Source organism: Candidatus Falkowbacteria bacterium (genome assembly GCA_013336275.1).
GTDB lineage: Bacteria > Patescibacteriota > Patescibacteriia > Patescibacteriales > GWE2-39-37 > JAAXUA01.
The window spans coordinates 171,392-283,802 of record JAAXUA010000001.1 but is presented as its reverse complement, the minus strand read 5'-3'; the positions used below and the strand labels follow the sequence as shown (position 1 = coordinate 283,802).

Here is a 112,411-nt window from a genome sequence, read left to right as displayed (position 1 = left end):
CCAAGGCTTTAGCCAGCTCGGTTTTGCCGACGCCGGTAGGACCGACAAAGAGGAAGGAGCCGATCGGCTTCTTCTCCTCGGCGATGCCGGCACGCGAGCGCCTGAGGGCATTGGAGAGGCGCGTGATGGCTTCATCCTGGCCGATGACCTGCTTGCCTAGCTCGTGCTCGGCCTTGGTCAGCTTATGCATTTCGCTCTCAAGCATCTTGGCGACCGGGATGCCGGTCCAGCGGGAGACGGCCTTGGCGATGTCCTCCTCATCGATCTCTTCTTTGAGGATGCGTTGGCCGTTCTGCTGTATTTTCATCAGGATCGTCTCCTGCTTCTTGATCTCTTTTTCCAGGTTAGGGATGCGGCTGTAGCGGATCTCGGCGACTTGGGTCAGGTCGTCGCCGCGGCGTTCGATGATTTCGGCTTGGGATTTCAACTCGTCAATATTCTTTTTGGATTCGCGGATCTTGCTGATGGCCTCTTTCTCATTCTGCCAGTGCAGTTCGAGCTGGTTGGCGGTCTCGCGATGCTGGGCCAGTTCCTTGTTGATCTGGCGCAGTTTGTAGGATGATTTCTTTTCTTTAGAGAGCCCGGCCTTGGCGATCTCCAAGCGCTTGATTTCGCGCTTCAAGTCATCCAACTCCTGCGGGCTTGAGTCGATCTCCAGGCGCAGGGAAGAGGCGGCCTCGTCCATGAGGTCGACGGCCTTGTCCGGTAGGAAACGGTCGGAGATGTAGCGCGAGGAAAGCTTGACTGCGGCAATCAAGGCATCGTCGGTGATGCGGACACCGTGGTGGATCTCATATTTCTCCTTGATGCCGCGTAGGATGGCGATAGCGTCATCTTGGGTCGGCTCGGTCACGAAAATCGGCTGGAAGCGGCGCTCCAGAGCGGCGTCCTTTTCGATATATTTCTGATATTCTTTGGTGGTAGTGGCGCCGATAGCATGGAGCTCGCCGCGGGCCAGGGCCGGCTTGAGCATGTTAGAGGCATCCATGGCGCCTTCGGAAGCACCGGCACCCACGAGGGTGTGGAGTTCGTCAATGAAGAGGATAATTTTGCCCGACTGGCTTTGGACTTCTTTCAGGACGGCCTTCAAGCGGTCTTCGAACTCGCCGCGGAATTTGGCGCCGGCAATCAGGCCGGCCAAGTCGAGCGAGACCAGCTCTTTGCCTTTGAGCGTCTCAGGGACGTCGCCGGCGACGATGCGTTGGGCCAAACCTTCGACGATGGCGGTCTTGCCCGTGCCAGCCTCACCGATCAGGACTGGGTTGTTCTTGGTGCGGCGGGAGAGGATCTGCATGATGCGTCGAATCTCCTCGTCGCGGCCGATGACCGGGTCGAGCTTTTCCGCTCGGGCCAAGGCGGTCAGATTGACGGTGTATTTTTCCAGAGTCTTGTATTTGGTTTCCGGGTCCGGGTCGGTAATCTTCTGGTTGCCCCGCAGCTCAGACATGATCTTCAAGACCGTATCATAATCGACGCCCATATCCTTGAGCAGTTTCTGGGCTTTCGATTTGACGTTGACCATAGAGGCCAAGATGTGTTCGGTCGAGATGAATTCGTCACCGAAATTTTCCGCCTCCTGTTTGGCGCTTTCGAGGATCATGGCCACCTCAGGCGTGCCCTGGACCGTGCCGACGTTGGCCTGGGTATCGATCTTGGGCAAACGGTCGAGCTCGTCGTTGAGACGACGTTCCAATTCGCGCGGACTGATTTTCAATTTTTCTAAAACCGGACGGACCAGACTCTCGCTCTGTTCCAAGAGGGCAGCGAGGAGGTGAATGGCCTCGATCTGCTGCTGGCCGTTCTCCTGCGCTATCATCTGCGCGTTGATGATAGCCTCCTGAGATTTATGGGTAAATTTGTCGAACATATTATTCATATTATTGCTTTTATTTGTAGTTAGCACTCCATTACTCTGACTGCTAAATTAACTATATGAGATACTCTTATTATTGTCAAGAATGATTAAGATAAAAGTAAGGCGCCTAGTCGGACTAGGCGCCTTAAATTCAATGAGTGAGCGATTACTTCAGGGATATCCCGTTGATGCGGCCGAAATTGGCGATGGGCCGGTTGTCGCTGTCGGTTACCGTTGCTGAACAGCTGAAGGTGCGGCTGCGAAGCTCGGGGGCGCAACAGATCGTTTTCAGGGTTTCGCCGGGAAGGGCGGGCCGCAGGAAGGCGATTTCGGTGGTGCGGAAGGGGGCCGGGGCGCCCTTGGTTTCGCCGGTAAGGCAGTAATGGAAGAGGGCGGCGGTCAGATAAGCCATCTCAAGCATGTAGTGTCCTTGGCAGAACTTGTACCCGGAGAAGAAGATGCCTTTGTCCATCAGGTTGTAGGTCGAGGTAATGATCGCGTCGTGGCTGGTTTTCCTGAAAGAGGTGACGCCGTCGACCAGCAGGGCATGACCACGGTGGGGGAGCAGCGAGTGCGCGATGATGTTCTGGTAGTCCAGTTCCAGGCCGTTGAGCTGAAAGATTTCCTGATTGATGCCTGGTTTTTCTTCGGATAGGGTGACCGTAGCGGGGTCGAAAGGCTTAGTGAAAAAGCACAGATTGTCGACCGAGGCTATGAGCGTGCCATTCTGGTTTTTGATTACGGCAGAGCAAGCGAAGGTCTCATCATCCATCTCCGGTTCGATACAGGTGATGTACATCGTATCTCCCGGAAGCGCTGGGGCACGGTTGGTAAGCTCTTTTGCTCTGATGTGCCAGGGGGTGAAGCTCGTTTTGCCGGTAAGGCAGAAATGGAACAGCTGGGCAGTCAGATAGGCCATCTGGAGCAGGTAGTGGCCAGGACAGACCGGTTTACCGGGGAAATGGCCATCGAAGAAGTGGCTGTTTTCGTCCAGTTTGCGGTAAGCGGTGATGCTGACTCCTTTTTCGGTTACGGGTTGGAATTCGAGTACTCCATCCAGCAGCATGGCATTGCCATTCTGATTGAGTACGCCGAACATCAGGATACTGTCTTTGTCCAGGCTGATTCCGTGGGCTTTTACATACTTTGGCATTCTCGGGCCTCCTTGGGTGGGTTTATCCGCTGAAGCGGTTGTGATAAAGGGCGTTTATAATTGGAAATTTAAACATATTTTGCCGGATTAGTCAATATTAAGTCTTGTTTTTTGGCTCAAGTTAGGATATAATCATGATATTATGAACCAGGTAAATATTTTAGGAATCAAGCTGTCCATCATTGATCGAGCCGGGGCGCTCAAGCGCGTCGAAGCTTTTTTGGCTGGCGATAGGCCCCGTTTCCTGGTCACGCCCAATCCCGAGATCGTTTTGGCCGCCAATCATGATGAAGAGCTGTTCCATATATTGAACAAAGCCGACCTGTCTCTGATGGACGGAATGGGACTGAAGGCTGCTGGCTGGCTCAAGGGCGTCAATGCGCCCAGGGTCACTGGTGCCGACCTGGTGCCTGACCTCCTTGCCATGGCTGAGGAGCGGCAGTTGTCAGTGCTAGTCGTCAATTGGCGCGAAGGCTTGTCTAGCGCCACCGACATTGAAACCGCACTCAAGGCGCGCTACCCGCGTTTGAAGGTTTCGGTGCAGGCCGTCGACCGTTTCGGCCGCGACTTCTCGCCATCTTTAGTCGGAGCGCCATCGATCATGCTAGTCACCCTTGGCGCACCTTATCAAGAGAAATTCGTATTTCATAATTTAGAGAAGGTGCCTGGCTTGCGTCTGGCCGTCGGCATCGGCGGCGCACTTGATTTCATTTCGGGCAAAGTAAAACGGGCGCCGAAGCTGATGCGGCTTTTGGGGCTCGAGTGGTCTTGGCGGCTTTTTCAGAAACCGTCCAATGCTCAGGGCCAAGTCGTTTTCCGGCGCTATCAGCGGATCTGGCGAGCCGTTTTCGTCTTCATGTGGCGCTTTCTGGTCTGGCAGTTCATCCGCCCTCGGCTTTACCGACCTAATGTCGCCTGTCTGATTTATCGGCGTCAAAACGAACGGTATCAGGTATTAGTCGTGCGTCGTTCCTATTCGGCCGAGCCTCATTGGCAGCTGCCCCAGGGAGGTACCGACGGGGAAGACCCGAAGGATGCCGGCCTGAGAGAGGCGACCGAGGAGTTGGGCACGGACAAGTTCGAGGTCAAAGCCGTCTTTAAGGATGTCTGGCGCTACGATTTCAACGGTGCGCTCGGCAAGCACCAAGTCACCCGCGACTCGGGCTACAAAGGGCAGAAGCAGTCTTTGGCCGTCATCGAGTTTTTGGGCGACGATGCCGAAATCAAGCTGAACTATTGGGACCATGATTTCTGGCAGTGGGTGGACACCGATCGTCTGGTCGCGACCGTCCACCATGTCCGCCGCAAATCGACGCAAGTTTTCTTGGACAAATTCAACGAATATTTGAAACAAATATGAAACTCCAATTCAAAAAATACATCTATCTCCTGAACGACATCACCAACCAGCTTTTGAAAAAGGATCGGGAAAAGCTGGCAGAGAAGGTCTGGCGCCTGCAGCGCTGGGTCATCGGCTTGAGCTTCACGCTTTTGGTCTTGTCTCTCGCGTTGGCGTTTTTCCTTTTCCCATACATCATTAATATCTTAAACAAATAGCCATGAGTACTCGCGTCCGTTTCGCGCCATCGCCGACCGGTTTCCTGCATATCGGCAGCCTGCGCACTGTCTTATTCAACTACCTCATCGTCAAAGCACTGGAGGGCACTTTCATTCTGCGCATCGAGGATACCGACCAGAAACGCGAGGTGGCTGGTGCCGCCGAGCACCTGGTCGAGATTCTGGCCTGGCTCGATATCCATTTCGACGAGAGCCCGCTTTCCGGCGGACCGTTCGGACCCTATGTCCAGAGCCAGCGCCGCGATATCTATGACCGGTACGCCGCGGAGATTCTGGAGAGCGGCCACGCCTACCGCTGTTTCTGCTCGTCCGAGGAGATCGCGGCCATGAAGGAGGAACAGATGGCTAACAAGCTGCCGCCGCGCTACGACCGCCGGTGCCGCAACCTGTCCTCGGAAGAAGTCGAGGCTCGCGTCGCTCGAGGAGACGCCTTCACCATTCGCCAAGCCATGCCGCTCGAGGGCGAGGTCACGGCTTTTGATGAGTTGCGCGGAGACATCACCTTCAAGGCGGAGAATCTGGAGGACCATGTGCTCATCAAGACTGACGGGATGCCGACCTACCAATTCGCCAACGTGGTCGACGACCACCTGATGGAGATCAGCCACGTGGTGCGCGGCGACGAATGGCTTTCATCCTTTCCTAAGAACGTTTTACTCTATCGGAACTTCGGCTGGGAACCGCCCAAGTTCGTCCACATCCCGCTGGTCTTGAATAAGGAGGGCGGCAAGCTCTCCAAACGCCATGGCGACGTTGCGGTCGAGGATTACCGAACGAAGGGGTACTTGCCGGAGGCGCTGCTCAATTTTTGCGCCCTTCTGGGCTGGCATTCGAAGAGCGATACGGAAATCATGCCCTTGGACCAGATCATCAGCGAATTCAAGATCAAAGATATCGGCACCAGCCCGGCGATCTTCGATACCGAGAAGCTGGATTATATCAATGGCCATTACATCCGCCAGAAGACGGTGCATGAGCTCGTTGACCTGGTCTTGCCGTACTTGGTCGAGGGTAAGTTGCTTGATGTCCAAGACGGGCAGTGGCTCAATAATTTGACGGGAGAAAAAGTCAGCCGCCAGCAGCTTGAGCTGTTCGTCGGCTTGGCTCATGACCGTTTGAAGAAATTATCAGAAATCAATGACCTCACCGACTACTTATTCCAGCCGAAACTGAAATATGAAGGTTCGCTTTTGGTCTGGAAGAAGAGCGACGCCGAAACCACCAAGAAGAATCTCGAGGCAGCAGCTGATGTCCTTGAGCGCATCCCCGAAACCGAATGGACCAGGTTCACTATCGAAGAGGCACTGATGAACCATATCCGAAGCGCTATGATCACCGTCGGCGAGGTCCTCTGGCCGGCACGCGTCGCCATGACCGGCCGGGATAAAAGCCCAGGACCATTCGAAGTAGCCGAGGCTCTAGGTAAGGAAAAGGCGATTGATAGGATCAGGGCTGGAGCTGTGAAGTTGAAATAAATCGAGCGGTAAATGAATCAAGTGATATTCGTGACAATGAAATGTGAAATCCGTAATAATTGCCAAATAGGTAATATAAATATATGAAAGAAATCGATGTAATATACAATCGATATGGAAAGCCAGGTATAAGACTTCTTGACAATGGAAGGCTGGTTGGCTTTGATGGCAAAAGCATTGGTTTTCTTGATGGGACAAATCTATATAATTACTCTGGGCAACATGTTGGCTGGTTTGAAAATGGTATAATGAGGGATCATGGTGGTAACTGTGTTGGCTTTGGCAAGCATCCAACAGATGCGCCAAGGCCTTTTTTACCATTCAAACAATTTAAGCCATTCCCAATGTTTGTCGAGCATGAACCATTTAGACCCTTTAAGCAGTTTAAACCGTTTAAACCGTTTAAGAGATATGGGTGGTCAGACATGGAGCCACGAGAACTATTTATAAAAAAGTGAACACTCGTAAGAAAAAAAACAATAAGCCAATTTCACAGCTCAAAGATAAGGAACTGTGCAATTCTGGAGTGGGCAAAATTTTATTTGCTGAAAATGGCAATCTAAAGGATGAGGTTGCTTCACTTAAGAAATCCCTCAAACAAAGTCAAAATGAGTTGGAAAAGCTTCGAAGCACTAATCACGAACTCGAAAAGAAAAATAACCTAATGGATTATAGGTTAAAAACTATTTTTTTACCTGAGCTAATAAAATTTTTTGCATCCGCAGTTGGTGTGGGTTTTGCTATAAACTTTTTCTTTGATGGAAAAATATACATGGGCATTATTATGGTTGTCTCTTCAGTGTTTATTTATGGATTAATGTTATATTTGTACAGAAAATAATTAAGTATTATTTAGTTGTAATTTGCACCTATTAACGAATATTTTGGAAAGGAGATGATCTTATCAATGGAGGTTGGAGGCATGAGAAGAGTCATCTGTGTAGTGGTTATCGATCAAGGGCGTATCCTGTTGGTGCGCAAGGGCGAGTTCTGGATTTTGCCGGGCGGCAAACCTGAGGACGGCGAGGCTGACCTTGATTGCCTCATGCGGGAATTGGGCGAGGAGCTTTCAGGACTCGAAATGGAGCCGCCGGTCTTTCTTGGGGAGTTCATCGGCACAGCGCCTTATAAGGGTTACACTTTTGCCGCTCAGGTCTATATGGCCGACGGCAGCGGTAAGGTCTTTCCTAAGGCCGAAATCAATGCGGCAGAATGGACCGACCAGCCCGAGACTTACAATCTCAGCGACGCCTTAATCAAGATCGTCGCCCACCTCCGTCAGCAGGGCTATCTGTGAAAACAGATAGCCGTTTTCCAAAGTTTTCGTTTATCAAGTAAAACGCCAATATGGAAATTACCAAGCATTTTACCGCTACCACCTTTATCGTGCACAAGGACAAGGTGCTCCTGCATCACCACAAAAAGCTATGTTTCTGGATTCCGGTCGGAGGCCATATCGACCGGGACGAGCTGCCCCAGGCGGCAGCCCTGAGGGAGGTGAGGGAAGAGACGGGCTTGGATGTTGAGCTATATTCTCCTGATCCGCAAATAGAGATGGGCGACGTGATGCAGCTGATCCGTCCGGCGCATCTCTTGCTCGAGGATATCAACCAATTCCACCAGCATATCGATTTCATATATTACGCCACTTCTCAGACGGACGCACTCAACCCGCAAGATGGAGAAACGTCCAAGCTGAAATGGTTTACGGCGGATGAGATAAGGACGATTGAAGACGCTCCGGCGAATGTAAAACCGCTGGCTCTGGAGGCGATTGAATTGTTGGGTCAAAGATAATTCGTGGGCAATTTTATGAAATTAGGAAAGTACCAACACTACAAAGGGAACTATTACGAAGTCATTGGCGTGGCGCATCATAGCGAAACCCTTGAGGAATTGGTGGTCTACAGGGCGCTGTATGAGCACGAAAAATTCGGTGATAATTCACTGTGGGTTCGGCCGATGAAAATGTTTCTTGAAACAGTCGTGATTGACGGCAAGGAAATCTTGAGATTCAAGCCGGTAGGAGACTGATTTTATGAAAACGATACTAAAAAAATCAATTAGCATGGAATACGATAAATTAGTCAGGGACAAGATTCCGGAAATCATCAAGGCAAAAGGTAAGCTGCCGATCACCCATATTGCCGCCGCTGGGGAATATGGCGAGGCGCTTGAGAGAAAGCTGCACGAAGAGGTGGCTGAGTTTTTGGAAAACCCCTCGGCAGAAGAAGCCGCTGACATTTTGGAAGTCTTGCATGCGATATGCGTTTTGAAAAACGTCGACTTATCAAGTCTTGAGGCTGTGCGTCGTAAAAAGGCAGAGGAGCGGGGAGGATTCGGACAAAGAATAATCCTGGAAAGAGTGGTAGAGTGATGAAACTATGGAACAGAAGTTTTTAAAGGCTATCCAGGCTGATGAGGATGCGTATTACATGAGCTGCCCCGAAGTCGTCGGCGAGCATATCGCCAATCAGCTGTCACGCTTCAATTCGGCGGTCGAACTGTGCTGTGCTGTCGGCATGGCAGTGATACCGCTGGCTCGCCGCATGGAAAAAGTGATCGGAGTGGATATCAGTCCCGATAGAATCAAGGATGCCAAATATAACGCCGAACTGTACGGTGTTGCCGACAAGATAGAATTCATAGTCGGCGATGTGCTTGATGAAAACTTGCTGAAGAACATTTCGGCAGAGGTTGCTATACTTGACCCGGATTGGAGCGTTGCCGGCGAAAAAAAATCCCTCCACGTTGATAATATAGAAGACACGCAGCCGAGCATGAAGGCGATGTTCGATTTGACCAAGCGCTATATCACATCGAATATAGTGATCAGGGTACCGAAGAATTTTACCTTCGAAACTTTGTCATATTTTGGCTGCTGCCGCTTGGAAAATATCATCTGGGGCGGTAAAACAAGATTCAAGCTGGCCTATTTTTTGGACGGAATCAATGAAAACAGCGAGTCGGACTTTTACTTTGATAAACCCTTATCTACTGAATTATGAATGGAAGATTTTTGGTCGCCACTGGGGCGATAATCGAGAATGCGGCTACTGGCAAGATATTGTTGCTCAAGCGAAGTGATGAAAAGGACTTTTCTCCTGGAATCTGGGAATATGTCACGGGGCGCCTTCACCAATTCGAGGAGCCGGAGGTCGGCTTGAGGCGCGAAGTCATGGAAGAGACCGGAGCAGATATTGAAATCATAAAACCGATTTCGATTTTTCACATCTTTAGAGGCGAGAGGATCGCTGAAAATGAGTTGGTCGGAATAATGTATTGGTGCAAGACGAATACCGATGATATCAGGATATCTGAAGAGCATTCGGACTGGAGGTGGGTGACGCCGGAAGAAGCACGGGAGATGGTTACCAAGCAGAGCATGCTTGAAGATATCGAAGCCTTTATTAATGAGCGAGGTAAGTAATTCTTATGTCACACAAAGAACGATTCAGGGCCTATGTCGCGGCCTATCTGGTTTTGGTCAAAGATGGCCAGGTTTTGCTTTTGCGGCGCTATAACACCGGGTACCAAGACGGCAATTACAGCTTGGTGGCCGGACATCTCGACGGCGGAGAGACGGCCTCGCAATGCATCATCCGTGAAGCGGCAGAAGAGGCTGGAATCGTGCTGGAATCGGTCGACCTTGAAGTCTCGCATGTCATGCATCGCATCTCATCGGACCGGGAATATTTTGATATTTACCTCACGGCCAGCAAATGGAGCGGGGAAGTCAAGAACATGGAGCCGGAGAAGTGCGACGAATTGGCCTGGTACCCTTTGGATAATCTTCCGAAAAATGTTTTGCCCGAAGTTAAACAGGCATTAGATGATATCCGCATGGGGGTTCATTATAGCGAGATAGGATTGTGAAATTATGAATAAATTTGAAAAGTATTTGAGCGATTTAGCCGCTCACGAAGAGTCTAAGAGCAAGAAGCAGCTTGATCCACGCGGTCGGATCCTGGTCAATGCCGGGGTGGGTTTGAATTGGATCGGCGATTACTTGGCAAATCCTAAGATCAAATATAGGAAGATTAAGCTGCCTGTGGAGAAGATTCTTTTTACCGGAACCAACCCTGGGTGGAATAAGATATTGCTCGAACGGTGCGATAAATCTGTCGAGAAGTTTAGCGATTTGATGGCAAAGAATGCGGTTGTCAGGAAAAAGTTCGAAACTGAAGCATCATTCGGAAGTGAACCGATATTGCTGCGAGGGCCGGATGAAAGCGGGATGTACAGGGTCCTCGATGGCATGCACCGCTTCGTCGGTGCCGTGTTGAAAGATAAAAAAACAATCACGGCTTATGCTCCTATTAATGAAGGCAAGTATTTGCCGGTCTGCGAAGCCCATGTCGTTTATGACCTGATCCGCGGCTTTCAGCGCCACGCCAAGGATAAGCAGGGAGAAGTCGAGCTGTACCATGCTTTGAAGCTGCTCACGAGGACGTATGGCAATGCCACCGAGCTGCTGAAGCGAAGGTTCAGCTATAAGTACGTGGCCGACAAGGAAGTCCAAGCGGTAATCGCCAAGGTGATTAAAGAGTTCAAATAGAACGATTTTGGGAATTATAAAACTAACACCAGCAAATATGGAGTGCATGTTTTGCGACAAGAAAGTTTTGGGAAAAGAAGAGGTTATGCGAAATGCGACATGTATTTTTTTGTCTAGCAACGGATATAATCCAGAAGGTGTCTTGGAAGGTGCTGGAGTCATCATCCCGTTCGCTCACAAGGCCACCCCTTTCGATTTGTCAGATGAAGAAGTTCTTGATATGTTTAATTTGTTGAAAGAGGTTAGGAAATACCTGGATGAGAAGTACGGGCCAAGCGGCTATACGATAGGCTGGAATGTGGGAAAAGTCAGCGGGCAAATCGAGCCGCATCATGTCCACCTGCACGTAATGCCAAGATATGATGATGAGCCCTTGGCCGGAAAAGGCATCCGTAATTTTTTAAAACAGAAAAGCAATAGCAGGATCAAGGCAGTTCGCGAGAGTTGAATCAAGTAAAATTTATTTATGGCAGTCAGCATAACTTATTTCGTCCACGGGACCACAACTGATAATGAACAGGGAATCTCTTCCGGCTGGTACGATGTCGAGCTTTCCGAGCTGGGCATCAAGCAGTCTTTGGCCCTTAAAGAAATCGTCAAGGATAAGCATTTCGATATCGTGTTCTGTTCGGATCTGGTCCGAGCTGTCCGCTCCGCCGAGCTGACCTTTGGCGGCGCAGCCAAGATTGTCAGTGATGCCAGGCTGCGCGAATGCAACTACGGCGAATACAACGCCAAGCCGTCAGCTATCGTCGAGCCGATGCAAGAATTGAACATTATGGGGCGGTTTCCTGGCGGCGAGAGCTATGAAGACGTTAAGAAGCGGATCGCTGAATTTGTTGATTTTTTGAAAACGAATCACGACGGCAAGTCCGTGGCCATCGTGGCGCACAAAGCTCCGCAATTAGCCCTGGATGTGCTGTTGAAGGGAATGTCTTGGGATCAGGCCTTTGCGGATGACTGGCGCAAACGAAAAGCCTGGCAGCCCGGCTGGAAATATGAAATAAAATAATATGGAAATAAAAAATCTATTGGAACAAAGCCGTGATATCTGGGGCGAGCAGAAGCTGAGCCTCAGCCAGGTTATCGTCCGGATGGGCAAGGTTTTTGGCGATATCTGCCGTTGGGAGCGCAACGCCATCAAGGATCAAGATACGCACACGGATGATGAGCTTAAGAAAGAATTGGGCAATATGATCTTTGCAACGATAAGGTGGTGCGACGACCTGGGTTATGACCCAGAGGAGTGCATCAAGCAGGCTATCGATTGCCAAAAGAATTTTCAAAAATAACCGAGACTTATGAAATTATTATTAACCTCAGCCGGGCTGTCGAACAAGTCCATCGCTGAAGCATTAGTTGATTTGGCCGGACGGCCTTTTGCTGAGCTGAATCTTGCTTTCGTGCCGACCGCCGCTAATGTCGAAGCGGGTGACAAATGGTGGCTGATCAACGACTTGGTGAACTGCAAGAACCTTGGCTTCAAGTCAATCGATATCGTTGACATCTCGGCGCTGCCGAAAGATATCTGGCAGCCTCGTCTCGAAGCGGCCGACGTTTTTTTGTTCGGCGGCGGCAACACCTTTCATCTGATGTATTGGCTGCAAAAGTCCGGTTTGTCGGCGTTGTTGCCAGAATTGCTTGAGACTAGAGTATATGTCGGGATTAGCGCTGGCAGTATGGTGGCGTGTAAGAGTCTTGACTTGAGCATGTCAGAAAAGCTTTATGATGACGTGCCGGGGGAATATGACAAGGATGAAGGGTTGGATTATGTCGATCTTTTAGTCCGACCGCATCTGAATTCGCCATATTTCCCGAATCTGAATATGGAAAATCTGGAGAAACTGGCGGTGGATTTTCCCGAGACTTTTTACGCCCTTGATGACCAGTCGGCGATCAAGGTGGATGGCGGGCGAACCGTGGTGGTTTCCGAAGGGGTTTGGAAGAAATTCAATTGATGCAATATGAAAAACCGGCTTGATAGGCCGGTTTTTTGATAGTTATTTCCAGACGACGATCATATTCTTTTCGATCTTGCTTATCGGTTCGTGGTAGCCGGTCGGGTAATCCCGGATGGACTCGAAAAGGACCTTGGCACTGTACTCATAACCTTCACCGTTGCGAGTGCCAGGGTCGTTGGTGATGAAGACCTTCCGCTCAGGATCATAGCCGCGGATGACAAGCATGTGCCTGGGCGGTCCCGGAGAGGTAAAGTTCGGGTTATGCAGCATTTGGCCATCCATCGGCGTCAGCACTACATTGCCACGGTCGAGCTCGGCCACTATGTCATCAACGGTGATGTTTTTCTTGAGCCCAACTTTGGTGTATTTGAAATAATCATTCAGGATCCAGGAAACCGTATCGGCGGCTGAGATGTCACGGTATTCGCCGTATTTTTTCAGGGTATAGTCCGATGAGCCGAGAATCTCCTTCAAGGCTTCATCCTTCGTCAATGCTTTGCCCGTGGCCCAGCGTACGGCCATCAGTGAGGAGGATTCCTCGCAACCGTCCTGCTGGCGCTGGTCCGACCAGCCTCCGAATGGAGCCTGGGAAGTGAAGGGGACTTTGATATTAGTAGTCTTGCCAGTCGGTAGGATTATCGGCTTATCAAGTTCGCCCTCAGGAATGTATTTCAGTTCGGCGTCGGTGATTCCTTGGCCGAGTTCTCGCATGACACGAAATGCATCATCCGGGCGTCCCAGGTAGTATTTCTGACGGTTCTTAGGATAGATGTAGTAGGCCTCGCCATGGCTCTCGACATCCAGAAGTATCATGCCGGAAAAACGCTCGGGGAATACGGACGTGTTAGCGATCAGGCCGTGAGGCACCCCTAGAGCAAGCGAGCGCATCGCCTTGAAAGCGTCAGCCGGGCGCCCCAGGTAGTAGCGCTGGCCGTTGGTCGGAAAGACATACCAAGCCTCGCCGTGCTGTTCGACTTGGATTACTATATATCCGCTGCGCACCCCGGCATAATGTGCGCCTTCAGCGAACGGGGAAAGAGCGTATAGGCCTGAACCGAGCAGGCTAGCGGCCAAAAAGGCAAAAAATGTTTTACGCATATGTTTGAGGTTAGTGCTTAATCGATTTTTCATGCGGCGATACTATACTATGGTATGAGAATAAATGCAATGTTATGGCCATAAAACACAAAAGGGAGATACTTGTTACAGCTGCTATCATAATACTGTTTCTGGTTTCATCATATTACTCCGGACGATATGCCGAGGCGATCAGGGAGTGGATGTCAGTCCGTAATGGCGTGGGTATTTTCGCTTATTTCTTGGGTGAACTGCTGGCAACGGTAGTGGCCCCAGTCAGCGCTTTGCCTCTCTTGCCGTTGGCAGTGGCGTTATGGGGCAGTTTCTGGGCCGCAATCATAAGTTTCGCTGGCTGGCTGGCGGGTTCGGTTATCGCCTTCCTTCTGGCACGACGTTTCGGTAAGCCCCTGGTGGCGCGATTTTTTGAAATCGATAAACTGGAAAGGATAGAGAAAGTTATCGGTGAACACAACCTGTTTGTCACTATCGTGGTCTTGCGCATCATCTTGCCGGCCGATCTGCTAAGCTACACCCTAGGTCTCTTCACCTCGATCAGCTTTACGCCGTATTTTTGGGCAACAGCCCTAGGCCTGCTGCCTTTCTCATTCATCTTTTCCTATGCCGCAGCTTGGCCTTTCGCGCTCCAGCTATTGTTAGCAGTTGCCGGATTCGCCTTGGCGATCTGGTGGGCGAAAAGAGCGAAGATTTTTTGAACGGTCAAACCCAGCCATTCTTTTCATACCTTTTCCAGCCGAGATCAAGCGCCTGCTCGATTTCTTTTTGCAGCTCCGGGGTGAGCTCCTTGATATGGAAGCAGCTTTTACCCTTAAGCAACTTCAGCAAGCCAGGTGCGAAAAATTTCTTCAATTCGTCATTAGCATAAGTCGGCATAAAGTAAAAGCCGACATATGATTTTTGGATTATTAGGCCGGCAAAAGCGATCTCTTTGCGCGGGCGTCCAGCAATTACAACATCCTTCACCGACCAAAGAATGTACTGTGGCTTGGCGGTATTGGCACCTTTTACAATCAGAGGCGGGTTGTAGCGCTCAAGGATGCTCTTGAGCGCAGTAAAGATTTGTTCAAGGTCTTTCATGCCTTAATTATAGCACTATACATTAAAAATTTATTAATGACACTGTGGCAGCAGCGGAATTTTTACATTTTTTAAAATCGTGGTATAATATGAACATGAAAAGCTCCGTGCAGCCCTTCAGAAAAATGTACTGGCTTGCCTTGCCTACGGCGATAATCTTATTCGCTGTCGGCTTTTTGTTCGTGCAAGGGCAAGAAGACAACGCCACCATAGACAGGGAAGTTGATAAGATCAATAAGGAAATAAAGGCTAGGCGTCAAAAATCAGAAGAAATACAGAAGAAGCAGGAGGAGTACGCCAAAGCATTGGCCGAGAAGAAGAACGAGAAGGCAACTTTGGTTGATCAGCTGGGGGTATTGGATAACCGTATCGCTGCGACCATGTTGGAGATAGAGCGCCTGCAGGTTGAGATCGATGAGACCACTCTTGAGATGAAAAAGACCACGATTGAGATAACCAACAAGGAGGAAGAGATCAAACGCGAAAAGGATCACGTCGGTACGGTGCTCAAGCTTTTATACAAAAGGGATCGCGCCAATGCCCTTGAGGTCTTGTTGCTGAACGATTCATTTTCAGAGTTCATGAACCAGGTCAAATATCTAGAAGACGTGAATCAGGAACTGGCTGACAGCCTTGAGGATTTGAGAAAACTTCATGACGATCTTCAGGCGAAGAAGAGCGCTCTGGAAGTGAAAAACAAGAAGCTGGCTGAACTGAAAAAGGGCCTTGATGACAAGCGCGTCTCGCTCGAGAGCGAGAAAGAGGATAAGAATTTCTTGGTCGTCCAGACCGAGGAATCGGAACAGCAGTTCCAGCGCTTGATTGCCCAGGCCAAACAGGAACAGTCTGCCGCCGCCGCCGAAGTCGTCCAATTGGAGCAATTGATGCGCGAGAAGCTTTCGAAGAAGCAGCAGCAGAAACTTGAACAGAATCCTGCCGGGATGATTTGGCCTGTTTCCAAGAACACCATCACCACGTATTTCCACGACCCCGATTATCCTTTCCGATACATCTTCGAGCACCCAGCCGTCGATATCCGCGCCAAGCAGGGAACGACCATGCGTGCCGCTGCATCAGGCTACGTTGCTCGGGCCAAGGATGCGGGCATGGGGTATAGCTACATTATGATCGTCCATGGCAACAACCTTGCTACGGTCTACGGCCACGTTTCCAAGATAATGGTTGAAGAGGACCAATACGTCGTCCAGGGGCAGCCTATAGGCCTCTCAGGAGGCATGCCAGGCACGCCAGGAGCAGGCAAGCTGACGACTGGTCCCCACCTTCATTTTGAGGTCAGATTGAACGGCATACCAGTAAATCCTCTGGAATATCTTCCGTAAAATTAGTTAAAACAGGCCCTGTTGGGCCTGTTTTTTGTTGCTCTGTACCCATTGACAAAAAAGTTAATAAGTGTTAATATAACGACATTTGGAAATTCCAAAGAAATCCTCACTGAGGCAGCACCTTAAACATCGTTCAGAAGCACGACACTTATCCGCAGTCAACCCAGCACAAGGAGGAAACAAACAATGAGAAAGATCCTGGTATCCGTAATCGTTTTGGCCATCCTGTCCACCGGCACCGCATTCGCTTTGCCCTGGACGCAAACATTCGCCCAGGTATCGGTCGAGCCCTTCAACTTCGTCGAAGGCTTCATCCTCTCTGGTCAACGGTTTTCAACAGCATCGCCAGAGAATGGCATCAACTTCGACGGAATCGGCAACATTCTGAATCCGGGTTGGCATGGGGATAGGCCGAACCAAAACTATGTTCGCGCCTGGGGGTCCAGCGATAATTATCTCGTCTGGGATTCCGTTTTCGACGGAAGGACTTATGAAGGCAGCCCCTTGGGGATCAGCATTTTCTGGTTTTTCTACAACACCCCCAGCATCGACGCTCCGCCGCAAGGGCAGATCAATCTGCTGACGTTCCAGACCAACTACTACAACGGATCGTGGCAAATGTACTCAAGCATCCACGAAAACAGCTTCGGACCCATTCCGAATATGTACGCCAGCGACATGGTCGATTACCGGGCAGAGGATTTTGCCGAACTGCGGGGGGAGTGGACCGTCCCGACCGACCAGTCGGCGCCTGTGCCCGAACCCGCCACCAGCGTCCTTTTGGGAATCGGTTTAGCCTCCTTGGCCATCTATGGCAAAAGGCGCCAGAACCGCAACCAGCTGGCCGCAACGTCCATCTGAACAAGCACATCTCGCAAACGAAAAGCCCGACAGCAATGCCGGGCCTTTTTTGTTATAGCAGGGAAGGGCTAGTTCTTGAGATTCTTGCCAGAGTGGAATTTCTGGTGCACGTCGCGGAGCTGCTTGTTGGTCACGTGGGTATAGATCTGGGTAGTGGCGATATTGGCGTGGCCAAGGAACTCTTGGACCAGCCTCAGGTCGACGCCTTGGGATAAAAGGTCAGTAGCGTATGAGTGGCGGAGAGTATGCGGGCTGGACATTATCGGCAGTCCGGAAATCTTGATATATTTCTTGACGATGTTTTCGATCGAGCGGACGGTCAGGCGGCGCGACTCGCTCTTCTGCTGGGCCGTGGTGAAGTTGATGAACAGGGCAGGGTCGATGTCCGAGCGCTTGGCCAGATATTTGGCTAGCCACTGCACTGTCCGTTCAGAGAAATAGACGGTGCGGACCTTGCTGCCTTTGCCTGTAATGCTGATTTCTAAAAAGGTGTTGCTCCCCGGCTTGATTTTCAGCTGGTCGCGGTCAAGGCGGGTCAGCTCGGCCACCCGCAGTCCGGTCGAGAAAAGAGTCTCAAGGATGGCCCGATCACGGAGGCCGCTGACCGAGGTCGTGTCCGGAGCTAGGAGCAACTTTTCGATCTGGTCGATTTTTAAAAAGGTCACCTGTTTGTCCGATTTCTCTTTGGCCAGTTTTATTTTATCAGGCGGCAGGGAAGTGATGTCCTTTTCCACGAAGTAAGCCAATAGGTTGCGTAGGGCGATGAGGTAGTAGTTCTGTGTGCTCTTCTTCAAGTTCGCCCTGCTCCGTTCGCTTTGGTGACGAGAGAGGTAGAGCCGGTACTTCCAGACATGATCCGCAGTCAGCTGGCCTGGCTTGAGTTCGGCCAAGTCAGTGTCTTCCAGCCAGTCGAAAAATTTCTTCAAGAATCGTGAATAATTTTTTTGCGACTCAGAGGCCAGACCTTTTTCTATCTCGAGGTAGTCGAGGAAGTCGTAGAGGTAGTCGATTATAGGTTTTTGGGACTTGCTCATGGGGTAGGGCGATATTTTTTAGCTAACCTTGGGTATAGTTATACCACCCATATGTCACTTCGCGTAATGTAGATTAATCGAAATGAAGGGTGTATGATATAACACCACACCTTGTCCGTGTGGGTTTTGACAGTTTGTGCTTGACGGCCTGTTCACAGGATAAGTGCCATCGTTATTATCAAGAGTTCGTGTCCGAATACTAGCTGCTGGTCATTATCACGCCCATGATCTGGATGTGGTCGGTAAACAGCAGCAGGAATTTTATCAACAAGATAAAGAAGCCGATAACTACCAAACAGAAGATGAATATGCCGAAGGCGAATAGGAACTTGAATGCCGCTTCCATTTTTTTGAGGATTAGGAGGGAACTAGTACTTCCCTGGCTCTTTATAAATATCGGGACCGAGGCCCCATTGCCCTGCTCTTTTATTAATTTTAGCACAGGGAAGTCGCAGTTTCAATAAAAAAACCGCGCTTTGTCAGCGCGGTTTTTTTATTGAAAAGTGGTTACTTTTTCGAAGTCCTGTCTTCGAGCTTTTTCAGTTGCTCGTAACTTTTGTCCTCCCAGCCTTTGATCTGCTGGGCCTTCTTCTCTGCAGCTTGCTTCAGTGCTTCCCTTTTCTTTTCGGCCTCTTTCTTCAAGGCCTCCTGCTTCTTTTCCATTTCTTTCTTTAATGCTGCTTTCTTCTTCTCTGCAGCTTGCTTCAGTGCTTCCCTTTTCTTTTCGGCCTCTTTCTTGAGCTGTTCTTTCTGCTTCTCTATTTTCTTCTTAAGCTCTTCCATGCGCTTCTCTTCTTTGCGCTGCTTCTCGGTCTTCCAGTATTTGACACGGACCTTGATGATTTGCTCATAGGCCTTGCCATCTTTGGTGTTGAAAACGAGCTTGGCAGTCGTTACGCTCGATGTGGCGTTGTTGAATTCGGTCATCTGCTTGGCGCGGAAGGATGCGATAGCATCGATCTTTTTATCGCGGTTCAGGTCGCGCAGGACCAACTGGACAGCAGATGCGCCAGCCAGTTTGACGGTCTTCATGTCGATCTGGGTCGGATCAAGTGTCGCATCGCCGAAAATATAGATCTTGACCAGCTCATTAGAGCGGATGTTGATGACTTTGGCGAAATTATCGACGTTGCCCTTGAACTTGAAGCGCTTCTTCGGGGTCGAAGTAGCAGTCGATGTGCTGGCCGGGGTCGGCTGGGCAGTGTTGATGGTGAGAGCTGCCGAGCTGGAAGAGGTATTCCCCGCAGCGTCGAATGCCGAAACGGCATAGATGTAGCTGGTGCTCGCTGCCAGTCCGGAATCAGTATAATTCCTCTGAGTGGTAGTGGCGATGGTTGAAGTGCCGCGCATTACGTTATATCCGGTGACAGCGACGTTATCACTGGCAGCGTTCCAATTCAGTGCTACGCTGCTGGTGGTCACGATGGCCGAAAGACCGGTCGGAGTCGAAGGCTTTGTAGTGTCGACGACTGGAGCTACATAGATGTCTCCGAGAAAGAGGTTGGCCAAGGCTGCATTGGCTGCAGCGGACGAACCGTGCTTAGCCGTGAATTGGGCCGTGCTGTCGATACCGCAAAGACCGGTGATCGCTGAATTCCCTCCTGGATGGGATGAGGATGCGATGTAGGTCGTCAAATTGTAAACCTTGCCGTTTACGGTGGTCCAGCAGTCGGCTGCTGTGTTGTGAGTGGCTACGTCTTGGGCGGTGTAATTGACCGCTTGGACGTTGCCAGCAACCAGGAACGCGAGCAACGCGAAACTGGCAATTGCTGTCTTTTTCATAGGGTGTCTTTAGTTACTTATTATACTAAATATTACATTTCAAGCCCGCGAATGTTACAATAATTATTTAGCTAATATTAGCTAAATAATACAATATTGATTTGATAATGACGATAATGGTACGAAAGGCGAGCAATAAGACCATAATACGCCATAACAAGGCCCAGGCGACACCCCAAATCGAAGGGTCGCCGGCCATGAGCTGGCTTAGGCGCTTAAGCTTCCAACTGCTTGTTTTTAGGCTTTGCACGGGTGGTTGCGGCACTGTGGGCCGGCGAACCGTCCTGCGGCTAGTCGTCTCCTTGGGCATGGTGGTATTTTATTGATAAAATAATTTGTCGCCGAAGCGCAGATCGATGTATTTTTTTTGCGCCAGCTCGGTTTTCTGTTCCTGCGTCATCAGGGATTCGAACTTGTTCACTTGGCGATCCAAGTCTTCCCTGGCGTTGAAAATTATTTTCGGTCCAGCCGTGATGCCGATGAAGCCGGAGGCGAAGTCGTTGCTGATTTCAAAATTCTTGATTCCTAAGCGGTTAGGCTTTTTTGCCAGTTTGTCATCGGCAGACATCACCGCGGTCAGAGAATTCCGCCCCTCCGCTAGTTGGCCGTCATTTATCTTCGGCTGGCCGACGTTATTTATCAGCGGCAATTTCTTTTCGGCGATTTCCTGGTCAGTGGTTTCGATGGCAGTGAAATCATCCTTGTTGACCAGGTATTTCTTGCCGTTCTCTTGCCAGGCAACGTGATAAGCCTTTTCTATCAGCTCTACCGATAGCCCGTGCGGCCAATCCTTCTTGATGGCCAATCCGCCCAAGACATAACGTTGCCTAAGCGAAGCCTCAAGCGCCTGCGTGTCGGTAAAGATCATGTTGCGTTCAGGGATGACCAGCCAGCGGTTGCCGTTCACTTGGCCCCAGACTAGATTTTCGACTTCTTGCTGGCTGATTTTTTTCGGCACGGCGACGGATAGGTTGACTATATCGAACCAAGGGCTGTAGCAGACGGCCCAGAAGGTGCCGCAAATGATAGAGACGACGACCATGGCTATGCCGAAGGCCTTGAGCAGGAGCCACTTATCCTGGGATTGGTGCTTTGCCTGGGCGTGCTTTTGGGAAAAAAAAGGATTCCGGTATTGCTTCCGGCTGTAGTCGATCTTTTTTAGTCGCTTTTCCCTCCTCATTGGCGTAAGCGTTTAGGCTTTAGGCGTGATGGCCTTGATGCGGCCGGGCAGATATTTTTGCAAGACTTTAGGAATGATGATAGAGCCGTCCGCCTGCTGATAGTTTTCCATGATGGCGATCATGGCCCGGGTAATGGCGATGGCGGTGCCGTTGAGCATGTGCACGTATTGCTTGGCGCCGTCAGCGGTCTTGTATTTGATATTCAAGCCGCGCGCCTGGTAATCGGTGCAATTGGAAGTGGAAGTGATTTCCGCCCAATCGCCGTTGACACCAGCCTGGTTCGGCTTGCCTGGCATCCAGGCCTCAAGGTCGTAGGTGCGGTAAGAAGGGCCGCCAAGATCGGCCGTGCAATGGTCGACCACGCGGAACGGGACGTCTAGACCTTTGAAGATCTTTTCCTCGACTTTCAGAAGCTCTTGGTGGATCTTTTCGCTTTGTTCAGGGGTGGTGTAGACGAACATCTCGATCTTGGTGAATTGGTGTACGCGGAAAACGCCTTTGGAGAATTTGGAATAGCTCCCCGCCTCGGTGCGGAAGCAGTGGGAAACGGCTACATACTTCTTCGGCAGCTCAGCTGCTTCGAACAGCTCGTCTTTGTGGTAGCCGCCCATGGTAATCTCGGCCGTGCCGATCAGGCTCAGGTCAGTATTCTCGATATTGTAAATCTGGGTCGATTCGCCGCGCGGGTTGAAGCCCAGGCCCTCCAGGACCTCCCTCTTGGCCAGGTCCGGGGTAATGACCGGAGTGAAGCCGCTCTTGGTCAGGATCTGCAAGGTGTATTGGATCAAAGCGAATTCAAGCAAGGCCAGTTCGTTCTTAAGATAATAGAATTTGGCGCCGGTGACTTTGGTAGCGCGATCGAAATCGATCAGGTCAAGCTTGGTGGCGAGCTCGACGTGATCTTTCGGCTCGAAGGAGAATTTGGTCGGCTCCTTGAAGACCGAGACGACCGGGTTGTCGTTCTCGTTGCTGCTGACGACGACTTGGGGGTGGGTCAGGTTAGGCACCTTGAGCAGCATCTCGCGCTGTTTGGCCTCAAGTGTTGCCAGCTCCTTTTCGAAAGTGGCGATGTCTTCGCCGACCGCTTTCATCTGCAGGATGATGTCTGGCGTCGGCTTGGCCTTGGAGACGCGGTTGCGTTCGGCACGCAGCTGGTCGATCTTGCCTTCGGTGCCGCGGCGTTCTTGGTCGGTGGCCAGCAAAGCATCGATGTCGATGTCGACTAGCCGGTTTTTGGTGTTGGCCTTGATCAGTTCCGCATTTTCGCGGACGAATTTGATATCTAGCATGGGTATGTTTAAAAGCTTAATTGAGCGATGTTGTTCAAGTCCCCGTCAAGGATGATCGGCTTCATGCCGAGCAACTCTTCTTTGTAGGATATTTCCGGTAACTGGTGCAGAAGCAGGATCGGCTTATCCAGGTGCAGCGCCAGACCCATCTCCATCAAGGTGTTGGCGCCAACGTAGCCAGGTATGCCGTTCTTCTCGTGATTCAAGACCAGAATGACGTCGGACCAGTCGACTTTGTTGAAGTGGGTCTTCATCGCCCATTTCTTGCGGTCCCAGACCCAGTCGGCCGGCAGCTCGCTTTTGCGCAAGGCATAATAATCCTGGACCGAGATGATATTGCCTTGATCGTCATGAAGCTTCGACGGCGGCAGATCGACTTCGTGGCCGAGAGCCTCTAGGACCTCCTTGGCACGTTCCATCTCTTCAAAAAAGGCGATGCTGCCGCAGATGGTTATTTTCATTTTATTCCCAGAAGATTAGTTTGTTAGTCACGAATATCATGAAGGCGGAGACTATTACCATTGCCAGGTATCCGCCCATGGTCGAAAGCGCTGGCAAGTCGATGATTTGCAGTAGGATTTCCATCTTAATCACAAAAAGTTCCAAGCAGATCCGCTCCGCTTGAGGGTGTTACTTTAGTCAAAAATAATTAGGTTAGTCCTATTATTTTAGGCTATTTTAGGCCTAAAGTCAAAGAGACTTGACAAAATAGCTAAAATATGGTATATGTTTAGGTATTTATCAAAACGCTCATTCACAAGGAGGCAGGTATGCCTAAAATAAATATCCGCCAGATTAAGATCGGAAAAGAAATCGTGTATTGCCGGATTTTTGAAAACAAAAAATCAGGAAAAAAGTGCACCAAATGCCGCGGAATCATCCCTGAAGGAGGAGAAATTTATAAACCATGGGACAAGACGTTCCGACAATGCCAGACGGGCGGATTTTGCTCGCTCAAATGTTTCGAGGCGAGACAGAAAGAAATTATCAAGAAGCGGGATTCTAATCCCGAACAAGCGCCGAAGATCGATGTCCTGCCCGGAATCACCGTTGTCAGCCGAGCGAGTATCGAAGTACTTTCTCCAAGGAAAGGAGATAAGCTGAAGCGCAGAGTGATCAACTACGCCACCGTCATAGACAATGGCACCTCCGGCAGATGCGAAGTCTGCAAATCTATCATCCACACCGGCCAGCTCCATTACCGAATAATCAACAAGGAGAAAAAACTGCATACCACCTCAATCTGCTCCATTGTTTGCCTCCAAGACAGGCAATAAAAAAGACCCGGTTCTATCCGGGTCTTTCTTTTTATCTGATTTCGACGATTTCGTATTTAGCTTCTCCTTTGGGGGTCTTGACCGTAACAGTGTCGCCTGGCCGCTTGTGGAGCAGCGCGCGTCCGAGTGGCGATTCGTTAGAGATTTTGCCCTCGAGCGGATCGGCCTCATTGAAGCTGACGATGGTGTACTCTTTGCTCTTGCCATCGATTTTGGCGATGACTACGGAACCTAGGCTGACCTCTTCTCGGCTTTCGTGGTTGTTCATGACAGTAACGTTCTTCAGAGTGGCGTCCAGTTCGGCGATACGTCCCTCGTTGAAGGCTTGGGCTTCCTTGGCGTCAGAGTACTCGGCGTTCTCGCTCAAGTCACCCATGTCTTTGGCCGTCTGGATGCGGCGGGCAATTTCCGGACGCTTGATCTTGATCAGGGTCTCGAGCTCGTTTTTCAGTTTGTCATACCCTTCTTGAGAGATGATTTGTTCATTCATAGAGTAGCCTTTCTTTTAATTTTATAAATCAAAATATACCTCATTACCTGCTATAAAGCAAGCGCGCTATCCCTCTCCTGGTCGATCAGCGCGGCGGCGATCAGGACAAGGCCGATGCCCAGGGGGTGGTTGAGGTATGGCGTGAAGACATGCACCGCCGCCAGAATTACGATGGCAATAGTCAGGCTGCCGGGAGGCAGACCGCCTTTACTATTATCGCGCCAATCCTCACGACCTATCTTGTACAGTAAAAATAGATAGGATAAAAGGCCAAAAATACCTAATTTTAGCCAAATATCAAGCCAACCCCACTCGAACGAACTGGTGGTGTAATTCCCTTCCGGATTCTCTTTGATGACTCGCGGATCCTGTGATTTGTAGGTGACCTCGGCACCGAATCCTTTGCCTAGAACGGCATTTGATTTTACCTGTTGCCACAGCTTAGGCAACAGCGCCCAGCGCGATCCGATGGCCGATTCGTCAGCATCAGTCAATCGCTCGGAAAAGAGGTCGGTCGCGCTGAAGCCCCCGGTCGGTCGGGGCCACGGGAAGGCGATGGTAGCGCCGATGATTGTGACGCTTAGAATGGTGGAAATAAAAACGGCAGCAAAGGTGAGTTTGAAAGAAAAGGCGAAGCGGCTCAGGAATGGCAGGGGCGCCTTGCCCAGGCCTGATAGCAGCCAGATGGCTAATGCTGCTAGGCCGGCAGCCGCGCCGACCCAAAAGCTGCGCGAAAAGCTCAGGAGGATGGTGCCGAGATTGAGCGCTAGCAGGCTTAAGATTATTTTGGATTGCCGTTCGCGGAGATAGGCGATGGTTTTCTTGCCGAAACCGCCGGCAGCCAGCCAGCACAGGGCGAAGAAGAAGGCGAAGAGATTATATATCTGCGATTGGATGAAGATACGGTAGAAGCCGCCTTCGATCTGCGTAATCTCGCCGACGCCGGTATCGCGAACCCAATGGTAGAGAGAGAAGATCAGGAGCGTCTGTCCGTGGGAAAAGATGTAAAGCAGGAAAAGTGTTTTGATCGAGAGCCAGGTGGTAGCCGCCCAGAAGACCGACCAGATTTTTTCGGCTAGGCCTTCGTTTCTCCTGATCCAGTAAAGCGGAAAGACTAAACCGAAATAGATCCAAGCGTTAGCATCCAGAAAGACGCCTCGGAGACTAGGTTGGTTGAGCCAGCCGTTGAGCGCGCCCCAGGCAATGAAGATAAACAAAGCCGCGAAAGCGAGTCCGAAACGCGATTTTTTGGCTCTCTGAATCATCGGCTTGAGGCCGCGTTCGTGCCAAAGATTGATGCCGAGACGGACAAGCCAGACAAGCATCAAGATCGACCAGAAAGCGATGCGGATTGAGATTTTGAAGCCGCCCAGCTCAATAAAATAGAGGTAGCCCTTTGAGCCGATGAAAAGCTCGGCCAAGACGATCAGGATGCCAGCTTCAAGCCGCCAAACAGCAACAGCCAGAAAGGAGGCTGCCAAAAGCCAAAAGGTCCAAGCGCTCATCTGCGGGATGGAGTAGCTGTAATAGGAAAAAAGCTCGGCCAGAAACAAAGCGGCTAGAACTTTCTTGAAGATGGAAAAATTATTGATCATAGTGATAGGAAACCTTGTCGCCGGCTTTTATCTTGTTCATCTGTGCCCAGCCGGCAGAGACCTCGAGGACATAGTTGACTGCTTCGCCGGATTCATAGAGTTTTTGCGGATTACTTCCCTCGGGTGGCAGATCGGGCGAGATTTTGGTGACCGTGTCATCCTTGATCCAGATGATGTCTAGCGGAAAAAGCATGTCCTTCATCCAGAATGTCCGAGGCGTGTACTCGTTGAAGACGAAGAGCATGCCCTGGTTCTGCTTGAGCGGTGCGTGGCCGGAAAGACCCTTGATGCGTTCGGCGCTGGTTCGCGCCAGCTCGATTTCGACCGTCTTTCCGCCGACCGTGAGATACGGCATGCCAGACCCCTGCTTGCTTGAGGCGCAGCCGGAGAGGATGAAAACAAGCGATAATATCGTGGCTAAACGGAGGTTTTTCATTATTTTTTCTCTTTGAATATCTTGCGGATGACTTCGTCGATATCGACCTCGTCGATCAGGATGTCGTCCACCGGCAGGTCGGAGGAGAGGATGCTGGTAGCGGCTTGCTTGACCTGGTCGCGTTCGACTTCGATCCAAGCCTCGTAGCGGTTGAATTTCTGGATATTGCCGAAAGGCTCAACCTCTTCCCTGGTAACGCCTTGGTCGTTGAAAGTGATCTTTAAGGTCTTGTAGGGGGCGTAGTGTTTGATCAGATCCTCAAGCAGGCCGTCGTAGCCGATCTGGCCGTGGTCGATGATGACGACTCTCTTGCAAAGCTCCTTGATGTCGTCCATGTAATGGGAAGTCAGGATGATGGTCGTCTTCTTTTCGCGGTTGTATTTCTTGATGAAGTCGCGGATGTTTTTCTGGGCGACGACGTCAAGGCCGATGGTCGGCTCGTCCAGGAACAGGATGCGCGGCTGATGCAGCAAAGCGGCGACTAGCTCGCACTTCATTCGCTGACCCAGTGATAGCTTGCGCACTTGGACGTCCAGGATGTCCTTGATTTCCAAGAGCGTGGTCAGCTCTTCCAGGCTGCTTTTGAACTCTTCATCCGGCACTTCGTAAATTTCCTTGTTGAGGATGAAACTGTCCATGGCTGGTAGATCCCACCACAGCTGATTCTTCTGTCCCATAACCAAGGCGAATTGCTTCTGGTATTCCTTCTGCCGCTTGTGCGGGGTAAAGCCCAGGACTTTGGCCTCGCCTGATGAAGGATGCAGGATACCGGAGAGCATCTTCAAGGTCGTGGTCTTGCCGGCGCCGTTGGGACCGAGAAAGCCGATCAGTTCCCCTTCTTCGATCGTCAAACTGATATCCTTGACCGCTTCGGTAACCAGCTTTTCGCGCTTGAACAAGCCCTTGATCGAGGCCATGAGCCCGGGCTGCTTCTTGTAGTACTCGTAGGTTTTGGAAAGCCCCTTTACTTCGATGATGGACATAATAGTATTTTAGGTGAATTGTTATCAAATGCCAACTCCTTCATATCGCTTCAGGCCGTAGTGCCAGACCGCCTTGATTCCGCCGTAAAGCAGTGCCAGCCAAATCAGCTCAGCCCCTAGGCCGTAAAGGCCGTCCAGAAGGGTTATTTTGCCTAGGTAGAGCTGTATCGGGATGAAGAAGGTGTAGACGAACGGAAAGAACATGCTGACTCTGACAAAGGCGGCTGGCAAGAGGCCCATGGGAAAGTAGGCGCCGGAGAGGAATTTACTGATGATGTTCAAGGAAAAATAGGTTCCGGAAATCTCGACGATCCAGAAAGCGAACAAGCCGATGATTACCGAAAAGAAAAGCCGGATGAAATAGGCGGCGCCCACCATGCACAAAAGTAACAGCAATACAGCCGGATCGCGGTTGAAGATGATGTGATCGCGCATCAGCCAGATCAGGACGGTCTCGATGCCGACCACTACCACGAAAGCGAAGACGATGCGGCCGATCGAAACCGAGGCCATATAGCGGAGATAGCTGATCGGCTTGGTGATGAAATTAGACAGCGTGCCCTGATGGATATCCTTGGCGATCTTTTCTTCGAAGCCGTAGTTCGAGGTGGCGAAGAGGATGAACCAGCCGATGACGACGTAAGTGATCATCTCGTCGTAGGTATAGCCCTTGATGATATCGGCGTTCTGGAAAATGACGGTCCAGACGACCACCTGCGAAACTACTTCGAAAATATGGCCGAGACTATAGCTGGCAATGTTGGCGCGGTATGCCAGATGGCGCTGGAACTCGTTCTTGAGTATGGTGATGTATTTTTTCATATGGTTATGCTCCGGTGCCTTCGTAGTTGCGAAGGCCGCGCTTCCAGGTAATCTTGATCAATATATAAAGCGCCGCCAGCCAGGCCAGCTCGATGGCCAGCCCTCGTATGCCCTGGGCGGTGGTAGCTTTGTCGAGATAGAGCTGCGCCGGAAAGAAGATGATATAGGCGAACGGGAAAGCCAGGCTCAGCTGGTAGAAAGCGGTGGGTAGGATGCTCAGCGGCGCGTAGCCGCCGGACAGGAAGCGGATCAGGACGTTGAAAAAGCTGTTAAGCCCGGCATTCTCGGTAACCCAGAAGGACAAAAGGCCGATCAGGATGGAGAGGAAAAGCCTGATGAAATAACCGATGAAGACTATCAGGATGATCAACAGGATTTTGGCCAAACTGGGTGGCGCTGAGATGAAGCCGTGGAATGAGATGATCAAGGCGGCCTGGACCACCACGCCGGAAAACAGGGCGAGCGATGCCCTGCCGATCGACAGGACGACCATATATTTCAAATAGCTGATTGGCTTGGTCAGGAAATTATTCAGGGTGCCGTCGCGGATATCACGGTTGACCACCGTCTCCAAACCGAAATTGGCAGTGAGAAAGGAAAAGAGCCAGCCGATGATGACATAGGTCATCATCTCCGGAAACGTGTAGCCGTTGACTACGCTGCTTGTCTGGAAGACCGCATACCAAATCGCCATCTGGAACAGGATGTCGAAAAGATTGGCTAGGCGGTAGCCCAGGATGTCGGTGCGGTAGGCGAATTGCCGGAGCCAGGAAGTCTTGATGATGGCAGCGTATTTTTTCATATTAGCTTGAAGCGCTGGAATAGGCTCTTAACCCTGCGTTGAAAATGGCTCTGGCCGAAAAGAAAAACGCCAAAGCGATTGCGGTCGCCGCCAGAAGCATCAGGTAATCCGCACCGAAGGCCAAGGCTCTGGCGGGAACGGTGGCCATGAAGGCGATCGGAAAAATCGTCGAAAAGAAAATCTTGATGAATTTGCCGTAAAGGATGTCGGTCGGATATTGGGCCATGCGCAGGAAATTTTCGAACATGATGTTGATGCTGCTGATTTCCGAGTACCAGAAGTATAAGGAATTGATAGCCAAAGACAAAGAGTAAAAGACGATATAGCCATCGAGAATCAGCAATGCGTAGACCCAGCCGCGTGTCAGAAGCTCGGCGGCCGGCAAGTGCAGATGGCCGATGGTGCTGGCGAAGATGTAGCCGGCTATGACCAAACGCATCAGGTCTTCGGGGTCGACGCGCCAGGTCGAGACTGAAAAAAGCGTATTGAGCGGCTGTATCAGAAAACGGTCAAAGGAGCCCATCAGGACATTTTTGCGAATGCCGGCCATATAGGCATTGGTCGTCCACATCATCCCCTCTACGATCAAGAATGAAGCTAGCACTAACATGGCTTGGTCATAGTTCCAGCCGGAGATATTGCTCGCGTATTTGTAGATAACCTTGATGAAGATGATCGAAAGCAGGCCCTGGGCGATGACTGAAATCGTCAGGATGAAGAAATTCAAAGGATAAGCCATTCTAGTCATGACTGAAGCGCGCATGCGGATGAGATAGATTTTTATATATCTAGATGCCATAGCCTTCGTAACGTTTTAGGCCTGAATTAAAGATCAGCCGCCCGGCGTACCAAAGAGCGATTACCCAAGCCAGTCCGAAGCCTAGCTCGACGACTGCCGCTGACGGGTCGATCCGGCCGGAAATTATCGATAACGGTATGAACAGGACGTATTTGAATGGCAGGAAGTCGGCGAGGTGCTGCAGGAATCCTGGTAGCAGGTCGATCGGTACGACCCTTCCGGAAAAGATTCCGGTAATCGTCCAAGACAGGAAGATGATGCCGAAGATGTTCTCTGAGTAAAAGGTCAGGGTCCCGATAAGGTAGTTGAAGAAAAAATCCATGAAACATGCGATCATGATAGCGATTAAGAATAGGAGAATCCGCGTTGCGGTGAAGGCGAGCTGGTCGCGGAAGTAATAAGCTACGGGAATGGCCACGGGCAAAGTGTAAATCGCGGCAATGATGATCTCGCCCGTATTCTGGAAAAATAATTTCTTAGAGTAGCTGATCGGCTTCAGGAGGAAATTCACCAGCCGCCCTTGGCTGATGTCCTCATTGATTTGGCGGGCCATGTCGTCAGAGGTGACGACCATGCCGAGCACTCGGCTGATAGCGAAATAGCATAAAAGCGTTGCCAGGGTGTAGCTTCCCACTTGGTTGCCCTGCTTGTAGATGGAAAGCCAAATATAGGCCATGACCAAAAAGCCCAATCCTTCGACGAAGAACCAAGCGAAGAAATTGAGGCGGTAGACCATGACTTTCTGCATGCCATTCTGGCAGACGATCCAGTATTTTTTCAAACCCGAAAAGGTTCTTCGGTTCTTGCTCATGATAATTTGTGTTTCCCCTTAATCAGCTCAACTGCGGCTTTGTATTTCTTGACCTGTGGCAGAAAGGGCAAAAGTTTGTAAGCGAATGAAGGCAGCCAGCTAGAGATAGTGCCGCCCGGCCAGATGCGGAAAAGCGGTCTGTCGATAAAGACGCCTTGCTTCCCTGCCTCGAGCATGGTCAGCCACAAGTCCCAGTCCTGAAGCTTCTTCACCGCTTCGTCCCAGCCCGATTGCGGAAAATCTGAACGGCGGATGAGGGCCATGGTGTGGATGAACGGGCCTTGCTTCAGCCGTTCGGGTGAGAATGGTCCGACCTTGAAGAGCTTGCTGCCCCAGTAGAATGAAGAATAGGCATAACTGGCAGCGGGATTGTCGATCAGGGTTTTCTTCATCGTCGCCAGTGCGTCCGGAACCAGCTCGGAGTCGGCATCGCAGAAGATCAGAAACTCGCCCGTGCTGGCTGCAAAGCCGCGGTTGCGGGCTGCTGGCGCGCCGGCGTTAGCCTGCTTCGAGAAGCGATAAGGTATCTGTGCCTGCTTGAATCTGCCATCGTAAGAGGCGAGCACGTCTTGGGTGCCGTCTTTCGACCCGTCGTCGACGACGATAACCTCGACATCTTTCTCGCTTTGGGCAATGATCGAATCGAGCGTCTGGCCGATCTTGTCGGCGCGGTTGTAGGCAGGAATGATTATCGAAATCATGAGGGGTTTATTTATTGATATAATCGTGGAATGATTTAGCCTTGTCGTTCCAGGTGAAATGGCGTATCGCCCTTTCCCTTCCTTGGGTGCCTAGCTTTTCGGCGTAGGCCTCGTCTTGGGTCAAAGTCTGGATCGCCTGTCTGATCTCGTTGGTGTCGTTAGGATTAACCAGAAGGCCGTTGAGGTCGCTGACCACCGCGTCCGGTACGCCGCCGGATCGTCCGGCGATGACCGGCTTGCCCATGAGATTGGCCTCGAGATAGACGATGCCGAAGCCCTCGAAGTCGCCGTCGATATCGCGGGCTGGCATGATGAAGAGACGGCAGAGCGAGAGCCAAGACCATTTCTCGGCATCGGTGATCTGGCCGGTAAAGATGATGCGTTTTTGGTCTTCTTCCGGCAAGGCGGCGGCCAGGCCTTTGAGATAGGCTTCATCCGGACCGGTGCCAGCAATGACGTAAATCAGCTTAGGGTCATCGGCGAAGAGCGCAGGCAGGGTCCGGATGACCATATCCATGCCTTTGCGCTTGACTAAACGGCTGAGCGACAAGATAATCGTTTTGCCGCTTAGTGAATATTTTGCCGATAGCGAATCGGTCATGAAACCGTCCACGGCCGGTACCTTGCCGATGCCGGGATTGACTATAGCTATTTTGGAATGGTCATTGAGTAAAGGCTTGGCTAGTTCAGCGACATAGCTATTGGTGCAGATAACCCTCTCGGCTCCGGCCAGGATGCGCTTGGCGAGCCAGCGCTTACGGGAGCTTCTCAGGGCAAATGGTACATCCATGCCGTGGAGTACGACGCTGTAAGTGCAGCCCAGGCGTTTGGATTTGATCCAGGCTACGGTGCCCAAGGGCAAGATCTGTCCGACGATGATGTGCTTGATCCCCTGCTCTTTTACGGCGTGCGAAAGAGCGCTGAAGGCAGGACGCCATTTGAAAAATGAAAGCTTGTTGTCGACGAGTTTGCCGTTCGAGTTATCAAGGACGGCCAAACCGTCCTGATCGGGCCAATGCCTGACAAGTTCTTCGTAATAATTCGAGACCCCGCCGAACTGCGGCGGATATTCGGTTGTGAAAAGCAGTGTCTTCATGAGGTTTGTTCCCCGCCCCCGCCTCGTTTGAAGGAAGAGACGATGCTTAGGATGTCTTCTTTGCGGAAAGCCCTGACGGCGAACAGAAGGCCGAAGTAAGCCAGGCCCGAAATGGCGACCACGAGAAAGACATTAAGATAATTTTTGAGCAGAGTCGAGAGAGCGCCCATGACGGCCGAGGCCAAGAGGACCTTGCCGGCCATGATGGCGACCTTGCGCCGGTCGTAGTTGGTGATGGCCGGAATTAGGCGCATCCCCAGGATGAACATCATGATATTGGAAACCAAGACGGCCACTGAGGCGCCGACAGCCTGGTATTTTGGTATAAGCGCGAGGTTGATCGCCGCGCTCGTTAAGGTGATGATGATCATATTGCGCGTGTTGGCGCGCTGCTGGTCGCAGGCGTTGAGCAAAGCGCCGAGAGCGAAGTTAAGAAAGCTGAAGACCAGGGCCGCGATATTCAGACGTAGCGGCCAAAGGGCGTTGGCATAGCTGTTAGTGAACAGTAAAAGTATCTTGTCGGCAATCGAGATGATGCCGATGCTGATTGGCATAGCGATAATCAAAAGATAATTCATGGCCCGCTCGAAGGTGATGGCCAGTTGTGAGCGGTTGTTCTGCCAGTAGGAGGCGAAGGCGGGATAAAGCGAGGCCGAGAAAGCGGCAGGCAGGAATTGCAAAGCAAAAATGATTTTGAAAGCGACTTGGTAGATGCCGACGGCCTCGTCTCCGGCCAACCTCGATAGAAGGACGGTGTCAAAATATGTATAGAAGCGCTGGGCGATGCCGAAGGTGGCGAAGGGCAAGCTGATCAAGATCATTTTCTTGGCCAGTTCACGGTCGATAGTCGGTCTGACTTTGACCTTCCATTTGCGGACAACGACGAGGTAAGCGTAAATGGTGTTGAGCAGGCTGGCCGCAACCAAGGCACCCATCTGCCATTCGACGCCGTAGCCGAGTTTAAGGGTGGCAAGTCCGGCGACCAGCACGATTATCTGATAGCTGACCGAAGCGACGCTTTCAAAAATCAGGTTGTGGAATCCGCGGCTCAGCGAAAAAAATGTCAGGGTGAAAGAATCGAGAATCATGCAGGCCGAGGCCAGATAGACGAGCATCTTGGTCAGTTGCGGATAGCCCATCAGATTAACCGAAGCGACCAAGGCGAGCCAGACTACCAGGGTCAGCGGCAGCTTGAGCCCGAGGATGTTGTTGAGGTACTGCCCTGCCCGCTCCGGATCTTTGGCCGTCTCACGGGTCGAGACGTTGGAAAAACCCAAGTCGATAAAAACGGCGAAGATGGTGGTGAATGAGAGTGCGAAGTAGTATTTGCCCAGGTCTTCCGGACCGAGAGCCCGGGCGATGATGACAAAATAGGAAAAAGATACTACCTTCTGGAGTATTAAGGCGAGGGTGTAATATGAGGTATTCTTTGCGATATTGACTACTTTTTGAGCCATAAGATTCATCAAAAAGCCCAAGCCGGGCCTAGGTGTATTATACCTTATTTAAGCGAAAAATCCAGCCATTAAAACAAATAACCTCCGAGCGTGTCGGAGGTTATTTGTTGGTATATACAAAGAGGTGTATACTGTTCGTTTAGCGCTTGGCCCACTGCGGAGCTTTGCGAGCTTTCTTCAAGCCTGGCTTTTTGCGTTCCTTGATGCGGGAATCGCGGGTCAGGAGGCCCTTGGCCTTCAAGGTTGGGCGCAGAGCTGCTTCCAGTTCGATCAGGGTGCGGGAAATGCCGTGGCGGATCGCATCAGCCTGGCCTTTCTTGCCACCGCCTGAGACTAGGACGGAGAAATTCAGGTCCTTGGTGTGGCTGGTCAGTTTCAATGGGACAAGTGAAATATTGGAAAAAGTCGGTGTCAGATATTCCTCGAGGGTCATGCCGTTGACGGTGATGATGCCTTCGCCCTTCTGGTAGAGACGGACGCGAGCAATCGCCGATTTGCGCTTGCCGACGGCTTCGATATATCGCCCCTTGAACTGGGTAGCAGGAGCAGCAGCCTTCTTGGTTTCCTTCACTGCTTCGGTTTTTTTCTTTGGTTCGGTCATAGTCAAGGAGTAATTAGCGAATTATTAAGCGACGCATTAGGTCTGGGCGCTTCTTGATCGGCGGCAACATCTCGCGGACAGCCCGCTTCAGGATATCGGCCGGATTATCTTTTTTCAAATTCTTCATCTGGGTTACTTTCAGACCGCCTGGGTGCTGCGAATGGCGATAGTACAGTTTCTGTTCAACCTTCTTGCCGGTGAATGACAGCTGATCGATATTCTTGACTTCGACGATGTCGCCAAGGTCAAGGTGCGGCTGGAACTCAGGCTTGTGCTTGCCGCGAAGCAAGAGGGCGATCTGGGTAGCCAAACGTCCTACGGCTTTGCCGGTGGCGTCGATATTATGGATTTTTCGTTCTACTTTTGGTGTGGCCATATGAATGATGAATTTAAACCAGTTCGATCTGAACCATTTCGGCGCCATCGCCTTGGCGAGCGCCAAGCTTTACGATGCGGCTGTATCCGCCCGGACGTTCCTTATAGCGTTCGCCCAACACTTCGATAGCCTTTTTGGCAGCCAAAGTCTGCGGCAGGGTTGCCAGCAAGCGGCGGCGTGCGGTCAGATCGCCAGCCTTGGCTACGGTGATCATGCGATCAAGCAAAGTCCTGACAGCCTTGGCCTTAGCCTCGGTAGTCTTGACCTTTTCATAAATGATAATACTAGAGGCCAGGTTCCGTAACATCAGTTCGCGGGGTGCCTTAGCACGGTCAAGTATTTTATTTTTGTTGCGATGCCTCATAGTAGTGCATTAATAACTAGCGAAGGACTAGCCCTTCTTTGGTCGTCCGCGCTTCTTCTTGGATTCTTGCTCGTCACCATCTTCGTCTTCCGACTCTTCTTCCGCCTCATCTTGGGTTGCCTCTTCCTCGGAAACGGCAGCTTCTGATTTCTTTGCGGCTGGTGCGGCCAATAAAGCGCCGAACTGTTCGATTAAAATATTTACAGAATCAGTAAATGCTTGCTCAGTAGTGATAGTGCCATCGGTGATGATGGTCATTACCAGCTTGTCCCAGTTGGTCATCTTGCCGACGCGGACATTCTCGACCTGCAGGCCGACATTCATGACAGGAGAATAGGCCGAATCGATCTCGATGTAGCCGATTTCGTGCTTGATTTTCTCGCGGCTCTCGATGGTCTCATAACCGCGGCCGGCCTGGACGGAGATTTCCATCTTCAGGCTGCCAGCCATATCGGTAATATTGGCGATGAGTAGGTCCTTGTTGATGACCTCGACTTCGCTGTTAGCCTCGATATTGGCAGCAGTAATGACCTTCTCGCCATGGACATTCAATTGCAGTTTGATGACCTGATCGCTATGGACCTTGAGGCGAAGCTGCTTCAGATTCATGATGATTTCCAGGACGTCTTCTTTGACGTGCGGGACGGTCATGAATTCATGGTCAGCGCCTTCGATTTTTACGCCGATGACTGCTGCGCCCGGAAGCGAAGACAGCAGGACGCGACGCAAGGAATTGCCTAAAGTGATGCCATAACCCGGAAAACAAGGTTCGATCGTAACGATCTCCTGGTTCGGTTGCTCACCTTTCTCGATTTTAATTTTTTGTGGCAAGGCAATTTTTTCCATAGTTGCTTTTTATATAATTTATGTTTTAGCGAGAATAGAATTCGACAATCATTTGCGGATTCAGATTCAGAGCTAAATCATCTTTCTTCGGCAGATTCAGCACTTTGCCAGACAAGACGGCGGCATCAAGGTTCAGCCATCCAGGGATGGACTGCTTCTTGACCTTCTCGCTCAGGTTGGCGAAGACTTTGGCTTTCTTGCTAGATTCCTTGATGGCAACGATGTCGCCGACTTTGACTATGAAAGAAGGAATAGTAACAGTCTTGCCGTTGACGGTGAAGTGGCCATGATTGACCAGCTGGCGGGCCTTGTCGCGTGACTCGGTGAAAGCCAGGCGGTAGACGACGTTATCCAGACGTGACTCGAGCATGCGCAGGAAGTTCTCGCCGGTATCGCCGGACTGCTCCTGAGCCTTTTCGAAGGTCAGATGGAATTGCTTCTCCAGCATGCGGTATTCCTTCATGGCTTTCTGCTTCTCAGCCAGCTGCAGGCCGAATTCGGTCTGGCGGGTGCGGCCTTTTGAGCCGTGGACTCCAGGCGGGAAATTGCGCTTGACGATTCCGCACTTGGCGCTATTGCAACGTTCACCCTTGAGGAAAAGCTTATCCCCTAAGCGGCGGCACTGTTTACATTTTGGATCTAGGTTTCTTGCCATATTTATTCAAGTAAGTTCATTGATTAAACGCGTCTCGGTTTCTTAGCGCGGCAGCCATTGTGCGGGATCGGGGTGATGTCGCGGATATAGCTGACGGTCAAGCCGCTGGCGTTCAAAGCGCGGATAGCGGACTCGCGGCCGGTGCCGACGCCTTTGACGTAGACTCCGACTTCTTCAAGACCGTATTCCTTGGCGCGTTCGACAGCGATGCGAGTGATGATCGAAGCAGCGTAAGGGGTCGATTTCTTCGGACCCTTGAAGCCTGCTACGCCGGCACTTGCCCAGCTGATAACGTTTCCGGTATTGTCAGCCAATGTGATGATAGTATTGTTATAGGTGGCCTTAATGAAGGCTTTGCCGACGCTGACCTTCTTGTCGACTTTCTTTTTCTTGCCTTTCTTCTTGGCACCTTTGCCTTCAGCCTTCTCTTTGCGCTTTTCCAGGATCTTCTTGACGCTATCCGGCAATTCCTCGGCCTGGCCGTGGACTACGCGGACAACTTTGTCATTGGACTTGTCGTCACGGAATGAGAAAATTTCACCCGCTGCATTGTCATTCTGGGTGTCGTCGGTTGCTGGCGTAACTGGAGTCTCGTCAGCGGTTTCTTGATTGTTAGTCTTCTCTTCAGACATAAAATAATTCGTTTTTAACAAAGATTAGGTCTTTTGGGCAGATTTGGCGCGACCGGAACCCATGGTCTTGCGGGCGTTGCCGCGAGTGGTCCGATTGTTGGTCTTGGTGCGCTGTCCGCGTAATGGCAAGCCCTTGGCGTGGCGGGAGCCGCGATAAGAAGCGATATCCTTAAGGCGCTTGATGTTGCTCAATACTTCGCGTCGCAAATCGCCTTCAACCTTGTTCTGCTTCTCGATCAGATTGCGGATCTTGTTGACCTGCTCATCGGTCAGGTCCTTGACGCGGACGTCAGGGCTGACGCTGGTCTGGCCCAGGATCTTCTGGGACTTGGTCAAACCGATACCGTAAATATAGGTCAGGGCGACCTCTACACGTTTATCATTAGGAATTGTGACTCCGGCGATTCTAACTGCCATAAATTCTTAGGTAATAAATAAATAACTACCCCTGTCGCTGTTTGTGCTTGGGGTTCTTGCAGACGACGCACACCCTGCCCTTGCGGCGGATAGTTTTGCAGTCCTTACAAATTTTTTTAACAGATGCTCTTACTTTCATAAATGGGGATAATTATAAACGGTAGGTGATCCGACCCTTGGTCAGATCGTAGGGGCTCATTTCAAGCTTGACCCGGTCTCCTGGCAATAGGCGGATCTTGTTCATCCGCATCTTCCCGGAAAGGTGGGCTAAGACTTCGTGGCCGTTGGCCAGCGCTAACTTGAAAGTGGCTGCTGGCAATAATTCCAAAACCTCACCTTCGGTTTCGATGAAGTCCTTGGAGCTGTTCTGTTCTGGCTGTGCTCTGTCTCTATGTTTCATTTAATAAACAAAAAATTTTGGCAAGACTTAACTTTACCAAAAATTGGTAGATTGGATTAAGCTAAAAATATTGATCTAATCTAATCAATTGCAAAATAATTATATATGCAATGCATCATGATGTCAAGGCTCTTGGCTAAAAATTAAGGCAAATTATTAATTTGCTAACATTAGTAATTTTAAACCAAATTAACGGGTCATTAATCCCCTATTCAAGTCTTTTCCTCCAGCCGCCCGAAAGGCAACTGTGGAATTATTCACATTAATTGGCCGTCTACTGTTCCAGTACCGCTTTGATACGGCGGACGCCAGAAGACGAACTTTCTTCTTTCTGTATCTTAAATTTACCTAAAATTCCAGTTCTGTCAACATGAGGGCCGCCGCAGATCTCCCGGCTGGCGATATTAGCTCCCTCGCCGGCGGTATAAACCTTCACTTTTTCTCCATATTTAGACTCAAAAACGCCGGTTGCACCGATGGCCTTGGCCTCCTCCAGGGTCATCTCCTGGTAGCCTACCGGCAGGTCATCAGCGATATTCTTATTGACGATGGCCTCGACCTGAGCGATTTGTTCGGGGGTCATCTTGTCCGGATGAGAAAAGTCGAAGCGCAGGCGCTCGGCGGTGATGTTTGAGCCCTTTTGCTGGATGTGGTCTCCCAAAACTTGGCGTAAGGCGGCTAACATCAAGTGAGCGGCGGTGTGAAGTTTCTTGGTTTCGTCCGAGGCATCAGCCAAACCGCCCTTGAACATTCCAGCTGAAGCGGTGCGTGAAAGTTCCTGATGCTTCTCCAGCTCCTGGTTAAAGGCTGCTTCATCGATGGTTAAGCCGGCTTCGGCTGCCAGTTCTTTGGTGATTTCCAAAGGAAAGCCGTAAGTCTGGTATAGATTGAAGGCGTCGACGCCGTCAATCAGCCTTTCGGCAATCTGGGTCTTGTTTTTGAGCTTTTCAAACTCTTTCAAGCCGTTTTCCAGAGTCTTGCTGAATTTTTCCTCTTCTTCGCTGAGTTGGGCCAAAACAAAGTCGCTATTTTTAGCTAATTCCGGGTAGATGTCGGCAAAATCGGCGATAATTACCTTGGCAACCTCGCTGATCCAAATCTGATTGATCAGGCCGAGCTGGCGTCCGTAACGCATAGCGCGCCTCAAGAGGCGTCGCACGACGTAGCCGTGTGCGTTGTTCGATGGAGTCACCCCCTTGTTGTCGCCGATTATAAAGGTTGAAGCTTTGAGGTGGTCAGCGATGACGCGCATGGCTTTGTCATCTTTTTCGTCTGCGCCATAGGTTTTGCCGGTCAGGCTTTCAATCTTGGCGAATATGGTTTTGAAGATGTCGGTCTCGAAGACGCTCTGTTTGCCGGTCAGGACGGTGATGGTACGTTCGAGTCCCATGCCAGTGTCGACATTCTTTTGTGATAGTTTCTCGAATTGGCCGGGGGCTACTTTGTTGAATTCCATGAAGACATCATTCCAGATTTCCATGATACGGAAGCGGTCGACCTCTTCGTCGAAGGTCAGTTCGAGCGCGCCTTCTGCTGGTCGGACGTCATAAAACATCTCGGAGCATGGGCCGCATGGGCCTGTCTCGCCGGCCGGTCCCCACCAGTTGTCTTTGGCAGGCAAGGTGAAGATGCGGTAGGCAGGATTGCCGGCAATCTTCTCTCCATAAGGACAGACCTCGGCCTTGATGCCGAACTTGGCGAACTGTTCTTGCCAGACGCCGATCGATTCTTCATCTACTGGCGAGTCGTCATTGCCCATAAAGACGGTGACGTATAAGCGATTTGGGTCGAGGCCGAGCCATTCTTTGGAAGTTAGGAATTCCCAACTCCAGCTGATAGCCTCTTTTTTGAAGTAGTCGCCGAACGACCAATTGCCTAACATTTCAAAAAAAGTCAGATGGCGATTGTCGCCTACGTCGTCGATGTCGCCGGTGCGGATGCATTTCTGTACGTCGGCGACGCGCGTCCCGCCTGGATGGTTCTCGCCCATCAGGTATGGCACCAACGGATGCATGCCGGCAGTGGTAAATAGTACTGTCGGGTCATTTTCCGGCATCAATGAGGCGCTCGGAATGATTGAGTGGCCTTTTGATTTGAAGAAATCGAGATATTTCTGCCTAAGTTCGTTGGCGGTCATATTTTTGGTTTGGTAATAAGAATAAATTAATTATACTGATTTTCGCATTTTTTTCAAGGATTATGCTTTGGTAATTTAAAACGCCCAGCCTCGGTATTAAATTTTCCTGCTTAGACGAGTACGTATGCGCATTAAAATTTAATACCGAGGCTGGGCTGCCGCCAATTTATTATTAAAATAAAAAAAGAGGGCCGGTCAATCATCCTTGCGGTAGATTGCCGGCCCCGGTTCAGCAGCCTTCTTTACAGTGCGTGGGTCCACGCAGCATCCATTTGGTTATGAACAAGTAGAACACCCCCTTTCGTTGGAAGATTGGCGCATAGTGCCGCCGTTGTGAGTCGGTCCGCACACCGGGCAGGTATGGTGGATCAACTCATCTGATTTGGAATAAAGATGACAGGTGCAGCTCGGTTTAGGTGTGGCAACTTGATTGCCTGAGCAGTATGGACTTAGTGGCATCTTTCCCTCCTGGACTGGTCGCTAGATTATGATTCCTCCGCCGATAACGGTATCGTCTTGATAGAAGACTACGCTTTGCCCTGGCGTGATGGCACGCTGGGGTGTTTTGAAATGAACAGTATATGATGAATCGCCTGCACGGTCGATGGTGACTTCGCAAGGCTTGTGTCGATAACGGATAACGGCCTGGCATTCGAACGGAAAGGCTGGTTCGCTGCCGGTCCAAGAAATATCGTTCACTTGGAGTTGATCGCGGTAAAGCTCCGGACCTTCGCCGTTGCTGGTAACATACAGGATATTTTTGGGATAATCAAATCCGGCTACGTAGAATGGGCCGATGCCGCCGATTTCTACGCCTTTGCGCTGGCCAAGCGTGTAAAGCGGTAAACCTTTGTGTTCGCCCAGTGTCTGTCCGTCCAAAGTGACGATCGGTCCTGGCTTGAGGTCGAGGTGACGTCTAAGGAAATCGTTGTGGTCGTTCGAGCCGACGAAACAGATTTCCTGACTCTCGGGCTTCGAAGCTGTGGTCAAGCCGAATTTTTTGGCCAGTTCCCTTACTTCGGGCTTGGTCAGCTCGGCCAAAGGAAAAATTATCTTCTTAAGTTTCTCTTCGCTCAAGGTGTAAAGGAAATAGGTTTGGTCCTTGTTCAGGTCTTTGGGTCTGGCCAGATGCAGATGGCCGTCGTTTTCTACGATTCGGGCGTAGTGGCCGGTGGCCACGGCATCAAAACCTAGCTCCTCAGCCTTTTTCAGGATGGCATCAAACTTGATGAATTTGTTGCAGGCTACGCACGGGTTGGGCGTATTGCCCCGCTGGTATTCCAAGAGGAAATCGTCAACAATCTCTTTTTTGAATTGGTCATCAAGATTCAGGGTATATAAAGGAAAGCCCAGCTGATTGGCCACGCGGCGGGCGTCATTGAACGATTCGACCGAGCAGCACTTGTTGGTCTGGCCCGTATTTTGGCTTTCTTCAGCCCAAAAATGCATGAAGATGCCGATCAGTTCATGTCCCTGCTCTTTCAATAAGGCGGCGGCCACCGAAGAATCCACTCCGCCCGACATCGAGATTATTATCTTTTTCCTATTTTTTGGCATAAGTGCTTTATACTACATTATCATTTTCTTGACAAATGTAAGTATAATGTCATAATAGCAGCGTAGAACGCCGTTGCTTTGAATACGTCGCTCCTTCAAGTGCCGAAGCAACAGCCCTCCTTGGGGGTGCAGTCACCAGCTGCACCCCATTTTTTTTGGATAAAAAAGCGGCCCGTAAAGGCCGCTTGCTTTTTTGTTGGGAAATTTAGAGCAGGATCAGTAAGGCAATCAGGCTCATGAAGCCGATGGTGCTGGCAATCAAGCGGGGGTGCTGTTTGTTGAAAGCGACGAAGATATTGAAAGTCAGGGCGACCATAGCCAGGAGAAGCAGTACCAGATAATAGGAAGAGGTAAAGGAAATGATGGATGAAGTGACACCCGGCTGGTGGCTCTTGGCGTATTGGTATTGCTTGACGTAAGTTGTTGCGGTCGGTTTGAGATTGCTGGCGTTAATGTCAGTGCTGGTCTTGTTGCCATCTTTGTCCCAGACAGTGATAACTGCCGGTACGACCGCCTCGGCCGGGTCAGGCTTCTCGGTGTAGATCAGCTGGTTGGTGCCCCAGAGGCCGGAGTTGGGATTAATCAGCTCCAGGTCGATGGTGCGCCCTTTGACAGAGATTTGCGCCTTGGTCGTATCCTTCGGGACAAAAGCTTCGCTTTGGATCAGCAGCTTGCCGGTCTGAGGCTGATTGATAAATAGGCTGACCCTCGGTTGGCCATCAGGAGTGAGTTGCGGTTCGACTGGTGTTGAGGGGATTTCAGTGGCTTTGATGCCGAGGACCTGTTCGACCGGTTCGATATTTGCAGTGACTGAAGTGAAAGTTTCTGGACGGGCAGCGGCGACGATGACTTTGCCCATCAGCTTCTTGGCCTTGACCTCAGGGGTGGTGGATTTGGCAGCCGCCATGACGCCCGGATCAGGCTTGGCGAAAAACTGGGCGACAAAGGTAGTGTCCGTGTCCTGGTATGCGCCTGCGACACTGGAAACTCCGATTTCTTTGAACTCCGGATCGATTAGGTTGGCATAGTGGGTCGGACTCTGGCGCCAGCCGAGCATGACGTCGGCCGCACTGGTGAAACCCATGGCCAAGTTCTCGCCGGCAACGGCGTAGGGGTATTCGGCCATGGCAAGCCAGTTGGATAACCCGACCTTATCTGGACTGATGTGGGCGAAGTACTGCTTGATCAGCATGTCCTGTGCTTTTAAATATGAAGCCTGATTCAGGCGCTGGCTGACCTTGAGTTCGTTCAGGTTGGACTCGCGGCGAATCTGGTTGGTATACTTGATGATCTGCTGGTTCTGGGCAGTCAGTTCTTCCGGAGCGAGCCAGGCTTCGACTGGGAAACTTACCAATATCAAAAGAGTGACGATTTTTATGACTACGGCCGAGGTAGCGTGAAAGGCCAAGCGTTGCGGGTGAAGAGCGTGCGGGTGGTAGCCGTTGCCTTCGTGCGGAATGAAATAGTCCTTAACCTTGCCGGTCTTGGCGTTGGGCTTGCCGATGGTGGCCTGAAGCTTGGAGGTCGGTGCCTTTTCGGTCGGCTGGTTCAGGTTGGACAACGACAAAGCCGTCGGCACTGAAAGTGGGACGGATGTCTTGGTGACTGGCTTGGTTGGAGTGAATTCCTGAAGGACGTCTTGCTTGGCAACGGGTGCTTTCAAAGGCAGCGTGCCGAGATTATTTTTCTCTAGCAAGAACTCCGTGAATGTTAAAAATTCTTTTTGTGACATGTTGATATTATAGCAACTTTCGGCAAACCAGGCAAAGCCCGATAAACAGCGTGTTTAATGGTATAAGTCTGGTGTATTTTTTGTGAAAAAATATCGGGTGTTGATAAATACAGGACTTACAGGCTTTGATTATTGACTATGTAAATAATTAATGATAACTTGCTTAATCAGATATTACCCAACCATTCGTACCAGGAGGTGCTTATGATTCCCCAAAAATCAGGTGGAGTTCCGTATGAGGAGTGGGAAATTTCGGCGATTGCACTTAGTGCTGTTGCAAAAATATCCCTAGAAACGGTGGAGCAAATTATGGCTGCTAACGACCGAGCAGTGATCGCGCTCATTCAAACTGCAAAAAGAGTATCAGTCGGCAACCGTGTAAGCGGATTCGACGCCATAGCCAGAAGTTCAGTTTCTGGTTCTGACATGCAACTCGCAGAGGATTCCAGACTTATCGAGAAATGTTGGTCTGGTGTTCCTGGCATGTCTCGCTGCTTCTATCGCGTTGCATTTGCAGGAGCAAACAGGTTGTGCGAGTTGGCGGAACAGTGATTGTCAACGGTACTTCTATTGTCAGTATCTCGGGGCCCAGATTGAACTGGGCCCTTTTTATATCTCCCCAAGCTTGATATCTTGTCGAATTCTTTCCATAAGCTTCAAATAAAACTCGACGTTGTTGAGCGTGGCCAGGCGCAGGCCGAGCGGCTCGTTGATCTTGTATAAATAATTCAGATAGCCGAGGGTGTACTTGCGCAGCGCTGGGATTTTTGAATCGGGGTTTATCGGGTGCTTGTCGCTCGCGAATTTACTATTGGTGATGTTGATTGTGCTGTAAAAGTTTTTGCTCGCAAGGCTCTTGCCTTTGGCGAACTGAAAGAGTCGTCCGTGGCGGCCTTCACGGGTCGGGATAACACAATCAAACATGTCGATGCCCTGCTTGACCGCGTGGACAATCTGCTCCGGGTAGCCGACACCCATGAGATAGCGAGGCTTGTCGGCTGGCAAAAGCGGCGTCAGCTCGGCCAGCATGTCGTCCATCTGCTCGCTTGTCTCGCCCACGGCCAGACCGCCGATGTTGTAACCGTCGAAGTCGAGGGCGGCCAGTTCGGTCAGACTCTGCTTGCGCAATTCGATATCGAGGCCGCCTTGGATGACGGCGTGGACTAGTGGCTTATTTTTAATTTTCTTTAATTCTTTCTTTGTGCGCTCGGCCCACTTGGTGGTGATCTCGACCGAGTGCTTCAATTTCTTTTCGTCGGCCGGCAAGGCGACGCACTGGTCGAGACAGACGGCGATATCCACGCCGAGCTCGGCCTGGATGCGCAAGGCGCGCTCTGGGGTCAACAAGTGCTTCGAACCGTCGACATAGGAGCGGAACTCGACGCCGTTGTCGGTAATTTTTACCAACCCCTCTCCGGTGCGCTTCTTGGTGCCGGCTAAGGAAAAGACTTGGAACCCGCCTGAGTCGGTGAGGATGCTGCCTTGCCAGTCGGCGAAGGCGTGCAGGCCGCCCATCTTCTTGACGTGTGCCGAGCCGGGTCGGAGCATTAGGTGGTAAGTATTGGAAAGGATGATCTGCGAGCCAAGCTGGCGGACCTCCTCGGTGGTAACATGCTTCAAGACGCCCTGTGTCGCCACCGGCATGAAAAATGGCGTATTTAAAGCTCCATGGGCAGTTTTGTACTTACCCAGGCGTGCTTTGGATTTTTTGGAGGTCTTATTGACTGAGAATGGTTTCATGATTATTGCTTCGTCAAAGCATTTCGGCTTTGATTTAGCATTATGGCGCTCAAAACAAAAGCCGTCAAGAAGAAGAGTGCGCCATAAAAACACGGAGTAAAGACCGGATTGACCACCTGCCCCGCCGTGCAAGAAAACTGGCACGGTTTCTGGTTGAGATAGTTGTAAGTTTCCAGTCCAAGATTGGTCCAAGCAAAGATAGTACCAAAGAGCAGGACAATGAATTGCGCGAGAGCTAATTTTTTACTAACCATATGATAATGGTATTTTTTCAATTTTTTTATTTTTCTAGTCTTATTCTATGTAGAATGGCCAATATTTTTGTTTTTCTTTCCTCTTCGGCTTCTCCTTCGAGTATTCTGCCTAAGTCGAATTGTTGTAATTCACTGATGTCAGTTTGAGAAATGACAGCGTCATCAATTAGGCTGTCATCAGCTAAAAAGCTCAGAGATTCATCACTTTTTCCATAGTCTGAGTAGGAATAAATAATTGCCATTTTTTCCTGTTGTGTCAGCCGCCAAAATTTAAATTCACCTTTTCCTTCCCTTTCCCTTTCTTTTTTTAATTCTTCAGACTCTGGCACAGAAGTTAATTTTGGTTCTCCAAATTTCATAAGTTTAGGTTAATTATAAATTTTTATTGTACTCGTCCATCGTCAGTAATGGCCGAGTCGTCTTCGAGTTTTGTGGTTTTGGCTTTTGATGTCTTGTTGATGCGGGTCTGGGTGGTGGTGTCGATGGCTTCGATCGTCGAGCCAGGCAGCAACACCAGCATCTTGTTCTTGTCCTCTTCGGTAGGGAGGATGGAGATGCTGAATTCGGCCTCGGCCTTGTAGACCGAGATAGGCAGGCGGCCGATCTGCCAGGTAATGTTCCCTGTCGCCTGGTCGTAGCTGACTGCGCCGACATCAGCGCGGTTGCGGCTGTCCCATTTGACGTACGGCGGCAGCTTGGTGGTGATCTTCAGTTCGTTCAACTCATTCAGGTTATTGGACAAGTGCCAGTAGACGCGGTAACTTGTGGCCTCGCCGACTTTCGGCGGCATCGGGCCCGAGCCGACAGCGATGTTGTCGTCATTGAAGTAGCGGATTTCCTCCTTCAATGAAAGGTCCGAATTGATCTTGTTGGTGATGGCGTTGCTACGGTCGCTCGTCTCCTCGGTTGATGTGGCGTCGGTCGAGGTCGAAGCGCCGATCTGGAAGCGGGCGTAGCTCTTGATCTGGTAATTCTTGGTTGGATCGATATCGCCGGCTGGTTTGACCTTAATCGAGAAGTCGATCGTACCCTCGTTGCCTGGTGCCAGATCGGCCAAGGCTGGAATCTGGTCCTTGGACCAAGTAATGTGTTGGTTGCCGGCCTGGCCCTGGTTTTTGTCGGCGAGCGACGGCCAATCGAGGAAGTCGCTTTCAAGATTGGCCATGATGACCACTTCTTTCATGGCGGCCTCGCCCTTGTTGGCGTAGGTGATGGTGTAATTCAAAGTCTGGCCGAAATCGACGCCCTGGTCGTTCTGTGAGCCGTTGATGATGAGGTTCAGGTTCAAATTCTTGGTAATGACGTTGAAGGGCAGCGGCTTTTTCAAGAAAGTGAAATATTTCTGGCCATCGCTGGTGTACTCGAAAACCAGATTGATTTCCTGCTTGTCTGTCGTCTTCTGTTTGAACTTGAACTTGATTTCCAAGGATTTTTCTTGGTTGGTGGTGCTGGCGACCTGCCACGAGGTGGTCGAAGCCGAGCTCGAGGCCGCCCCGATGATTTCGATGTTTTCCGCCTGCTCGATACTCAGGCGGTAGTTGGGCACGAACGACTTGTCCTGCGCTTTGTATTTGACGGTGATTGCATTCGTCTCGCCGACTAAGACATTGGATGGGTAATCGAAATTGAGGTCGAGGCCGAGCCCGGATATTTTTGAATTGAAGCTGGCTTCTTTGCTGAACTCCGAGGAGAAATTGGCCGGCTGATAGGACATGGTGGCCAGGAAAATGGCGCTCTGTCCGACTTCACCGACGATGCGCCCCTTGATGGTGATTTGGTCGGAGCGTTTACTGCCCAAGAGATCAATGTGCCAGGTGGTGCCGGTGGCCGCTTGCGGTTGAGTCTCGGTGACGATGAAATTATCCGGCAATGTCGCCTTGATGTTGATATTCTTCAAGTCGACCTGGTCGAGATTCTTGTAGCTGATGATATAGGTCTTCTCTTCTCCGAGCAGCGTTTCGGCATCGCCGGAGATGGAGAGGCTGACCGAGCTGTTGTTCTCGACTTGCTTGGTCAGGTAGAAACGGTAAGCGCTCCAGCCGGCCCCGGCGATCAATGCCAGGGTGAGGAGCGTGACGAACCCGCGGTAGATGAGGCCGTGGCCTTTTTTCATAACCATAGTTTTAACGTCAACCATATTGCCATCCTCGTCGTGGTAGATCTCTTCAAGACCGGCATCGATCTGGCTTTGGCGGACTTCGTTTTGGACGAACTCCTCGAACTCTTCGGTCTCGGTGGTGTTCGGCAGGTTGCGCTCGACAAATTCGCTGACTGCCGATTGCTCGTTCTTAAGCACGACGTCGTTCGCCTCCGGGGCTGGAGCCGCGGCGGCTGGCGCGATGTTCTTGCCTGTCTTTTTTGGTTTTGGCATATGGTATTTGAGATTTTTAATTGCTTCTATGGAATGGTCGCTGGCAAATCTTTTGAGAATTAATTTTCCTGCTTAGACGAGTACGTATGCGCGATAAAATCAATTCTCAAAAGATTTGCTTCAAACGTTGTTTAATAATCAGTTAAAAAAGCTGCTTGGTAATAATCAGTGTCGAGGGATTGCTCGCCGCTCCAGCCGATCGTGGTCTGACCGCTCGATCTCGGTTGGGTCTGTGCGACCTTAAGCTTTGGCCGGCCTGCGGTCGGTGACTGTATCTCGAATTTGCTGATCAGGGTGGTGTTAAGCGAGCCGGACTGCTTCTGGACCAGCAATGAATAGGGATAATAATTGGCCTGAGTCCAGCCCATGAAGTTATCTAATTCGTCCTGCCAGGTTTGTTCTTTTGTTGCATTCTTGATAGTGAACGGCAGGCGGTAGCGCAGGGTGATTTCTTCGGTCTGCCCCGGATCGATCATGCTCCAGTTGGCAAAGACCGTCTTGCCTGCTTCGTCATATATCTTGGTGCCGCTCATGGGGTCGACCTGGGCTTGCTCTTCGGCAGCCAAACTCGGGTCGTGTTCCCAGGTGTCATCCGGCTTGTCGAAGAAGGTGCTCGATGGCGTCTCGAATCCCGTTGCCTCGAGAAGCTGGCTGCCGTGCGGTACGTAAACACGCATCCAGTCGACGTTGCGGACGCCGGCGAAAGGTTCCCTGTTGCCGGCAGTGTGTTCGCGCTTGATCTTAACTTCATCGATGATCGTGCCATCGGGCTGCAGCACAGCATTGTGAGTGAAAGTCTGCCTGATGCGACGATCGCTCTTGCCGCCGGCGATATTGGAATTGATGACGGAGAGGTAATCCCAGTTGGTTGCCTTCACCCGGCCATCCCAGCCGAAGCGCTGGACCGTGTTCTCCAGTTCGTCATTGAAAAAATAAAGCAGGATCTGCCGTTCGGACAGCTCCTTGTCAGCTAATGCTAATAATTTGAGAGAGATCTCCTTGTTCATCCTTTTTGGGATTTCGGCCAAGAGCTGGTTCATCAGGTCGCCGATGATTTTCTTGGGCGTCTTGGTCACGTCCGGCTTTTGTTCGGAAAATTCCTGGGTCACGTCCCAAAAGTTGTCGGCATCGATGGTGACGCCGTACTGCGCTGTCATATCGATTGGTCCTACTGCTCGCAGGAGCTCCTCCATGACGGTCGGAGTGAAGCTGATCACGCCATCGACCGAGGGGCCGGCTGATTTTTCATAGAACCAGGCGATTTTCTTGGCCGAGGTCGGCCAGTCCGGCCACCAGTTAGAATCCCAGAAGTGCCACTGGGCGTTGACCAGCTGCAACGGCTCTGGCGCGATGATGCGTTCGCGCAGGCCAGCGTCGGTGTCGTAACTGCCTCCGCCCGGTGTCTCGATTTTTTTGATTTTGCCTTTGCTGAAATCAATCAAGGCGAAGCTGCCGAAGAAGCCGCCGGTCGCTCGGGCCTCGGCGTTGTTCTGAAAAATCAGGAGGTAGCGGCGATCTTGGTTGAGGCCGAGAAAAAGGTTGGCGGCATCGGAAAGATTAGATAATTCCTCGAGGCTCTTGTAGAGGTCGTTGGATTTATTGCGGATGAAAATGAATTGGTTATGCAGTCCGTCGGGGATGGCTTGCATGTCGATGCTGTTCAGTTCCTGGTTTAAGAGACGTGAGTTGTCGGCCGCCGCCCTGGCTTGGACATTGATATTTTCTAGTTTGGCGGCGAGGTCTGTCGTGCTGGCAAAATCAGCGGTGAAATAAGAGATGGCTTGGGTCAGGTTCTGCCCCAATGACGATGCCGACTCGGCAGCTGCGAGTATAGCCTTGCTGTTGCCGGCCAGCTTGAGTTCGGGGCTCGGTGCTGCGCCGGCCAGCTTCAAAAGCAGGTCATTGATGGATGAGAGTTCCTGTTGAGCCCCAACGAAGCCTTGTTTGGCCTCGGAGAGCGAGCGAGTAGCATTGAGAAAATCTTTGTCAGCCGCGGCTTTGCTGGCGCCGGCCAGGCTTGAAAGGCTGTCAGCCACATTGCGTACAACCCTATCCTTAGCTTGTGAGACGGCAGCAAATAATACCGTGCCCTTGAGCAAAGCAGCGAGCAGCAGAAGGATGACAGTGAAAGCGAAAGCTGAGCGCACGGGCGATATCCTGATGATCGGCGAAGGGGCTGGAGCGGGCAAGGCGGGTGCCGGTTCGACTTTCACCCGCTTCTTGGTTTCTTTCTTGTCTGCCCTTGTCTCGGATTTGATCGGGTCGGCCTTCGGTTTTTCGGCGAATATTTTTTTGACCGCAGAGACTGGGGCGAAGTAGAGTTTGCCGATAGAGAAAATAGATTTGCCTAGGATGACGCAGAAACTGTAGAAGTGCTGCCACAAATTCAATTCAAGACGGAGGTCGAGTTTTATCGGCTCCCTTATGGCCTTCTCTGCTTTGGGTTCCTTTGGTACCTTGCGTTCTTTGGCTGGCCTGGCTTCTGACTTGATCGGTTCCGCCGGCCTGTCAAAAATCTGCACCGGCTTAGCCATGACTCGGCTCCACTGCTTGTTGGAGTTCGAGCTCGCAGAAGCATCCTGGCGTTTAGCCAGTTCGTCTTTGAGGTTGATGACGTGCTGCGATTTCGGCAGCGGCTTGTAACTTATCTTAGGCATTTTGAGGTGAAAGTCTTAAAGCTATATCGGCGACGCTTCCTTGATCAAGCATCTTCTTAGCGTCGAATCTGGAAACGTCGACCCAGTCTGGGCGAGGCGTAACGGAAGTGAAATTTAAAAGATTCGCCACTACGGTTTCAGCTGGCATAGTCCCTTCTAAAAAAAACGACAAGGCCACGCCCTTGCCGACGGCGCGGCAAGTCAGGGCCTTGGGAAAAATCCTGCCAGGAATCAATTGTTTGCGTTCAGGAATAAGTTCCTTGATGAAATTGACTTCAAAACCGTTAAAGATGTTGTCGCGTTCGAAACAGCGCCGGTACACGAGCTTGTCCGCCGTATCGGGGCTGAAGGTCCAGGGCAGTTGTTCGTTGATGATGCCCTTGATGCCCGAGGCTTCGCCCAGATTCGTGTTGAAAATATATGCGCCATAAGCGAAAAGCCATTGCTTGGCCAAATGCTTGATCTGGATGATGGCGCCGGCGTAATCGGCCGGGTGGTCATGGAGATATCTTATCACAGCCAGTTCGTGGGAGAAAGTTACCGGAAGGACGGAAAAGATCTTGTCGAGCTTCTCGAAGTTCGGAAAGCCAGACAGGGCGACTTCGCGCAATCGTGTAAGAAGAAGTTCTTCGGTCGGGCTGGTCTGGCAAAGGAAGTCCTTGATCGCTTCTTCGAAGTTTTCCGACAGTACGAGCTTGCCCAAAAGGTGTGAGTTGTGCCGTCGGCCGAATCGCTTCGGCGGAAAATAATTCAAAGCGCCGTATTTGGCCAATATTTCAGCCTTTAAGCCGAGGAGGTCATTTTCAAATGCTTCCTGTGTCCGCAGAAGCAGCGTGTGGGTGTTGCCTTTGAGTTTTGCCGGTGAGATGGCTTCGGCGGAATAGGAAGTTTCGGCTATGATTGCGCTAAAGCCGGTCGGTGCCGGTAAAGAGGCCAGTTGTTGGGCGACCCTGGCTGGCAAGCTGAAAAATTGGCTAGTAATAAGTCCAGGCTCTTTGCTGCTGGCGTAACCGACCTCCGAGGACTCGACTGCCAATCCTTGCTTGAGCCAATTGATGATTGCTGGGGTGCCGGCAGCAGATATCACCTGAAGCACGATGAAATCTCCATCTGCGGCTGAAGAGCCGGTATGGTTGTCGAGGCGGGCGATGCGGCCGTCAGAGAGGTGTTCTTCTATGCAGTAGTCGGAAAAATCCAAGGGCCAGTATGCGGTAATCCGGTTGTCGGCAATGTTGGAAATGCCGATTCCCTTTTCGAAGGTCGACAGGTTGAAGTAGGCGGAAGAGTGGGCCAATTCGGGGTTCGTTGAAACGTAATGCTGCCGATTGCGCACCTCAATTTCCCAGTGATTTATTTCATCATTCATGGTCGTTATTATACCACGAACGACAAAAAATAACCAAACAATTTATGACTTCAGATTTTCGCGGTAAACCAGCAATGTCTGCTGCGCGCAAGTGTTCCAGCTATACTTCTTGATCTGGGCATAACCCTTGTCAACAAGCTTTTTTCTCAGCTCCTGATCGTCAAGCAGCGAGCTGATCTTGTTTTGGATGTCTGTCGTGTCGCGCGGATCGAAGTAGACTGCTGCATCTCCCAGCACTTCCGGCATGCTGGTGGTGTTCGAACTGGCAACAGCCAAGCCCTTGGCCATAGCCTCAAGCGGCGGCAAGCCGAAGCCTTCATAGAAAGAGGCGAAGACGTAGAGGGTGGCATGGGAATAAAGCTCGGCCAACTCACGGTCGTCGACATAGTCGGTGAAAATTACCGGGCTGCTCTTGCCTGGGATGGTCAGCTGCAACTCTTTGGCCTGTTGTTTGATCTTGCTGTAAAAATGGTCTTCTTTGCCGACGAGGACTAGCTGCAGATTGGGGCGTGTCTTGAGCAAGCTGTTGAAGACGTTAAGCAGCTGTTCAAGATTCTTGTGAGGGTAGGCATTGCCGACGTAGAGGATATATGGGCGATTGATGCGGTATTTGATCAAGGTCTGGCTTTGCTCCGACGAAGCCTGGGCAGATGCTAATTCGCTTTGTGCGAAGTCGGCTACGCCTTCGTAGGTGACAACGATCTTCTCGGGCTTGACGCCGAAGTGCTTGACGATATCGTCTTTGGTAAATTGCGAGACAGCGATAATGGACTTGGCGCGCATTAGGGCTAGCCAAATCGTCAAGCGGTAACCGAGGTTCTTGATGAAATACGTCAGCGGCCCAAGGGTGGTCGCCTTCTTGGTAGGAAAGTTAATGAGAATCAAGTCATGGATAGTCACGACTAATCTGGTCGGACACAAGATCGGCACATTGAAGTGCGGAAAGTGGATCAAGTCTAGCTTTTGCTTGTAGATGAGCCATGGCATAATCAGCTGCTCGGCTAAAGTGTACCAACGAATCTCGGCCAAAACTTTGCTGGCTCGCGGAAAATTATCAAGATTGAGCTCATCGAAATTTTCGCGTCGCAAGAAGATCACATATTCGTTCTCTGTATCCAATCGGATGATGTTGTCCACCACCTCTTGGGTGTAGCGGCCGAGGCCCTTGCCGATGGGGCCGTAAAACCTGGCGTCGATGCCGATCCGTTTAGTATTTGGCATAAGATTGTTTTGCTGATTCAAGTTTATATAAGGTGAATGTCGGGTTCATGGTTTTTACTTTCCTGATGTGGAGTCCGGATTTGGCCAACTTGCTGCGATTAAGATAATCCAGAGCCTTTTCCGGGAAGGTGAAGTTATAATAATATGTCGGAGCCAGCTTGACGAGCTTGGCGTAAGTGCGGTTCATATTATCATCGTCAAAAAGTCCGTAGATGACTTTGCGTTCCGGAAAGAAAAGTTTGTCGTGATATTTAGTTATGATCACGGCGTCGCTTTCGGTCACGGCCAAGACTTGGCGCCATTCCTCTTGGCTCAGCTTCTGCTTGTAATACGATTCAATCAGGCCTTCATCCCTCCCTGTCAGCGAGAAGGTGATGCCCCAAAGCATGAAGATGCCGATAACCAGAAAGCGAAAAGCGTGGCGCAGGTTTTGGCTTTTGAATAGACGGCTGAGCCGGTTAACTCCTAATGAGGCTAAGATGATCGACCCTAAGTAGACAGGAAGCCAATAGCGCGTGTAGGAGTTGCCGATCGTCGATTTGGTCGGGTCGGGATTGTCGTGGAATTCCCAGCTGCCATAATAGAGCAAAAGCACGACACTGAACATGGTGAAGGCTAGCACGAAAAGCAGTCCGCGCTTTCGGATCTTCCTGAACTGCACGAGGAAAATCGTCAAGCCGAGCACTGCGCCCCAGAAAAGCCAGCCGAACATAGAGTAAAAGTAGTTATAAGTCATTTTAACTGTCTGTTTCGGATTGAAGCCGAAGTAGAAGATCAGGTCCCGTATCTTCTGCCAAAGGCTGGTTTCAGTAATGCCGCTGGTGATGAGCTGGCTGCTGGTCTGGCCCAACTGGGCAAGCGAGCTATTCATCTGCGGATAACCGGTTGCGAGCGGCGAGCCGTGCAGGACTTGGCTGTAGTAAGCCGAGGGCAAAAGGCCGATGCCCAGAAAAGCCAGAAAGACCAAAAGCTTGGTGAAGCCGACCTTCTTGATGTTTAAAAGCCAAAGGATGACGAGGGTTGGTCCGAGCCAAAGCAGTTCGGAGGTGCGGGTTATGACTGCTAAGCCGAAGAATAAGCCGGCAAGTGCGGGGTAAATGAATTTTTGAACCCACTCGAACCTGGTTTTCTGATTCATGGCCACAGCAAAGAGCATGCCCGAAAGCGCAAAAACGATAAATGGTATGTTATGGAACATGCTTCGGCTGGAGTAGTAGAAATAAGGGGGGAAAAATGTAAGGACGCTGGCCGCGATCAAGGCGGTGCGTCGGTCAAATAGACGCTTGGTCAGAAAGTAAAAGACTATGAGTCCGATAGCGCCGAACAGCGGTGTCAGGAAAGGAATGACTGCGATGTCAGTCCACCGGGCAAAAGTACCGTACAAGATAATGATGCCGAGAAAACTCATCGGTTTCAGCTCGTCTCCGGCAACCATCATGCTCCGAGGGTGGATGATGCCCTCGACCTGCGGGTTTAATGGTTCCCTGATGCTCAACCGTCCGGTCAGGGCGAAGTTCTTGGTAAAGGCATAGTTCGCTGTTTCGTCAGGCGAAAGCCATTTGGTGAAGCTGGGTGATTGGGTGCTGAAATTGAATAAGCTAGCCGCCAAAAAGAACACTGCCGCCAAAAAGAACACGAACAGCTCTTGTTTGCCGATTTTCAAGAAACGACCTGGTTTTTTGGCTTGCTCAATTTCCATTTATTAAACTACAATGATTATAGTATGTTTTTGAGGCTTATCATAAATCTGCATATCAAGCCATTTATCCTGCTTTTGGGGGTCATTTCCCTCTCAAGCGGGCTGGTTTATCGTTTTTATGCCCTGAATTGGGCCGGTATAGCTTTCTCGCTAGTCCTGACCGCTCTATTCTTCATTATTTTATGGTATTTTGGCCAAAAATTCAATCTTAAACTAATCGAGCCGTTTTGGGGTCCAACCGAGGGTAATCGTTATTTCAGGATCGGATTTCATCCCTATGCCTCCGCCTTCTTGGCCTTCTGGCTGTTAGCAATTATTCTGTTGGTGCGCTCTGGCACCTCGGATTCGATCGTCTCGCCCTGGCAAGCAGTCTCGCTTTGGATCCTGGGCGCATATTTCCTAGCTAGCCTGGCACTGCTGGTCCATTTCGGCAACTCCAGGTCATATCAGGCACCGCTAATAGCACTGCATTATGCCCTGTCTTTTTCCATTATCATTTTTGTCTACCGTCTCGGTTATGGCTATGATTTTTTCGTCCATCAGGCCACCCTCGAGTTGATCGATAAGGCCGGGCTTGTCTTACCCAAATCGAATTACTATGCTGGGCAATACGGACTGATCATGATGCTGCATCGGCTCATCGGTCTCCCGCTCTATTGGGTACACTTGTTGTTGGTGCCTCTGCTTTCGGCGTTGTTGCTGCCGGCAGTCGTGCTGCGCTGGTTTGAGAAGATGGAGTTGAAATCAAGCCATCGCTTGCTGGCATTGGCCCTGCTAGTCCTGCCATATGGCGTGCTGACATTCACTACGCCGCAGAACCTGGCTTATCTGTTTTTGATTATCGTTCTTGCCATGTCTTGGCGCCCTGACAGGTTCGATTTGATCACGTCTGGCGTTTTGTCATGCGCAGCGGTCATAATCCAGCCAATCGCTGGTCTCCCGGCAGTGATTTTGACCGTTTGGCGAGCCGTTGATTTTCTAAAGCTCAAGCGAAGCGAATTGGCGCACCGCGTCTTGCTCGCCCTTTCCATCTTCGGCTTGCCGCTGGCCTTTGCCGGCTTAGAAAAGCTTGATATGAACGCCTTGGCCTTTGCCTGGCCCGATTGGCTGCCCAACAGCATCATGTCCTTGCCTGATCAGGAATTGATCGGCTGGAATTCGCTCTACCTTATTGGCAATAATTGGTATTGGATAATTCTGGTTTTAGTCAGCGTCGGGTTCGCTTGGCGCAAGGAATCCGCGGCTTTTTATCAAGAACAGAAAGCGGCCACGGCTTTGGCCGGTGCCTTCTTGCTCGCGCACTGGCTGACCAAGCTGCTTCCGTTCAATTTCCTTATCGGCTACGAACGCGATGATTATGCTGCCCGCCTTTTGACGGTGGCCTTGATATTTTCCCTGCCCCTCATTCTGAAGCCGCTTGAGCGCTTGTTTGTCAATCTGAGTGCAGCCAGCATGCCGACCAAGGGACCTTGGCTGGTTTTTCTGGCCGGGTGCTTGACCGCCGTTTTTTATCTGAGCTACCCTCGCCTTGATCGTTACGCCAATAGCCGCGGCTACTCTGTGGGTAAGTTCGACATCGAAGCAGCTAGATGGATCGATCAAGATTCACAAGTGCCATATATCGTCTTGGCTAATCAGCAAGTCAGCGCGGCAGCATTGCGGGAGTTCGGCTTCGCCCATTATTACAACGATCTATTTTACTATCCGGTGCCGACTGCCAGCCCGTTATACCAGACTTATCTTAAGATGGTTTACGAAAAACCGGCCAAAGAGACTGCCCGTGAGGCGGCAGAAATGACCGGCGTGAAAACCGTATATTTCGTACTGAACAAGTACTGGTATGCTTTCCCTAAGGTTATGGATGAGGCTAAGGCTGCGGCCGACGAATGGCGTCCTTTCGGCGAGAATGAAACGGTCGTCTTCAAATACGAATTCTAGATAGAAATCTAAAAAGCCCTCTAGTCGAGGGCTTTTATCATGTCCAAGAGTGCGCTGATGTATTGTTTGGCGGATAAGGCTTTGCCGTCGGGCAGCCTTTGGCGGTGCTGGTAATCGCCAGTTATGGCAGTGATGAGCGCTTGCTTATTGCCAGGTTCGAAAAGATTTTCTTTATCTGCGATTAATTCAGGGATGCCGCCGATATCAGCTGCGATGACCGGCAGACCGTGTGACATGGCCTCATAAATCACTGTCGGCGAGTTCTCGTAACAGAGCGACGGTACGACCAAAAGCGAACTGCGCTCCATCTCGGATGAGACTTGTTCAGGAGTCAGGCGCCCCAAGAAGATGATACGGTCGTCCTGCTCGGCCGCTGCTATCACTTCACGCTTTTGTGAGCCGCTACCGGCTATATTCAAGCGAAAAGTTCTCGGAAGCTCGGCAAAGGCCTCTAATAGCAAGCCTATGCCTTTGTGCGTCTCTAGCTGGCCGACGTACAGGCAATCGGTTGTTTCTGAAGCCCTTGTCCTTGATGTCGCTGATGTCTTGAAGTCAATCGGGTTAGGTATGGTCACCGTTGCGGAATTCTTGAAGAAGCCGTGTTTCAGATGAAGGTCGAGCAGCCATCGCGACGGCGAAACAACGAGATTTGCGCCATGCAAAGCCGCCTGATTGAGCCTATGGTATCTGTTGGCGGTCCAGGTCGAAATCAAGCCTTCATTACCCCACATCAAAAGGCCAGAGGGGTGAAGCAACTGGATGTCGTGCAAGACGTGGACGTGCTTGATGCCGCTGCGCCTGATCGCACGCGCGGAAACTAAGCCGATACCGATCAGATTATTGGAAATGATCAGATCAGGTTTGAAATCGTTGATGAATCTCCTGGTCTGCCGATAGGTGCAAAAATCCAGGTATCCGAGCAAGTGCATGATGAGCCGGGCTGTCTTGGGCAGCTTATCAAAAAAATAAAACAAAGAAGGTAGTCCGCGGTAGTAGGCAACGCCATTAGTCGACGGACCCTTTCGGCCCAGCGGCAGTGTGGTTGCGACTAAGGTTTTGTGACCCTGAGATGTCAGCTCAGCAGCTGTCATTTCAACGATACGTTCGGCACCGCCGCGGGCGAATGGTCGGTATAAATTGTTCAATATCAATATTTTCATGCTATTTGCTGTAGGCTTCTTCTAGAAGGCGGCCTATTTCCGACCAGCGATAGGTGGTTTCTGTCTTATGTCTGGCGGCTTGGCCCATCGTCTCGGCCAATTCCTGATTGCTGAGAATCAGAAATATCTTGGCCGCCAAATCAGAAGCATCGCCTGGTTTGGCCCGAAACCCCTCGACTTTGTCAGTAAAGACACCCCGCACGCCTGGCAAGTCGCTGGCGACAACGGGACGACCTGTAGCCATGGCCTCGAGCAAGACCAGGCCGAAAGCTTCTCCCTGATTGATCGATGGCAAAACCAGAAGCGAAGCGTTCCGGTAATGGGCGGCCAACTCCTGGTCGCTGCATCTTCCAGAAAATACCACATCTTTGCTTATGCCTAGGCTTTCGGCCTGATGGGCATACTGCCCCTGCAGCTCACCAGAGCCCACTACGGTTAAAATAGCATCCAGATGGTGTTCGGCCTTCAGGATTTTTAACGCTTCAAGCAGGATCGGGATGCCTTTGAAATAATGTGCCTGATCCAACCCGCCGACGAAAAGGATATTTTTTCGTTCCGTAATGATCGACGGCGTGAAGCGAAAAAAGTCGGCGTCGACGCCGAAAGGCACTTGGAAGAATTTTTGCGGTGACTTCACATACGAATTGGCGATCTGCGAATTGGCAACGTAATCAAGCGAAGCGGCGGTCACCAGGTCGGCCGCCTTAAAGAGGATGGGCCAGATGAATATCTTATTGAGACGGAAAATAAATCCGCGGACTCCCGCGGCCAGGCTATCCATGTGGTAATGCACGATGAGCTTGCTGCCTTTCTTTTTGAAAAGCGAAGCGAACAGGACAGGCAGCACGGCGCCATAGAATGGGTAGTGCAAATGGACGATATCATATCGTCTAAGCTGCCAGACCAATTGAGGCAAGCTGGCCGCATTGCCGATGGCAAAAAGCGGTTTTAATCGTCGGACTTCGTAGGAATCATCAGTCTCGGATGATAAAAAATCAGCCTGACCGTAATCAGGCGTTATAACAGTCACCTCATGGCCTTTTTGGGCCAAAGTTTTGGCGAATTGCCCAGCAGCGTTGCCCATGCCGCCCTTGTATGGCCTGAAAACGCAAATCAAGTGAGCTATTTTCATATTAATCGACGCGATGGCTGAATAAGGTCTTGTTCCAGAGATATAAGATCACGAAAGCCAGTCCGGCTTGGATGAAGTCGATGGCCGTATATTCCCTGCCCGATAGCATGACAATGACGCTGATCGACATCGGCAGAAGAAAAGTTAGGACCTCGGTGGTGAACTTATCAAAATAGCTCAGGCGCAACAGGACCTCGGTACTACCCTCTTCTTTCTTTTTCTTGTATTCCTTTCGCATCCAACGCAGCTTCATCATCAGAAAGCCGGCAAAAAAGAAGACCGGAGCCATCGCTTTGATAAAGGTCGAGAAGGCTTTGAAATAATTAGGATTCAAGAACAGGAAAAGCGCGCCCAGGATGATGATCAGGACGACCGTATAGTAAATGAAATCGAGCACCATGTCCTTCGCGTTCATAGCTATTTTTGTTTATTGATTAATGCGACCTGCTTCACCATCTCCGTAATGTCGCGTTCGGCCTTGGCCAGGCGCAAGCGCAGGCGGAAAATGAAATAAAATAAGACCGTTACGGCCAAGTAGAGCAGCACTTCGATTCCGCTCCCGGAAAAGCCGATGCCAGCGACTAAGCGATCGATCCATTTAAGGCCGAGTATCAGTACGGCAGCCAAAAGCCAGAAAGCCAGCCAGAACCAGAACTCGCCTGGCGCTAATCGCTGACGCCGCCGCTGCCCGAAGAGGCGTGTAATGAAGAATAAAATGATCGCTAATGCGATGAGCTGTTGGGTCATGTTATCTGATTAATTTGCCAAAAAATAAATCTTTAAGTATTTTCATCCCTCCGGAAAATTTCTGTCCGTACTGGTGATAAATGACGGTTATCGGCACTTCTTTCACCGCCAAGCCTGAATGGGCGCTCAAGGCCAAGATTTCCGAGGCGTGGGCCATGCCGTCCTGCTGCCAAGCCAAGCGCTTGAAAGCATCACGCGAAAAGGCACGGAAGCCGCTTTGCGGGTCGGTCAGCTCGACTCCAAGAAAGAGCTTGTTGATTATCCTGGCCAAGGGCATGATTACCCGCCTCTTTATTAACGGCATCTTGGTGGTATTGTCGAGAAAGCGGGAGCCGAACACGATGGCGGCTTGCCCGTCGACAATCGGTCCGGTAACGACAGCGATGTCCTTGGTGAGAAATTGCCCATCGGCGTCGAAATGGACGACGATGTCTGCGCCTTGGCCGAATGCGTATTCGGTGCCGGTGCGCAAAGCCGCGCCCTGCCCCCGATTGACCGCGTGCCGCAGGACGGTTGCGCCAGCCTGTTCAGCCAATCCGGCGGTATCATCCTGTGAGCCGTCATCGACTACGATAACCGAATCAACGCACGGAACAACACCACGGACAACGTCCTGGATGTTATTCTTTTCGTTAAGTGCAGGTATTACGCAAAATATTCTCAAAGGCATCTTCAATGTGGAATCCGAACCAGTCCCTTGCTCGCTCGCAATTCATATATAGTCTTTTCCAGTCCTTTTTCCAAAGTGATGATCGGCAGCCAGCCAAGCTCATTCAACGCCTTGCTGATATCCGGTACTGGCAGCTGGCTCATGAACAAGATTTCCGGCTGATAGATGATTTTTGATTTGGCGCCGACCATGTCGATCACTTTCTGCGCCAGATTCGAGAGGGTTACCAAAGTGTCAGAGCCGATGTTGATAACGCCGCCGCCGTCCTTTTCCATAAACTTCAATGAAGCATCGATCGCGTCGGAGATGTAGCAGAAAGAGGAGCTGAATTTCTCATCGCCATAAATCACGATATCCTTATTATCCAAAGCGTCGCTAACGAAGTCTGGAATCATCTGGTCATCATCGAGCTTCATTCTCGGACCGTAGGTCCTGAACAAGCGGATGATCTTGGTCTCGATCTGATAAACTTCATGGTAAGTATTGACGATGGTCTCGGCGAAACGCTTGCCCTCATCATAGCAAGCGCGCGGCGAAAGGATGTCGACTGAGCCGAGCACGTCTTCCTTGATCTTACTATTCTCTGCCGTACGTGCGCCATAGATGACCGATGACGAGAAGTGCATGAACTTGGCGTGATATTTGACGGCTAGATCCAGAGAATTCATGACTCCGACGGAGTTGGCCATCAGGTTGCTGATCCGGAGGTTTTCGAAATGCTTTGGCGAGGTCGGGCAAGCCAGGTTATAAATCTCCTGTATGCCCTGGAACGGTACCTTGAAGTTCTCCAATTCTGGCAATGCCTCGAGATTGATTTTTTCAGAGATGTCGTGGCGGATGAATTTGAAATTCGGATCAGACAGCAGGTGGTCGATGTTTTTCTCTTCTCCGGTTGAAAAGTTATCGATACAGATGACCTTCGCATGCTTGACCAGCTCATCGCAAAGATGGGAACCGATAAAGCCGGCACCGCCGATAACCAGGATATTCTTCTTTTCGAAAATTGATTGCGTTGCCATATGTTTTTTTGATGATTACGTTTTTATTTTAGCAATTTTTAGGGAAAGAGGCTACCTTTGGGACTTGATGGAGGTTATCCTGACGCCGGTCTTGATTTCGCTCGGATAAGCATAGAATGAGTCTACCAGCTTGCCGGCTGAAGTGAAGACCCTGACGTGGGGGCCGCCGCCTGGTCCGGCTCCGACGATGATCTCCGCCAGGCCATCCTGATTGGTGTCGGCGCTGGTTAGGTTGACTCCTTTGTCGAAATTTACGGCGAACGGAGAGAATTTGCTCAGCAGTTTGGCGTGGTCGGTAAAGATCCTGATTTCAGCGGGCATGCCGGCGCCGGGACTGGTTACGATTTCAGAGCGCCGATTGATGGTGCCGCCGTCAACGTCGGCCACGGCCACATTGACGCCTCCGCGAAAAGAAGTTTTATACGCCATGAATTGGCCTTTGAGCTGGCCGCGGCCATTGATGATCTTGACGTGGGGGCCACCGCCTGGTCCGGCTCCGACGATGATCTCGGCACGTCCGTCACCGTCGACATCGCCTGACGCCACATTGACGCCTCCTCTGAAGCTAGTATTGTAAGCCATGAATTGGCCCTTGAGCCTGCCTGTTTGGTCGAGTATCTTGACGTGGGGGCCGCCGCCTGGTCCGGCTCCGACGATAATCTCGGCACGTCCGTCACCGTCGACATCGCCTGACGCCACATTGACGCCTCCAGCCAATTCCGCGCCGAGCACGATTTCCTTGTTGTAGGACCTGGCTGGATTGATGATATTGAGCACGGTCGAGGTGCCGCTACTTTGGTTGACTATGAGATCGAATTTGTTTTCCGTCAGCCTGTCTTTGGCGAGCTCAACCGCGCCCGCTGCGCTGACACGTCCGCTTCCGAGCTGATTGGGGTAAAGCGGGTTGAGACGGGTGATGTTGGTTGCGCTAGACAGCAGGACATCAACCGTTGCCTTGCGGTCGAGTCCTGGGTTGGTCGACATGATCAAGGCGAGGACGCCGCTCACTTGCGGAGCGGCCACAGAGGTGCCTGACCAGTAACCGTCATAGTATTTGTTCAGAGGCTGATTATCCAAGGTCTTGTCCGGAGCGTAGACTGAGAGATTAAAGATACTGACACCAGGACCGGTGATATCAACGCAGCGCGAGCCATAACCTGAAAAATAGGTCTTCTGGTCCATTGCATCTGTCGCCGCTACGCCAATGACCCGATTCTCACCCGGACGGCCATCAAGACAGACCGGATACATCGGTGTCTTGTTAAGGTCGGTGTCCTTGGTCTGGTCGCCAGCTTCGTTGCCAGCCGCGGCTACCACGATTACGCCTGCTTCGTATGCACGCCTGATCGCTTCATCCATTCCCTGGCTGTAGTTGAAGCCGATGAAGCTCAGATTTATTACGTGAGCTCCATTGTTTATAGCATAATCGATAGCTCGGATGACATTGCCAGCGGTCCCCTCACCCTTGTCGTTGAGAACCCGCAACGGCATGATCCTGGCATTCCAAGTAACTCCGGAAACACCGGCTGCGTTATTGCCTTCGGCAGCGATCAATCCGGAGATGATCGTGCCATGAAGGACGTCGGAGGTGAACCCCTCTTCGAATTTCGGCATAGGGTCGGCATTGCGGCCGACAAAATCCCAGCCATTGATATCATCGATGAAGCCGTTATTGTCATCGTCCTTCCTGTTTCCCGGAATCTCATCCTGATTGATCCAGATGTTATTCTTCAAGTCGGGGTGCGTGATGTCAACGCCGGTATCAATGACTGCGGTGACGATGTTCTTGGTAGACTGCGTGATGTCCCAAGCCGAAGGGGCCTTGATTTTTTGCAAGTACCACTGCTGGCTATAATGGGTGTCTGAGGGGATAATGGCGGAATGGAACGAATAGTCCGGTTCGGCCCACTCGATGTTCGGATCTTGTTTGAGGACCATGATAAATTCATCGGAATGGGACTGATCCGGCACTCGAACCTCTTTTATGGCGTCTTCCCCTCGATACTTGACCAAAAGGCTTGCCGGGATGCTAGGGCTAGCGATCGAATCGTGCCCTGACAAGGCTAGGGCTGACAGCATAAAAACCAGAGCCAACGATTTACGTCGGCTCAGTAATGATAATATGATGTTTGGGTATTTGAGGGTTATATGGTTGTCTGAAATAGGTAAAAACAGAAATATTATAACATGAAATTACGATAATTTGAAATTGGGGTCTAGGACGGCCAGTGTCTTTTCGGCGGTTATCTTCCAGCCGAATTGCTTAGCCCTAGCTAACCCCAGTGCGCTAAGGCGGTTTCGCAGTTCCTTGTCGGAGATGAGCTTGACTAAGGCGTCTTTGATGGAAGCCGGGCTTTCAGGATTGAAAAGGATTGCTGCGCCGTCAACCACCTCGGTTATCGGAGCGACGTCGGATGCCGCAACAGGCACGCCGCAGGCCATGGCTTCGACCAAAGGAATGCCGAAGCCCTCATAGTGCGATGGGAAAGCGAATATGTCTGCACCGCCGTAGATATAAGGCAGGTCGGCTTCATCGACCCAGCCGGTACAGATGACCTTATGGTCGAGCTTGTACTGGCTGATCATGAACTCGACTTCGTCATAGCCGAAGCTGGCCCGGCCGGTCAGCACTAGCTTGTACTCAGGAAATTGCTTGCTAATCATACCGAAGGCTTCTACTAAGGCGGGGGTATTCTTTTTGCGCTCCAGACGGCCCAGGTAAAAGATATATGGGGGTTCGATATCGTACTTTTCCAAAGTAGCTGTCACCTTATCATGGTTAGTGACCGGCCTGTAGCATTCCTGGTTATACCCGTTATGGATGGCGATGATCTTGCCCAAGACCGCAGGGGTCAGCTCGTCTTTGTAGACTTCGAATATTTCCTGCTTTGAAAATTCGGAAACGGTGATGATCTTTTCGGCCTTGCGCAAGGAAAATAAGGTTGACCAAGTCAGATAGTCTTGGACGTTGGCGCCGAAACGTCCGAAAGTGAAGAGTCTGACAAGCACGTTAAGGATTCGTTTCTGCAGCTTGCTGTTCGGGCCGAGATCGAGCTTCGGGTAAAGGCTTTTGTCGCGCTCGAAACCGACATCATGGATGGTTACGACTGAGCGCCTGGGGTGGATCAGCGGCAGGACGTGCGAAGGCACGAAAAGCACATCGGGGCGATGCCAAATCATTTCCCAGGACAGTCGGAGATGGGTCCACAGATGTCGGACCGGCCAATCAAGCACTTTGGCCTTGAAGTTGCCGTGGGGACTCTTGATGACTTGAAAACCGTCCTGGTCGTAGGAAATAGGACCGCCCGATGGGTTGTCGGTCAGGTCATTCAAGTCGTTCGAAATCGGCTGCTCGGAATAAAGTATGTACTGATTGGACGCATCAAGCTTCGCCAGCTCCTTGATCAGGTAGAAGGCGTACCACTCAGTGCCGGTCTTGTGCTTGCGATTAGCCCGGCTGGCATCGATGCCGATAATCATATTATTTGGTTGCGAGGATGCTGCGCTTATATGAATCAAGATTTTCCAAAGCGATGCCGGTTCCCTTCGCGACGCAAAGGAGGGCGTCATTGGCGATGTAGGCCGGAACGCCAGTGGCGCGAGACAGGAGCTGGTCGATATTGCGCAGAAGCGAGCTGCCGCCGGACAGGACCATGCCCTTGTCCATAATGTCCGAGGAAAGTTCCGGAGGGGTCTCGTGCAGGACTTTTTTGACAGCATTGATGATCGCTTCCAACTCGTTCTGCAACGCCTCGGTCACATCGTTCGAGGTGACGATAATGCTCCGTGGCAGCCCGGTCACGATATCGCGTCCGCGGATTTCCATGGTTAGCTTGTTTTCAAGATATAAAGCTGAGCCGATATTGATTTTGATCTCTTCGGCTGTGCGCTCGCCGATCGAGAGATTGTATTTGCGTCTGATGTAGTCGATGATGGCGCTATCGAAACGGGTGCCTCCGACCCTGACCGAAGTCGAGGCCACGATACCGCCCAAGGAGATGACAGCCATTTCAGCAGTACCGCCGCCGATATCGATGATCATGTGGCCCGACGCCGAGCCGATCGGTATGTCAGCGCCGATAGCGGCCGCGACCGGCTCCTTGATGATATAGGCTGCCTTGGCTCCAGCTGCGATGGTGGCGTCAATGACGGCACGGCGTTCGGTCGAGGAAATGCCAGCAGGCACGGCGACCATGACTTCAGGACGAAATAGGCGGATGCCGCCCAGGGACTTGTTGATGAAATATCTAAGCATAGCCTCAGTGGCCCGGTAATCAGCGATAACGCCGTCCTTCAGGGGTTTTAAGGCGATAATGGTGTCAGGAGTGCGCCCAAGCATGTCCTTGGCCTCGTTGCCGACGGCCAGAATCTTCTTGTCCGTAACTGAAATCGCAACCACGCTCGGTTCGTTGATGACAATCCCCCGTTTTGGCAGATGGACCAAAGTATAGGTTGTGCCTAGATCGATGCCGATTCTTTTGATAAACATGCGGTATTATTAAAAATTGCCAATAACCAGCTAAAAACGCTAATATTATTGGCAATTATTGGCGCTAAAACGAGACTGAGTACTGCCGGTCGAGTGTCAGGTCGGTCAGCCAGCCGATTCGGTTGCCAGTCAGGAAATTGACCGAGAAACCTACTGGACTATAAGATTTTATACCATTGATGAAGCTTAAGTCAACTGCCAATTCAGAGACTTGGTTGCCTGGCTGTTTTTGAACAAATAAGCCATAACCATTCTTGGCAAGGGCGGTCTTCAGGTGGTTCGGGAGATCATACTCCAACACGAGCGGCGCTACTTGGTTGAATGGAACGATAAGCTGGCAACCGAAGGCCGTCTTGTTATATTCATCGATAATGTCCGGCTTGCTGTTGCATCCTTCCATCTTGATCAGACGGCTGCCTTTGGGCACGTAAACCCGGGTGTAGGTCTGGTAATAGCTGGTTTTCCAGTCCGGCTTGCCACGGTGGGCATAATTTATGATAAGCCGGGAGGTCAGCCGGTCCGTTCCTTCCTTGACCTCGTAGCTGACACTACGGTTCATGACGGCATCGGTTTTCAAACTGGCCAGGTTCGCATCCACGATCATCAGGTAATCGCTTTGCGGCTGCTTGATCTCTCCAGTCCAGCCCTGCTCTTTGGCCAAGCCCTGCAGCACTTGATCGTGCAGGTAGACCAATATATCTTTCGAAGCGACATTGTTATCAAAAACCATCAATATCGTGCGCCATTTATCCGATGGCAGGTTCATCAGCCGGATCTTCATTTCCTTCATTATCTGGCCTATCACCTCTTTTCTCTGCCAGGAGGAGACGCCGAGTTGGACATAGCCTTTTTCAACCCGGTACTCTAAAAGGTCGACGAAGTTGGTCGGGTTGTATTCTTGGCCATCAATTACGATCGGGCCGACGATCGCCAATAGATCGGTCACCAGTTTCGGCGTAATCGCTATGACGCCATCAAATTGTCCGGAAAAATTATTGACCTGGTCCTTGGGTGGCAAGAGCGGATTTTCCAGATTATAAAACCACTCTATTTTTTGTGCGGCGGTCGGCCAGTCTGGCGACCAGTTAGCGTCGCGCATATACCATTTTGCGTTCAGATATTTCCTTATCGGTTCCGGCGGAATGACATCCACCTTGTCTTTGACTGGCATATCCATGTGGTAGATATCGTGGGTCTCGAACCTTGAGATGTCGCCGCTCTCCATCTGCAGGATGCCATAAGTCCCTAAGAAGCCGCCTGTCGGCCTCAATTCGTCGCTATTCTGGAACAGCACCAGATAAGTCGAGGTGCTAGGATAGCCAGCCAACGCCGGTATGATCTGGGACATAGGCGCCAACTTGCCTAAGACCTGTGAGGCTTCGCCGACCAGATTCTTGGTCTCATCGATCTTGCCTTTCAGTGGCCACAAGACGCCAGGGTAAGTTATGTTGGCCAGATTCAATAGCGCTAGATCAAGATTGGCTTTCATGCCGGTCAATTCAGGCCCGGAATATTGGATCCGGCCGAGAATCTTCTTTTTCTCATCCGGACTGAAAGTCGAGTAATTCAGCTGGCGATTGCCATCCAAGAGATTCTGCAGCTCAAGACCGAATGATACTGCTTGTCCGACCGCCCTTGATAGCATCTCCGCCGAACCGACCAAATAGCCGAGCTGGCCGACCTGGTATTGCAACGCGCCGACCTGATTAAAAACCAGGCTAGTCTTTATATCTTCAAGATTGCTCGTGGCATAATAAAAATCACTGGCTGCCTGATTGGCGGCTGCCTGGGCGGATTTGAAGTCTCCCTGCTTAGCCATACCGACTGCCTGCTCCAAGGATGACTTGCCTGACAAGGAACTGGCCAGGATGCTCTTGAAGGCGAGGAAATGGGCGGCAAAGAGAATGATCAGGAGCAGGATCGTCACCAAGGCCAAGAGCGAGATGATCTTGAGCGCCGCAAAGATATGCCGTCGACGACGGACTTTTTTTACCAGAGGAAAATTCTGGGCAACGCTGCGAGCGCTACGGAAAATCTTGGCGAGATTCAGATTGTCAGAACCTGATAGTCGGAACATTTGTTATTGCTTAATATAGCTATTGATCAGCACGATGTGGTCAGCCTCGACCTGGTTCAGGGCCGTAAACATGATCTTGATATGCTTCTCTGGGGATTTTTTTGCAAACTCGGCATAAAGGCCCGCGGCATGCTCTTCCAGTTCGATCGTCTTCTTGAAATTTTCCAGATCCTGAGCGCTACAGTTTTCCGGCTTTATTTCCGGCATAGCTATCCCAAGGAATTTGGTACAGATAGTGGCATGTTCCAGTTCCACTTTGGCTAGGCGTTTATACATCTTCTTGATTTCATAAGTATCCGCCGCATTCGCCATGCAAGTGTAGATGGCGTTGGCATGGACCTCAAGGCGCAGGGTTTCGGTCAAAAAACCTTTGGTCTCCTCTGACAACTCGCTGCGGTTTTCAGTAACTGGATCGGCTTGGTTTCCGGGCTTGATGAAACCTTTCCTGGCACCGCAAAAAGGACAATTGTGCGGCGCCTCGTCGCCTATATAGGCATCGCCGCAGATTTCGCAAATCCAAGTTTTCATGTTTTTTCTATGATTTACAACTGATTAGAACGCTTACTATTATACCAAGCCTAGCCTAGCTTCACAAGAAAACGCTTACTCGGAGCGCAAGGCCTCGATCGGGTCAAGGCGAGCCGCCTTACGTGCCGGATAAACACCGAAAATGATGCCGAAAAACACGGAAAAGATAGTTGCAACGATAAAGCCCTTCATAGGCATGATGAACTTCCAACTTAACCCCAAAAGGCTCGAGGCGACCGTGGCGATACCGAAAGAGACGAAAATTCCGACAATCATGCCGATTACGCCGCCCAACAATGTTATGAGTACGGCCTCTATCAGGAATTGGAGCATGACATCGCGGTAAGTGGCGCCGACGGCCTTACGCAGGCCTATTTCCGAGGTGCGCTCAGTGACGATGACATACATGATATTGGTGATGCCCACGCCGCCGACGACCAATGATATGCCGACTATGGCCAGCAGAAGCAATGTTATCGCTCCGGTGATAGTTCCGAGCGTGTCCATCAGTTCGGCCATGGTAGCGACCCGGAAATCGTCCTTGGTCGGATTTTCAATCTGGTGATTCTCGCGGAGTATCTGCCTGATATCTTCAGCCGTATCTTCGGCCAAGGAAACGTCGCGCAGCTGGCTGGTAACTGAAACGACGTGGTCGATGCCCAAAATCCTTTTCTGCATGGTCCGTGCCGGGACATAGATGAAGTCGTCGAAACTGATGAACCCGGTCGCCCCGCGCTCTTTCATGACGCCAACTACCAGATATTTTTCCTTTTTCAAACGCACCATTTTGCCCACGGCCTCGGAGTCACCGAAGAGGGTCTCTTTCATCTTGCTGCCCAAGACCGCGACCTGGGACAAGCTGCGCTCCTCCTCGTCGGAATAGAAGCGGCCCTCTGATAGTTCGAACGAACCGATGTTTATGAAATAAGCGCTAACGCCGAAAATGATTGCTTTCTTTGTCTCGCCTTCGTAGCTTGCCAGCGCTTGCCCGGTCAACGTAGCATAGCTGCCCTTGATGTTGCTCAGGCGGCCTATGTCATCCATATCCGAAAGCTTGAGCGATGTCAGCTGGACGCCCTGGGCAATGGCTTGGCCGGATTGGGCATCCTTGGACGCAGTCGATTTATTCGAAGGCAGGCGCGGCTCGGTCTGGATGATGTCGGTGCCGAAAGCCTCGACTTGGCCCAAAATCAACGATTTGATTCCCTCGCCGGCGCTGAAGACGATGATGACCGCTGCGATGCCGATAACCATGCCCAAAACCGTCAACAACGTCCGCATCTTGTTGGCTATGAGGGATTTCAAGGATAGTTTTACGACAGCGCCGATTTTCATAGTTTATTCATAACGCAAAGCCTCGATCGGGTTCAGCCGACTGGCTTTGATTGCCGGAAAAAGTCCGAAAATGATACCGATTGATATAGAAACGAAAACAGCAAGCAATACTGAGCTTAAGGAGATTGAAAACTCCCAGGCATAGCCCAGCGCCTGGGCGATGGTCGCGATCAAAAACGATAAAACACTGCCGCCGATGATGCCGATGATGCCGCCCAAGAAAGTTATGATGACCGCTTCTAACAGGAACTGGATCTGGATATTCGAGTTGGTGGCACCGACGGCCTTGCGCAGGCCTATCTCTCGTGTCCGCTCGGAGACGGCCACGAGCATGATATTCATTATGCCGATACCGCCGACAACAAGCGAAAGGGCGGCAATGGCCGCCAAGAAATACCTCAAAGCATTGGTTATGGTCTTGAGAAGATCCAAAGCCTCGGCTGCATTAAGCACGGTAAAATCATCACTATCGCCGCTGGAGTCGTTGATGCCGTGACGTTCGCGCAGGAGCTGCGTGACGTCTTCGATCGTGCTATCGATATTGTTCTGGTCGTCCAGTTTGACCCTGATCAAGCCCAGATTATCGACGCCTGCAACCAGCTTCTGCATCGTCAAGATCGGTATGAACACCTGGTCGTCGTAATTCTGGAAGGCGACGGTTCCCCGCTCTTTCATGACGCCGATAACTTCAAAGCTTTTCTTATTGATCTTGATGCGCTGGCCGACGGCGTTCGATTCGGCGAAGAGCTCATTTTTAACAGTGCTTCCCAAAACGACATAACGCGAGAGGTTTCGCTCTTCGTCCTCGGTAAAAAACCGCCCCTCGGCCACTTCGCCGTTTTCCGTTTGGAGATAACCGACGGTCGAGCCGGATAGGTTGGTCTCATAAGTGTTGGCATTCCAGGAGAGGGTGCCATAACCCTTGGTGTAAGCCACATTGCTGATGATGTGCGGAAAACGCGACTTGTCGAGCATGGCGCGAGCATCGTCATAAGTCAGGGTGGTGATAGTGATGCCAAGAACCGAGGCTGGCGGCTGATTCTTGTCCGATTTGCCGGGCAAGACGCCTATCAAATTGGAGCCTAGGCTTTTGATTTGTGAGAGTATCAAGCTTTGAGCTCCGGCGCCGACCGACATGATGACTATGACCGCGCCGACACCGATGATGATTCCGAGCATAGTCAAAAGACTCCGTCCTTTGTTGGCACGGAGTGCTGATAGCGAAGTCTTAACTGCCTGTATAGCCGAATGAATCATGGATTTGTGGATTGTTAGCGATCTATGCCAGCGACAAGAACTACTTCAGCAATTCGCCGTCTTGAGCGAAACGCCGGTTCAGGACCGGCTCGTCGCTGGTAATCTGGCCATCCATTATCTTGATGATGCGCTTGGCATGTTCCGAAGTGTAGGTTTCATGAGTGACCAATATGATGGTGTTCCCCGCGTCGTTAAGCCGCTGCAATATGGCCATGATCTGGACGCCGGATTTGGAATCAAGGTTGCCGGTGGGTTCGTCAGCGAAGATGACTGAAGGGCCGTTGACCAGCGCGCGGGCGATGGCGACGCGCTGTTTCTCGCCTCCGGAGATCTGATTGGTGAAATAATTCAGGCGGTGGCCGAGGCCTACGCTCTTGAGGGTCTCGCTAGCCTTCTTTTCGATATCCTCCTTGTCCGATGAATAGATCAGGGGCAATTTGACATTATCGAGCACGGTCGTACGCGGCAACAGGTTGAATGCCTGGAAAACGAAGCCGACCTGGCGGTTGCGCATTGCGGCCAGTTCATCATCAGCCAATTCGGTCGTGTTCCGCCCGTTAAAAAAATACGTGCCGTTGGTGGGCCGGTCCAAGAAGCCTAAAATATGCATCAGGGTGGATTTGCCGGAACCGGACGGTCCCATGATCGAGACGAATTCCCCCTTGTCAATGGTGAAATTGAGGCCTCTGATCACTGGTGTGACCACCTCGCCGCTAACGTAATCTTTTTGCAGATTTTTGATTTCGATCAGCATTATTTTTTTTCGCTTTCGACTATTGCCGCAATGATGAAAGCCGTGACGACCGCCAAAGCGATGAAAATTATTATCATACTCATGTTATTGGTTAACTGCGGGGGCGTTCTTGATCGATGTGATCGCCAAGTCACCCGGCTTCAGTCCGGAAATGATTTCGGTCAGTCCTTCATCACCGCGCAGACCGACAGTGACCGGAGTCTCGACGAACTGGTTGTTGACGAGCAGACGGACTACCTTCTGGCTATTTCCTTTGTCTATCACCGCCCGGCTGGGCACGATCAGAACCTGGTCCTTGATAGCGGTGGTGATGCTGACATTGGCCGTCATGCCTGGGCGGATTAGCCGCAAGGGGCTGCTGGTCGAAGTACTAGGGGCTACTGGTGTCGTGGATGCGCTGGAAGTGCCGGCAGTAGAGCCGAGAGGATCGCCAGCAGCATCGAGGGAGCGGAGATTGCTCACGGTGCACTTGTAGTATACGACTTCCTGGATGACCGTCTGGGCCGGCTCGATGAAAGTGACGTCGGCGGCGAACTTAGCGGCCTCGCCCAAGGCATCGAAGGTGACGCTGGCAGGGTTGCCCTGCTTCACTTTAACTATGTCAGCCTCTGAGATATCTAGTTCGATTTCAAAATTGTCATGGCTCAGGATTGCCATAACCGGCTTAGCAGCGCCGGGCTCTTCTCCGATTTCGTAGTTGACCTGGGTGATTTCGCCATCGATCGGCGACTTGATGATGCTATTGTTGGCCTGGTTGATCAAGGCATCGAGATTGGCCTTGGCCTGGGCGACCTGGGCTTCGAAGAGCTTGAAATCTTCCGGCCTGGCGGGTGCTACCGTTTTGTTATACTGGGCCTGTGCCAGCTTGTAGGAAGTCAGGGTCGCATCGACTTGCGATTTGGCGTTAGCATTCTGTTGGTCGCCGGAAAGCCGTGCGTTGGTCAAGGCATTGCGTGCGTTGGTCAAGGCATTGTTGAAAGCGGCCTGGGCCTGATCCAGACTGGACTGAGCCGAAGAAAGATTAGTGTTATAGGCTAATACTGTGTCAGAGAGATTCTGCTCAGCCGTGCTGATGCTGGAAATGCCGGCGTTGATCGCTGTGTTCTGAGCGCTGATGCTGGTTTTGAAAGCATCAAGCGAGGCTTGGGAAAATTTGGAGCTGGTGACCGACTTGGATAAGGCGGCGAAGGTGGCGTTGAGCACATCCAAGGTCTCATTCAAGAGACCAAGAACCGAGTTTGCCGCAGTCAGGGCATCATTGTTGGCCCCCGTCCGCTTGCCATCAGCCAAATCAGCTCGAGCTGGGGCAACTAAGATCAAAGCCGCATCATAGCTTGCCTTGGCTTTGATCAGCTGGCCGGCGTCCTGGATGCTCAGGGTGTCTTTGGCATTGTCATCGGTAAAAACGCGATTAGCAGCGTCCAGGGCAGCCTGGGCGGCGGCAATCTGATTCTCTGCCGAATTCAAGAGAGAAGTCCGGCGATTGGAGATAGTTTGGAGATAAGTCCGGTTCGTATTATCGAGATTGTTCTGAGCCGTCAGGATAGCCTGGCCATAAGTCGAAGCGGCCTTGTTGCTGGACTCTAGGTCAGATAAGTTCTTCTGGGCCTGTACGATAGCTTCGGCAGTCGATTTTTTGACCTTTTCATAGTTAGCTTGGGCGTTGACATAGGCTGTCTCGGCTTGCTTGACGCTTGAGAGGCTGATGGTGACGTCCTGAACGGTTGCGCCGTTGGCGATTTTTGCAAGATTGGCCTTGGCGACATCCAGATTCGCCTGAGCCTGTTTCTGCTGGATCAGGAGGTTGGAATAATCCAACTCGGCCAAGACTTGGTCCTTCTTGACCTTGTCGCCGATCTTGGCTCCGATCTTAGCGATCTTGCCGTTGGCCAAGAAATTCAATTTGATTTCAGTGGCAGTCTTGACTGTGCCAGTCTCATTGACGGTCTGGACGATTCGAGAAAGTTTGGCCTCAGCGGTCGTGTATTCGACCTTGTTTCCTTGCTTGTAGCTGTTGTAAAAGAAGCCACCGGCCGCAAGAATGACCCCAGCAATGACTAGGTAGCGTTTTTTGCCCTTAAGCGTCATATTTTTGCTTGTTTATAATGATTTTTTCTAATCGCCCGATCAACTCCTCCGCCGACATACTCGAACGGTCATAGTGGGTGCTAGCTCCGAGATTGAGAACGCGTTCACGCAAAGATAAGTCAGGAAGATCGGAATAAGCCACAATAAGGATGTCTTTAGTCTCGGGATGCGCCTTCAAATCTGAAATAAGACCATAGCCGGCTCGATTGCTGTCCAGGGTGGGGTCAATGACAATCATGTCCGGTTGTCGCACCCTGGCAAGGGTGATGACCGGCTCAGATACGGTAGACTCTCCGACAACGTCAGCCTCATGGCCCGCCAGTCTCATCTTGGCCAGCAAACCGCTGGTCATGACAATATTATCGTCTATGATTAGGAATTTTGCCATATGTTATATTTATATAATTATACCATTAACTAACCATTAAGACAAAACAAAATCACCCCTTCTAAGGGGTGATTTTTATGTGTAATCCGAAAGTGGTTAGGCAGCTGCTTTACCCAGGATGCGGAACATAGCGGTGCCGCAGGTCGGACATTTGCCCTTCATGGCGCGGCGCTTAACTTCGCCTTTGCCCTTCATCTCGACTTCTACGGCCTCAATCATCTCTCTCTTGGCCTTGCATTTTACGCAGTATGCTTCCATGTGTTTGCAATTTTGTGCCAACTCCTTGTTTGGCTCAAAACAAGTTAGTTATTAATATGCTACTATTGTAGCAAATTTAGCTTAAAAAATAAAGCCTAGGCCGAAAAAGCGGCCAATTCTTTCTCCAAACTCTCCGTCGGCTGGTAACCGACCAGCTCCTTTACCACCTCGCCGCCTTTGAATATTTTCAAGGCTGGAATACCCTGAATCTGATATTTTTCCGCTAAAGCTTGATGTTTTTCGTCATTGACATCGAGTTTGGCAATCTTTATCTTGCCCACAAATTTTTCCGCCACCTCATCCAAGACCGGGATCATCATGCGGCAAGGGCCGCACCACTCTGCCCAGAAATCAACCAAAACCGGCAGCTCTGATTTGATCACTTCCGTTTCGAAATTCTCATCCGTCAAAATGATTGGGTGTGACATAGTTATAGGTTAATTTATAAGTTATTCGACTAAAGGAGTTCCTCAAGAACGTCTTTAGCAACCTTGGAAGCCTTCTGATCGCTCTCGGCTTGGAAGACCTCCTTCAAAGCTTCGATTACGGCCAGCTGGTCGTCCGCCATTTCCAATGATTTTTCAGTCTCGCCGATGAAATTAAGGATATATTCCAGGCGAGCCTTGTCGGCCGCTGAAAGGGTCTGGGCAAATTCGACGAAATTATTCGGTTGTGTTTCTGGCTGTTCGATCGTCATACTTTTGAATTATTTTTTTAATGAGGAGCAGGCTTTCACGAACTCGACGAACAATGGGTGAGGGTCAAGCGGCCGTGAAATATATTCAGGATGGAACTGGGTGCCGATGAAGAAAGGGTGATCAGTGATTTCCACGGCCTCTACCAGCTTATTATCCGGCGAGGTGCCAGATACCTTGAGTCCGGCCTTTTCCAATTGCTCGCGGTAGGCATTATTATATTCGTAGCGGTGACGGTGGCGCTCAGAGATGATATTTTCTTCGCCGAACTTCTTGGCATAAGCCTTGGCTAGGTGCGTGCCCTTAACTAGTTTGCAGGGCCAGCCGCCCAGGCGAATCGTGCCGCCGTATTGTTTCTTGGCAATCAGTTCCTTCTGCTCCTCCATCAAATGGATGACCGGATGAGCCGTCTTGGGATTGACCTCTTCAGAGTTGGCGTCTTTGTATTTGAGAACGTTACGGGAAAATTCGATGACTGCCATCTGCATGCCGTAGCAAAGTCCGAAATATGGCACTTTTTTCTCGCGGCAGTATTGGATGGTCTTGATTTTGCCCTCGGCGCCTCGCGAACCCCAGCCCTGCGGGACGACGATGCCATGGTATTGCCTCAGGATACCGGTGCCCTTCTGCTCGACGTCTTCGGTATCGATCCAGTCGAGTTTCACTTTAACGCCGTTGGCCATGCCGCCGTGCTTCAGGGCCTCGATCACGGAAATGTAGGAATCGGAGAGATTAAAATCCCCAGTCTTGAAATATTTGCCGACCACGCCGATACGCACTTCTTTTTTGGCGTTCTTGTACTTTTCCAGCATGGCGCGCCAATCGACCAGGTCTTTGCCCTTGGTCTTCAAGCCGAGCTTCTTCAAGACGACATCGCCCAGGTTATCTTTTTCGAAATTGACCGGTATGTCGTAAATCGAATCGACGTCCGGCGCGCTGATGACGCATTCTTCGGAGACGTTGCAAAACATGGAAATCTTCTCCTTGCGCTTCTGATCCATCGGCACTTCGCTTCTAGCCACGATAATATCCGGTTGGATGCCTGCGCCGTTGACGGTGCGGACGGCGTGCTGGGTCGGCTTGGTCTTCATCTCGCCGACCTTGCCCGGGACCGGAACATAGCTGACCATCACGGTCATGACATCAAGCGGATTCTTGATCTTCAAAAGGCGGATGGCCTCCAAAAACAGGATATTCTCATACTCGCCGACCGTACCGCCAATCTCGATGATCATGATTTCAGCCTTGGCTTTCTCGGTGGCGATCTTGATGCGGTCGATGACCTCCAACGGGATATGCGGTACGACTTGGACGCAAGCGCCGCCGAACTCCAGATTGCGTTCGCGGTTGATGACCGAGAGGTAGACCCGTCCGGTGGTCATGTAGTTCTCGCGATAGATGTTCTTATTCAAAAAGCGCTCGTAGTTGCCGATGTCCTGGTCGGTCTCGTCGCCGTCCTCAGTCACGAAAACCTCGCCATGTTCGGTCGGGTTCATCGTCCCGGCATCGACATTGACATAAGGGTCGATCTTGATAGCGCTGACATTAAAGCCGCGGCCAATCAGGATGCGGCCGATCGAAGCGGCCGTTACGCCTTTGCCGACGCCCGACATCACGCCGCCAAGCACGAAGATGTACTTAGTTGGTTTTTTGGAGGTTTTTTCCGCCATGTATTTTAAAAAAGAATTATAATCTACTTCTTTTTCTTCTTGTCCTTGCGACCAGCCTTTTTCGGCGCTGCTGGCTTCTTGGATGCCGCCTGCGCCTTCTGCTTGGTCTCGACTTCGTTGCGCTTGGCAGTATTGTAAAGATCGGCCAAGCCGGCTGGAACCAAGTAGTTCACTGCGTAGCCTTGGGCAACCTCTTTGACTTCGTTCTTGCGACCGACATTCTTGATGTCCCTAAGTAAGATTACTTTCATTTTCGTTCTTTAGCTTATTAAACAAAATCCGCCTCTGATCAGGGCGTTCTTCGAAAATTGTATCACGCATCGCCTTAAGTGTCCATTTATCGGCCGGTATTCCACTGGTATCGTTGCTTGCTATTTCAGCTATTTTATACTATATTTATTTAAATTTCGCACATTTTTAAGCCTTTAAGGCAGAATATACCCTCGCAAAGGAGAAGAGACATGATCAGATTCCCGAACGGCAAAATCCTTCCCTCAGTGGTTCTTTCCACTATCGGCGGGCACTATGGCAGCGGCATGTTCCCTTACATTTTTGACGCCGGCTACAACCACCTCATGAGCAGCTTGCCCGAAACCAGAACCGCTATCCTGACCAAATCGGCCACTTATAACAAGCGTGTCGGCAACGTAGTGATGCACAAGCCCTGGACAGCCTACCAATACATCCGCCGAATCAAAGACCGAGGGATGGTCAATGCCTACGGCCTGACCAACCCAGGGATTAACGAGTGCGTCGAGGGCATCGGCAAGGCAATAGCGCGCGGCTATAACGCCATACCCAACTTCTACCCGGAGTTCGTCAAGAACGGCGTTGACCGGCTCGAAGAGGCAATCCGCGAAACTATCGTCGCTATCCGCTGCTTCAAATACAACCTCGGCGAAGCCTTTTGGGCGGTCGAACTCAATTTCAGCTGCCCCAACTCCGAGGAAGAGATTGCCAAAAACATGCAGCAAGTGCTCCAGTGCCTGGCAAAAGTCCGAGAGGAACTCCCCTTTGTAATTATCATCGCCAAGGTCAGCTGGATGCACCCGATCGAATTCTTCGAGGAAATCGCCACCAAAAAACTGGCCGACGCACTGCACTGCTTCAATACCATTCCTTACGAACTGGTCTTCGGCGCTGGTACGCGCTCACCGCTGAAGAACGGTCTGGGTGGCGTTTCCGGCGGCCCGATCCGTGAGCTCTGCTTCACCAAGAATCAGGAAGTGGCCAAGCGCGTTAATCTGCCCATCATCATGGGTGGCGGCGTCCCGGTCGAGCCTTTCGACGCGGCCAAGCCTTACTTTGATATCGGCGCTAGCGCTATTAGCGTCTGTACTGATGCGGCCTACCTGCCCTACGAAACTCTCGCCCTGATCAATCGCCATCTTTAGCCGGATTCCCCAGCACCTTCACCGGCCAGCTTCCCAGCTGGCCTTTTTTTATCCTTAAAAATAAAGCACCCCCGGAAGAATATTCCGGGGGCGGTTGAGGTTGACGATCGGCTTATCGCTGATCGTTGATTCATGGGACTGGTTGGCCCGAAGTGTTTACAGGTGGCTAGGTTGATGTGAGGCCGGAAAAATTGCTTCCGGGGGCGGAGTCTTGCCGGTAAAGCGTCGTGCGCCCGACAGTTACGTCAGGGCGGAATGCGTCCCGATTTCAGAGTCCAGCGCTGGAGCAGGTTGCACATTCCACAATCGGTGGTGCTCTGCTCGTGCCTGCCCATATCGCGGAGTCCGTATTCGGCGACACGTGTGAACTTCGTCCAGAGGGGTCTTCAGACCGGCATTTCACGGGCGTCGATGGAGCCAGGTCTCAAGCACGCGACGATAACGTCGCGAAAGACTCCTTGGTCGTCGGATGATGCGGTTGCCGGTTGAGCGAAACCTTTCTCATGAGCCAAGAGGGGCTCGGGTCTCGAGCACGCGACGATAGCGTCGCGGTCACCTCCTGGATGGTTGCCGTCGCCGTTGGGCCGGAGAGCTGCCAGGATAACGGGCGAGGCTCTGGTCTGGACCGGGATGGCGGCGTAGGTTGACGGAGCAACAGTGGGCCACTCGGCTGCGAGCACGACGGGTTGGATCGCCGTCAAGCTATGGACGTGCGCCACCGGATGGTGGTGCGCAAAGGCCGGCGGGGGAAGGCCGAAGGCGGCGGAAATGCCGAGGAAAAGAATGCCGAGAAAAACGGCAAAAGCTGAATGCTTCATGTTCCCTCCTGCGTCGGTAAAATAAGGCCCCTTCTTGTGTGGCTAAATCTGTTTCACCTCCTTTCATGGGGTGCTCTCAAAGCCGGGCCGTGGCTCGCGAGCGGTTGTTGAAAAAAGAGCGGAAAAACTGCCAATGTAAAAAGTATAGCCAATATTAGGTAACTGGTCAATATTGCCCAGCCCAAGACACTCTTGACAGTATCTTCATAACTTGCTATAGTCACAGTCTGCTCATTTTTATGTTTTGACCAACGGTAAACCGCAACCACAACAGACGAAAAGGAGATAATTGATGCTGAAGAAAATCGTTACTGCCAATGATGCGAAGAATCTCAACCTGCTAACCCTTGCCGGCCTGGCTATCAAGGCTGACGGCACTATCGAAACCCTGACCCTCGACGCCAACAACCTGACCGACTCGGTCGCGATCGTTGCCGCGCCCAAAAACGCGACAATCATCACGGCCATCCACACCTGCCGCGACGGCGTGATGCTCAAGATCCAGGGGACGATGTCTCGCGATGTCAAACAGATCGCTTCCGACCTGATCGCGATGATGAGAAAGCAGAAGCTGGACGAAAGCCTGTTTCCCGGGTACGCATCTGCCAGTGACACCGACATCTACGTAGGCAACAACAAGCTGGACATGGTCCAAGCGCCCTCCTTGGTCGCCGACGCCACCCTGTATAACGACATGGTCTACTGTGTCAAGAAGCTCGACCAGAACCGGCTGTTCTCCATCCCCCTTGCCACCATGCGCACCGAGCGCAACTGGGTCTCCAAGGCAGTGCCCGCCGCTTCCTTTACCCACAAGATCACGGCCATCGGGCGGATCTCGGCCAAGAACGAAACTCTGGTAATCAGCCTCGCAAACACCAAAGCGGCCACTTTCTGCTTCAAGACCGGCAGCTACGAGACGGTTACCACGACTCAGGTCGGGCAGTATCTCGGCAACTTCAAGCTGTCCAGCACCATCGATCACGCTATCGACGTCTTCGTCGCCGGCGCCAAGATGATCTTCGCCCCCGCCGCTAACCCGGCTGCCGCGCAGATCTAAGCTGATTCCGCACCGTTGGTCACTTTCGCCTCCAAGCTTACCACTTGGAGGCATTTTTTTACCTAAATTCATCCAGGATTGACAAAAGGACAAATTTATGCTATCCTGATTTGTCCCTTAAAAATTGCCGCAAACCTTTCGGTGCTTGGCGCTTCAGGCGCCAGTCACTGGAAGGGTTTGCGGATATATACGCCAATCGGTTAGTCGACCGATAGTCCCCCTTCTTAAGCATAATAAACATATGTTTAAAGCAATGTCTGGGGCGCTATCGCTCCTCTTATCCATCTTGGTCTTACGCGCTACCCTTCCGGACGTGGCAACTCAAGTAATCGAACTGATTACTAAAATCCTGCTCCTTGCCAACGCCGCCTTGGATAGCCTGGCCTCTAGCCAGACCATCTGATTAAAAGGGTTCGATTTTCGAACCCTTTTTCCTGTTTTGACAAGAAGAGGCAAGATATAGTAAGATAGCAATGAACCACCTCGTGGTTTTTTCATTTCCAAACAAAAATATTCGGGGCTTGTCCCGAATATGCAATAGAATCATAGAAACATTCGGGGATCGTCTAATGGTAGGACAGCTGGTTTTGGTCCAGTCAATCGGGGTTCGAATCCCTGTCCCCGAGCAAATAATAAAATAGAGCACTTCACCAGATGTGCTCTATTTTATTATTTATTTTGGAGTGGGATTCGAACGGGCAGCAGCGAGCAAGATGTTGCTCACCAGAGCAACATCGCAGTCGAACGCCGCAGAAGTGATGGGAATCACTTCTGCGCTGCCCGGGGCAACGAACCGGTCTGCGACGGCGGACTGGTGAGGCGAAAATCCCTGTCCCCGAGCAATATAAAAGACGGAGCGTAAAGCTCCGTCTTTTATTATTATATTCAGTTGTCTATAGATTGCCGCTGGCTACGGAAATTGCCATCTCAGTCGCTGACTTATGGACGTTGATGCCCAATGGCCGCTCGGATAGCAGCTGGTCAAACGAGATGCTCAATGTCGTTTCCGAGAAGCCGTTTACCACGTTGCTTAACGGATATTTCACTGCGCCGAGGTTAGGACGGTTGCCGACGTGGATATGTGCCGGTTGGATTGAGTTCAACGGAGCACCAGAGAGCCGGATTTCGACTTTGGCCTTGCCGTTAACTTCTTTGATCTCAGCATAGCCGCTCTGTCCAGAGCTGCTGTCAGCTAACAAGGAGACGATTAACTTTCTCTGCCCCACGTTTCCAACTAACATCCTGACACGGTTGAGATTGTCATCCGTAATGCCCAAGCCCAAACCGCGCATGACTTTGAAAGCGTCGGCTGGACGGCCAAGGAAATGGCGCTTAAGAGTCAATGGATTGATGTACCAGGCTTCACCGCTTCCCTCTACCTGCAAGACGATGCGTCCAGCCAGGCGTCTAGCGATGGTGCCGCTTTGGCGGTTCTCGTCACTGCGGGCAATCTGTGCCAGATTGTCATCCGTGATGCCCAGGGCGTGTTCGCGCATGACTTTGAAAGCGTCATCCGGACGTCCCAAAAAGACTCTTGATTTGGTCACTGGATCGACATACCAGGCCTCGCCCCTGGATTGTACCTGCAAGACGATCCGGCCTGACAGATTGTTTTCCAATGCGGCATTGCGATTGCCGCCATGAGGCTTGAGGAAAGTGACTCCATGCTCAGTCTCGACTTCCATGCCTTCCGATCCAAGACCCAGTGTCCTGGCAGCATCGCCGCCAGAAACGCCATGAGGCTTGAGGAAAGTGACTCCATGCTCAGTCTCGACTTCCATGCCGCTGTTAGAATCATCTGAGCTGCTGCTCGATGATGAGCGGCCAGAGTCGCTAGAATCATCCGATCCGCTCGAACTGGATGAACCACTAGAACTAGAATCATCCGATCCGCTGCCGGAGTCAGAACTTCCCGATCCGCTATTGCCTCCGGACTCACCCTCCCTTGCCTGGACAAAGACAGGGTTTAGACCGACGAGTAGCGCCATGATTAGCGCTAAAATTATTCTCTTTCTCATACAATTGTATTATTGTTTTAAAATTATATCTTAAATATAGGTTCGGCTGATTAAGACAAGATTAAGAATCTTAACCATAATTTAATCTTTTAATATTAGATTAAATTATGGAAACAAAGAAACAAATATATGTTCCGAAAACTGATATACAATGAATCAATATACACCTCGGCAGCAGCTTTACTGCTATCGATCGGCCTCCTGCTTCTTCTTGGTAATCGTGAATGGTGGCCGCCGTTCTATTCCCCGCGATTTTTTGGCAGCGCCTTTATCCTTTCTTCCTTAGTTATCTGGATATCGAAATCTGTCTTTCGCTCCGAAGATGGGTGCCGTATGAACTCTGCCTATTTTCTAAGGTTCGTAATCATGCTTTCTCTAATCATAAATGCCGCTGGTGAACTTTATTTCTACCAGCTCTACCGCTTCGGCTTCCAATTCGACAAGTTCGCCCACTTGGCCAACTCGCTCTTGTTCATCCTTGCCCTCGCCTCGTATGGCCGCACTCGGTACGGCCTTGTTCCGATGAAATCATTGAAAATATCAGTCGTAATCGTGATAATTTGCGGGCTTGGCTGGGAAGTGGGCGAGTTCGCTTCTGACAAGTTTTTTCAAACTAAGGAGTTCGGCATTTATGGACAACTCAAAGCGATCGATACGATATTCGATATCATATACGACTTCTTGGGAATTACCCTGGCCGCCATTATGGAAAAATCCTTCCGTTTCAGGCTCAGGTCCGAAGTCGCCCTTTGCGAAGGGTCGCCGCCAGCTTAACAAGCACTCAAGGTTTTTCGTTCTGAATAAAAAAGCCCCTCCTGAAAAGAAGGGGCTGTTAGGATGTGCGGCTAAGCGGAATGACCATTGTTACGATTATGATTACTTGGTCCAGGCATCGCCCCGTTCCCTGCACTTGCTGAAAAGCAGCGGTTGCAGAGAGAAGATGTCTTCGAATCGGTCATGGTGTCTGTTGAACTGGTGGAATGAGTCTCCAGCCAAAGTCTCCGGGTCGATCGACTCGCCTTTGTGGATCCCGCTAAGGATCTTGATGATCTCATCGATTGATAATGAACTCAGGTCTTTTGACTCCTGCTCTTGTCCGGGCTGATTTTCGACAGACGGGTGGCTGTGCCCGCAAAGACTGTTGACGTTTTCCAGCACTCTTTTCAATTCATCATTTGCCGACATAAATCCTCCACTTGTTCTGAAGTCCCAGGGCTATACCGAAAATGAGGTTGAGCATGCCGATCAGAATGAACGGAATGCCGATGACGCCGAAACAGATGGCAAGAACGAAAACAACTGCGTTTCCGGGATCAGACTTGAAATATTCCGGAAGCCATCGAGCCTCGCATGATAGCGCCGCACCGATGATAATGGACCATCCCAAGACTGAGGTCAGCAATGACCTCAAGAGATCCTGCCAATCCGAGGAAAAATCCAAATCGGTCTGAGGCCACTCAAGACGTTCGAAAAATGATACGACAAGCAATATGATTTTCTTCATCACGCATCTCCTTTGCTGATAGAGTAAAAGATCAAATGGTCTTCAAAGTAACATTTTTATCTTGTTTTGTCAATATTTACCCCTGCCAGATTGACAATATAAGCATTTACATGCTAATTTTAGGTAAAATAGGCTCATTTTTTAACCCATGTCCAGGAGGTTGACCATGACAGACCAGCCGATCAAGTACCGAGTCGAAATCAAGACCAGAAAAGGAAGCAAGAATGGCAGCAAGAAAGTCGGCAAAATCATAGGCCTGATCAGTGGCAAGGAGGAAGAAATCCGGGTCGAAAACGGCTCGACCTTTACTGAGGTCACTCGCAAGCTGCGCCAATCCGGCCTGATTCCGACAAGCCTGAAAATCAACAAGTCAGGCCGAACCGAATTCGTGCCCACCACCTTGATGGGAGGACGATAGTACTTTATTCATCGCTCAAGGAGCCGCATGATATGCTTCTGCAGCTGCTCGACCAGGAGCTGAAGAGGCTGACCGTCACGGACGCCTGATTCACAAAAGCCCCCCGATTTACGAGTCGGGGGATTTTTTTACGCTTAATCTTATATTCATATTTTTGCACTATATTTATAATAAAAATCAAGCCAAACATATGCAAAGATTAACTCCCGAAGAAAAGCGCGTTATAGTGGACCACGGCACCGAAGCCCCATTTTCAGGCCAATACGATGATTTCTATCGCGATGGCCTTTACGTGTGCCGAAACTGCGGCGCGGCGCTCTACGATTCTGGAAGCAAGTTCGATGCGCATTGCGGCTGGCCAGCGTTCGATGATGAGATTCCAGGTTCGGTCAAACGGACGCTGGACACTGATGGCCAATGCACCGAAATCTCCTGTTCCAGCTGCGGCGCACACTTGGGCCATGTCTTTTCGGGAGAACGGATGACAGCTAAGGACGCCCGCCATTGCGTCAATTCCCTGTCCATGTTTTTCATTCCTCGGAAGTTCGAAGAGCACGAAGAACGGTTCGCTGTTTTCGGCGGCGGCTGCTTCTGGTGCACTGAGGCGATTTTCAAAAGTCTCAAAGGCGTCTCATGGGTCATTTCAGGCTATGCCGGCGGCGAAACTGCTAACCCGACATACGAGCAGGTTAGCGACGGCGGCTCCGGCCACGCCGAAACGGTCAAGGTCGCATTTGAACCCAATGAAATATCTTATGGCGATCTTTTGGATGTCTTCTTCGCCACTCATGATCCGACGACGAAGGACCGGCAAGGCCATGATGCGGGTACGCAGTACCGTTCTATCATTCTCTACAAGACCTTGGAGCACCGTGACGAAGCGCTGGCCAAAATCAAGGAGTTGGACGCTTCTGGAATCTACTCTGATAAGATCGTCACTGAAGTCGTTCCGCTCTATCGGTTTTATGCGGCGGAGGATTACCACCAGGATTACTTTGCCAAGAACAAAGACCAGAATCCGTACTGCCAAGCCGTCATTAACCCTAAATTACTAAAACTCAGAGAGAAATACTCAGCACTCACCAAAAAATGACGCCTTGAATAATAAAAAAGGAGCATCACTTGGTGCGCTCCTGATTAAAATGAGCATTCCATGTCTGGCCGTTCGCTCATTGCTCAAAGCAAGGTGGCCAAGACGTGAAAATTCTAAGTCTGGAAAAGAAAGATAGATTCGCGCGTAGCTTAAGCATTCTGGCAAAGGAAATAATCGGCCACCCCGCGTTAATCAAGGCAAAGCCCTTCATCCAAGCGCTATCCGCTTGCGACATCAGCAAACCCCACGCGAATAAATTGACCATATGCATCCCGGAGCAGTCAAGGAATATAACTTCGCACTGCTTATCCTTGAACTCGTCACATAGCCTTACCAGGTCAACAAAGCCCAATTCGCCTCCAGCTACATTCCAATGGGCGTGGGTGACTCTGACGCCCTCAACTCCCCGACACAGCTGATCAAGAAGCTGGCTATTTATTGAAAACAATCCGATCATCATATTGGGCCTGACCCCTATTTCAATCATCTCCTTCATCTCTCCCTCCATTTTGCCGTTAGGCGGCTTGATAATGAACCGAGGTTACCTTATGACGGCAATGTTAAATAAATATTAAGCCGCTGTTTCCTCCTAGTCACAGATGTGTTAAAATGATAATAACTAATCCTACCCTATGGAAATAAGCATTTACCTCGCCATTCCCTTGCTGGGGGTCGCCTATTACTACTTGAACAAAGAGGGCCGCTCGCGCGCGGAGCGGCTACGCGGACGCAATCGCATCAAACTCATCAACCGGCTCGGCTTTTTCGATGAGCCGGAGCAAAGCAGCCAGGACGATTTTAAGATCTCAAAAAGCAGGGACCTTTAGAAACAAAAAAACACCCGGAGTAATCCGGGTGTTTTTTTATCGTAATTCTTATATGCGTGAGTATTTCCTGACCGCGATGAAGCTGGCCAGAAGATTGACCAAACTGGCAACGACGAACTGGGTACCGAAAATCATGATGAAATTAGCCTGGAAATAAGTGATGAGATTCAGCTTGTAGCCGTTGAAGAAATATTCCAAATAGGGCTGCATCAGGTTGAGCAAAGGATAGAAAAGCAGGAGTGTAAGCAACAGGCCGATGGCGGTATAGACTATGCTAGAAATCAGGAAAGGTGCGCGAATGAACCAATTCGAGGCCCCGACCAGGCGCATTACCCGGATTTCTTTTTGGTGGGTATAAATCGTCACCCGGATGGAATTATAAACGACCAAGATGGTGATCAGCACGAACAGCAAGCTGACCGCAACGCCGATTTGGTTTATCTTGTCAGTCACGACGTTGATTTTGTCGAGCATGGTCTTGGGATTGTCGAAGTTGCGGCTGTCGATAATGGGGCTGTCGATCTTATTAAGGTCAGTGATAAGGGCGTCGTACTGGTCGATGTCTTTCGGCTTGATGATAAGCGAAGCAGTCAAGGGATTGGTATTCAGTTCGCGCAGAGCCTGGAGGATATCAGGGTCGTTCTCATGCTCTTTCCTGAAGGTCTCGATTGCCTGACCCTTGGAGATATATTCGACTGAACGCACCTTGTCCAGGTTGCTGACTTGGCTTTTCAAGGCCAGGATTTCACCTTCCTGCGCTTGAGCCTTCAAGTCGAGCGTGACATCGATCTTCTCCTTCAGTGAGTTGATGGCTGATTGGGTGACCACTTGGACGGTCAAGAGGATATTGACCAAGGACAAGGCGAGGACCAAGATGATGATAGTTACCAATGACAGCCAGAAATTCCTGGCAATATCCTGGATGCTGAATTTGATAGCCCGAAAAAAGGCGATAATAGGCATATTATAAGATATATTTCCCGACTTCTTGATCGCTGACCACTAGGCCGTTCTCAATGGTGATGACGCGCCGCTTGAGGCGATTGACGATCTCGCGGTTGTGAGTGACCAATACGACGGTAGTGCCGAATTTATTGATACGCAAAAGCAACTCGATAATCTCATCGGCATTTATGGAGTCGAGATTGCCTGTCGGTTCATCGGCCAGAAGTATCTTCGGGCGATGAACTAGCGCGCGGGCGATAGCAGCGCGCTGCTGCTCGCCGCCGGAAACTTCATGTGGATAGCGGTCCATCTTGCCTTCAAGCCCGACGATCTTCAAGACCTGGGGCACGATAGCCCTGATCTTTTTCGGCGGCTGGCCGCAGACCTGCAGGGCGAAAGCGACATTCTCCTTCAAGGTCTTGGTCGGCAACAATTTGAAATCCTGGAAGATGACGCCGATCTGGCGGCGCAATGTCGGAATCGCGCTCTTGCTGATGTGGGTAATGTCCCAATCGCCGACGATGATCTTGCCTTCGTCGACGCGCTCCTCGCAGATCAAGGATTTGATCAATGTCGTCTTGCCTGAGCCCGACTGGCCGACGATCGAGACGAACTCGCCCGGCTTAATGAATAGGCTCACGCCGGCCAACGCTTTGACGTCCGGCTGATAAGTTTTTTTGACCTCCTCGAATTTGATCATGGGATTATTTGATGAGACTCAGGCCGTATCGGGCCAAAGACTCGGTTTCGCTGAAACTGGTCGAGCGATTCGGACTGCCTAGCGTCACGACGATTACGCTCTTGCCCCGGCGGTCATCCGCCCGCGTCAGGAGACAATAACCTGCTTCGTCCAGATATCCGGTCTTGCTGCCGCTGACGTTCAGGCGGGAGAAAGTGATAAGCTGGTTCGAATTCTTGATCGTGTGGGGTATTTTCTTGTTGAGAGTAGTGAATTTATAGCTCTTCACCTTGCTGGCCTCCTCGATTATCGGATGTGACAATGTCTTAGTGCTTATTATAGCATAATCCTCGGCAGAACTCACGTTTTCCGGTGAAAGGCCTGTCGGCTCGATAAAATGGGCACTTGAGGCGCCCCACTCATGGGCCACCTGGTTCATTCTTTTGATGAAATCATCGCGCTTCAGGCCGCTCACGCGGACGAGGCTCTCGACGGCGTTATTGGCTGACCCGACCAGAGCGGAATAGAACAGGTCTTTGATCGTCATGGTCTCACCATCGGAAACCTTGAGCCGCGCCACCTCCCATTTATTGGCGAACTTGTAATTATAATTCTCATCAGCGATGCTGTACGGAACGACGCGATTGAACGAAGGCTTGGTTTCAAGGAAAACGTATGCGCTGACAAGCTTAGTCAAGCTGGCAATCGGCATTGAGCTGGTGGGATTCTTACTCCAAAGCGTCTTGCCGGTCTTGGCATCGATGACCGTTCCAGCTTTGGTAGCGATGCGCATACTAGCCGGGTAGCCTTCAGCTGGCTGGCCGAGCCACTGCCCCGTCGGTGCGGCAATGGACAAAGGCTCGACGCGCACACGCGCCATGCCCTGCCCGGTCGGTGCGATGCGGCCGAAAGCGACCTTGTCCAGGTCGATCACCCGATCAGGGTGGCGGTCGCGGTCAGGGCCGAAGTCATTAACGACGACATCCACGAATTTCTTAGGGTTGTCCAGGTTGAATACCCTCAAGCGCGAGCCTTTAGGAAAGTCCGGTGATGCGGCGAAAAGGCCGCCCTTGTATTTATACCAACTGGCCTTGCCGACCGTTAAAAATCCCGGCACCTCGAAGACTGCGACTTTAGCATAAGGGAAAGGCAGTTTGGCCGTAACGGCCTTGCGTGACGACACTTCGGCGGATGGCAGCGGCTTCCAGGCATCTTTGCGCTTGTCATAGTAGAATAGCTGTTTGAGATTGTTGGTAGTCTTGATTCCTCCGATCTCTATCAGAAGCTGGCTTGACGTTGAAAATGCCTTGGGATTTTGGAAGTCTACCTGATAGACGCTGCTCAGGCGGTTGATCTGCCAAGGTTCGCTGGCCGGCGCTTCAAGCTCTGTCAGTACCGCAGCTGAATTGCCGATGAATGTTTTTTCAGTGGAGGCTACGGTGAGCTTGGCCAAACTCTTCTTGATTACCTCGCCAGCAGCAACCCTGAATGCAGTACTTGTGGCAACGGGGACGGCCAAAGTGGCGGCTGGGGTCGAAGTAGCGGAGACGGACGTCTCCTGGGCTGCTGCCACATTAACAAAAGCACTAGTTGTGAAAAAAACTAGTGATATTGCGCAGGATATGATTTTTTGACTATTTTTCTGTCTCACTTTATAATTATATCAATATTAATGACATTAGCCAACCCCGGAATAACCTTGAATCGCTTGTTTTTCGGGAACATTGGCTGATTTTTGTTTATTTGCGGGTGTAGTATAATGGTAATACATGACCTTCCCAAGGTCGAGTCGTGGGTTCGATTCCCATCACCCGCTCAGGACTCTTAAGCCGAGATAGCTCAGTTGGCAGAGCGACGCACTCGTAACGCGTAGGTCGTGGGTTCGATCCCCATTCTCGGCTCCAGCAAATAAAGCGACGCACTTCCGCCCGAGGCGGATAAACTCCACACGTAGACCATGGGTTCCCTGCCCGCCTTGGGCGGGGATCCCCATTCTCGGCTCAAACTTTAATGAAAAAACTGCCTCATTTCGTGGCAGTTTTTTCATATCTGCTTCGCTTTGAGTTTCGATGATTTGTAAATGTCGGGCCGATACGATTTCAGCTTGACTATTCTCGTCGCTATTCCAAGTTGTTCAAGCTTGCTTGCCAAGGTGTCCGTCAGATAAATCTGATCGTAACCAAGGCAGATGACATCAGGCCTAACCTTTTTGATTGCCAAATATTTGTCTCGCAAACTGCCTAGCACGGCTTCATCCACCAATCCGCTATCTCTGACCGCGGCCAAGCGGCTTAGCTCATCCTGAAGCGGCAGCGCCTTCTTGACTGCCAGGACCGTTCGGTCGCGAGCGATCACTGCGTAGAGCTTATCGCCGTAGCGCCGCGCCTGGCGCAAAAAGCTCCGATGGCCGGGGTGAAAAAGGTCGAACGTACCAAAAACCAGCACTTTGCGCATACGCTATTGCACGAAGTTGATCGCCCTGGCCTTGAGCAGACGTTCGTCAACGATATCCGAGAGGGTTTTCGGCTTTACCAATACATAGCTGGCTTCGATGGCCTCTCCGCTTGATCCGACCTTTTGCACGATATAGAAACCATCGGAAGAAACAATGATGCTGCTCATGGCGCCGTCACTCAAGGAAGCGAACCCCGGACCGAATTTTTTCACCGCGTCATCAGGAGCGAACAGCTCTTTGGCTGACTTGGCGCCGTGCTTCGCGGCAGCGGTCTCGAAATTTATTCCAGTCGCTATTTCCTGCTTGATTTTGCGTATAGTACTGAAAGCGGCGGCGTTTATCTCCTTGTCGGACACTACAGCTTTGCCGAGCTCATTAAGCAGGGTTGCCGCACTGTCCGTGGGCGGCAACTGATAATATTTGGCCAGCTGCTCCAATATCTGCCACTCGACGCTCGCCGATGTGGCGATGTCAGCCAGACTATCCTCGGGAGCACCTTTGCCCTGAAGTCCCGCTTTCAGGTCGAGATATTGATAGAATTCGACGAAGCCATAAGAACTGACCAGGCCTGGCACCGGCACGACCCTGGCCACGGATCGGAAAAATGCCGAATTTGGTTTAAAGGTAAAGAAGTATAAACTGATCAATAAATAAAAGGCTAAAGAAATCATCATGAGAATCGCGAATAGTTCAGCCATCTGGAATAAGCCGGACTTCTTGGCAGTTTCATTTTTTATGTCCTCAAGCAGATCCACCCTAGGCGGGGTGGCGATTTTTGGTTCCGCGACGGCACGAGGCTGAATGATCTTAGGGCCTTTCTCTGTCGCAAGCGGCTTGTCATCGCGCATCGGCTTCTTGTTTTTCTTCGGCTGCTTCGTTATCGGCGCTTCAGGCTTAGCCAGCTTCTCCTTTTTGACGTCCTCCAAAAAATCCACCTCAAGCGGCGCCGGTTGGTTTTTCACTCCCAAGAATTGACTGATCGGCTCGACGTGCGGCGCTGCTGCAGTTGGCAGTTTGGCTGGCGCTGCAGCCGGGACGGGAGTGGTGTTAAGCACGGTCTTTTCCGTCTTGGGAAAATTTATGACTGATGCTGCCACCGGCTTGGCCGGAAGCACCACGGCCGGCTTGGCTGCCACTGATTTTTTCTTTTCCGACCGGCCGGTCTTCTGCTTTTCCAAGAACTCCAAAACTACCGCCCTTTTCTTGGCCAGCTGTTCCTCGCTATAATTGATGCCTCCTGGCAAGGATTTAGGCATAATGAATTAGTAGAAAAAATATTTATACCAGAGTCCGGGGTTCGATTCCTTAGCCGGTGTCTCATCGCGCAAGGACGGCTTGGATAGGAGTTCGGTGACTTTATTGCCGATAACCGCTCCTTTATCGTTGTTCCTGACCACCACAACTTGTTCGCCTGGTTTTTTCAGGTCCAGATTGAGCCTAGCCTGCTCTTCAGCGAATTCCTTGGAATCAAGATAGGCGATCGAATCCAGCAGCTTGGATTTTTTTACCTCATTATCAGCGATTTCCTGCTGTAAGAGCTTGATTTCACCGCTGACCCCATGGCGTTGCTGGACATTCTTGGCCAAAGGTATGCTGATAAGAAAGATAAAAACGATCAGCAAAACCAAAAGAGTGTGCGGACTATTAAAAATCCGTCGCAACCAGAATTGTTTGTTTTGTTCGCGCATATTCAAGTAGTACAATGGAGTAATTATAACACAAAAACCCCGAAATAAAAAAACACCGCTTCACGCGGCGTTATTCTAGGAAAGTTAGCGCGATTTGGGCGTGACCCAAAAACCCATATACCTCCCGAACATAAGCCTGGTCTGCGCGGCCAAGCCAGGAATCGCCCCGAAGACGATAATGCTGATCGGCAGGATCAGCCACTGGAGCACCATCGACATGCTCTTGCCGAAACCGTAATGCTTCGGCCGCTTAGGCAGGAGCAGGGTCGACAAGATCGCCGATAAGACCAGGCCGAACATCGCCACGGTCATCAAGGTTCTGGTGACGGTCGGGAGATTGCCCGACAAAACAGTGGCATTGAAGCGATCACCGCCCAAAAGCATCGGCATCCATCCGATGACCGCGATAATCAAGGCGTTAGTCGCCCAAGAGTGAAAACCATAAAGCTGGACAAAAATCAGCTCCATGGTGCGGCCTTTGGGCATCTCTTTGTATTTCTTGATGAAGTTGAAAATCAGATATGGCGTATTCTCGACCCCCCAGCCCCAGCGGCGTTGCTGCTTGTACAGGCTGCGAGCGGTCTTGATGAAATTCTCATCCATCGTGGCGTCCATGGATACCGGGAAATATAACGGCTCAACCCGGTAATCGCCGCGGTAAAAGCAATAACTATGCCAAAAGATGCGGGAATCCTCGCTGACCATCTTGGTCGACCAGAAGCCGATGTCAACCAGAGTCCGCCAAGTCATCGAGTGCGACGAGTAGGTGGCGAGCTTCTCTTGCCTGATCTGCTGCATCATCTGCCAGAAAGTATTGGAAGATGCGGCGACGCGAGAAAAGAACGGCGCTTCCCAAATGTTGTTGAAATAGACCGGAATCGGCTGATAGCTGGCCCGATACTGATTCGGCACCGTCAAGAACTTGTGGGTCAGATTGGCGAAGTAACCAGGATAGACTACGGTGTCGATGTCCAACACGCTGACCACGATATGGTCGTAGTTCAAGGCAAGCTTGTCGATAATCTGCTCTTTGACTATCTTGCCAGCATACGCCTGATTGGCACCTTTGCCTTTGAGCTCGCCTTCGATATTGTCAGGATGGACCGTAATCAGGAAATGTCCGAAGTGATGGGCGAACTCTTGCTTGACCTGCTGCGCGCGAGCCTGCGCTTCGGCACCGCCCCGCTCTTCGGTGGCCAAGACCACGATCATGCGCTCGGTCGGATAACCGTCTTTGACCAGGGCGTTGAAGCTCGGTCGGATAACCTCGAGGCTTTCGTTGTATGTCGGCAGAATGACCAGGTGCCAAATCTCCTGCCAGGCTGGTCGGCCAAGCAAGGCCGGCTGCTCACGCAGGACATTATTCCAATCGATGACGATATTTTCTTTGAGCTTACGGTAACTGGCAATCAGATGGATACCCAAATACAGGACCAAAAGCAGCCAATAGACGTCGAAGGCTAGAAGAAAATAGGCTACCCAGACCGGCAAGAAATATGACAGGATTACCAAGCCGATCAAAGTGCCCCAAGACAAAAAACCTGGAAGCATCTCCAGTAAACGATAAAGCCTATAATCAGCGCCCTCTAAATCAGTCGCTTTGCCGATCTTCAAAAAATCAATCATGTGTTTTTAATACTCCTTTTTCTTAAATGCGATATTCCCTCCCCAATACAAAATATAAAGAAATATAGTAAAAATTAGCCAATTTGTAAAGCTTTTGGGGTCGTTCAGATAAATCAGGAAATTCCGGAATATTTCCCCCGGATATATGAAGAATTCCCAGCTATTCCAACGATGGACCAGGCCGAAAAGAAAGCCGAGAGCGACGACCGGGATCAGCAGCAGAAGCCAGAGTTCAGCCATGATCCGGCCATAGGTTTCGGAGATAAAACCCTTCATCTGGTTGAGCAAGAAGACGAAAGACCACCAACCGATAGCGGCGTAGGTGAAGAAAAAGAGGATCATCCAGGCATTTTTTTCGCAGACTTGGAAAGGCGAATCGATAGGGCAATAATTCAGAAGATGGCGTACATCGCTGACGATATAAATCGTATTCGGGATGAAAAGCAGCCAAACGAAAGCCAACGCAAAAAAGCCCAGCCTTGAAGCGAACGATGCCAGCCCGGTCTGGCGACCCAGTCTGATTATGACCAGGCCAATGAACCAAGGGATTATGACCAAAAAAAGATTCCAGAATATGGTGACCAGCTGGTAATCGTTCACCCTGATACGGTATAGCCAGTTATCGCTCTTGAAAAAGGAATCGACACTGGTCCAGGATTGGTGGATGTAGCGGTTGAACTCGATCATGACTGGTCTTGCTTATTTTCAGCTTCCGCTCTTGCCTTTTCGGCCTGGGCTTTCTCAAAAGCTTCCTTGATTGACATAGGCTTAGGAAAAGCCGGTGCGCCAGGGTCGGATTCGAGGCTGGCCAGCTCCGACAGCTTCTGCTGCTTGCGCAACGAAGATTCCTTATTCTTCTCTTCTTTCAATGACTGCAAGCATTCTTTGCAATAGATGGGCCGCAACCCGTCAGGAACGAAGGCAACCCTAGTCCGCTTGCCGCAACGGCTGCAGGTAGCCTCGTTGCGGGAGGCATCGTCCCCGCGCTCGGGACGCCTAGCGCTAGGAGGAGTCTCCCTGTCTCTGATTGGCTGTGGCGCGGAATAGGCTGCCGGTTCGGGGCGCCTAACCGGAGCGGGCGCAGCCGCCGGAGAGGTGGCTGGCGCCGTCGAGACATTGGCTGGCGCCGACTCTTCATCATCGCTCTCGTGCCAACGGCGGATCCTATCCTCGACGACTTCCCTTCTTTTGGCGTAGCGCTCGCGGGTCACCTGGATCACCTTGTCAAGATTTCCAGTCTTTTCGGCCTCGGTCAAAGGAGCCAGGCCGCGGGCCGAAAAAGGATTGGAGGTGATGCCGTCGATCATCAGCTTCAGATAAAATTCGTATTTCGGCAGGTTGACCAGATCCTCTTCGGTAAAAACCGGTTCGAATTCCTTGACCAGCTTTTCGGCGTCAGCAGCACCGATGCGGAAAACGACCATGGTGCCGATGTTTCCGAAAACCGCCGCCTCGACAACCTCGCCCAGCTGTTCGATATACTGATGGGCCATGATTAGGTTCAGATGGTATTTGCGGGCTTCGGACAAGATGTTGGTGAAAGAATCCGTGGTGAAGTTCTGGAATTCGTCGATATAAAGATAGAAGTCCTTGCGGTCGTGCTCCGGAATATCTACGCGGCTCATAGCCGCCAGCTGGATTTTGGTAATCATCATAGCGCCGAGCAAGGCTGAGTTGTCCTCGCCGATACGGCCCTTGGACAGGTTCATGATCAGTATTTTCTGACCATCCATGATCTCACGGATGTTGATCGACGACTTGACCTGGCCGACGATGTTGCGCATCAAAGAGCTGGAGAGAAATTGGCCGACCTTGTTTTGGATCGGCGACACGGCCTCCGAGGCGAACTTGTCGGCATAGCTGGCGAACTCGTTGACCCAGAACGAACGGACCACCGGATCCTGGATCTTGTCGATGACGTTCTTGCGGAATTTCTTATCCGCGAACATGCGGGTCACGGCCAACAAAGTCGAACTCGGGTAATCAAGAATCGCTAGGATGGAATTACGCAGGATGTACTCCAGACGCGGTCCCCAGGAATCAGCCCACAATTTCTGGAAAACGCCGATCAGGCCTGAGGCGACCAAGTGGCGCAAGTGCGGCTCGACTTGCTCGATCACGTTGAAAGCGATCGGATATTCGATATCCGCCGGATTGAAATAGATGACATCATTGATGCGGTCCGAGGGGATGAACTGCATTATTTTCTCGGCCAGATCGCCATGCGGGTCGACGACGGCCACGCCGCGGCCGGCGCGGATGTCCTCGACGATCATATTCTCCAAAATCGTCGATTTGCCCATGCCGGTCTTACCGATAAGGTACATGTGGCGGCGGCGATCGTCGGTCTTGATGCCGAACTTGCGTGCGGCATTGCGATAGGTCGTCTGGCCGAAGACTGTGATTTCGCTTATTTCGCTCATAGTGTTTATACGAATGGCAGGTTGATCGGCGGCTGGTCATCGTCTTCGACCTCCACCGATTTTTCCGGCTCGTTAGGTTCAAGGGTAAATATGTTTTCTTCCTTCAATTCTGCTCCTTCAGCTTCCCGCTCTTCAGCTTTGGGTGCCGCTGCTGCTTCTCGACCCATCACTTGGAATATCTCATCCGGCACGATCGTGCCGGTCGGCGGTTCGGATAGCGGCAAGGTGATCGGCGCCTCCGCTTTGCGGCCGGACGCCTTCTGCAAGAGCGGCGCCTTGACCACATGCTCGATCGGGAAATGCCACAAAGTGGCCAGTTCCTCGGAATTCATCACCCCGGCCGGAGCGCCATAGCCCGAGCGGCCCATGAAACGCTTGACGATGCGGTTTTTTCTAGCCAGAAGCCGCGAATCCTTGAACATGTACGCCGTCGAAGTAGCCGTCACTGCCATGTCCGGCTTAAGATTGTTCATGTCATTGTATGAAAACTGCTTGATGAAGCCGACGAAGCCGTTGACGACCTTGGGCTTGTTCATAACGTCCTTCTTGGCGATGTAGACCATGCGCATCTTGAACTTGAAGCCCATCTTGCTGATTTTTTCCTGGATACCCTCGACGGCCTTCTTCTGGGCCGGCTTCAGATCCATCATCTTCAAGGCATCATCCTTCTTGACCTCGGCCGCTCCTGGCTTCAGCGTGGTGCCGGCTCCGGCATCGACCCAGCCCAATGCCTCATCGATAATCTTGTTGGTAATCGACGGTTTGGATTTAGGCTTTTCCTTCATGATTTTCGATATCTCTTCCTCGCCCTTCTTGACCCATTCGAAGTCGGTCGGAGTGACCAGGATCTGATACCAGAGCTGTTCGCCTGAGTGCAAGCTGGAACAGAGATCCATCAGGGTGGCCATCGGATCGCGAAAATGCGTCTCAGGCGGTCCGTATTGGTGCTCGAAATCCTTGTAGGTCTTGATCGGATAGGTCCAATGTTTCACCTGGACGAACTCAGCGCCCCAGACATCGTATTCATTATCCGGGAAAACTGAAGGCATGCCGATCGTATAATCATTGATTTCAGTGATTTCCGCGTCGGGATATTGGGAATAGAAAGCTGTCTCGACCAGATGACGGAAGCCCTCGGGCGTGCGGACCACGAATTGGGTGTAGCCCTCGATGCTGACGATTTCGAAGCTGAAACCGAGCTGGTATTTGCCTTCCCAGAAAATATCTATCAGATTCAGGGTGCCGTGGGCGCCCGCCAGATAGGTAAAGAGGTTCTCAACTGCCTTAGGCGACTGCTCATTACCTCGAGGAACATCGATTGCCAGATAGATGAACTTCTGCTTGGCGGCGAATTGATTCTGGCGTTCATAGACCCAAACCTGCAGAATGCCCCAAAGGAAAGTCAGGGCGAATGGGATCCAGCCGAAAAGGATCATGAAACGCAAAAGCATCTCATCGGGCGGCAGGGCCAGAAAGTCGTAAATCGGTTGCAGATTCAATACGATGTCTCCATTCATATCCTTTGTTCTTTGTTTTTATTTTACCACGATTCCTCAATTGAGGCCAAATGAAAAGAGCGCCGATTCTGGCGCTCTTTTCAGGAAGTATCTTATGCTTGTTTCAAAATGTAACGGTTATCCACCTTATCGAAAATATTCTTATCCATCAGCGCCAGGATGATAGTAGCCTTCTTGACCAACCTCTGAGACAGGACCTTTTCGATGATCTCGTCGCGGGTCAGGCCTTCCGGGTTCTGGGCCAGGATTTCCTTGATCACATCAAGGACGGTCCCTTGCTTATAACCCCACTCCTTCAAGGAATAGAGGCCGCGGCCGACCAGGACGTACTTGTCATCAAGGATCAGCTCGTTATGGACAGTGGCAGCATTGGCTGGCTTGTCGTCGAAGTTGATCTGGTTAATCCTGGTGGTGATATCGACGAAATGCAACGGTTTGCCTTCGTTCTTCAATATGAGGTAAATCTTGTCATTGATGGTCTTAGGCTTGATTTCGCGCCAATCAGCGATGCCCCACTGGCCGAACTTGTTCTGCTCGATCTGCTTCGATGCCTGCAGCAAGGAATAGAGAGCCTTATTGGCGTTGACCACCTCGGCATTTTCCTGAAACAGGTCGCCGCCAAGGACATTGGAGATATCCAGATTATAGATAAGATTGAATTTGTCCTGATATTTCTGGAACGAATCGAGATCCTTGATGGTGCCGATCAGTTCGTCAGTAGCGAACAAACGCTTCGCCTCCTTGATTTTAAGCACTAAATCCTGGGCCAATTCCTCTAAATGATCCAAAGTTTGGTGTTTAAGCTTGAAGGCTTCCTTGAACTGCTTCGAGCTTTTGACTTCCTCGAAATGATCATGGAGCAGACGTGAGATCAGAAAATCGAGGTGATTCTTGTGCAGACCAGCCTCTTCAGGCTTGTTGCGGAACCCGCCAGCCGAAAAGTTGACGAGATTGTTGAGAAGGTATTCTTTTTCCATCAAGCCGCCATGCTCTTCCAAAAGCTGATTGATCGTGCGGCGCAGGCTGATGATGAACTCTTCCAAATTTTTCAAAGCACGGAGCTTTTTGACGCTGGAAGTCTCGATCTGGCGGATACGCTCGCGGGTCAGCTTGTGCACAGCACCGATGTTCTCCAAGGTTTCCTTTTCGCTGCCATGGAGACCGAAACGGCGGGACAGAACGTCGCGTTCGCGATCGTTAAGCTGGGAGAGAAGGTTCTCCGTAATCTCAATAGCATCCAACCGCGCCACTTGTTCGGCCTGGTTGTTGGTGAGAATCTGGTCGAGAATAGATTTTCCGTCGAGAGATGCGCTCTGGTTGGGATTATTTTCCATATTAGCTTAGAAAAATCGGACAAGCTCAATCTTTCTTCTTGTGATTATTTAAACAAAAAAGAAAACCAAAACATTTGACTAAATCGTCAGTTATTATTTTAGTTTTCATAATATAGCACATTATTTCACATTAGTCAATAGTAAAAACAGCCCCGAATAGTGGTGCTGTTTTTTACTAATATTAAAAGTTTTTTTAATTGAGATAGGTGATTTCTTCTTTGAGCTGCACTTCGAATTCCACACGCACTTTCTGCTTGATCAAGCTCATCAAAACGATCACATCTTCAGCCGTCGCCTTTCCCTGCTTATTGATAATGAAGTTGGCATGGAGGTCGCTGACCCGAGCGCCGCCGACTTCTTTACCTTTGAAGTGGAGTTTCTCGATCAGCCAGGCAGCAGGCAGGCCGCCTGGACCGGCACCGGAGATTTTGTTCTCTTTTTTAGCCTCCTCGATCAATTCCGGGTTATTAACCTCCGACAATGGGACATTTTTGAAGACGCTGCCGGCACTGAAGTATTTAGGCTGCTGCTCCGACCGCCGTTTGACCACATCCTCGATCTTCTGCCTTATCTGCTCCGCATCTCCGGCCGCCAACTGCAGCTTGCAGCTTAATATGACGATGCCCTTCTCCTTAAAAATGCTGCTGCGGTAGCTGAAACCGCACTCATCCTTGGTCAACTGGTATATCTTGTCTGTTTCCGGGTCAAAAGCGCTGACTTCCGTCACTAATGCTGCCATTTCTGAGCCGAAACAGGCGGCATTGCCCCGAACGGCCCCACCGACCGTTCCTGGGACGCCGACAGCCCACTCTAACCCGGAAAAGCTGTGACGCTGGGCGCTCAGGCAGGCCCTGGCTAAAGGCAGCCCGCCGCCGCACTCGATGATATTATTTTCCCGAAAAAGGTATTGAAAGTTATATTTTATGATCAAGCCATCGAACCCGTTATCGCTGATAAGCAGGTTACTGCCGCCTCCGAGCACGAAAAACTTCTCATTATTGGCTTTGGCCCAACGGATCGCCTCGACAATTTCCTCGGGCGAATCGGCCTGGACGAACAGTTTGGCCTGTCCGCCGATGCGGAAAGTGGTGAAAGGCGCTAGGGTGATATTTCGATCGATTTTTTCCTCGATATTCATTTTGCGCGATTATTAGGTAATAATAGATTAATTCTAGCTTAATCCGGCAAATTAATAAAGCTCTTCATCGGTGCCTTGACTTTTTCTTTAAAATATGCTAAGTTTAGGTGTTTCATCGGACATTGAAACTTCAACCCCAACCCCATCGGTAACGAGGGCGGCCTCCTTTTGTATTTGTAAAGAGGAGGCTAACGCTTCCTTACCACAAAAAGGAGAGACGCCATGTCTAAAACAACCTCGATTGTCCCGACGTTAAAGCAAGTCCCACTCTTCAACGGCCTATCCGAAGAAAAGCTGGAAGAGATTTCCAAACATTTCACCCTCATCAAGAAGGAGAAAAAGGTAGTGCTTTACATCGAAGGCGACAACCCTGATTGTCTCACTTTCCTCACCTGCGGCTCAGTCAAAGCCACCTCCTATCCCGTCGATGGCGAAGTGAAAAGACTGATTAACGTCATCTACCTGCCCGGCGACTTTTTCGCCGAATCAAGCCTTGAAGGCAAGCCGCTGCCGTTCGATCTGGAAACCAGAGAATACTCGATCATGCTCAGGATCAAAACCGCCGACTTCAGGCAGATCTTGGAAAGCAATCTCGACCTCTTCTGGAAATTCCTGCAGCAGCAGGCCACGGAAAAGCTGGAGCTTAACCGCAAGCTGGGAATTCTCAGCCAAGCCGATGCCAAAGAACGCATCATCCAGTTCCTGGTCTACTTCTACAAGCAGCTCCCGACTTACCTCCCTATCAACCTGACGCACGAGGAAATCGGCGAACTCTGCGGCATGGCTCGCGAAACCGTCACCAGGGTACTTGGGGCATTGAAAAAAACCGGCCAGATCAAATTCGACGGCCGGAGAATTATCCCATGCGTTTAAGAAAAACCATGGCGACTTCAGGAGGGCGATACCATATCGCCCTCTTTTTTTATTTTCCCACCAATTTCTCGCCGACACGGAAGACGTCGCCGGCCCCCATCAAGAGGACGACATCGCCTTTCTTGACGGTCTGGCGCAGATACTGCTCGGCATCTTCCAATCTCGGCTGATGCACGACCGCCTTGGGCTGCTCGGGCAGATCCTTGATCTTGGCTATGAGGTCGAGACTCGACACACCACCCTGTTCTTCGCGGGCGCTGCCGTAGATATCCAGGACCACCAGCTCGTCTACTGGCGCGAAGCTGGCGGCAAATTCGTCAATCAGGGCCTTGGTCCTAGTAAAAGTATGCGGATGAAAGACGACGACCAAACGCTCCTTGGGATAAAGCTGGCGGATACCATCGAGGGCGGCCTTTACTTTGGCCGGATGGTGCGCATAATCATCCACGATCGGGACGCCGCGATACTCCCCCATCAATTCCATGCGTCGGCTGGTGCTGGTGAATTCGCCGATGTAGCGGCGGATGTCCAGAAGCGGCACCTCCAGCTCGATGGCGGCAGCGATGACCGCCAAGGCGTTGCTGATGTTGTGGCGGCCAGCCAAAGAGATTCTGAAATCACCCAGCTCCGAAGCGGCTTCGGCGTGATCATGGTTATGGGACGGATCGGCGAAAGTCGGATCATCTTCGCGTGCCGCCATACGGACTTTGAAATATTGCCGGCCGCCGGCCGAGCGAATGTCGTAGGCGACATAGTCGGCTGGCTGATCGATGGCGTAGCCGATAACCCGGCCGTGGCAATTGACACGAGCTGTCCGGCGGATGAAGTCGTCATCGAAATTAGCCACCAGAAAGCCCTTGCGCGGAATCTTCTGGATGAAGTCAAGAAAGACTCGCTGATATGATTCCAATGTCGGAAAATAATCGGGATGATCGTAATCGATATTGTTCAAAAGCACCGCCTTGGGCTGGAAGTATTGAAGCTTGTTCTGGTATTCATCGGCTTCGATCAGCATGAGATCGGAACGGCTGACCAAGCTGGCGCCGTTGAATTGCGGCACATTAGCTCCGACTAATACGTTCGGCTCAAAGCCGCTCCGATTAAGGAGATACCCCAGCCAGGCTGTGGTCGTGGTCTTGCCGGCCGAACCGGCCACTGCGATGCCGTATTTCTGGTTGAAAATTTCTCCAAGTGCCACTGCGTACGGAATCGATCTCGTCTTGCCGATGACCGCCTTGGCCAATTCGGGGTTGGTCTTGCTATTGTAAGCTGTCGAATAGATGATCAGGTCAGCATCCGCCGGCACGTTCGCTTCGCTGAAGCCTTCATGCACCCGGATGCCCAGACGCCCTAAAATGGCGTCTGTCATGAACGTCTCCTTGACGTCGCTGCCAGAAACCTCGATTCCCTGCTCAGCCAAAAACTGAGCGAGCATCGTCATGCCGACGCCCTTGATCCCGATCAGGTATGCTTTTTTGATTCTTGCCAGATCCATATATCGGATTAAGTCCTTATTGCCAGCGACTTGACCGCTTTGGCGAACGTTTCGTTAGCGTCCCTCTTGGCTAAGCGGCTGATGTTGCCGCCAAGCTCCTGGAGCAGGTCTTGGTCGTTGATCGATTCTTTGATTATGGTCGCTAGGAGCTCCGGCGTCAACTGCCGCTGGTCCAGGACGGCTCCGGCGTGAGCGTCGCGGAAAAATTCCGCATTATCCTCCTGGTGAGTGCCTGGCATCGGCACGATCAGAGCCGGCTTGCCAAGATAGGCTAATTCGGAAAGGGTCCCGATTCCGGCACGGGTCAGGACCAGATCAGCCGAAGCACAGGCCTCGGCCATTTCCTTCTCGTTAAGGAACGGTACGGAGCGGTAGTGCTTGCGCGCCGCGGTCGTGGCGGTATTCTTGTTCGGTCCCGTGACGTGCAGCACTTGGCAGAACTCCGCTAGCAACGGGGCCGACTCCTCGATCAAGACATTCAAGGCTTCCGCTCCGGTACCGCCGCCCAAGACCAAGAGTGAAGGCAGTCCGGACTTCGCCGGTACCTTTGACGGAGCATTCTTGCCCGCAGAGATGAATGATTGCCGAAGCGGATTGCCGAACCATTGGGCCTTCTCCTTGAAGTCGGCAAGTGATTTCTCAAAAGTTACAGTAATGACTGCGGCAAAAGGCGACATCAGGCGATTGGCCAATCCTGGGCGCAGATCCTGCTGGTGCACGATGATCGGTATTTTCAAAAGGCTGCCTGCCCAGACGACCGGAACGCTGATATAGCTCCCGGCGGTGACGATCAGTCCTGGGCGCCACTTTTTCATGAAAAGAAACGACTCGACTAGGCCGAAAAGGATGAGCCAAGGGTCGACGACATTGTGCCACGACCAATAACGCCGCAGCTTGCCGTTACGGATCGGTTGGAAACCGATTCCGGCGCGCTTGACCATGGTCTCCTCGATGCCGCCGCGCCCGCCCAGCCAGATGAATTCGAACTCATCGCCCGACTTGCGCAAAGTCTCGGCGATAGCTAAAAGCGGACTGACTGAACCGCCCGTCCCACCGCCTGCAAGCAATATTTTATAATTATTCTTTGGCATAAAACTATCTGGCTTTGGTCTGGCGGCTGATATTCAGAAGTAGCCCCAGGGCAGCTAACCCGGCCATGATGGCCGTGCCGCCGCTTGAGATGAACGGCAGCGGCACGCCGGTCATCGGAATCAGATTGATCATCCCGCCGATATTAATGAAAGCCTGAAAGGTCAGCCAGCAGGCGATGCCGATGGCGATCACCCGCCCGAATTGGTCCGGCGCTTTCTTGGCAATGATGTAGCCGCGGTAGAAGAAGCCCAGGAAAAGCAGGATCAAGCCGACGGAAAAGACGAACCCGAGCTCTTCGCCGATGACCGGGAAAATAGCGTCACCCGAAACTTCAGGCAGATACATCAGCTTCTGGCGGCTAGCACCGAAGCCGCGGCCGAATAAACCGCCGGAACCGACGGCGATCAGCGACTGATTGAGCTGATAGCAGGAGGCTTGCGAATCGCTTTCCGGGTTGAGATAGCACTGGATGCGGTCGGCCTGATAGTCTGATGACTTGACCATCAACACCACGGCCAAGATCCCAATAGCGACCAGGGCGACAATATGGCTGATCTTGCCGCCGCCGACGAACCAAGCCGCAAAAGAGGTGACGATGATTATGGATAGGGTGCCGAAATCCGGCTGCATCAGCATCAGGAAAGCGATGACGGCGAGAACCGCCAGAAAAGGACCGGTCCCTTGGGAAAAATCATCCATCTTCTTGCCGACCGATTCAAGCCAGGCCGCCAGGTAAATCAAGAAAAAAAGCTTGACGAATTCCGAGGGCTGCAAGGAAAAACCGAAAATATTGATCCAGCTATGGGCTTTGAAATTAGCTGAAGAGGCCAGCCCTGGTATGAAAACCAGGATCAGGAGAGCGATCGAAAACAACAGCAGATAGAAGGCATATTTCTGCCAGCGATGATAGTCGTTCTTGTAAAAAAAGAAAAAGAGACCGATGCCGATGACCAGGGCGTAAATCTGATGCTTGATGAAATAATAGCCGTCGTTATAGCGGGAGTAGGCCAAGGTGCCTGAAGCGCTGGTCAGCATGATCAGCCCGAAAAGGATGATTGCCGAGGCGATGGCCAAGAGCGGCCAATCCGGCTCGCCCAAACGAGCGGCGGCGGCAGCGGTCTGCTTGATTTTTTGGACTACTTTGGCCATTGGTTTCAGATTAAGCTCTTGTCCAGCAACAGGACCACCAAGCCGATAGCGGCCGAGACTTGGGCGATGACCCAAAAACGCATGACGATCTTCGGCTCGGACCAGCCCAGCGCTTCGAAATGGTGGTGGATCGGCGAGGAAAGGAATATCTTCTTGCCTCCGCGGAGCTTCTTGGAGGTCATCTGGATGATGACCGACATCGATTCCATGACGAAGACGAAGCCGATTATCGGCAGGATCAAAGCGCTATTGGTCAGCATTGCGATTACGCCCAGCGTCACGCCGAGGCTCATTGCCCCGGTATCACCCATGAAAAAACGGGCAGGATTGATATTGAACCACAAGAAAGCTAGGAGGGCGCCGACGATGACGCCGCAGAAAGTGGCCAGGTCATAGCGCTGCTCCGCGAAAGCGATCACGCCATAGGCGGCGAAGCTGGTCATCAGCACGCCGCCAGCCAGACCATCGAGTCCATCCGTCTCGTTGACGGAAAAAGAAGTCGCTACGATGACGAAGACGAATATCAAGAGATAGGACCAGCCGAGCTGGACATCGCCGTAGAACGGCACATGGAAAGTATCCCAATCAAGCTTGAAATAGAACCACCAGGCTCCGACCAAGGCAATCAAGGCGTAAATCAGCAGCCGGTGCCAGATCTTGAGGCCGCCGCCGCCGAAAACCCCCCTGCCCCGGACATCGAGCCAATCATCGAACAGGCCGACCAAGGCCGTCGCTACCAAGGCGCCGAGCGGCAGCAAGGTCTCTTTGCGCGAAAGGAAATTCAGATTTTTGAACAAAGCGATATCCGTCAGCGTTGCCAGATAGTAAAGCGACAGCGCGATGATCAGGACAGTAACCCAGATCAAGATCCCGCCCATCGTCGGAGTACCGGCCTTGGCAGCATGAAGCTTCGAGAATATCGGCGTACTGCCGCTATTGCGGATCGATTTGCCCATCTTGTACTTGAACAAGAAGTGAGTCAAAAGCGGGGTCCAGGCGACGGCAAAAAGAAAGGCGACGGCAGTCAAGAAAAGTATCCTGATCAAATAAAAACTTTGCGGCTCCATAGTTTATCTTAAATTATAGAAATATAATGCTAGCTGCGCGACTAACAGCAGGAAGTTAGTCGCGGCGGCGGTGGCCAATAGGCAGTGGCTGATGAACCGGCTTTGACGGTCGGTGTTGGCGACCACAGAAAGGTTGACAAAAAGCACGAGCAAGCCGATCAGCGGAATAATGAAGAGTCTTGAGGTCTCACCGTAAAGATCGACGCCGAAATCGACGTTATAATGCAGGACCACCTGGTCAAGCTTGACCCGGTACTGCAGAAACGTCGTGATCGACCAGTTAAGGATATTCAAAATGACAATCAGTACCAAGTAGACTCTGATATAAAAAAAACTCCAAAGCGATTTTGCTATGGCTGTTATCTTGTTTTTTGCTTCTTGCGGAGATTGCCGCACCAAATGCCAATCGATTTTCATGCTCATTCTATAATATAAAATAGCACGAACAACAAAAAAAATAAATATCCCTGGATATTTAAAAATGTCATGACACTATTTGGGTGTAATAACAATTCATGGTATAATAAAACACATCTTATTAACAACTCTTGAACCCCATGCTTCAAGCCGAACAAATAAAGGAAATCCTGGCCTCGGCCAACATACTGCCGAAGGAAAATTTCGACAAAATAGCCAAAGAAGCCCAGGATATCGGCAAAAATCTCGAAGACTATCTGGCGGAAAAGAAAATAATCAGCACCAACGCCCTTTACGAAAAGGCTGCCAGCTTCCACGATCTGCCTTTCATAAACCTCAAGGAGCAGAATATCCGCAAGGACGTCCTTTTAACGGTGCCTGAAGCGATCGCCTCGACCCACGAGCTGATCGCCTTCGACAGCAACGCCAAGGAAATCTTCCTGGCAACGCTCGACCCGGCCGACCTTGAAATCTTTGAGTTTATCAAGAAGAAGACTGGCCTTGAGCCGCGAGTCCACCTCACCACCCCCGAAGGCATCCAATATGGCATCAAGCAGTATCACAAGAGCCTTAAAGCCGAATTCGACAGCCTTGAAGACGCCCCGATGTCCGAGGGCACCGGATCGGACGAAGACTTGAAGAAGCTGGCTACCAATCTTCCGGTTGTCCGCGTCGTCGATACTCTGCTCGAATATGCCATCTTCGAAGATGCCAGCGATATCCACATCGAGCCTGAAGAACGTGAGGTCAACGTCCGTTACCGCATCGACGGCATCTTGCGCCATGTCATGACCCTGCCCAAGAATATCCAATCCGGCATCACCGCCCGCATTAAGATATTGGCCAACCTTAAGGTCGACGAACACCGCCTGCCCCAGGACGGACGCTTCAAAATCAGCAATAAGGAATACAAGGTCTCTTTCCGCGTCTCGATACTTCCGACTTTCGACGGCGAAAAGATCGTTATGCGCCTTTTGCGCGAAAAAGCCCAGGTCCTGACACTGGAACAGCTCGGTTTCCAAGCCTCCGCCCTCGAGGCTATCAAGCGCAATATCGACAAGCCGCACGGTTTGATCCTAGTCACCGGTCCGACCGGATCAGGCAAATCCACAACACTGTACACAGTGCTCAACATCCTCAATACCCCTGAGGTCAATATTTCAACTATCGAAGACCCGATCGAATACCGCATGCCGCACGTCAACCAGTCGCAAGTGAATTCCAAGATCGGCTTCACCTTCGCCGCCGGCTTGCGCGCTTTCTTGCGCCAGGATCCGAACATCATCATGGTCGGCGAAATCCGCGACGAGGAGACGGCCGAAATCGCCATCCACGCCGCCATGACCGGTCATCTCGTGCTTTCCACTCTGCATACCAACGACGCCATCAATACCCTGCCCCGCCTTTCCGACATGGGCGTGCCATCCTTTCTTTTGGCCACCACCGCCAACGTCATCATCGCTCAGCGCTTGGTCCGCAAGATCTGCCCCAACTGCATACAGAGCTTCAGTCTCGACAAGAAAACCGTGGAAGATATGCGCAAGCATTTCGATATGGACGCGATAATCAAGACGATGATCCGAGAAAAGATAATCACCTCGAACAAAGGCCTTGAATCGCTGCTTTTTTACCGCGGCAAGGGCTGCAAGCAATGCAACGACACCGGCTATAAAGGACGCATGGGCATTTATGAAGTCTTGGACATCACGCCTCCGATATCCAACTTGATTCTCAAGAAAGCATCCGAGGTCGAAATCAAGCAGGAGGCGATCGATCAGAAGATGATCACCATCATCGAGGACGGTTTCATCAAAGCCAAGAATGGCATCACCACCATAGAAGAAATAATGCGCGTAACCAAAGAATAGTTAGCATAAGACAGGTCTTATGGTCGTAAACCTCAAATCAGACATTATCGCTCCGCAAGCGGCGGAACAACCGGTAGCGCAGTCGCTGATCGCCAAGATCAACAATGCGCTGATCAAGATGTCGCCTATTCCGGCTGACGAAAAGCTTTTTTTCGTCAGGAATCTTTGCGTCATGCTTAAGGCGGGCGTACCGTTGCTGTCCGCACTTCAGACCCTGTGCAAGCAAAGCGTCAACAAGCACTTCATCCAAGTCATCACCGATACTTCAAAAGCAGTCGAGAAAGGCAAAAGCTTCACCGAGGCGCTCAAGCTCAACCCCGATGTCTTCGGCGAGCTCTTTATCAACATGGTAGAGGCCGGCGAAGTCTCCGGCAAGCTCGAAAACGTGCTGGACCAGCTATATATCCAGATGAAGAAGCACCACGAGCTTATTTCCAAGATCAAGGGTGCCTTGACTTACCCGGCAGTCGTCCTTTTTGCCATGGGCGGCATCGGCATCTTCATGATGCTCGTGGTCGTTCCTCAGATCACTTCCATGCTTAAGGATTTCAACACCGAGCTGCCGCTGGCCACCAAGATCATTATCGGCGTCAGCGACTTCCTGGCCAAAAACACCACCCTGGCTTTAATCCTGATCGTCGCCGCTATCTATGTATTCATCCGCATATACAAGACCACGACCGGCCGCTACTACTTCGACCTCCTGATGATAAAGATGCCGATTTTTGGCAAGATCATCAAGAAGGTCAACCTCGCCAAGTTCGCCCGTACTGTCAGCTCGCTTCTGAAAACTGACATCATGATCATAAAATCATTCCAGATCACGGCTAATGTCTTGGGCAATATCCACTATCGGGCGGCCATTAACGATATCGGCGATAAGATTAAAAAAGGTACTCCGATCAACGAGGTGGTCGCCACCTACCCCAAACTTTTTCCACCGATCGTCACCCAAATGATCGCTATCGGCGAGCAGACCGGCGAACTGGACAGCATTTTGCAGGAATTAGCCGAGTTTTATGAAGAAGAGGTCGACACGATTATGGAAAGCCTGCCCTCGATCATTGAGCCTGTCTTGATCCTGGTTCTGGGCTCAGCTGTCGGTGTCATGGCCGTCGCCATCGTCATGCCGATGTATTCGATTACAACTTCTGTATAAATATGAGATTAGATTTCAAGAAACAATCAGGATTCACGATTATCGAGACCGTCATCTCCTTAGCCGTTTTGACCGTCATAACCATAAGCGTCTACGACCTGATCCTTCAGGCATTGAAAATATCTCAGGACAACAAGCTCCGGATGATCTCGATTTCCCTAGCCGACCAGAAACTGGAGCAGATCCGCAATCTTCCCTACACCGATGTCGGCACCCTGGCGGGCATAGTCACGGGAGTCGTACCAGACAACGAGACGGCCAGCACCAGTAACGGTACGTTTTATGTCAACACGCTAGTACTTTACCGCGATGACCCGTTCGACGGACTCCAACCGGCCGACACCCTGCCCACTGACTATAAAGAAATACGCATCCGCGTCCAATACAACGGCCCTTTCGGCTACAAGCGGGTCGAAACCTTCACTAAGATCGCGCCGAAAGCGATTGAGACCAGCGTCGGCGGTGGCACGCTGGAGGTTGAGGTGATAAACGCCAACGGCCAGCCGGTCAGCGATGCTGATGTCACGGTTAAGAACGCCAGTACTACGCCGCCAGTAAATTTTACCGCCCAAACAGACTCCAACGGTATGCTCCTGCTTTATGGCGCCAAACCATCAATCGAGAACTACGAGGTCATCGCCACCAAAGCAAACTATAGCCTCAGTTCCACGACCGCACGCACGGCCGCCAACCCTAATCCGACTCTTGTGAATCAAAGCGTTTTTGTCGACCAGAAAACCACAATTACATTGTCCATCGATCAATTAAGCACCCTGCATCTGCATACGGTACGCCAGCCGATGCAGACTAATTGGCGCGTCAACACCGACTCCGGCGATGAAAATCAGACCAATCCGCACATGGCCATTGATCCGAACGGCTTCATCTATATGGTTTGGCAAGATTTCCGTCAGGGTTCTGCCGGCAAAATTTATGCTCAAAAATACGACAATAACGGGCAGAAGCAATGGAGCGACGATGTTGTAATCAGCCCCGCCAACAACCAGATCCTTCCAGAAATCGCTGTCGATAATTCCGGCCATCTTTACATCTGCTGGAATGATGATTCCAACGGCAACCAGGACGTCTTCTTGGTCAAACGCGCTTCCAACGACGGGTCCGACCTTTGGAGCGGCTCAAAGCAGGTGCAGACAGATGCCGATAACAAGGATCAAATGAAATGCAAAATCGACCTTAGCAACGACTATTCCAGAGTCTATGTCACTTGGCAGGACGACCGCAACGGCGATGCCGATATCTTTATGCAAGCATTGGATGCAGTTACCCACGATGCGCTCTGGGATCCGGAAATACGCATCGATAGCACGACCGTAAGCGGCGGCACCAACCAGACCACCCCGATTTCCAGCGATGACAACTCGAATGATATCTTCGTTTTCTGGGCCGATGACCGCAACGCCAATCAGGATATTTACGCGCAGAAATATGACCCAGCCGGCACCAAGCTTTGGGGAGCCGACCTTCTGATAAACTCCGACGGCGGCTCGACCAACCAATATGCCCCGAGCGTCGCCGTCAGCTCAAGCACCTTTTATGTCTCTTGGACCGATGAGCGCAACAGCAACCTCGATGTCTATGCGCAAAGGGTCAGCGCTACCGGAACCAAACTCTGGGCAAGTGATCTGCTGGTCAATACTGATGGCGGCACCTCCGCCCAATACAGCCCCAGCGTCGCCATCGGCGCCGATGTCATCTACATCGCCTGGGGAGACGAGCGCAACGGCAACCAAGACATTTACGCTCAGAAGCTTCTAGCCAGCGGGACTGCCTTGTGGTCGCCTGATGTTCGCGTCAATATCAATCCCGGAAGCTCGGCCCAATTCAACCCCCGCATCGCCTACAATGTCGCCGACGGCAAACCGTATGCTGTCTGGCAAGACGACCGCGATGGCAATTTCGACATCTTTGCCACCAGCTTTGATGCCTGGGGCGCCTCTTCGACTCTGGCAAACATTCCAATATTGGTCACCGGAGCCAAAAGAATCGGCGAAAACCCCATTATCTATAAATACTCCCGCAACTTCGTTTCCGATGCCAACGGCTTGATAGACACTGGCAGCATCGAATGGGATAACTACACCCTCGCCATCGGACCCTCGACTACCTACGCGATCATCTTAACTCAGCCGGCTAGTCCGATCAGCCTCTCGCCAAATACCACACTCGATGTGAACATTTACCTTACCGGACCATGATACGTCTCGATTACAAAAACAACCGTGGATTGACGATTGTCGAACTGATGATTTCCATCAGCATTTTCATGGTTTTTATGATTGCCGCTTCTGAATTCATCATCCGCGGCTTGCAAAGCAACGTCTTCGGCTACGAACAGGAAGACGCCATTTCAAATGCGCGCCGCGCCGCCGGAGTCATGGTCGAAGAGTTGCGCCGCGCCGCCAATGGGGCAACTGGCGACTATCTTTTTGAAACCGTCGCTACTGGCACGATTGTTTTTTATGCCGACACCGACGATGATGGCCTGACTGAAAAGATTCGCTACTTTGCAGATGGTATCAACTTGAAAAAAGGTTCTATCGCTCCGACCGGGACCCCCTTGGTCTATAATCCGGCCGACGAGAAGATTTCGACTTTCGCCATCTACTTAAACAATCAGTCGATGTCGATTTTCAGCTATTTCGATACGAATAACGCCCAGATAGTCAACCCGACAGCGAACAAAACTAAGATCCGGCTCATCCGTACTACGTTAAAAATAAATGTAACCCCGGAGCGGGCTCCAGCTGATTATTTCTACAGTGCGGACATCCAAATCCGCAATCTAAAAGATAACCTATAGCATGAGACCAAAAATCCAGTCAGAACAAGGTATGGTCCTGGTCACCGTCATGGCCATGACCACGATATTCATAGTCATGGCCGGAGCCTTGACCGGAATCGCCCTGCTGCAAAAAAAGCTGAACAGCCAGCAAGTGGCTCGACATACGGCATTGCACGTGGCTGAGGCAGGCGTCAACTACTACCGCTGGCACCTGGCGCACGCCCAAAATGATTTTATGGACGGCACTGGCAGCGATCCCGGAGGCGGCGGCACGCCCTACGGCCCGTATACCCACACTTTCAATTCGCCAGGCAACGCCATGACTGGCACCTATGTCCTGGAAATCACTCCGCCACCGACCGGTTCGACGATCGTGAATATCCGTTCGACTGGCTGGGTCAATTCTAACCCTAATATAAAACGTACGATCGATGTCCGTTATGGCATACCGTCACTGGCCAAGTTTTCGTTTTTAACCAACTCTGATACCTGGTTCGGCCCTTCTGAAAGCGTGGTCGGAGAGATGCATGCCAACGGAGGAGTCAGGATGGATGGCACCAATGATGCCCTGATTACCTCCGCACGACAGACCTATACCTGCCCTTCCGGACAAGGTTGCGATACTCAGGCCACCTGCAACGCGCCCTGCACCTGGAATGCCGTCACCAAGTGTACCTGCCCGGGAATCTGGGGCGCCGGTTCAGGCTCTAGCCTGTGGACCTACCCTGTCACGACCGTCGACTTCAATAGCATCACCGCCGATCTTGGCGACCTCTTAGATTTGGCCGAAGACGATGGAGTCCATCTCAAAGT

Annotated in this window: 120 protein-coding genes and 3 tRNA genes (2 of these 123 cut by a window edge); 39 read left to right on the top strand and 84 right to left on the bottom strand. The window is 51.2% G+C overall.

What is annotated here, in order from left to right; genetic code table 11:
• Both HGA34_01440 and HGA34_01435 read right to left on the bottom strand, forming a co-directional pair.
• On the bottom strand, positions 1–1,876 hold the 5' portion of the coding sequence (locus HGA34_01440) for an AAA domain-containing protein (GenBank protein ID NTW22191.1). It extends 761 nt beyond the left edge of the window; the window shows 1,876 of its 2,637 coding nt (coding positions 1–1,876); it begins with the start codon at positions 1,874–1,876; the stop codon falls past the left edge of the window.
• A gap of 145 nt (positions 1,877–2,021) precedes the next feature.
• Positions 2,022–3,008, bottom strand: coding sequence for a hypothetical protein (locus HGA34_01435; protein NTW22190.1), 987 nt, complete (start codon positions 3,006–3,008; stop codon positions 2,022–2,024).
• Between the two features lie 142 nt (positions 3,009–3,150).
• Here HGA34_01435 and HGA34_01430 point away from each other — a divergent pair, with 142 nt between their 5' ends.
• The 17 genes from HGA34_01430 (at position 3,151) to HGA34_01350 (ending at position 12,577) form a co-directional block, all read left to right on the top strand.
• Positions 3,151–4,368 (top strand): WecB/TagA/CpsF family glycosyltransferase, encoded by a 1,218-nt coding sequence (locus tag HGA34_01430; GenBank protein ID NTW22189.1) that lies wholly within the window; start codon positions 3,151–3,153, stop codon positions 4,366–4,368.
• Entirely contained in the window at positions 4,365–4,565 is a 201-nt protein-coding gene (locus tag HGA34_01425) for a hypothetical protein (GenBank protein ID NTW22188.1), read from the top strand. The genes HGA34_01430 and HGA34_01425 overlap by 4 nt, the downstream gene beginning before the upstream one ends.
• Positions 4,566–4,567: 2 nt before the next feature.
• Positions 4,568–6,061, top strand: coding sequence for a glutamate--tRNA ligase (locus HGA34_01420; GenBank protein ID NTW22187.1), 1,494 nt, complete (start codon positions 4,568–4,570; stop codon positions 6,059–6,061).
• A gap of 83 nt (positions 6,062–6,144) precedes the next feature.
• Entirely contained in the window at positions 6,145–6,519 is a 375-nt protein-coding gene (locus HGA34_01415) for a hypothetical protein (GenBank protein ID NTW22186.1), read from the top strand.
• Positions 6,516–6,902 (top strand): hypothetical protein, encoded by a 387-nt coding sequence (locus HGA34_01410; GenBank protein NTW22185.1) that lies wholly within the window; start codon positions 6,516–6,518, stop codon positions 6,900–6,902. Before HGA34_01415 ends, HGA34_01410 begins: the two co-directional genes overlap by 4 nt.
• An 81-nt stretch (positions 6,903–6,983) precedes the next feature.
• Positions 6,984–7,358, top strand: coding sequence for an NUDIX domain-containing protein (locus tag HGA34_01405; protein NTW22184.1), 375 nt, complete (start codon positions 6,984–6,986; stop codon positions 7,356–7,358).
• Between the two features lie 50 nt (positions 7,359–7,408).
• The gene (locus HGA34_01400) at positions 7,409–7,858 is read left to right on the top strand and encodes an NUDIX domain-containing protein (protein ID NTW22183.1); all 450 of its coding nucleotides are present in this window, start codon (positions 7,409–7,411) and stop codon (positions 7,856–7,858) included.
• Between the two features lie 15 nt (positions 7,859–7,873).
• A complete protein-coding gene (locus tag HGA34_01395) occupies positions 7,874–8,095 on the top strand; it encodes a DUF1653 domain-containing protein (protein NTW22182.1) in 222 nt (73 codons plus the stop codon).
• A 28-nt stretch (positions 8,096–8,123) separates the two neighbouring features.
• Complete coding sequence (locus tag HGA34_01390) at positions 8,124–8,438, top strand: nucleoside triphosphate pyrophosphohydrolase (protein NTW22181.1); 315 nt, start codon at positions 8,124–8,126, stop codon at positions 8,436–8,438.
• A 7-nt stretch (positions 8,439–8,445) separates the two neighbouring features.
• Entirely contained in the window at positions 8,446–9,069 is a 624-nt protein-coding gene (locus HGA34_01385; protein NTW22180.1) for a methyltransferase domain-containing protein, read from the top strand.
• Entirely contained in the window at positions 9,066–9,491 is a 426-nt protein-coding gene (locus HGA34_01380) for an NUDIX domain-containing protein (GenBank protein ID NTW22179.1), read from the top strand. The genes HGA34_01385 and HGA34_01380 overlap by 4 nt, the downstream gene beginning before the upstream one ends.
• Before the next feature lie 5 nt (positions 9,492–9,496).
• A complete protein-coding gene (locus tag HGA34_01375; GenBank protein ID NTW22178.1) occupies positions 9,497–9,937 on the top strand; it encodes an NUDIX domain-containing protein in 441 nt (146 codons plus the stop codon).
• A gap of 4 nt (positions 9,938–9,941) precedes the next feature.
• Entirely contained in the window at positions 9,942–10,619 is a 678-nt protein-coding gene (locus HGA34_01370; GenBank protein ID NTW22177.1) for a hypothetical protein, read from the top strand.
• A 37-nt stretch (positions 10,620–10,656) separates the two neighbouring features.
• On the top strand, positions 10,657–11,067 hold the full coding sequence (locus HGA34_01365; GenBank protein ID NTW22176.1) for an HIT domain-containing protein: 411 nt from the start codon (positions 10,657–10,659) through the stop codon (positions 11,065–11,067).
• Between the two features lie 18 nt (positions 11,068–11,085).
• Positions 11,086–11,631: a histidine phosphatase family protein gene (locus HGA34_01360; GenBank protein NTW22175.1), complete on the top strand. Its 546-nt coding sequence runs from the start codon at positions 11,086–11,088 to the stop codon at positions 11,629–11,631.
• 1 nt (position 11,632) lies between these two features.
• A complete protein-coding gene (locus tag HGA34_01355; GenBank protein NTW22174.1) occupies positions 11,633–11,911 on the top strand; it encodes a hypothetical protein in 279 nt (92 codons plus the stop codon).
• Between the two features lie 9 nt (positions 11,912–11,920).
• On the top strand, positions 11,921–12,577 hold the full coding sequence (locus tag HGA34_01350; protein NTW22173.1) for a type 1 glutamine amidotransferase-like domain-containing protein: 657 nt from the start codon (positions 11,921–11,923) through the stop codon (positions 12,575–12,577).
• A gap of 42 nt (positions 12,578–12,619) precedes the next feature.
• Here HGA34_01350 and HGA34_01345 read toward each other — a convergent pair whose 3' ends face one another.
• Entirely contained in the window at positions 12,620–13,678 is a 1,059-nt protein-coding gene (locus HGA34_01345) for a hypothetical protein (GenBank protein NTW22172.1), read from the bottom strand.
• Positions 13,679–13,752: 74 nt separating this feature from the next.
• On the opposite strand from HGA34_01345, the gene HGA34_01340 reads away from it, so the two are divergent.
• Complete coding sequence (locus tag HGA34_01340; protein ID NTW22171.1) at positions 13,753–14,370, top strand: TVP38/TMEM64 family protein; 618 nt, start codon at positions 13,753–13,755, stop codon at positions 14,368–14,370.
• Positions 14,371–14,374: 4 nt separating this feature from the next.
• Here the strand turns inward: HGA34_01340 and HGA34_01335 are convergent, their stop codons facing one another.
• On the bottom strand, positions 14,375–14,752 hold the full coding sequence (locus HGA34_01335; protein ID NTW22170.1) for a DUF1801 domain-containing protein: 378 nt from the start codon (positions 14,750–14,752) through the stop codon (positions 14,375–14,377).
• 89 nt (positions 14,753–14,841) lie between these two features.
• Here HGA34_01335 and HGA34_01330 point away from each other — a divergent pair, with 89 nt between their 5' ends.
• Together HGA34_01330 and HGA34_01325 are read left to right on the top strand one after the other, a co-directional pair.
• Entirely contained in the window at positions 14,842–16,092 is a 1,251-nt protein-coding gene (locus HGA34_01330; GenBank protein ID NTW22169.1) for a peptidoglycan DD-metalloendopeptidase family protein, read from the top strand.
• Positions 16,093–16,281: 189 nt separating this feature from the next.
• Positions 16,282–16,956: a PEP-CTERM sorting domain-containing protein gene (locus HGA34_01325; protein ID NTW22168.1), complete on the top strand. Its 675-nt coding sequence runs from the start codon at positions 16,282–16,284 to the stop codon at positions 16,954–16,956.
• A 68-nt stretch (positions 16,957–17,024) separates the two neighbouring features.
• Here HGA34_01325 and HGA34_01320 read toward each other — a convergent pair whose 3' ends face one another.
• The 6 genes from HGA34_01320 to HGA34_01295 all read right to left on the bottom strand — a co-directional run bounded on the left by HGA34_01320 (position 17,025) and on the right by HGA34_01295 (position 22,703).
• Positions 17,025–17,990: a tyrosine-type recombinase/integrase gene (locus HGA34_01320; GenBank protein ID NTW22167.1), complete on the bottom strand. Its 966-nt coding sequence runs from the start codon at positions 17,988–17,990 to the stop codon at positions 17,025–17,027.
• 199 nt (positions 17,991–18,189) lie between these two features.
• A complete protein-coding gene (locus HGA34_01315) occupies positions 18,190–18,432 on the bottom strand; it encodes a hypothetical protein (protein ID NTW22166.1) in 243 nt (80 codons plus the stop codon).
• 65 nt (positions 18,433–18,497) lie between these two features.
• Positions 18,498–19,772: a hypothetical protein gene (locus HGA34_01310; protein NTW22165.1), complete on the bottom strand. Its 1,275-nt coding sequence runs from the start codon at positions 19,770–19,772 to the stop codon at positions 18,498–18,500.
• 319 nt (positions 19,773–20,091) lie between these two features.
• Positions 20,092–20,952, bottom strand: a complete 861-nt coding sequence (locus tag HGA34_01305) for a hypothetical protein (protein NTW22164.1) — start codon at positions 20,950–20,952, stop codon at positions 20,092–20,094.
• Between the two features lie 12 nt (positions 20,953–20,964).
• Positions 20,965–22,242, bottom strand: a complete 1,278-nt coding sequence (gene serS, locus HGA34_01300) for a serine--tRNA ligase (protein ID NTW22163.1) — start codon at positions 22,240–22,242, stop codon at positions 20,965–20,967.
• A gap of 8 nt (positions 22,243–22,250) precedes the next feature.
• A complete protein-coding gene (locus HGA34_01295; GenBank protein NTW22162.1) occupies positions 22,251–22,703 on the bottom strand; it encodes a hypothetical protein in 453 nt (150 codons plus the stop codon).
• Between the two features lie 309 nt (positions 22,704–23,012).
• Between HGA34_01295 and HGA34_01290 the strand changes: the two genes are divergently transcribed.
• Entirely contained in the window at positions 23,013–23,519 is a 507-nt protein-coding gene (locus HGA34_01290; GenBank protein ID NTW22161.1) for a hypothetical protein, read from the top strand.
• A 31-nt stretch (positions 23,520–23,550) separates the two neighbouring features.
• On the opposite strand, the gene greA is transcribed toward HGA34_01290, so the two are convergent.
• The 24 genes from greA to HGA34_01170 form a co-directional block, all read right to left on the bottom strand.
• Positions 23,551–24,009 (bottom strand): transcription elongation factor GreA, encoded by a 459-nt coding sequence (gene greA / locus HGA34_01285; protein NTW22160.1) that lies wholly within the window; start codon positions 24,007–24,009, stop codon positions 23,551–23,553.
• 50 nt (positions 24,010–24,059) lie between these two features.
• A complete protein-coding gene (locus HGA34_01280; GenBank protein ID NTW22159.1) occupies positions 24,060–25,604 on the bottom strand; it encodes a hypothetical protein in 1,545 nt (514 codons plus the stop codon).
• The gene (locus tag HGA34_01275) at positions 25,594–26,040 is read right to left on the bottom strand and encodes a DUF192 domain-containing protein (GenBank protein ID NTW22158.1); all 447 of its coding nucleotides are present in this window, start codon (positions 26,038–26,040) and stop codon (positions 25,594–25,596) included. The genes HGA34_01280 and HGA34_01275 overlap by 11 nt, the downstream gene beginning before the upstream one ends.
• The gene (locus HGA34_01270) at positions 26,040–27,017 is read right to left on the bottom strand and encodes an ATP-binding cassette domain-containing protein (GenBank protein ID NTW22157.1); all 978 of its coding nucleotides are present in this window, start codon (positions 27,015–27,017) and stop codon (positions 26,040–26,042) included. The genes HGA34_01275 and HGA34_01270 overlap by 1 nt, the downstream gene beginning before the upstream one ends.
• A gap of 30 nt (positions 27,018–27,047) precedes the next feature.
• Positions 27,048–27,845, bottom strand: a complete 798-nt coding sequence (locus HGA34_01265; protein ID NTW22156.1) for a hypothetical protein — start codon at positions 27,843–27,845, stop codon at positions 27,048–27,050.
• Positions 27,846–27,849: 4 nt separating this feature from the next.
• Positions 27,850–28,647 carry a hypothetical protein gene (locus tag HGA34_01260; protein NTW22155.1) on the bottom strand — a complete coding sequence of 266 codons (798 nt, stop codon included), beginning with the start codon at positions 28,645–28,647 and terminating at the stop codon, positions 27,850–27,852.
• Between the two features lies 1 nt (position 28,648).
• On the bottom strand, positions 28,649–29,446 hold the full coding sequence (locus HGA34_01255; GenBank protein NTW22154.1) for a hypothetical protein: 798 nt from the start codon (positions 29,444–29,446) through the stop codon (positions 28,649–28,651).
• Complete coding sequence (locus HGA34_01250) at positions 29,436–30,257, bottom strand: ABC transporter permease (protein NTW22153.1); 822 nt, start codon at positions 30,255–30,257, stop codon at positions 29,436–29,438. The genes HGA34_01255 and HGA34_01250 overlap by 11 nt, the downstream gene beginning before the upstream one ends.
• Positions 30,254–30,958, bottom strand: a complete 705-nt coding sequence (locus HGA34_01245; GenBank protein ID NTW22152.1) for a glycosyltransferase family 2 protein — start codon at positions 30,956–30,958, stop codon at positions 30,254–30,256. The genes HGA34_01250 and HGA34_01245 overlap by 4 nt, the downstream gene beginning before the upstream one ends.
• 7 nt (positions 30,959–30,965) lie before the next feature.
• On the bottom strand, positions 30,966–32,054 hold the full coding sequence (locus HGA34_01240; protein NTW22151.1) for a glycosyltransferase family 4 protein: 1,089 nt from the start codon (positions 32,052–32,054) through the stop codon (positions 30,966–30,968).
• Entirely contained in the window at positions 32,051–33,511 is a 1,461-nt protein-coding gene (locus tag HGA34_01235; GenBank protein ID NTW22150.1) for a flippase, read from the bottom strand. Before HGA34_01235 ends, HGA34_01240 begins: the two co-directional genes overlap by 4 nt.
• A gap of 139 nt (positions 33,512–33,650) precedes the next feature.
• A complete protein-coding gene (rpsI, locus tag HGA34_01230; protein NTW22149.1) occupies positions 33,651–34,112 on the bottom strand; it encodes a 30S ribosomal protein S9 in 462 nt (153 codons plus the stop codon).
• Positions 34,113–34,125: 13 nt separating this feature from the next.
• Entirely contained in the window at positions 34,126–34,488 is a 363-nt protein-coding gene (gene rplM / locus HGA34_01225) for a 50S ribosomal protein L13 (protein NTW22148.1), read from the bottom strand.
• 13 nt (positions 34,489–34,501) lie between these two features.
• On the bottom strand, positions 34,502–34,852 hold the full coding sequence (gene rplQ / locus HGA34_01220) for a 50S ribosomal protein L17 (protein NTW22147.1): 351 nt from the start codon (positions 34,850–34,852) through the stop codon (positions 34,502–34,504).
• 27 nt (positions 34,853–34,879) lie between these two features.
• Positions 34,880–35,698 carry a DNA-directed RNA polymerase subunit alpha gene (gene rpoA, locus HGA34_01215; GenBank protein ID NTW22146.1) on the bottom strand — a complete coding sequence of 273 codons (819 nt, stop codon included), beginning with the start codon at positions 35,696–35,698 and terminating at the stop codon, positions 34,880–34,882.
• A 25-nt stretch (positions 35,699–35,723) separates the two neighbouring features.
• The gene (gene rpsD / locus HGA34_01210) at positions 35,724–36,353 is read right to left on the bottom strand and encodes a 30S ribosomal protein S4 (GenBank protein ID NTW22145.1); all 630 of its coding nucleotides are present in this window, start codon (positions 36,351–36,353) and stop codon (positions 35,724–35,726) included.
• Positions 36,354–36,376: 23 nt separating this feature from the next.
• Complete coding sequence (rpsK, locus tag HGA34_01205) at positions 36,377–36,985, bottom strand: 30S ribosomal protein S11 (GenBank protein NTW22144.1); 609 nt, start codon at positions 36,983–36,985, stop codon at positions 36,377–36,379.
• Between the two features lie 24 nt (positions 36,986–37,009).
• Positions 37,010–37,402, bottom strand: a complete 393-nt coding sequence (gene rpsM, locus HGA34_01200) for a 30S ribosomal protein S13 (protein NTW22143.1) — start codon at positions 37,400–37,402, stop codon at positions 37,010–37,012.
• 25 nt (positions 37,403–37,427) lie between these two features.
• Positions 37,428–37,541 (bottom strand): 50S ribosomal protein L36, encoded by a 114-nt coding sequence (gene rpmJ, locus HGA34_01195; GenBank protein ID NTW22142.1) that lies wholly within the window; start codon positions 37,539–37,541, stop codon positions 37,428–37,430.
• A gap of 12 nt (positions 37,542–37,553) precedes the next feature.
• Positions 37,554–37,802 (bottom strand): translation initiation factor IF-1, encoded by a 249-nt coding sequence (gene infA, locus HGA34_01190; protein ID NTW22141.1) that lies wholly within the window; start codon positions 37,800–37,802, stop codon positions 37,554–37,556.
• Between the two features lie 274 nt (positions 37,803–38,076).
• The gene (locus HGA34_01185) at positions 38,077–39,939 is read right to left on the bottom strand and encodes an alanine--tRNA ligase (GenBank protein ID NTW22140.1); all 1,863 of its coding nucleotides are present in this window, start codon (positions 39,937–39,939) and stop codon (positions 38,077–38,079) included.
• 276 nt (positions 39,940–40,215) lie between these two features.
• Complete coding sequence (locus tag HGA34_01180) at positions 40,216–40,398, bottom strand: hypothetical protein (protein ID NTW22139.1); 183 nt, start codon at positions 40,396–40,398, stop codon at positions 40,216–40,218.
• Between the two features lie 21 nt (positions 40,399–40,419).
• Positions 40,420–41,496: a tRNA 2-thiouridine(34) synthase MnmA gene (gene mnmA, locus HGA34_01175; protein NTW22138.1), complete on the bottom strand. Its 1,077-nt coding sequence runs from the start codon at positions 41,494–41,496 to the stop codon at positions 40,420–40,422.
• A 205-nt stretch (positions 41,497–41,701) separates the two neighbouring features.
• Entirely contained in the window at positions 41,702–43,228 is a 1,527-nt protein-coding gene (locus HGA34_01170; protein NTW22137.1) for a CAP domain-containing protein, read from the bottom strand.
• A gap of 204 nt (positions 43,229–43,432) precedes the next feature.
• Here HGA34_01170 and HGA34_01165 point away from each other — a divergent pair, with 204 nt between their 5' ends.
• Positions 43,433–43,780 carry a hypothetical protein gene (locus tag HGA34_01165; GenBank protein NTW22136.1) on the top strand — a complete coding sequence of 116 codons (348 nt, stop codon included), beginning with the start codon at positions 43,433–43,435 and terminating at the stop codon, positions 43,778–43,780.
• Between the two features lie 57 nt (positions 43,781–43,837).
• On the opposite strand, the gene tgt is transcribed toward HGA34_01165, so the two are convergent.
• From tgt to HGA34_01130, 7 genes are all read right to left on the bottom strand, one after another.
• Positions 43,838–44,968 (bottom strand): tRNA guanosine(34) transglycosylase Tgt, encoded by a 1,131-nt coding sequence (gene tgt, locus HGA34_01160; protein NTW22135.1) that lies wholly within the window; start codon positions 44,966–44,968, stop codon positions 43,838–43,840.
• 280 nt (positions 44,969–45,248) lie between these two features.
• Positions 45,249–45,581: a hypothetical protein gene (locus HGA34_01155; GenBank protein NTW22134.1), complete on the bottom strand. Its 333-nt coding sequence runs from the start codon at positions 45,579–45,581 to the stop codon at positions 45,249–45,251.
• Between the two features lie 23 nt (positions 45,582–45,604).
• On the bottom strand, positions 45,605–47,593 hold the full coding sequence (locus tag HGA34_01150) for a hypothetical protein (GenBank protein NTW22133.1): 1,989 nt from the start codon (positions 47,591–47,593) through the stop codon (positions 45,605–45,607).
• Positions 47,594–47,724: 131 nt separating this feature from the next.
• Positions 47,725–50,250 carry a DUF4012 domain-containing protein gene (locus tag HGA34_01145; GenBank protein NTW22132.1) on the bottom strand — a complete coding sequence of 842 codons (2,526 nt, stop codon included), beginning with the start codon at positions 50,248–50,250 and terminating at the stop codon, positions 47,725–47,727.
• Positions 50,243–51,616: a tRNA pseudouridine(13) synthase TruD gene (gene truD, locus HGA34_01140; GenBank protein NTW22131.1), complete on the bottom strand. Its 1,374-nt coding sequence runs from the start codon at positions 51,614–51,616 to the stop codon at positions 50,243–50,245. Before truD ends, HGA34_01145 begins: the two co-directional genes overlap by 8 nt.
• A 42-nt stretch (positions 51,617–51,658) precedes the next feature.
• Positions 51,659–52,837 carry a glycosyltransferase family 4 protein gene (locus tag HGA34_01135; GenBank protein NTW22130.1) on the bottom strand — a complete coding sequence of 393 codons (1,179 nt, stop codon included), beginning with the start codon at positions 52,835–52,837 and terminating at the stop codon, positions 51,659–51,661.
• Complete coding sequence (locus HGA34_01130; protein NTW22129.1) at positions 52,824–54,536, bottom strand: phospholipid carrier-dependent glycosyltransferase; 1,713 nt, start codon at positions 54,534–54,536, stop codon at positions 52,824–52,826. Before HGA34_01130 ends, HGA34_01135 begins: the two co-directional genes overlap by 14 nt.
• A 24-nt stretch (positions 54,537–54,560) precedes the next feature.
• Between HGA34_01130 and HGA34_01125 the strand changes: the two genes are divergently transcribed.
• Positions 54,561–56,474, top strand: coding sequence for a hypothetical protein (locus tag HGA34_01125; GenBank protein NTW22128.1), 1,914 nt, complete (start codon positions 54,561–54,563; stop codon positions 56,472–56,474).
• Positions 56,475–56,494: 20 nt separating this feature from the next.
• On the opposite strand, the gene HGA34_01120 is transcribed toward HGA34_01125, so the two are convergent.
• The 21 genes from HGA34_01120 to HGA34_01020 all read right to left on the bottom strand — a co-directional run bounded on the left by HGA34_01120 (position 56,495) and on the right by HGA34_01020 (position 76,992).
• Entirely contained in the window at positions 56,495–57,634 is a 1,140-nt protein-coding gene (locus tag HGA34_01120) for a glycosyltransferase family 4 protein (protein ID NTW22127.1), read from the bottom strand.
• Position 57,635: 1 nt separating this feature from the next.
• Positions 57,636–58,766, bottom strand: a complete 1,131-nt coding sequence (locus tag HGA34_01115) for a glycosyltransferase family 4 protein (protein ID NTW22126.1) — start codon at positions 58,764–58,766, stop codon at positions 57,636–57,638.
• Position 58,767: 1 nt separating this feature from the next.
• Positions 58,768–59,181, bottom strand: a complete 414-nt coding sequence (locus tag HGA34_01110; GenBank protein ID NTW22125.1) for a hypothetical protein — start codon at positions 59,179–59,181, stop codon at positions 58,768–58,770.
• A gap of 2 nt (positions 59,182–59,183) precedes the next feature.
• On the bottom strand, positions 59,184–59,513 hold the full coding sequence (locus tag HGA34_01105; protein NTW22124.1) for a DUF2304 family protein: 330 nt from the start codon (positions 59,511–59,513) through the stop codon (positions 59,184–59,186).
• Between the two features lies 1 nt (position 59,514).
• Positions 59,515–60,183 (bottom strand): glycosyltransferase family 2 protein, encoded by a 669-nt coding sequence (locus HGA34_01100; GenBank protein ID NTW22123.1) that lies wholly within the window; start codon positions 60,181–60,183, stop codon positions 59,515–59,517.
• A gap of 2 nt (positions 60,184–60,185) precedes the next feature.
• A complete protein-coding gene (locus HGA34_01095; protein NTW22122.1) occupies positions 60,186–61,202 on the bottom strand; it encodes an NAD-dependent epimerase/dehydratase family protein in 1,017 nt (338 codons plus the stop codon).
• A gap of 51 nt (positions 61,203–61,253) precedes the next feature.
• Positions 61,254–63,281: a S8 family serine peptidase gene (locus tag HGA34_01090; protein NTW22121.1), complete on the bottom strand. Its 2,028-nt coding sequence runs from the start codon at positions 63,279–63,281 to the stop codon at positions 61,254–61,256.
• Between the two features lie 114 nt (positions 63,282–63,395).
• Positions 63,396–64,682 (bottom strand): glycosyltransferase family 4 protein, encoded by a 1,287-nt coding sequence (locus HGA34_01085; GenBank protein NTW22120.1) that lies wholly within the window; start codon positions 64,680–64,682, stop codon positions 63,396–63,398.
• Position 64,683: 1 nt separating this feature from the next.
• Positions 64,684–65,691 (bottom strand): rod shape-determining protein, encoded by a 1,008-nt coding sequence (locus tag HGA34_01080; protein ID NTW22119.1) that lies wholly within the window; start codon positions 65,689–65,691, stop codon positions 64,684–64,686.
• Between the two features lie 64 nt (positions 65,692–65,755).
• Positions 65,756–67,768, bottom strand: a complete 2,013-nt coding sequence (locus HGA34_01075; protein NTW22118.1) for a DUF4012 domain-containing protein — start codon at positions 67,766–67,768, stop codon at positions 65,756–65,758.
• Positions 67,769–67,771: 3 nt separating this feature from the next.
• Entirely contained in the window at positions 67,772–68,296 is a 525-nt protein-coding gene (locus tag HGA34_01070) for a ferritin (protein ID NTW22117.1), read from the bottom strand.
• 75 nt (positions 68,297–68,371) lie between these two features.
• Complete coding sequence (locus tag HGA34_01065; protein NTW22116.1) at positions 68,372–69,631, bottom strand: FtsX-like permease family protein; 1,260 nt, start codon at positions 69,629–69,631, stop codon at positions 68,372–68,374.
• A 3-nt stretch (positions 69,632–69,634) separates the two neighbouring features.
• The gene (locus tag HGA34_01060; GenBank protein NTW22115.1) at positions 69,635–70,810 is read right to left on the bottom strand and encodes an FtsX-like permease family protein; all 1,176 of its coding nucleotides are present in this window, start codon (positions 70,808–70,810) and stop codon (positions 69,635–69,637) included.
• A gap of 118 nt (positions 70,811–70,928) precedes the next feature.
• Positions 70,929–71,639: an ABC transporter ATP-binding protein gene (locus HGA34_01055; GenBank protein ID NTW22114.1), complete on the bottom strand. Its 711-nt coding sequence runs from the start codon at positions 71,637–71,639 to the stop codon at positions 70,929–70,931.
• A gap of 87 nt (positions 71,640–71,726) precedes the next feature.
• Positions 71,727–73,730 carry an HlyD family efflux transporter periplasmic adaptor subunit gene (locus HGA34_01050; GenBank protein ID NTW22113.1) on the bottom strand — a complete coding sequence of 668 codons (2,004 nt, stop codon included), beginning with the start codon at positions 73,728–73,730 and terminating at the stop codon, positions 71,727–71,729.
• Positions 73,720–74,118, bottom strand: a complete 399-nt coding sequence (locus HGA34_01045; GenBank protein NTW22112.1) for a response regulator transcription factor — start codon at positions 74,116–74,118, stop codon at positions 73,720–73,722. Before HGA34_01045 ends, HGA34_01050 begins: the two co-directional genes overlap by 11 nt.
• Positions 74,119–74,214: 96 nt before the next feature.
• Positions 74,215–74,376 (bottom strand): hypothetical protein, encoded by a 162-nt coding sequence (locus tag HGA34_01040; protein NTW22111.1) that lies wholly within the window; start codon positions 74,374–74,376, stop codon positions 74,215–74,217.
• 95 nt (positions 74,377–74,471) lie between these two features.
• Entirely contained in the window at positions 74,472–74,804 is a 333-nt protein-coding gene (gene trxA, locus HGA34_01035; GenBank protein ID NTW22110.1) for a thioredoxin, read from the bottom strand.
• Between the two features lie 29 nt (positions 74,805–74,833).
• Positions 74,834–75,073 (bottom strand): hypothetical protein, encoded by a 240-nt coding sequence (locus HGA34_01030; GenBank protein ID NTW22109.1) that lies wholly within the window; start codon positions 75,071–75,073, stop codon positions 74,834–74,836.
• A gap of 9 nt (positions 75,074–75,082) precedes the next feature.
• A complete protein-coding gene (locus HGA34_01025; protein NTW22108.1) occupies positions 75,083–76,741 on the bottom strand; it encodes a CTP synthase in 1,659 nt (552 codons plus the stop codon).
• 23 nt (positions 76,742–76,764) lie between these two features.
• The gene (locus HGA34_01020; GenBank protein ID NTW22107.1) at positions 76,765–76,992 is read right to left on the bottom strand and encodes a hypothetical protein; all 228 of its coding nucleotides are present in this window, start codon (positions 76,990–76,992) and stop codon (positions 76,765–76,767) included.
• 210 nt (positions 76,993–77,202) lie between these two features.
• Here HGA34_01020 and HGA34_01015 point away from each other — a divergent pair, with 210 nt between their 5' ends.
• Positions 77,203–78,135, top strand: a complete 933-nt coding sequence (locus HGA34_01015; GenBank protein ID NTW22106.1) for a hypothetical protein — start codon at positions 77,203–77,205, stop codon at positions 78,133–78,135.
• Positions 78,136–78,521: 386 nt separating this feature from the next.
• Here the strand turns inward: HGA34_01015 and HGA34_01010 are convergent, their stop codons facing one another.
• On the bottom strand, positions 78,522–78,854 hold the full coding sequence (locus HGA34_01010; GenBank protein ID NTW22105.1) for a hypothetical protein: 333 nt from the start codon (positions 78,852–78,854) through the stop codon (positions 78,522–78,524).
• A gap of 391 nt (positions 78,855–79,245) precedes the next feature.
• Between HGA34_01010 and HGA34_01005 the strand changes: the two genes are divergently transcribed.
• From HGA34_01005 to HGA34_00995, 3 genes are all read left to right on the top strand, one after another.
• Positions 79,246–80,010 carry a hypothetical protein gene (locus tag HGA34_01005; GenBank protein NTW22104.1) on the top strand — a complete coding sequence of 255 codons (765 nt, stop codon included), beginning with the start codon at positions 79,246–79,248 and terminating at the stop codon, positions 80,008–80,010.
• Positions 80,011–80,251: 241 nt separating this feature from the next.
• A complete protein-coding gene (locus tag HGA34_01000; GenBank protein NTW22103.1) occupies positions 80,252–80,413 on the top strand; it encodes a hypothetical protein in 162 nt (53 codons plus the stop codon).
• Between the two features lie 152 nt (positions 80,414–80,565).
• A tRNA-Gln gene (locus HGA34_00995) sits at positions 80,566–80,636 on the top strand.
• Positions 80,637–80,903: 267 nt separating this feature from the next.
• On the opposite strand, the gene HGA34_00990 is transcribed toward HGA34_00995, so the two are convergent.
• Positions 80,904–82,028, bottom strand: a complete 1,125-nt coding sequence (locus tag HGA34_00990) for a hypothetical protein (protein ID NTW22102.1) — start codon at positions 82,026–82,028, stop codon at positions 80,904–80,906.
• A 333-nt stretch (positions 82,029–82,361) separates the two neighbouring features.
• Between HGA34_00990 and HGA34_00985 the strand changes: the two genes are divergently transcribed.
• Complete coding sequence (locus tag HGA34_00985) at positions 82,362–82,802, top strand: hypothetical protein (GenBank protein ID NTW22101.1); 441 nt, start codon at positions 82,362–82,364, stop codon at positions 82,800–82,802.
• Between the two features lie 102 nt (positions 82,803–82,904).
• On the opposite strand, the gene HGA34_00980 is transcribed toward HGA34_00985, so the two are convergent.
• Both HGA34_00980 and HGA34_00975 read right to left on the bottom strand, forming a co-directional pair.
• Complete coding sequence (locus HGA34_00980; GenBank protein NTW22100.1) at positions 82,905–83,213, bottom strand: hypothetical protein; 309 nt, start codon at positions 83,211–83,213, stop codon at positions 82,905–82,907.
• Positions 83,200–83,532, bottom strand: coding sequence for a hypothetical protein (locus HGA34_00975; GenBank protein ID NTW22099.1), 333 nt, complete (start codon positions 83,530–83,532; stop codon positions 83,200–83,202). The genes HGA34_00980 and HGA34_00975 overlap by 14 nt, the downstream gene beginning before the upstream one ends.
• Before the next feature lie 166 nt (positions 83,533–83,698).
• Between HGA34_00975 and HGA34_00970 the strand changes: the two genes are divergently transcribed.
• Positions 83,699–83,950 (top strand): hypothetical protein, encoded by a 252-nt coding sequence (locus HGA34_00970; protein NTW22098.1) that lies wholly within the window; start codon positions 83,699–83,701, stop codon positions 83,948–83,950.
• 190 nt (positions 83,951–84,140) lie between these two features.
• Entirely contained in the window at positions 84,141–85,043 is a 903-nt protein-coding gene (locus tag HGA34_00965) for a bifunctional methionine sulfoxide reductase B/A protein (protein NTW22097.1), read from the top strand.
• A gap of 76 nt (positions 85,044–85,119) precedes the next feature.
• On the opposite strand, the gene HGA34_00960 is transcribed toward HGA34_00965, so the two are convergent.
• Positions 85,120–85,503, bottom strand: a complete 384-nt coding sequence (locus tag HGA34_00960) for a hypothetical protein (GenBank protein ID NTW22096.1) — start codon at positions 85,501–85,503, stop codon at positions 85,120–85,122.
• A gap of 172 nt (positions 85,504–85,675) precedes the next feature.
• On the opposite strand from HGA34_00960, the gene HGA34_00955 reads away from it, so the two are divergent.
• The gene (locus HGA34_00955; protein ID NTW22095.1) at positions 85,676–85,870 is read left to right on the top strand and encodes a hypothetical protein; all 195 of its coding nucleotides are present in this window, start codon (positions 85,676–85,678) and stop codon (positions 85,868–85,870) included.
• A gap of 48 nt (positions 85,871–85,918) precedes the next feature.
• Here the strand turns inward: HGA34_00955 and HGA34_00950 are convergent, their stop codons facing one another.
• Genes HGA34_00950 through HGA34_00940 form a run of 3 tightly spaced genes read right to left on the bottom strand, consistent with a single transcriptional unit; the run spans position 85,919 to position 89,067 of the window.
• A complete protein-coding gene (locus tag HGA34_00950; protein NTW22094.1) occupies positions 85,919–86,833 on the bottom strand; it encodes an FtsX-like permease family protein in 915 nt (304 codons plus the stop codon).
• A 1-nt stretch (position 86,834) separates the two neighbouring features.
• Positions 86,835–87,515 (bottom strand): cell division ATP-binding protein FtsE, encoded by a 681-nt coding sequence (gene ftsE / locus HGA34_00945; GenBank protein NTW22093.1) that lies wholly within the window; start codon positions 87,513–87,515, stop codon positions 86,835–86,837.
• Between the two features lie 4 nt (positions 87,516–87,519).
• Positions 87,520–89,067 (bottom strand): hypothetical protein, encoded by a 1,548-nt coding sequence (locus HGA34_00940; protein NTW22092.1) that lies wholly within the window; start codon positions 89,065–89,067, stop codon positions 87,520–87,522.
• A gap of 172 nt (positions 89,068–89,239) precedes the next feature.
• On the opposite strand from HGA34_00940, the gene HGA34_00935 reads away from it, so the two are divergent.
• Together HGA34_00935 and HGA34_00930 are read left to right on the top strand one after the other, a co-directional pair.
• Positions 89,240–89,310, top strand: a tRNA-Gly gene (locus HGA34_00935).
• Between the two features lie 12 nt (positions 89,311–89,322).
• Positions 89,323–89,398, top strand: a tRNA-Thr gene (locus HGA34_00930).
• Positions 89,399–89,537: 139 nt separating this feature from the next.
• Here HGA34_00930 and HGA34_00925 read toward each other — a convergent pair.
• The 9 genes from HGA34_00925 to murB form a co-directional block, all read right to left on the bottom strand.
• A complete protein-coding gene (locus tag HGA34_00925) occupies positions 89,538–89,948 on the bottom strand; it encodes an adenylyltransferase/cytidyltransferase family protein (GenBank protein NTW22091.1) in 411 nt (136 codons plus the stop codon).
• 3 nt (positions 89,949–89,951) lie between these two features.
• Positions 89,952–91,205: a hypothetical protein gene (locus tag HGA34_00920; protein NTW22090.1), complete on the bottom strand. Its 1,254-nt coding sequence runs from the start codon at positions 91,203–91,205 to the stop codon at positions 89,952–89,954.
• 6 nt (positions 91,206–91,211) lie between these two features.
• Entirely contained in the window at positions 91,212–91,637 is a 426-nt protein-coding gene (locus HGA34_00915; protein NTW22089.1) for a hypothetical protein, read from the bottom strand.
• Between the two features lie 84 nt (positions 91,638–91,721).
• Complete coding sequence (locus HGA34_00910; protein NTW22088.1) at positions 91,722–93,263, bottom strand: glycosyltransferase family 2 protein; 1,542 nt, start codon at positions 93,261–93,263, stop codon at positions 91,722–91,724.
• A 6-nt stretch (positions 93,264–93,269) separates the two neighbouring features.
• A complete protein-coding gene (locus tag HGA34_00905; GenBank protein ID NTW22087.1) occupies positions 93,270–93,950 on the bottom strand; it encodes a DUF1361 domain-containing protein in 681 nt (226 codons plus the stop codon).
• A complete protein-coding gene (locus HGA34_00900; GenBank protein ID NTW22086.1) occupies positions 93,947–95,686 on the bottom strand; it encodes a type IV secretion system DNA-binding domain-containing protein in 1,740 nt (579 codons plus the stop codon). Before HGA34_00900 ends, HGA34_00905 begins: the two co-directional genes overlap by 4 nt.
• 5 nt (positions 95,687–95,691) lie before the next feature.
• Positions 95,692–97,203 carry a hypothetical protein gene (locus HGA34_00895; GenBank protein NTW22085.1) on the bottom strand — a complete coding sequence of 504 codons (1,512 nt, stop codon included), beginning with the start codon at positions 97,201–97,203 and terminating at the stop codon, positions 95,692–95,694.
• 92 nt (positions 97,204–97,295) lie between these two features.
• Positions 97,296–98,537 (bottom strand): hypothetical protein, encoded by a 1,242-nt coding sequence (locus tag HGA34_00890; GenBank protein ID NTW22084.1) that lies wholly within the window; start codon positions 98,535–98,537, stop codon positions 97,296–97,298.
• Positions 98,538–98,730: 193 nt separating this feature from the next.
• Positions 98,731–99,675 carry a UDP-N-acetylmuramate dehydrogenase gene (gene murB / locus HGA34_00885; protein NTW22083.1) on the bottom strand — a complete coding sequence of 315 codons (945 nt, stop codon included), beginning with the start codon at positions 99,673–99,675 and terminating at the stop codon, positions 98,731–98,733.
• Between the two features lie 222 nt (positions 99,676–99,897).
• Here murB and HGA34_00880 point away from each other — a divergent pair, with 222 nt between their 5' ends.
• Positions 99,898–100,548, top strand: coding sequence for a Crp/Fnr family transcriptional regulator (locus HGA34_00880; GenBank protein NTW22082.1), 651 nt, complete (start codon positions 99,898–99,900; stop codon positions 100,546–100,548).
• A 49-nt stretch (positions 100,549–100,597) separates the two neighbouring features.
• Here HGA34_00880 and murC read toward each other — a convergent pair whose 3' ends face one another.
• The 5 genes from murC to HGA34_00855 are packed head-to-tail and all read right to left on the bottom strand — an operon-like array spanning position 100,598 to position 105,768.
• Positions 100,598–102,043, bottom strand: coding sequence for a UDP-N-acetylmuramate--L-alanine ligase (gene murC, locus HGA34_00875; GenBank protein ID NTW22081.1), 1,446 nt, complete (start codon positions 102,041–102,043; stop codon positions 100,598–100,600).
• An 8-nt stretch (positions 102,044–102,051) separates the two neighbouring features.
• On the bottom strand, positions 102,052–103,134 hold the full coding sequence (gene murG, locus HGA34_00870) for an undecaprenyldiphospho-muramoylpentapeptide beta-N-acetylglucosaminyltransferase (protein ID NTW22080.1): 1,083 nt from the start codon (positions 103,132–103,134) through the stop codon (positions 102,052–102,054).
• Positions 103,135–103,138: 4 nt separating this feature from the next.
• Entirely contained in the window at positions 103,139–104,284 is a 1,146-nt protein-coding gene (ftsW, locus tag HGA34_00865) for a putative lipid II flippase FtsW (GenBank protein ID NTW22079.1), read from the bottom strand.
• Positions 104,285–104,289: 5 nt separating this feature from the next.
• Complete coding sequence (mraY, locus tag HGA34_00860; protein ID NTW22078.1) at positions 104,290–105,351, bottom strand: phospho-N-acetylmuramoyl-pentapeptide-transferase; 1,062 nt, start codon at positions 105,349–105,351, stop codon at positions 104,290–104,292.
• A gap of 3 nt (positions 105,352–105,354) precedes the next feature.
• Positions 105,355–105,768: a hypothetical protein gene (locus tag HGA34_00855; protein NTW22077.1), complete on the bottom strand. Its 414-nt coding sequence runs from the start codon at positions 105,766–105,768 to the stop codon at positions 105,355–105,357.
• Positions 105,769–105,908: 140 nt separating this feature from the next.
• Here HGA34_00855 and HGA34_00850 point away from each other — a divergent pair, with 140 nt between their 5' ends.
• The 5 genes in view from HGA34_00850 to HGA34_00830 are tightly spaced (at most 19 nt apart) and all read left to right on the top strand, a layout consistent with a single transcriptional unit that may run on beyond the window.
• A complete protein-coding gene (locus HGA34_00850) occupies positions 105,909–107,636 on the top strand; it encodes a type II/IV secretion system protein (GenBank protein NTW22076.1) in 1,728 nt (575 codons plus the stop codon).
• Between the two features lie 19 nt (positions 107,637–107,655).
• The gene (locus HGA34_00845) at positions 107,656–108,795 is read left to right on the top strand and encodes a type II secretion system F family protein (GenBank protein NTW22075.1); all 1,140 of its coding nucleotides are present in this window, start codon (positions 107,656–107,658) and stop codon (positions 108,793–108,795) included.
• 2 nt (positions 108,796–108,797) lie between these two features.
• Positions 108,798–111,011, top strand: coding sequence for a hypothetical protein (locus HGA34_00840; protein NTW22074.1), 2,214 nt, complete (start codon positions 108,798–108,800; stop codon positions 111,009–111,011).
• The gene (locus HGA34_00835) at positions 111,008–111,616 is read left to right on the top strand and encodes a hypothetical protein (protein NTW22073.1); all 609 of its coding nucleotides are present in this window, start codon (positions 111,008–111,010) and stop codon (positions 111,614–111,616) included. Before HGA34_00840 ends, HGA34_00835 begins: the two co-directional genes overlap by 4 nt.
• Before the next feature lies 1 nt (position 111,617).
• Positions 111,618–112,411, top strand: partial view of a hypothetical protein gene (locus HGA34_00830; protein ID NTW22072.1) — the 5' portion only. 661 nt of this gene lie beyond the right edge of the window; the window shows 794 of its 1,455 coding nt (coding positions 1–794); the start codon lies at positions 111,618–111,620; its stop codon lies off the right edge, out of view.

What these genes read in the sequence shown, in the direction of transcription:
- HGA34_01060 (NTW22115.1), bottom strand. Translation starts at nt 70,810, where the DNA reads ATGCTCGGAATCATCATCGGTGTCGGCGCGGTCATAGTCATCATGTCG.
- HGA34_00895 (NTW22085.1), bottom strand. Translation starts at nt 97,203, where the DNA reads ATGAATGGAGACATCGTATTGAATCTGCAACCGATTTACGACTTTCTG.
- HGA34_01240 (NTW22151.1), bottom strand. Translation starts at nt 32,054, where the DNA reads ATGAAGACACTGCTTTTCACAACCGAATATCCGCCGCAGTTCGGCGGG.
- mraY (NTW22078.1), bottom strand. Translation starts at nt 105,351, where the DNA reads ATGGAGCCGCAAAGTTTTTATTTGATCAGGATACTTTTCTTGACTGCC.
- HGA34_00915 (NTW22089.1), bottom strand. Translation starts at nt 91,637, where the DNA reads ATGCGCGAACAAAACAAACAATTCTGGTTGCGACGGATTTTTAATAGT.
- HGA34_01385 (NTW22180.1), top strand. Translation starts at nt 8,446, where the DNA reads ATGGAACAGAAGTTTTTAAAGGCTATCCAGGCTGATGAGGATGCGTAT.
- HGA34_01275 (NTW22158.1), bottom strand. Translation starts at nt 26,040, where the DNA reads ATGAAAAACCTCCGTTTAGCCACGATATTATCGCTTGTTTTCATCCTC.
- HGA34_00985 (NTW22101.1), top strand. Translation starts at nt 82,362, where the DNA reads ATGAACTCTGCCTATTTTCTAAGGTTCGTAATCATGCTTTCTCTAATC.
- greA (NTW22160.1), bottom strand. Translation starts at nt 24,009, where the DNA reads ATGAATGAACAAATCATCTCTCAAGAAGGGTATGACAAACTGAAAAAC.
- tgt (NTW22135.1), bottom strand. Translation starts at nt 44,968, where the DNA reads ATGAAACCATTCTCAGTCAATAAGACCTCCAAAAAATCCAAAGCACGC.
- HGA34_01025 (NTW22108.1), bottom strand. Translation starts at nt 76,741, where the DNA reads ATGGCGGAAAAAACCTCCAAAAAACCAACTAAGTACATCTTCGTGCTT.
- HGA34_01130 (NTW22129.1), bottom strand. Translation starts at nt 54,536, where the DNA reads ATGGAAATTGAGCAAGCCAAAAAACCAGGTCGTTTCTTGAAAATCGGC.
- HGA34_01350 (NTW22173.1), top strand. Translation starts at nt 11,921, where the DNA reads ATGAAATTATTATTAACCTCAGCCGGGCTGTCGAACAAGTCCATCGCT.
- HGA34_01165 (NTW22136.1), top strand. Translation starts at nt 43,433, where the DNA reads ATGATTCCCCAAAAATCAGGTGGAGTTCCGTATGAGGAGTGGGAAATT.
- HGA34_00840 (NTW22074.1), top strand. Translation starts at nt 108,798, where the DNA reads ATGAGATTAGATTTCAAGAAACAATCAGGATTCACGATTATCGAGACC.
- rplM (NTW22148.1), bottom strand. Translation starts at nt 34,488, where the DNA reads ATGGCCACACCAAAAGTAGAACGAAAAATCCATAATATCGACGCCACC.
- HGA34_01265 (NTW22156.1), bottom strand. Translation starts at nt 27,845, where the DNA reads ATGAAAAAATACATCACCATACTCAAGAACGAGTTCCAGCGCCATCTG.
- ftsW (NTW22079.1), bottom strand. Translation starts at nt 104,284, where the DNA reads ATGGCCAAAGTAGTCCAAAAAATCAAGCAGACCGCTGCCGCCGCCGCT.
- HGA34_01365 (NTW22176.1), top strand. Translation starts at nt 10,657, where the DNA reads ATGGAGTGCATGTTTTGCGACAAGAAAGTTTTGGGAAAAGAAGAGGTT.
- rpsD (NTW22145.1), bottom strand. Translation starts at nt 36,353, where the DNA reads ATGGCAAGAAACCTAGATCCAAAATGTAAACAGTGCCGCCGCTTAGGG.
- HGA34_01005 (NTW22104.1), top strand. Translation starts at nt 79,246, where the DNA reads ATGCTGAAGAAAATCGTTACTGCCAATGATGCGAAGAATCTCAACCTG.
- HGA34_00955 (NTW22095.1), top strand. Translation starts at nt 85,676, where the DNA reads ATGGAAATAAGCATTTACCTCGCCATTCCCTTGCTGGGGGTCGCCTAT.
- HGA34_01290 (NTW22161.1), top strand. Translation starts at nt 23,013, where the DNA reads ATGCCTAAAATAAATATCCGCCAGATTAAGATCGGAAAAGAAATCGTG.
- HGA34_01070 (NTW22117.1), bottom strand. Translation starts at nt 68,296, where the DNA reads ATGAAAACTTGGATTTGCGAAATCTGCGGCGATGCCTATATAGGCGAC.
- HGA34_01040 (NTW22111.1), bottom strand. Translation starts at nt 74,376, where the DNA reads ATGGAAGCATACTGCGTAAAATGCAAGGCCAAGAGAGAGATGATTGAG.
- HGA34_01100 (NTW22123.1), bottom strand. Translation starts at nt 60,183, where the DNA reads ATGCCTTTGAGAATATTTTGCGTAATACCTGCACTTAACGAAAAGAAT.
- HGA34_01435 (NTW22190.1), bottom strand. Translation starts at nt 3,008, where the DNA reads ATGCCAAAGTATGTAAAAGCCCACGGAATCAGCCTGGACAAAGACAGT.
- HGA34_00835 (NTW22073.1), top strand. Translation starts at nt 111,008, where the DNA reads ATGATACGTCTCGATTACAAAAACAACCGTGGATTGACGATTGTCGAA.
- murB (NTW22083.1), bottom strand. Translation starts at nt 99,675, where the DNA reads ATGAATATCGAGGAAAAAATCGATCGAAATATCACCCTAGCGCCTTTC.
- HGA34_01355 (NTW22174.1), top strand. Translation starts at nt 11,633, where the DNA reads ATGGAAATAAAAAATCTATTGGAACAAAGCCGTGATATCTGGGGCGAG.
- HGA34_01395 (NTW22182.1), top strand. Translation starts at nt 7,874, where the DNA reads ATGAAATTAGGAAAGTACCAACACTACAAAGGGAACTATTACGAAGTC.
- truD (NTW22131.1), bottom strand. Translation starts at nt 51,616, where the DNA reads ATGAATGATGAAATAAATCACTGGGAAATTGAGGTGCGCAATCGGCAG.
- HGA34_01310 (NTW22165.1), bottom strand. Translation starts at nt 19,772, where the DNA reads ATGAAAAAGACAGCAATTGCCAGTTTCGCGTTGCTCGCGTTCCTGGTT.
- HGA34_00905 (NTW22087.1), bottom strand. Translation starts at nt 93,950, where the DNA reads ATGATCGAGTTCAACCGCTACATCCACCAATCCTGGACCAGTGTCGAT.
- HGA34_01260 (NTW22155.1), bottom strand. Translation starts at nt 28,647, where the DNA reads ATGAAAAAATACGCTGCCATCATCAAGACTTCCTGGCTCCGGCAATTC.
- HGA34_01155 (NTW22134.1), bottom strand. Translation starts at nt 45,581, where the DNA reads ATGAAATTTGGAGAACCAAAATTAACTTCTGTGCCAGAGTCTGAAGAA.
- mnmA (NTW22138.1), bottom strand. Translation starts at nt 41,496, where the DNA reads ATGCCAAAAAATAGGAAAAAGATAATAATCTCGATGTCGGGCGGAGTG.
- trxA (NTW22110.1), bottom strand. Translation starts at nt 74,804, where the DNA reads ATGTCACACCCAATCATTTTGACGGATGAGAATTTCGAAACGGAAGTG.
- HGA34_00980 (NTW22100.1), bottom strand. Translation starts at nt 83,213, where the DNA reads ATGTCGGCAAATGATGAATTGAAAAGAGTGCTGGAAAACGTCAACAGT.
- HGA34_01295 (NTW22162.1), bottom strand. Translation starts at nt 22,703, where the DNA reads ATGAAAATAACCATCTGCGGCAGCATCGCCTTTTTTGAAGAGATGGAA.
- HGA34_01320 (NTW22167.1), bottom strand. Translation starts at nt 17,990, where the DNA reads ATGAGCAAGTCCCAAAAACCTATAATCGACTACCTCTACGACTTCCTC.
- HGA34_01050 (NTW22113.1), bottom strand. Translation starts at nt 73,730, where the DNA reads ATGACGCTTAAGGGCAAAAAACGCTACCTAGTCATTGCTGGGGTCATT.
- HGA34_01110 (NTW22125.1), bottom strand. Translation starts at nt 59,181, where the DNA reads ATGAACGCGAAGGACATGGTGCTCGATTTCATTTACTATACGGTCGTC.
- HGA34_01135 (NTW22130.1), bottom strand. Translation starts at nt 52,837, where the DNA reads ATGCCAAATACTAAACGGATCGGCATCGACGCCAGGTTTTACGGCCCC.
- murC (NTW22081.1), bottom strand. Translation starts at nt 102,043, where the DNA reads ATGGATCTGGCAAGAATCAAAAAAGCATACCTGATCGGGATCAAGGGC.
- HGA34_01105 (NTW22124.1), bottom strand. Translation starts at nt 59,513, where the DNA reads ATGACCCAACAGCTCATCGCATTAGCGATCATTTTATTCTTCATTACA.
- HGA34_01245 (NTW22152.1), bottom strand. Translation starts at nt 30,958, where the DNA reads ATGATTTCGATAATCATTCCTGCCTACAACCGCGCCGACAAGATCGGC.
- HGA34_00890 (NTW22084.1), bottom strand. Translation starts at nt 98,537, where the DNA reads ATGGAAAATAATCCCAACCAGAGCGCATCTCTCGACGGAAAATCTATT.
- HGA34_01030 (NTW22109.1), bottom strand. Translation starts at nt 75,073, where the DNA reads ATGACGATCGAACAGCCAGAAACACAACCGAATAATTTCGTCGAATTT.
- HGA34_01185 (NTW22140.1), bottom strand. Translation starts at nt 39,939, where the DNA reads ATGACCGCCAACGAACTTAGGCAGAAATATCTCGATTTCTTCAAATCA.
- infA (NTW22141.1), bottom strand. Translation starts at nt 37,802, where the DNA reads ATGAAACATAGAGACAGAGCACAGCCAGAACAGAACAGCTCCAAGGAC.
- murG (NTW22080.1), bottom strand. Translation starts at nt 103,134, where the DNA reads ATGCCAAAGAATAATTATAAAATATTGCTTGCAGGCGGTGGGACGGGC.
- HGA34_01120 (NTW22127.1), bottom strand. Translation starts at nt 57,634, where the DNA reads ATGAAAATATTGATATTGAACAATTTATACCGACCATTCGCCCGCGGC.
- ftsE (NTW22093.1), bottom strand. Translation starts at nt 87,515, where the DNA reads ATGATCAAATTCGAGGAGGTCAAAAAAACTTATCAGCCGGACGTCAAA.
- HGA34_00950 (NTW22094.1), bottom strand. Translation starts at nt 86,833, where the DNA reads ATGCCTATTATCGCCTTTTTTCGGGCTATCAAATTCAGCATCCAGGAT.
- HGA34_01085 (NTW22120.1), bottom strand. Translation starts at nt 64,682, where the DNA reads ATGATTATCGGCATCGATGCCAGCCGGGCTAATCGCAAGCACAAGACC.
- HGA34_01370 (NTW22177.1), top strand. Translation starts at nt 9,942, where the DNA reads ATGAATAAATTTGAAAAGTATTTGAGCGATTTAGCCGCTCACGAAGAG.
- HGA34_00900 (NTW22086.1), bottom strand. Translation starts at nt 95,686, where the DNA reads ATGAGCGAAATAAGCGAAATCACAGTCTTCGGCCAGACGACCTATCGC.
- HGA34_01280 (NTW22159.1), bottom strand. Translation starts at nt 25,604, where the DNA reads ATGATCAATAATTTTTCCATCTTCAAGAAAGTTCTAGCCGCTTTGTTT.
- HGA34_01340 (NTW22171.1), top strand. Translation starts at nt 13,753, where the DNA reads ATGGCCATAAAACACAAAAGGGAGATACTTGTTACAGCTGCTATCATA.
- HGA34_01400 (NTW22183.1), top strand. Translation starts at nt 7,409, where the DNA reads ATGGAAATTACCAAGCATTTTACCGCTACCACCTTTATCGTGCACAAG.
- HGA34_00855 (NTW22077.1), bottom strand. Translation starts at nt 105,768, where the DNA reads ATGAAAATCGATTGGCATTTGGTGCGGCAATCTCCGCAAGAAGCAAAA.
- HGA34_01250 (NTW22153.1), bottom strand. Translation starts at nt 30,257, where the DNA reads ATGAGCAAGAACCGAAGAACCTTTTCGGGTTTGAAAAAATACTGGATC.
- HGA34_00850 (NTW22076.1), top strand. Translation starts at nt 105,909, where the DNA reads ATGCTTCAAGCCGAACAAATAAAGGAAATCCTGGCCTCGGCCAACATA.
- HGA34_01235 (NTW22150.1), bottom strand. Translation starts at nt 33,511, where the DNA reads ATGGCTCAAAAAGTAGTCAATATCGCAAAGAATACCTCATATTACACC.
- rpsK (NTW22144.1), bottom strand. Translation starts at nt 36,985, where the DNA reads ATGTCTGAAGAGAAGACTAACAATCAAGAAACCGCTGACGAGACTCCA.
- HGA34_01430 (NTW22189.1), top strand. Translation starts at nt 3,151, where the DNA reads ATGAACCAGGTAAATATTTTAGGAATCAAGCTGTCCATCATTGATCGA.
- HGA34_01420 (NTW22187.1), top strand. Translation starts at nt 4,568, where the DNA reads ATGAGTACTCGCGTCCGTTTCGCGCCATCGCCGACCGGTTTCCTGCAT.
- HGA34_00845 (NTW22075.1), top strand. Translation starts at nt 107,656, where the DNA reads ATGGTCGTAAACCTCAAATCAGACATTATCGCTCCGCAAGCGGCGGAA.
- rpsI (NTW22149.1), bottom strand. Translation starts at nt 34,112, where the DNA reads ATGACCGAACCAAAGAAAAAAACCGAAGCAGTGAAGGAAACCAAGAAG.
- HGA34_01080 (NTW22119.1), bottom strand. Translation starts at nt 65,691, where the DNA reads ATGTTTATCAAAAGAATCGGCATCGATCTAGGCACAACCTATACTTTG.
- HGA34_01000 (NTW22103.1), top strand. Translation starts at nt 80,252, where the DNA reads ATGTTTAAAGCAATGTCTGGGGCGCTATCGCTCCTCTTATCCATCTTG.
- HGA34_01325 (NTW22168.1), top strand. Translation starts at nt 16,282, where the DNA reads ATGAGAAAGATCCTGGTATCCGTAATCGTTTTGGCCATCCTGTCCACC.
- rplQ (NTW22147.1), bottom strand. Translation starts at nt 34,852, where the DNA reads ATGAGGCATCGCAACAAAAATAAAATACTTGACCGTGCTAAGGCACCC.
- HGA34_00970 (NTW22098.1), top strand. Translation starts at nt 83,699, where the DNA reads ATGACAGACCAGCCGATCAAGTACCGAGTCGAAATCAAGACCAGAAAA.
- rpmJ (NTW22142.1), bottom strand. Translation starts at nt 37,541, where the DNA reads ATGAAAGTAAGAGCATCTGTTAAAAAAATTTGTAAGGACTGCAAAACT.
- HGA34_01115 (NTW22126.1), bottom strand. Translation starts at nt 58,766, where the DNA reads ATGAAAATAGCTCACTTGATTTGCGTTTTCAGGCCATACAAGGGCGGC.
- HGA34_01405 (NTW22184.1), top strand. Translation starts at nt 6,984, where the DNA reads ATGAGAAGAGTCATCTGTGTAGTGGTTATCGATCAAGGGCGTATCCTG.
- HGA34_01065 (NTW22116.1), bottom strand. Translation starts at nt 69,631, where the DNA reads ATGAAAATCGGCGCTGTCGTAAAACTATCCTTGAAATCCCTCATAGCC.
- HGA34_00925 (NTW22091.1), bottom strand. Translation starts at nt 89,948, where the DNA reads ATGCGCAAAGTGCTGGTTTTTGGTACGTTCGACCTTTTTCACCCCGGC.
- HGA34_01335 (NTW22170.1), bottom strand. Translation starts at nt 14,752, where the DNA reads ATGAAAGACCTTGAACAAATCTTTACTGCGCTCAAGAGCATCCTTGAG.
- HGA34_01125 (NTW22128.1), top strand. Translation starts at nt 54,561, where the DNA reads ATGTTTTTGAGGCTTATCATAAATCTGCATATCAAGCCATTTATCCTG.
- HGA34_00990 (NTW22102.1), bottom strand. Translation starts at nt 82,028, where the DNA reads ATGAGAAAGAGAATAATTTTAGCGCTAATCATGGCGCTACTCGTCGGT.
- HGA34_01415 (NTW22186.1), top strand. Translation starts at nt 6,145, where the DNA reads ATGAAAGAAATCGATGTAATATACAATCGATATGGAAAGCCAGGTATA.
- HGA34_00975 (NTW22099.1), bottom strand. Translation starts at nt 83,532, where the DNA reads ATGAAGAAAATCATATTGCTTGTCGTATCATTTTTCGAACGTCTTGAG.
- HGA34_01255 (NTW22154.1), bottom strand. Translation starts at nt 29,446, where the DNA reads ATGGCATCTAGATATATAAAAATCTATCTCATCCGCATGCGCGCTTCA.
- HGA34_01170 (NTW22137.1), bottom strand. Translation starts at nt 43,228, where the DNA reads ATGTCACAAAAAGAATTTTTAACATTCACGGAGTTCTTGCTAGAGAAA.
- HGA34_01075 (NTW22118.1), bottom strand. Translation starts at nt 67,768, where the DNA reads ATGTTCCGACTATCAGGTTCTGACAATCTGAATCTCGCCAAGATTTTC.
- HGA34_01360 (NTW22175.1), top strand. Translation starts at nt 11,086, where the DNA reads ATGGCAGTCAGCATAACTTATTTCGTCCACGGGACCACAACTGATAAT.
- HGA34_00880 (NTW22082.1), top strand. Translation starts at nt 99,898, where the DNA reads ATGTCTAAAACAACCTCGATTGTCCCGACGTTAAAGCAAGTCCCACTC.
- HGA34_00910 (NTW22088.1), bottom strand. Translation starts at nt 93,263, where the DNA reads ATGATTGATTTTTTGAAGATCGGCAAAGCGACTGATTTAGAGGGCGCT.
- HGA34_01045 (NTW22112.1), bottom strand. Translation starts at nt 74,118, where the DNA reads ATGGCAAAATTCCTAATCATAGACGATAATATTGTCATGACCAGCGGT.
- HGA34_01090 (NTW22121.1), bottom strand. Translation starts at nt 63,281, where the DNA reads ATGCTGTCAGCCCTAGCCTTGTCAGGGCACGATTCGATCGCTAGCCCT.
- HGA34_01180 (NTW22139.1), bottom strand. Translation starts at nt 40,398, where the DNA reads ATGCCACTAAGTCCATACTGCTCAGGCAATCAAGTTGCCACACCTAAA.
- HGA34_01425 (NTW22188.1), top strand. Translation starts at nt 4,365, where the DNA reads ATGAAACTCCAATTCAAAAAATACATCTATCTCCTGAACGACATCACC.
- rpoA (NTW22146.1), bottom strand. Translation starts at nt 35,698, where the DNA reads ATGGAAAAAATTGCCTTGCCACAAAAAATTAAAATCGAGAAAGGTGAG.
- HGA34_01380 (NTW22179.1), top strand. Translation starts at nt 9,066, where the DNA reads ATGAATGGAAGATTTTTGGTCGCCACTGGGGCGATAATCGAGAATGCG.
- HGA34_00965 (NTW22097.1), top strand. Translation starts at nt 84,141, where the DNA reads ATGCAAAGATTAACTCCCGAAGAAAAGCGCGTTATAGTGGACCACGGC.
- rpsM (NTW22143.1), bottom strand. Translation starts at nt 37,402, where the DNA reads ATGGCAGTTAGAATCGCCGGAGTCACAATTCCTAATGATAAACGTGTA.
- HGA34_01015 (NTW22106.1), top strand. Translation starts at nt 77,203, where the DNA reads ATGATCAGATTCCCGAACGGCAAAATCCTTCCCTCAGTGGTTCTTTCC.
- HGA34_00960 (NTW22096.1), bottom strand. Translation starts at nt 85,503, where the DNA reads ATGATGATCGGATTGTTTTCAATAAATAGCCAGCTTCTTGATCAGCTG.
- HGA34_01375 (NTW22178.1), top strand. Translation starts at nt 9,497, where the DNA reads ATGTCACACAAAGAACGATTCAGGGCCTATGTCGCGGCCTATCTGGTT.
- HGA34_01330 (NTW22169.1), top strand. Translation starts at nt 14,842, where the DNA reads ATGAACATGAAAAGCTCCGTGCAGCCCTTCAGAAAAATGTACTGGCTT.
- HGA34_01305 (NTW22164.1), bottom strand. Translation starts at nt 20,952, where the DNA reads ATGAGGAGGGAAAAGCGACTAAAAAAGATCGACTACAGCCGGAAGCAA.
- HGA34_01095 (NTW22122.1), bottom strand. Translation starts at nt 61,202, where the DNA reads ATGGCAACGCAATCAATTTTCGAAAAGAAGAATATCCTGGTTATCGGC.
- HGA34_01150 (NTW22133.1), bottom strand. Translation starts at nt 47,593, where the DNA reads ATGCCAAAACCAAAAAAGACAGGCAAGAACATCGCGCCAGCCGCCGCG.
- HGA34_01020 (NTW22107.1), bottom strand. Translation starts at nt 76,992, where the DNA reads ATGAAAGTAATCTTACTTAGGGACATCAAGAATGTCGGTCGCAAGAAC.
- HGA34_00920 (NTW22090.1), bottom strand. Translation starts at nt 91,205, where the DNA reads ATGCCTAAATCCTTGCCAGGAGGCATCAATTATAGCGAGGAACAGCTG.
- HGA34_01345 (NTW22172.1), bottom strand. Translation starts at nt 13,678, where the DNA reads ATGCGTAAAACATTTTTTGCCTTTTTGGCCGCTAGCCTGCTCGGTTCA.
- HGA34_01145 (NTW22132.1), bottom strand. Translation starts at nt 50,250, where the DNA reads ATGCCTAAGATAAGTTACAAGCCGCTGCCGAAATCGCAGCACGTCATC.
- serS (NTW22163.1), bottom strand. Translation starts at nt 22,242, where the DNA reads ATGCTAGATATCAAATTCGTCCGCGAAAATGCGGAACTGATCAAGGCC.